Origin of the sequence: Neisseria subflava (assembly GCF_003044935.1) — a bacterium.
Taxonomy (GTDB): Bacteria; Pseudomonadota; Gammaproteobacteria; order Burkholderiales; family Neisseriaceae; genus Neisseria; species Neisseria subflava_E.
The window spans coordinates 571,649-686,991 of record NZ_POXP01000001.1; the positions used below are offsets into that span (position 1 = coordinate 571,649).

Here is a 115,343-nt window from a genome sequence, read left to right on the forward strand (position 1 = left end):
TAATTTTTCAGACATTTTCACGATTCCAAGCAAAGGAAGAAACAATGAGCAATCCGTCAAGCTGGTTTGGTATTCACGCTCATGATCTGGATCGCGCCAAAGCCTTTTACGAATCCGTATTCGGCAAACCTCTGCAAGACGTTGGCGGTAACGGATTCCGTTTCATCATTTTCCCAGCCGATTACACCCAACACGGTACGGCCGGCATGATTTGGCACGACAGCAACGCCCAGCCCGGCCACGGCGGTACAACCATTTTCTTTAATTGCCCGGATTGTGCCGAAACAGCAGAAAAAGCCGTTGTAGCAGGCGGCAAACTGTTACAAGAGAAATTCCGCATTGCCAACGGATTTGCAGCCTTTATCGAAGACACAGAAGGCAACCGAATCGGTTTGCACAGCACACGCTGACCCGAATAGCCATAAAATTTCCTATTATTATTATAAGAATCTGACATGAAAGCCTTTACCAAAATTACCGCCATCGTCGCCCCGCTCGACCGCAGCAACGTCGACACCGATGCCATCATCCCCAAACAATTTCTGAAATCCATCAAACGCAGCGGCTTCGGCCCCAATGCTTTTGATGAATGGCGTTACCTCGACCACGGCGAACCGGGCATGGACAACAGCAAACGCCCGTTGAATCCGGATTTCTCCCTGAACCAGCCACGCTATCAAGGCGCACAAATCCTGTTGACGCGTAAAAACTTCGGTTGCGGCTCTTCACGCGAACACGCCCCTTGGGCATTGGACGACTACGGCTTCCGCGCCGTCATCGCCCCCAACTTCGCCGACATCTTCTTCAACAACTGCTACAAAAACGGCCTTTTGCCTATCGTTTTGACAGAAGAACAGGTTGACCAGCTTTTCAAAGAAGTTGAAGCCAACGAAGGCTATCAGCTCTCCATCGACCTTGCCGAGCAAACCCTGACCACCCCTAGCGGCGAAACATTCACATTCGACATTACCGAACACCGCAAACACTGTCTCTTAAACGGCTTGGACGAAATCGGCCTGACCCTGCAACACGCTGACGAAATTCACGCCTTTGAAGAAAAACGCCGCCAAAGCCAGCCTTGGCTGTTTAACGGTTGACATACAAAAGGCCGTCTGAAAAATTTAAGTGTTTCAGACGGCCTTTACTGAATGTTTTGGGATAGACCATGAGATCATTCGACGAATTAATCCAAACCCAAGACCCTGCGTGGCCATTGATTCAAGAGTGGCTTACAGAAGCGGTAAACAGCGTTGAAGTTCTGCCACGTACGCTTGAAAAGGCAAAGGAAGAACTTGTCAAAACCCAAGTAACGATACGTTCGTTTATGGGCGCTGTCGTTTATGAAACCGGCGGTATTCTTATCGATGACGGCTGGTTACGGATACTTGGTTCTGGCAGCGCGAAGCTACCTCGTGGTTTGGGAAGTTGGAATCTAAGCCGTACACAATCCGAGCCAGCAGGCCCTGCTCCCTATTATCTGTTTGCCGATGATGTTGCTGGAGGCTATTTTGCGATTAATGGCGGAGGATTGAATGGCAAAGTAGGTAATGTTTTCTACCTACCACCGGATACACTGGAATGGGAAGATTGCGGTAAAGGTTATGGCGACTTCTTAAATTGGGCATTGAACGGCGATTTACAGTTGTTTTACGAAAACCTGCGTTGGAAAAATTGGCACGAAGAAATCCGTGATTTGAATGGCGACAGCGTTTACACGTTCTTTCCGTTTTTATGGACTGAAGAAGGCAGCGATATAAACCAAGTCAGCCGCAAGCGTATTCCTATCGCTGAACATTATGCTTCCACTTTGGATCTGCAAAACATAACTCTATAAAAAGCCTTTTCAGACAGCCTTATTGTCAGAATCCAAATAAGGCATCCTGAAAACCGTATTGGCTTCTCTACATCCTGAAGTTTAATTTCTACCTAACCACACCATGATTACCGACACCATAAGCAATGCCACCCGCTACGCTGCCTTGCATCCCGACTTTGCTGAGGCCTTCCATCTGTTGCAAACCCTAGATTTTACCAAGCTGCCGGACGGCCAAGTGCCGTGCGAGAACCCCAATATCCGTATTTTTATCAGCAGCGAGCCGATGAGGACTAAAGGCGAAGCTCAGCCTGAAGCGCACTTAAAACACATTGATATTCAAACGCCGATTGATGGCAGCGAAACATATGGCTGGATAGACAGAGGCCGTCTGAAAAACGGTTTAGGCTACAACGAAAAGCGCGATATCGAGTTTTTCGACTGCGAGCCGGAAACTTGGCTGACCTTGGAGCCCGGCGAATTTGCGCTATTCTTCCCGAATGATGCGCATGCCCCTTTGGTCGGCGACAGGGCAAACATACGCAAAGTTGTTTTTAAAATCCGTGTTGAAACCGAACGTCTATAATTTTTCAGACGGCCTTATCCCCTTATTCAGGACACAATATGTCTTTTTTCAGCAGGTTGTTCCGCTCCAAACCTAAATTAATGACTTGGCAGGAATTTGTCGAATACTTTGCCCGCCGCATCCAAGAAGAATTGGATCTTGAGGCAAAAATCGACTGAGGCGAAAATATTGCGTCTTCGCCGATTATTGTCCATTTTTCCGAAGACGATGAAGCATCATTCAGCACATATTTGAGCAACCATTACACAAGTTATCTGCAAAATCCCGAGGCCTTGGAGGCGATTGTTGCAGCCAATTTAGCGGTTATCTATAAGATTCAAGACACTGATGCCAGTGTTTCAGCACAACAAATTCTTCCGACAATTAAAAATACGATTTATCTGGAAAACGCCAGACTGATTACAAATACGGACGAAGCCGAACCTGCCGATTACCTGGTATACAAACCGATTGCCGGCGATATCATGTTGCTTTATATGGTGGATACGGAAGAATCCATGCATACGCTCAATCGTGAGCATATGAAAGAGGCCGGTATTGAAGATGAGGACGCCTTGTATCGTACCGCCATGGATAATTTGCGCCAACGGATGAATGGACATGTCCAAATTCATCATGCCGAAGGTTGGTCATTGACCCAAATCCATTTGGACAACGACTATGATACTTCCCTGATTTTGCTTTTGGACGAAGTACTTAAAGACGATCTTATGCTGCCGGCCAATCCTGTTTTTGCAGTCCCGGCACGCAACGCTCTGCTCGTTTGCAGCCCGTCCGATGAAGAGGCTTTGCAGGCAATGGCAAATATCGCCCTGCAGGCATTTGAAGACTCTGCCTACGCGATTTCTACCCAGCTTTACCAGTACCATAATGGTACAATCAGCGTTTTCAGAGCAAATTGATTTAAGGCCGTCTGAAAAACAGACGACCTGCCCTTTACCTAAAACCTTCCCATAAGGAAACCCGAAATGACCAAACATATCGCTATCTTGCGCGGCGACGGCATCGGCCCTGAAATCGTTGCAGAAACCGTCCGTGTACTCGACAAACTTATCGAACAAGGTTTGGATGTCAGCTACGAATACGCACCTTTGGGCGGCGAAGCCTATGACGAATACGGCCATCCTTATCCAGAATTCACGCAAAACCTTTGCCGTAAAGCTGATGCGGTTCTGCTTGGTGCAGTCGGTTCTCCTCAATACGACAATCTCGACCGTCCGCTGCGCCCTGAACGCGGCTTGTTGGCCATCCGTAAAGACTTGAATCTGTTTGCCAACCTGCGCCCTGCCATTTTGTATAAAGAGCTGGCCAATGCTTCCACTCTGAAACCGGAAATCGTAGCCGGCCTCGACATCCTTATCGTACGCGAACTGACCGGCGATATTTACTTCGGCGAACCGCGCGGCATCCGTGTGTTAGAAAACGGCGAACGCGAAGGCTACAACACCATGAAATACAGTGAAAGCGAAATCCGCCGTATTGCCCACGTTGCCTTCCAATCCGCCCAAAAACGCAGCAAAAAAGTCTGCTCCGTAGGCAAAGCCAACGTTTTGGAAACCACCGAACTGTGGCGCGAAATCTTTGAAGAAATCGGCAAAGAATACCCTGATGTCGAGCTTTCCCATATGTACGTTGATAACGCAGCCATGCAGTTAGTACGCGCACCTAAACAGTTTGACGTGATTGCCACCGGCAACATCTTCGGCGATATCCTCTCCGACGAAGCCTCCATGCTGACCGGTTCTATCGGTATGCTGCCTTCCGCTTCTTTGGACGAAAACGGCAAAGGCCTGTACGAACCGTCTCACGGCTCAGCTCCCGACATTGCCGGTCAAAACAAAGCCAATCCGCTGGCGACCGTATTGTCTCTTGCCATGCTGCTGCGTTACAGCCTGAACGACGAAGCACGCGCGCAACAAGTTGAAAACGCCGTACAAAAAGTACTGCAACAAGGCTTGCGTACCGGCGACATTTACGAAGAAGGTACCAAACTGGTTTCCTGCTCCGAAATGGGCGATGCCGTATTGGCCGCTTTGTAAGAGGCCGTCTGAAAAAGCGTGGGATCAATTCCACGCTTTTTTATATGCGAAAACTCGAAACCATAAAAAAGGGCGTGTCTTCACACGCCCTTTCGTTTTATCGTCTTATTTCAGACGGCCTTAAGATTGAAGCAATCAACCTCTTTTGTGTTTGCCACCAAAGCTGTCGTTAGACTTGCGCTTGCCTTTAAAGCCTTCGCCGCCTTTTTTGAAACCGTCAGCTTTTTTGAAACCATCTTTCTTAAAGCCATCTTTCTTGAAACCGTCTTTTTTATGGCTTTCGCCGCGAGTTTTACCGCCGAAACCTTCTTTAGCCGGTTTCTTATCGCCGCGCCAACCGCCGGATTTACGATCGCCCCAGCCGCCTTTGCCTTTCGGTTTACCGCCGGTAGATTTGCGTTTGCGTGTCGGCTCCATGCCTTCGATGGTCAGCTCAGGCAATTTACGGCCGATGTATTTTTCAATTTTGTGTACTTTGACGTATTCGTTCACTTCGGCAAAAGTAATCGCAATACCGGTACGGCCTGCACGGCCGGTACGGCCGATGCGGTGAACGTAATCTTCAGCCTGTTTGGGCAAGTCGTAGTTGATAACGTGGGTAATGGTTGGTACGTCGATACCGCGTGCGGCAACGTCGGTGGCAACCAAAATTTTGCAGCGGCCTTTGCGCAAGTCCATCAGCGTGCGGTTACGCCAGCCTTGCGGCATATCGCCGTGCAGGCAGTTGGCGGCAAAACCTTTTTCGTACAATTCATCCGCGATGACTTCGGTCATGGCTTTGGTGGACGTGAAAATCACGCATTGATCGATATTGGCATCGCGCAAGATATGGTCGAGCAGGCGGTTTTTATGGCGCATATCGTCGCAGTACAGCAGCTGCTCTTCGATTTTGCCTTGGTCGTCCACGCGCTCGACTTCGACGACTTCAGGGTCTTTGGTTAGTTTGCGCGCCAGTTTGCCCACTGCTCCGTCCCAAGTGGCAGAGAACAACAAAGTCTGACGGTCAGTCGGCGTTGCTTCTACGATGGTTTCGATGTCGTCGATAAAACCCATGTCCAACATACGGTCGGCTTCGTCCAAAATCAGAACTTCCAAACGTTCAAAATCAACCTTGCCGCTTTGCATCAAGTCCATCAGACGGCCCGGAGTGGCGACAATCAGGTCAACCGGTTTGCTCAGGGCGCGGGTTTGGTAGCCGAAAGATGCGCCGCCGACAATGCTGACAGTACGGAACCAACGCATATTTTTAGCATACGCCAGCGCGTTTTTTTCCACCTGAGCCGCCAGTTCGCGGGTCGGGGTCAAGACCAAAGCGCGTGGGCCTTTGCCCGGTTTTTCGCTGCGCTTGGTCAGTTTTTGCAAAGTCGGCAGCAGGAAGGCTGCGGTTTTGCCTGAACCGGTTTGTGCCGAAGCCATAATATCGCGGCCGTCCAAAGCAAACGGAATCGCTTGCGCCTGAATCGGGGTCGGGCTTTCATAACCCTCGCTGCTTACGGCAGACAAAATGTTTTTATCAAGGTTCAAATCGGCAAATTTAATAGACATATCTATCCTAAGAGACAACAACGCGCACGCCTGAACAATTTCAGACGACCTGAAGCAAAGGAAAGTAACGATACGGGAAATGTGAAGTTACAGGGTTGTCGCAAGCATCTTGCTTGTGGTTAACATCGACGACAACCTGCACAGAAAAGGCTTTGCAAATATGCAAGCAATAAAAGAAACGCGCCCGAAACGGCGGTTTAGGTTGGATGACGATGGCTTCGTATCAAAAGGCGAACGGCGGATAATATAGATTTTATGGATAACAGTCAAGCAAAAAGGCATCAAGTGCGTTAAAATCCAACCCCTTCCCAATACTTATTCAGGCCGTCTGAAAACCATGACCGACATTACCCCCTTTGCCAACCGCTTGGGCAAAAACATCAAACATCTTATGAAATGGGCCAAACGCAATAATATCGAAGCCTGGCGCATTTATGACCGCGATATTCCCCAATTTCCCTTTGCCGTCGATGTTTACGGCGACCAAATCCATCTTCAGGAATACGATACCGGCTGGCTGATGCAGCTCGAAGAATACGAAACATGGCTTGCGGATGTATTGGAGGCCGTCGGTTTTGTGACCGGTTTTGCACCCGAACAAATCCACCTCAAACGCCGAGAACGTCAAAAAGGTTTACAACAATACGAGAAAACCGGCAAAACCGGCGACGATTTCGTCATCACTGAAAACGGCCGCAAGTTTTGGGTCAACCTCGACAAATACCTCGACACCGGCCTCTTCCTTGACCACCGCAACACGCGCAAAAAAGTAGGCGAAACCGCAGAGGGCAAACGCTTCCTCAACCTGTTTTCCTACACAGGCAGCTTTACCGTCTATGCCGCAACCGGCGGCGCGTTATCCAGTGAAACTGTCGATTTGTCCAACACATATCTCGATTGGGCGAAACGCAATTTCGAACTCAACGGCATCGACACCGAACAACACAAAATCGTCCGCGCCGACGTGTTCCAATACCTGCAAAACGCCGCTGCCGAAGGCAAACAGTTCGACCTTATCGTCATGGATCCGCCCAGCTTCTCCAACAGCAAAAAGATGCTCGACATTCTCGACATCCAGCGCGACCATAAAAAGCTGATTGACGGCGCAATGAACCTGCTCGCTTCAGACGGTATTTTGTACTTCTCCAACAACCTACGCAGCTTTGTGTTGGACGATTCGGTCGCGGAACAATATGCGGTCAAAGACATTTCCAAGCAGTCCGTTCCCGACGATTTCCGCAACAAAAAAATTCATCAATGCTGGGAAATCAAGCATAAATAAGCATCAGGCCGTCTGAAAGCCAGTTTTCAGACGGCCTGATTACCATATTGAATCTCTCAATCAATAGGCGCATAATTGAAGAAATTGTTGACAATATCAAAAGGAAAATAACATGCAAAACTACCTGACGCCCAATTTCTCATTCGCCCCCATGATTCCAGAACGCGCGCTCGGCAGCCGGGTTTGGGATACCGAAAGACGAGAATACATTGACCTGTCAGGCGGTATTGCTGTGAACGCGCTGGGCCATTGCCATCCTGATTTGGTCGCAGCCTTGACCGAACAGTCGCAAAAACTTTGGCACATTTCTAATATCTACACTACCCAACCGGCGCAAGAATTGGCCAAAAAATTGGTCGAAAACACCTTCGCCGACAAAGTATTTTTCTGCAACTCCGGCGCAGAGGCCAATGAAGCCGCGCTGAAACTGGCGCGCAAATACGGCCGCGATCATTTTGGCGAACACAAAACCGAAATCATCTCCTGCCTCAACAGCTTCCACGGCCGCACCCTGTTTACCGTATCCGTCGGCGGCCAGCCCAAATACAGCAAAGACTACGCGCCGCTGCCGGCCGGCATTACCCACGTTCCCTTCAATGATGTTGCCGCATTGGAAGCAGCCGTCAGCGACAAAACCTGCGCCGTGATTATCGAGCCGATTCAAGGCGAAAGCGGCATTCTGCCTGCCACTCAAGAATATCTGCAAGCCGCACGCCGTTTATGCGACAAACACGGCACCTTGCTGATTTTGGACGAAGTGCAAACCGGCATGGGGCATACAGGCAAACTGTTTGCCTACGAGCATTACGGCGTAACACCCGATATCCTCAGCTCCGCCAAAGCCTTGGGCGGCGGCTTCCCGATTGGCGCGATTCTGACCACCGATAAAATCGCCCCAACCTTCGGCCCTGGAACGCATGGCTCGACCTTTGGCGGCAATCCGATGGCGTGTGCGGTCGGCAGCCGTGCGTTTGACATCATCAATGCGACCGAAACATTGGCACACGTTAAACAACAAGGCCAAAAACTTCAGACGGCCTTGCGTGAAATAGGCGAAAAGACCGGCGTATTTAAAGAAGTCCGCGGCATGGGCTTGCTGCTCGGCTGCGTATTGGCAGACGAATACGCAGGCAAGGCATCAGAAATTACCGCCGCCGCTTTAAAACACGGCCTGATGGTACTGGTTGCCGGCGCCAATGTCGTGCGCTTCGCCCCCAGCCTGCTGCTGAACGATGAAGACATGGCTGAAGGCTTGAAACGTTTTGAAGCAGCCTTGGCCGAATGGTTGGCCTGATTTTTAAAACCCAATATCCAAATCAGCCGACAGCTTTTATTCCCTAATTGATGCCATATAGTAAAGGCCGTCTGAAAGACTGTTTGAGTTTTTCAGACGGCCTTTTTTCAATATTGAAAACAACATCCGCCTACATGCTTTGTCATTTGATGTTTGTTAAAAATCGTACTGCCTCTTCGTGTTACGCTTGGCAAACAATTTGATTTTACGAAGAAAAGGAGCAGGAGATGGTATCGTTGAAAACCCAAATTGCCGGTTTTTCTTTTGACAACTGCCTGATGAACGCGGCAGGTGTGTCATGTATGACTGTTGAGGAATTGGAAGCGGTCAGACAGTCTTCGGCAGGCACTTTCATTACCAAGACCGCAACGCTTACCCCGCGTCAAGGCAACCCCGAGCCGCGTTATCGGGACGTGCCTCTCGGCAGCATCAATTCGATGGGTTTGCCGAATCAAGGCATTGATTACTATCTGGATTACCTGCTTACCCTTCAAGAATCTGAGCCGGAACGGACATTTTTCCTATCATTGGTCGGTCTATCGCCCGGCGAAACACATATCCTGTTGGAAAAAGTGCAAAATAGCGGGTTTAACGGCATTACCGAACTCAACCTATCCTGCCCAAACGTCGCCGGCAAACCGCAAATCGCCTATGACTTTGAAACAACCGAGATGATTTTGGATAATACGTTTACCTACTTCGACAAGCCCTTGGGCATCAAATTGCCGCCGTATTTCGATATAGCCCATTTTGATCAAGCGGCGAAAGTGTTCAACCGCTATCCCCTAAAATTCGTCAACTGCGTCAACTCCATCGGCAACGGCATGTATATCGAAGACGAATCCGTCGTCATCCGCCCGAAAAACGGCTTCGGCGGCATAGGCGGCCAATACATCAAACCAACTGCGCTCGCCAATGTCCACGCGTTCTATCAAAGACTGGAGCCGTCTATCCAAGTCATCGGAACAGGCGGCGTTTACAGCGGCCGTGATGCATTTGAACACATCTTGTGCGGCGCAAGCATGGTGCAGATCGGCACGGCGCTACACCAGCAAGGCGTAGACATTTTTGAACGGGTTTCCCTTGAATTAAAAGCCATCATGGCGCAAAAAGGCTATGAAAAAATAGAAGACTTCAAAGGCAAATTGAAATATTTTACATAAGGTTTACTCTAAAAAACGCCCAAGGCCGTCTGAAAATTTCAGACGGCCTTGTTGTATAATTGCTCCCCACATTACCCGTCTTCCCCTTCAATGAAACTCAACCCCCAACAGCAAGCCGCAGTCAAATATCTAGGCGGCCCCCTGCTCGTCCTTGCCGGCGCAGGCAGCGGCAAAACCGGCGTGATTACGCAAAAAATCAAGCATTTGATTGTCAATGTCGGCTATCTGCCGCATACCGTCGCCGCGATTACCTTTACCAATAAAGCCGCCACGGAAATGCAGGAGCGCGTCGCCAAAATGCTGCCCAAGTCGCAAACGCGCGGGCTGACGATTTGCACCTTCCACTCTTTGGGTATGAAGATTTTGCGCGAAGAAGCCAATCAAATCGGTTACAAAAAAAACTTTTCCATCCTCGACTCTACCGACAGCGCCAAAATCATCAGCGAGCTCTTGGGCGGTACGGGCAAAGAAGCCATATTCAAAGCGCAACACCAAATTTCCCTGTGGAAAAACGATCTAAAAACGCCTGAAGATGTCGTTCAGACGGCCTCTAATGTGTGGGAACAACAAACAGCGCGCGTCTATGCAAGTTATCAGGAAACCCTGCAAAGCTATCAGGCAGTAGACTTCGACGACTTAATCCGCCTGCCTGCCGTGCTGTTGCAGCAAAACAGCGAAGTGCGCAATAAATGGCAGCGGCGGCTGCGTTATCTGCTGGTTGATGAATGCCAAGACACTAACACCTGCCAATTCACCCTGATGAAGCTTCTGACCGGCGCGGAAGGCATGTTTACCGCTGTCGGCGATGACGACCAGTCCATCTACGCATGGCGCGGCGCAAACATGGAAAACCTGCGTAAAATGCAGGAAGACTATCCACAGATGAAAGTCATCAAGCTGGAGCAAAACTACCGCTCCACCGCGCGGATTCTTAAAATCGCCAACAAAGTGATTGAAAACAACCCCAAGCTGTTCACCAAAAAACTTTGGTCGCAGTTCGGCGAAGGCGAAATCGTCAAGGTCGTTGCCTGTCAAAGCGAGCAGCACGAAGCCGACTGGGTTGTCAGCCAAATCGTCAAGCAGAAGCTGGTCGGCGGCGACAAAACCCAATACGCCGATTTCGCCGTGTTATACCGTGGCAACCATCAAGCGCGAATTTTTGAAGAAGCCTTGCGCAGCGCGCGCGTTCCTTATCAACTCTCCGGCGGGCAGAGTTTTTTCGACAAAGCCGAAATCAAAGACGTTTTGTCCTATTTGCGCCTGCTTGCCAATCCCAACGACGATCCCGCCTTCCTGCGCGCCGTGACCACGCCCAAACGCGGTATCGGCGACGTCACGCTGGGCAAACTCAACACCTACGCGCACGAACACGAATGCAGCCTATATGAAGCCGCGCAGACCGAAGAAGCGCTTGCCCTGTTGAACAATACCAACCGCCAACACCTGCAAGCCTTCATGGATATGATTGAAAACTACCGCGCCAAAGCCGAAATCAGCGAAGCAGGCGAGCTTATCCATAACCTGCTGAGAGAAATCGACTACGAAAACCACCTGTTGGCAAACGAAGAAGGCAAAGCAGGCGAAATCAAATGGCGCAACGTTACCGACCTGACTGGCTGGCTGGAACGCAAAGGCGAGCAAGACGGCAAAAACATCATCGAGCTTGCCCAAACCATCGCCCTGATGACGCTTTTGGAAGGCAAAAGTGAAGAAGAAGTCGATGCCGTCAAACTTTCCACCCTGCACGCTTCCAAAGGTTTGGAATACCCCTACGTTTTCCTTGTCGGTTGCGAAGAAGGTATCTTGCCGCATAATGACAGCATAGAAGAAGACAATGTCGAAGAAGAACGCCGCCTGATGTACGTCGGCATTACCCGCGCCAAACGCCAGCTTACACTGACCCACTGCCTCAAACGCAAAAAGCAAGGCACATGGCAGTTCCCCGAGCCGAGCCGCTTCATAGACGAAATGCCGCAGGAAGACATCAAGATTTTAGGCCGCAAAGGCGGCGAGCCGATTGTGAGCAAGGAAGAAGGGAAAAGCAATCTGGCGGGTTTGCTGGATATGCTGGGAAACAAAAGAAAAGGATAAAGCAAGGCCATCTGAAAGCAACCTTTCAGACGGCCTTATTGTCAGCAAAATGTCAAAGTCAACAATAAAATAATTTTTTACTTTATACCTTTATGCCCATCTATTCCCATTCCTCCCGATTCTTCAAAAATAAACAAAAATAATCGAATAATCAGGTACAAAATAAAAAAATCAAGCGACACGATTGCTCCATTTCCCTTCAATTTATAAGCAAAAATTGTCAACACTTGAAGTATAAATTCACAAGCAAAATCGCATTTTTCAGGTATAATAATGGATTCCCCAACTGCATTTTGTGAGCTGAATCCATGTCTGTTGTTCTGCCCTTGCGCGGTGTAACCGCCCTTTCCGATTTCCGTGTTGAAAAACTCTTTCAAAAAGCAGCCGCACTCGGCCTGCCCGAAGTCAAATTAAGCAGCGAATTTTGGTATTTTGTCGGTAGCGAAAAAGCACTTGATGCCGCGACAGTCGAAAAACTGCAAGCCTTACTGGCAGCGCAAAGCGTTGAACAAACGCCCAAAGCGCGCGAGGGCTTGCATTTATTTTTGGTAACGCCCCGTTTGGGTACGATTTCGCCGTGGGCTTCCAAGGCGACCAATATCGCCGAAAACTGCGGTTTGGAAGGCATTGAGCGTATTGAACGCGGCATGGCCGTATGGTTGGAAGGTGCGCTTACCGACGGGCAAAAACAACAATGGGCAGCCCTATTGCACGACCGCATGACCGAAAGCGTGTTGACCGACATCGATGCAGCGGCGCAACTGTTCCACCACATCCAATCGGAAACCTTCTCCAGCGTAGATGTATTGGGCGGCGGTAAAGAGGCATTGGTCAAAGCCAATACCGAAATGGGTTTGGCACTTTCAGCCGACGAAATCGATTATCTGGTCGAAAACTACCAAGTTTTAAACCGCAATCCGTCCGATGTTGAATTGATGATGTTCGCTCAGGCAAACAGCGAACACTGCCGCCACAAAATCTTCAACGCCGACTTCATCCTCAACGGCGAAAAACAGCCGAAATCCCTTTTCGGCATGATACGCGATACGCACAATGCGCATCCCGAAGGCACAGTCGTTGCCTATAAAGACAATTCGTCCGTGATCGAAGGCGCAAAAGTCGAGCGTTTCTATCCGAATGCGGCGGAAAACCAAGGCTACCGTTTCCACGAAGAAGACACCCATATCATCATGAAGGTGGAAACACACAACCACCCGACCGCCATCGCGCCGTTTGCGGGTGCGGCGACGGGCGCGGGCGGCGAAATCCGCGACGAAGGCGCAACAGGCAAAGGCTCACGTCCGAAAGCAGGCTTGACCGGCTTTACCGTCTCCAACCTGAATATTCCGGGCCTGGAGCAGCCTTGGGAACAAGCCTACGGCAAACCCGGCCATATTGCTTCTCCTTTAGACATCATGATTGAAGGCCCGATCGGCGGCGCGGCATTCAACAACGAATTCGGCCGCCCGAACCTCTTGGGCTACTTCCGCACTTTTGAAGAGAAGTTCGACGGTCAGGTTCGCGGCTATCACAAACCGATTATGATTGCCGGCGGCTTGGGCAGCATTCAGGCGCAGCAAACACACAAAGACGAAATCCCCGAAGGCGCATTGCTGATCCAACTGGGCGGCCCGGGTATGCTTATCGGTTTAGGCGGTGGCGCGGCTTCTTCCATGAATACCGGCACGAACGATGCGTCTTTGGACTTCAACTCCGTCCAACGCGGCAATCCCGAAATCGAACGTCGCGCGCAAGAAGTGATCGACCGCTGCTGGCAGCTCGGCGATAAGAACCCGATTATCTCCATTCACGACGTCGGCGCAGGCGGCTTGTCCAACGCCTTCCCCGAGCTCGTCAACGATGCCGGACGCGGCGCGGTATTCAAGCTGCGTGAAGTACCGCTGGAAGAACATGGCCTCAATCCGTTGCAGATTTGGTGTAACGAATCGCAAGAACGTTATGTGTTATCGATTTTGGAAAAAGATTTGGAGACCTTCCGCGCCATCTGCGAACGCGAACGCTGCCCGTTTGCCGTAATCGGCACGGCGACCGACGACGGCCATTTGAAAGTGCGCGACGACTTGTTCTCCAACAATCCTGTCGATTTGCCGTTGAACGTTTTGCTCGGCAAACCGCCCAAAACCACGCGTACCGACAAAACAGTTACGCCGTCTGAAAAACCGTTTAACGCCGGCGATATTGACATTACCGAAGCCGCCTACCGCGTTTTGCGCCTGCCTACCGTAGCCGCCAAAAACTTCCTGATTACCATCGGCGACCGCAGCGTCGGCGGCATGACCCACCGCGACCAAATGGTCGGCAAATACCAAACCCCCGTAGCCGACTGCGCCGTAACCATGATGGGCTTCAATACCTATCGCGGCGAAGCGATGTCTATGGGCGAAAAACCAACCGTCGCCCTGTTTGACGCGCCTGCTTCGGGCAGAATGTGCGTCGGCGAAGCCATCACCAACATCGCTGCGGTCAATATCGGCGACATCGGCAACATCAAACTCTCCGCCAACTGGATGGCTGCGTGCGGTAACGAAGGCGAAGACGAAAAACTCTACCGCACCGTCGAAGCCGTTTCCAAAGCCTGTCAGGCATTGGATTTGAGCATTCCGGTGGGTAAAGACAGCCTGTCGATGAAAACCGTATGGCAGGATAACGGCGCACAAAAATCCGTGGTTTCGCCTTTAAGCCTGATTATTTCGGCGTTTGCGCCGGTGGAAGACGTACGCAAGACTGTTACGCCTGAATTAAAAAACGTCGAAGACAGCGTATTGCTGCTGGTTGACTTGGGCAACGGCAAAGCGCGCATGGGCGGCTCTGCATTCGGTCAGGTTTACAACAATATGACCGGCGACGCGCCTGATTTAGACGATACAGGCCGTCTGAAAGCGTTTTACAACGTGATTCAACAGCTTGTCGCCGAAGACAAACTCTTGGCGTACCATGACCGCAGCGACGGCGGCTTGTTTGCCGCTTTGGTAGAAATGGCGTTTGCAGGCCGCATCGGCGTCAATGTGGATTTGACCTCGCTGGTTACCAACCAAGCCGATGCCAACGAAGCCAGCATTTGCGCATTATTCAATGAAGAGCTGGGCGCAGTGATTCAAATTGCCAAACAAGATGTAGCGGCCGTAGAAGCCTTGTTTAAAGAAGCTGATTTGGCACTGCATACCGTTGCGACCATCGGTACTGACGAGAAAATCGTTATCCGTAACCAAGCAGGCATCGTATTGGAACAAAACCGCGCCGACCTACAACGCGCATGGCAGGAAACCAGCCACGCCATCCAACGCCTGCGCGACAACCCTGCCTGCGCCGACAGCGAGTTTGCCCTGATTGACGACAACGAACGCAGCGCATTGTTTGCCGACGTGAAGTTTGATGTAAACGAAGATATCGCCGCGCCATTCATCAACAGCGGCGCGAAACCCAAAATCGCCATCCTGCGCGAACAGGGCGTAAACGGGCAAATTGAAATGGCCGCCGCCTTCACCCGCGCCGGTTTCGATGCTTACGACGTGCATATGTCCGACCTGATGGCAGGCCGCGTCCACCTTGCCGACTTCAAAATGCTGGCGGCGTGCGGCGGCTTCAGCTACGGCGATGTACTCGGTGCAGGCGAAGGCTGGGCGAAATCGATTCTGTTCCACCCTGCTCTGCGCGATCAATTTGCCGCCTTCTTTGCCGATCCGAACACGCTGACATTGGGCGTGTGCAACGGCTGTCAAATGGTCAGCAACCTTGCCGAAATTATCCCGGGCGCAGAAACATGGCCGAAGTTCAAACGCAACTTGAGCGAACAGTTTGAAGCGCGCCTGAGTATGGTTCATGTTCCGAAATCCGCGTCGCTGATTCTGAACGAAATGCAAGGCTCCAGCCTGCCTGTCGTGGTCAGCCACGGCGAAGGCCGCGCCGACTTCGCACTTCACGGCGGCAACATTTCTGCCGATTTGGGCATTGCGCTACAATATGTAGACGGTCAAAACCAAGTGACCCAAACTTATCCGCTCAACCCTAACGGCTCGCCTCAAGGTATTGCCGGTGTGACCAACGCCGACGGCCGCGTTACCATCATGATGCCGCATCCGGAACGCGTGTACCGCGCCGCACAAATGAGCTGGAAACCGGAAGACTGGACGGAATTGTCCGGCTGGTACCGCCTCTTTGCCGGCGCAAGAAAAGCTTTGGGTTAACCAGGCTGATTTGATTCGGCTTTAAAGAAAAGGTCGTCTGAAATAGGCACATCGGACTTCGCTCCAACCTGTTTCAGACGGCCTAGATTTTTTATCCCGAACCTATATACAAAAAAACTTAATTGAATTTATAGAAAGATTTGGAGAAGCTTATGTCTGACAAAGTAATTTTTAAAAACAAGCCGAATGATGATGAATATATTAAATGGATTGAAGAAAACTCAAATGGATTTGTATTAAATATAGATCAAACTAAAGACCCTTCTAAGATTTATAAAGATTATCCCAAAATACATTTTGCTAATTGTGGCCAACTAAATAAAAGGCCGGGGCGCACAACTAAAAAATATTTCAAAGTTTGCTCAAACTCAATCGAAGAACTTGAACGATGGAGCTTGAACACATACAACAAAGAACTAACTCCATGCAGAACCTGTAAGAAAAGAGGATTATTAGTGGCATGGTACGCAGAAATAAAAAATCTTCAGGCGGCTTCTGCCCTGTCCTTAAAATCTGATATAGACGAACTCAAAGAATGTTTAGTATCTGAGACCAATTCAGCAAAACGAACCGAAATTGAGACTTTGATAAAAGCCCGTCAAGGGCAAGGCAGTTTCCGACAAAAACTACTCAAACTGTATCCAAGCTGCCCGCTGACCGGTCTAGATATCGAGCCTTTACTCATTGCCAGCCATATTAAACCTTGGAGCGTGTGCGATGATAACGAGCGTTTATGTCGCTTCAATGGTCTGATGCTCGCACCCAATATCGACAGATTATTCGATAATGGACTGATTACGTTTGATACCGACGGTACGATAAAAATCAGCCCGACAATCGATTCGGAAAATCAAAAGCGGTTGGGAATTTCTCCCGATATGAAATTAAAAATTCGACCGGAAAGCGAAAAATATTTCGAGTATCACCGCAACCATGTCTTCCAAAAAGAAGAATAGATGGGTTGAACAGTCTGTTGATTTAAGGTCGTCTGAAAACGATTTAGCGAACCACTCTATACCTGTTTTCAGACGACCTTTTTGCGTCCTTTTGCATATAAAGACCAAACCGACCATCGTCATTCCCGCGTAGGCGGGAATGACGGTGGCGAAGTGTTTTTTTGGATTCCCATTATCGGCATTCCATTAGCGTGTTCTGCAAGCAGAAGCATCATTCCGTATAATCATAATCCCCCTTAGCTCCCCATCAGCTATAATCGACATATTCAGACGGCCTTTCCCGACATTATGACTCGACAAGCCTTTATCCTCAGCGATTGCGAATTTTCCGAATGCGGAGAAAAGCCTTACGCCCTGTTGACCGCGAATCCGACGAAGGAACACCACTTCATCGCTCAAACCGAGCAGCGGCAACATGCGCATAATCCGCAGGTCAGCCCGCAGAATCAGAATGTTTACAAGCTGCCCTTGTCAATGTTCCATACTGGCGAAAAAGCCCGCGGCAAAGAACAAAACCGCAGCGAAGCGATAAGCGTCAACATCATCGGAAACTTGGCGGCGAAAAACCTCTATACGCTGACCTTTGTCGAAGACTCCTCCAACCAATATAATCTGGAAAGCTGGTTCAACCGTCATGAAAGCGGCTACGAAGAAGCCTGCAATCATCTGCGCACTTTACCTGCAGGCCGTCTGAAAACAACTACGGCAAATGCCGATACCGTCAAAGTACCGGATACGTTGTGGCGGATATTGCGGCTGAAATTCCTCGGTATCCTGCGCAATCCGCACAACCATAAAAACCTGTTTGCCCACCGCCTGCATCAAACGCTTCGGGCGCGGCTGCCGGAAGTCGGTTTTGAATTTGTCCGCTTGATCAGCAAACGCGACCCCAAGCGTATCGAAGCCATTATGCAGGACTACCGTTTCACTTTTCTCGGCTATGTCGATTGGCTGGGTGGGCTTTACGGCATGTTGAGCGAAGGCGTGGCGCAGCCGTCGTTGTTTGAACGGCTGTTTTGCAACATCTTTACCGAACCCGAAGCCGTGAAAATCGAATTGTTCCGCTATCCGGAAAACACAGGGCTGTGCCTGTTTGGCGACAGCAGTTTCTGCCTGCAAGCCTCGGCCAAGCTATTCAGCGTCGGCGTTAATATCTCGCACGATATGTTTGCCGTCGTCCACCTGCAAACCGACCGTTGGCACGTGTTTAAGAATACCTTTCATCACGACGCGCCCAAACTGCAAGGTCAAGTGCGGATTATCGACGGCGACCAAACCCAAAGATTGCTGTTCAACCGACTGTGCATCCATCAAGCCCATGAAGCCGTGTTCGGCCAAAGCCCGAATATCAAAGATTATTTAGAGGCCGTCTGAAACCCCCAACCAGAAGAAAGCATATGAAAATCACGCCAATCCAAGCCCTAAACGACAACTACATCTGGATGATTCAAGAAGGAAACCATGCCGCCTGCGTCGATCCGTCCGATGCTACGCCCGTTTTGAAATTCCTCGTCCACAACCGCCTGATGCTGGCGCAAACATGGATTACCCATCCGCACCCCGACCATACCGGCGGCGCAAAAAGCTTGTTCCACGGCTTTTTAGAATCCCCGATCTATGGCGAAAGCGATATCGACGTAGCAACGCATACCGTCACCGCAGGTACGCAGTTCCCGTTTGGCGAAGGCTTGGTTACCGTTTGGGCAACCCCCGGCCATACCGACCGCCACATCAGCTATCTGTTGGAAAATTCAGACGGCCTGCACGTTTTCTGTGGCGATACCTTGTTTTCCGCCGGTTGCGGCCGCGTATTTACCGGCACAATCGAGCAGCTTTACGACAGCTTCCATCGATTCAACCAGCTGCCCGAAGAAACGCTGTTTTATCCGGCGCACGAATATACCGCCCCAAATCTGCGCTTTGCCCTGCATATCGAGCCGGATAATGCCGACATTCAGACGGCCTTGGCCGCAGCCGAACACACGCCGACACTACCTGTCAGCCTGGCGCACGAACGTAAAGTCAATCCGTTTTTCCGCGTACACCTGCCCCAAGTTCAGGCACGCGCCGAAGAATTGAGCGGACGAAAATTAAACAGCGAACTCGAAGTCTTTGCCGCTTTGCGTGAATTGAAAAATCAATTTTAATTGGGCTTAATCCCTAAATAAATAAAGGCCGTCTGAACAATATCTGTTCAGACGGCCTTTATTTATTTAGGGATTATTCCCATTCAATTGTGGCAGGCGGTTTGCCGCTGACATCATAAACCACACGGTTGATACCTTTGACTTCGTTGATGATGCGGTTGGACACGCGGCCAAGCAGCGAGTATGGCAATTCAGCCCAGTGCGCAGTCATAAAGTCGCTGGTAATCACGGCACGCAAAGCAACGACGTAATCGTAAGTACGGCCGTCGCCCATTACGCCGACGGATTTCACGGGCAGGAATACGGCAAAGGTTTGGCTGGTCAGGTCGTACCAAGATGTACCGTTTTCATCGGTAGTATTGCGCAATTCTTGAATGAAAATATCGTCTGCTTGACGGAGCAAGTCGGCGTATTCTTTTTTCACTTCACCTAAGATACGCACGCCCAAACCCGGGCCCGGGAACGGATGACGGTACACCATTTCGCGCGGCAGACCCAAAGCCACGCCCAATTCGCGTACTTCGTCTTTGAACAAGTCACGCAAAGGCTCAAGCAGCTTGAGCTTCATGTTTTCAGGCAGGCCGCCGACGTTGTGGTGGGATTTGATGGCGTGGGCTTTTTTGGTTTTTGCGCCTGCGGATTCGATTACGTCAGGGTAAATCGTACCTTGCGCCAACCATTTGGCGTTGGTGAGTTTTTTCTCTTCAGCGTCAAATACTTCGATAAATTCCGCACCGATGATTTTGCGTTTTTTCTCTGGATCGGTCACACCGGTAAGTTTCGCCAAAAACTGCTCTTCGGCATCAACGTGAATCACGCGTACGCCCAAGTTGCGGGCAAACATGTCCATCACCATTTTACCTTCGTTCAAACGCAACAAACCGTGGTCAACAAACACGCAGGTCAGTTGGTCGCCGATGGCGCGGTGAATCAGCGCGGCCGCTACGGAAGAGTCCACGCCGCCGGACAAACCTAAAATCACTTCGTCGCTGCCGACTTGTTCGCGGATTTTGGCAACGGCTTCTTCGATGTAGTTCGGCATGGTCCAGCTTGGTTGTGCGCCGCAAATATCCAAGACAAAGCGGTTCAACAACGCGCGGCCTTGTTTGGTGTGGGTCACTTCAGGGTGGAATTGGATACCGTAGAATTGTTTCTCAGCATTTTCCATCATGGCAATCGGGCAAGACGGGGTGTCGCCGATGACAGAGAAGCCGGTAGGCAGTTTGGAAACTTTATCGCCATGGCTCATCCAGACGTCGAGCGCATTAGGCGCATCGTCTTGAATGCCGCGTGTCAGCTCGCTGTCGATGGTTTTAACTTGCGCATAACCGAATTCGCGTTGGTTGCCCGGGCTAACTTCGCCGCCCAAGTGGTGCGCCATAAATTGCATGCCATAGCAGATACCCAAAACCGGAATGCCCAAATCAAAAATACCGGTATCGGCTTGATAATCGGATTCGTAAACGGAATTAGGGCCGCCGGAGAGGATGATGCCTTTCGGGTTGAAGGCTTTGATTTCTTCCAAAGGCATGTCAAAAGAATGCAGTTCGCAGTAAACATGGGCTTCGCGCACGCGGCGGGCGATCAGCTGGGTAACTTGCGAGCCGAAGTCGAGAATAAGGATTTTGTCTTGGGTCATGGCGGAAACTTTGCAAAATGTAAGAAAACGGTGCGGCCGGGAGGGTAAATTTCAAATTTAAACCACAATAAAAAAGGCCGTCTGAATCGGCGGATTATACCATTGTTCAGACGGCCTTTATAGGGCAAAACCCAAATCTCTCATCTTTCTATTTTGTGTGTTTCTCAGGAATCATGTCGCTGCGCGAGAGCAACAGCAGGCAACCCAACACAACCATGCCGATGGCCAGCAACGGCGAGAGGTAAATCCAGTAGCTCATGTGCAGATAAATGGCTGTACCGATATAAACCAGCATCGGGCCGGAAACGATAGACTGTTTGTTGATGCCGTCCATCATCAACACGGCAAAGCCCAAAATAATTAATGCGCCGGCAATCATGGTCGATGTCGCAGGCAAAATATCCGTAGCACGTAAAAACCAAATCGCGCCAAAGATAATCAAAAACAAAGGCAGAAAAAGTGAGGGGCGGGACATAACAACGCTCCGTAAAGGTTTCAGACGGCCTGTATTATTGGGTGCGTTGGTCATACAGACAAGATATAAAAATGCAATCTTGTGTGTAATTATGCAAAGGTTGGCACAACAAAAAGGCCGTCTGAACAGCGGCAAACCGAAATCAAATATTTCAATTTATCCCATTCCAGACGGCCTTTTAAATTATCAGGCTTTGCCGGTGCTGCCGAATCCGCCTTCACCCCGCTCGCTGGCAGCAAACTCGTCCACAACCTTAAACGCAGCTTGGACAACCGGTACAATCACCATTTGCGCGATGCGCTCCATCGGCTCGATGGTAAACGCTTCTTTACCACGGTTCCACAGAGAAACCTTCAATTCGCCTTGATAATCCGAGTCAATCAAACCGACCAAATTGCCCAAAACAATACCGTGCTTATGACCCAAGCCGGAACGCGGCAACAAAACGGCTGCATACGCAGGGTTGGCCAAATACACCGCCAAACCGGTAGGAACGAGATATACATCGCCCGGCTGCAATACAACAGCTTCATCCAAGCAGGCACGCAAATCCAAACCGGCAGAACCGGGCGTTGCATAAGCAGGCAGGGAATCGGCCATTTTCGGATTTAAGATTTTCAGTTCGACTTCGGTTTGCATGACAGGACTCCGTATTGTTCTATATTGGAAAGGGCTACGATTATACACAAATGCCCTTGAGGCCGTCTGAAAAAACGGAGTATGATTCAGTCAGACCTAAGGAGAAAAATCATGGATCTGCACAATATCCGCGAAGATTACAGCAAACGCGAGCTGTCGGAAGCCGAATGCCACGCCGACCCGATTATCCAATTCGAGCAATGGCTGAACGAAGCCATTCACGCCGAAGTCAACGAACCGACCGCGGTCAACGTTGCCGCCGTGGGCGAAGACGGCAGGCCCAACAGCCGCATGGTACTGCTAAAAGAAGTCAACCCAAAAGGCTTTGTTTTCTTTACCAATTACCATAGCCGAAAAGGCCGTTCCTATACAGCGCACCCTTTTGCCGCCATGACTTTTTTCTGGCCGGAACTCGAACGCCAAGTGCGCGTTGAAGGACGCATTGAAAAACTCGACGCCGCCGCTTCGGACGAATATTTTGAAAGCCGCCCATATACCAGCCGTATCGGCGCATGGGCAAGCGCGCAAAGCGAAGTGATTTCCAGCAAAGCCGTATTGGTGGCCAAGGCCGCGGCCGTCGGTGTCAAACACCCCCTACATGTTCCCCGCCCGCCGCATTGGGGTGGATACCTCGTTATTCCCGACCGCATCGAATTCTGGCAAGGCCGCCCCAGCCGCCTGCACGACCGCATCCAATACCGCCTAGTTGACGGCAACTGGATACGCGAACGCCTTTCACCATAATTTTCGGATTTTCAAACAAAAATTTACTGGTTGAGTTACAATACAGTCTTTCATCGGCAGGCCGTCTGAATCTGATTTTCAGACGGCCTTTTCCCCCAATCCAACCCCTGCCGCAACCGCCGCAGAAGAACCGCTTTTTCAAGCGAGTTAGGAAAAATCATGTCCAAACAGCCTTCCAGCAAACGCCAATGGCGCGACGGCGTATCATCTACCGCCAAAAAACCTTCCAAACCGGCCAAATCCTTTGCCAATAAAAAACGTCCCGACGACGAACGCAAAACATCAGGCAAACCTTACGGCCAAAAAGTTTCAGACGGCCCCAAAGCTCAAAATACCGCGCCTAAACAACGTGCTGCCAAAGCCAAAAAACTGGTTGTCCGCAATCCCAACCAAAAAATCATGGAGCACGCCCGCGATTTGAAAGAACGCCGCAGCGACCTTTCACGCTTTGAACCCGAGCGCCTGCAAAAAGTCCTGGCTGCTTCCGGTGTCGGCTCACGTCGAGAAATGGAAGAATGGATCAGCAACGGCTGGGTAACGGTCAACGGCCGCGTAGCCCAATTGGGCGAAAAAGTCACACCCGACGACCACGTTACCGTCAAAGGCAGTATCATCAAACTCAAATGGGCAGACCGCCTGCCACGCATCATCCTCTACTACAAACAAGAAGGCGAAATCGTTTCCCGCGACGACCCGCAAGGACGCGTCAGCATTTTCGACCGCCTGCCACAAGCAGCCAGCAGCCGCTGGGTAGCCATCGGCCGTTTGGACATCAATACCAGCGGCCTTTTGATCCTGACCACTTCCGGCGAGCTGGTTCAACGCTTTGCCCACCCCAGCTTTGAAGTCGAACGCGAATACGCCGTACGCGTATTGGGCGAGTTGACCACCGAACAAATGCGCGTCCTGACCGAAGAAGGCGTGATGCTCGAAGATGGTTTGGCTAAAGTAGAACGCATCTACGAACAAGGCGGCGAAGGCGCAAACAAATGGTACAACGTCGTCATCAAAGAAGGCCGGAACCGCGAAGTACGCCGTATTTTTGAAAGCCAAGGCCTGACCGTCAGCCGCCTTGTCCGCGTAGGCTTCGGCCCCATCGGCCTGCCAAACCGCCTCAAACGCGGCCAGTTCTACGAACTTAATCCGGCAGAAGTCGCCAACATCATCAAATGGGCGGATATGCTGCTGCCGGGCGAGCGTCGTCGGAAGAAAAGTTAATGTAAGATAAATCAGAGCTGAGGCCTTTACAAAATCGTCTCAGCCCGACAAAATCTTGCACAAGTCATAAACATAGTGGGTTAAGTTTAAACCAGTACCGCATTGCTCCGCCTTGTCCTGATTTAAACTTAACCCACTATTCACACATTAAAATTCAAAAAAAGTGACTCAGCACCAGCGTTAACTCTGCCAATACACTGCCATCAACACTTTTAATAATCAGCATGTGATATTTCCCAGGAGTTTAAATCATGCCCCGTTTCTTCCTGAAAACCGTTTCTATACTCACTTTGGCAGCTTTGACTGCGTGTTCCGGTCCTCTCGACCGATCAGACTCGTCAACCGAAAATCTTCAGGGCGCACCGGACTCAGCATTGCCTGCTGCTGCCGTTGCTGAAGAAAATCTGTCTCTTACAGAAAACACTGAACGCTACCAAGAACAACCTGACCAACCAGTCAAATCCGTTGCCCAAGAGCCTGTTTCCACATTTAGCATCGATGTCGATACCGGCAGCTACGCCAACGTCCGCCGATTTCTGAACAACGGCGAACAGCCGCCTAAAGATGCTGTACGGGTTGAGGAAATCGTCAATTACTTCCCTTATAACTATCCACTGCCTACTGACGGCCGTCCATTTGCCGTTCATACTGAAACCATTGATTCTCCATGGCAACCGGAAGCCAAGCTGATCAAAATCGGTATCCAAGCACAAGACACGGCAAAGAAAGACCTGCCGCCTGCCAATCTTGTGTTCCTCGTGGACGTATCCGGCAGCATGGATGAAGAAAATAAACTTCCGTTGGTTCAAAAAACGCTGCGTATCTTGACCCAACAATTACGTCCTCAGGACAAGGTTACCCTGATTACCTATTCATCAGGCGAAGAGCTGGTACTTCCACCCACATCAGGTGCTGATAAAGAAACTATCCTGAAGGCCATCGACAAACTGGAGGCCGAAGGCTCGACTTCAGGCGAATCCGCTTTACGCATGGCCTACGAGCAAGCACAAAAAGCCTTTGTACCCAACGGCATCAACCGTATCCTGCTGGCGACCGATGGCGACTTTAACGTTGGCGTATCTGATACCGAAACGCTCAAATCCATGGTTGCCGAAAAACGTAAAACCGGTGTTTCACTCAGCACGCTAGGATTCGGTACAGACAATTACAACGAAGACATGATGGAACAAATTGCCGATGCAGGCGACGGCAATTACAGCTATATCGACAACGAAAAAGAAGCGAAAAAAGTTCTGCAGCAGCAACTGACTTCCACGCTGGCCACTGTTGCGCAAGATGTCAAAATCCAGGTTGAATTCAATCCTGCCACAGTCAAAGAATACCGCTTGGTCGGCTACACCAACCGCACCCTGCGCAATGAAGACTTCAACAATGACAAAGTAGATGCGGGCGATATCGGCTCAGGCCACAGCGTGACCGCCATCTATGAAATCATTCCGGCAGGCAAAAATGGCTGGCTGAACGAATCACGCTATCAAAAAGCCCCTGCCGTCAAAGGCAGTAAAAACGAATACGCCTTTGTCAAAGTACGCTACAAACTACCTGGGGAAAAAGACAGCAAGCTGATGGAACAAGCAATTCCCGTTGGCAGCAAACCGCTGGAGCAAGCCGATAAAGACACCCTGCTCGCTCTTGCCGCAGCTTCCTATGCCCAAGCCCTGCGCGGCGGCGAATACAACGGCAAACTTGGCTGGAGCGACATTGAAAAAATGGTACAGAAAGTCCAAGGCGACGATCCGTTTGAACTGAAATCGGAATTTCTCCAATTGGTTCGCATTGCCGCCGGTAGCGAAAAGAAATCAGGTCCTTTGGTTAAAGAATAAAACCTGAAAAAGGCCGTCTGAAAAACATTCAGACGGCCTTTTAATTAAACTTTTTATTTTTCCGATTTCAACACCCGTTGACGGCGGGTTTCGCTCAATACCATGCCTGCGCTGACGGAAACGTTCATGCTTTCTACCGTACCAAACATCGGAATCGATACCAGCATATCGCAATGTTCGCGTGTCAAGCGGCGCATGCCTTCGCCTTCATTGCCCATTACCCAAGCCACGCTGTCAGGCAGGTCGCAGTGGTAAAGGTCGGAGTCGCCGCCCATGTCTGTGCCGACAATCCAAATGCCGTATTCTTTCAATTCACGCAAAGTACGGGCAAGATTGGTTACGGTAATATACGGCACGGTTTCCGCCGCGCCACAGGCAACTTTGCTGACGGTCGCATTCAGGCCGGCACTTTTGTCTTTGGGTGCAATCACAGCATGCACGCCCATCGCATCGGCAGTACGCAGGCACGCGCCGAGGTTGTGCGGGTCAGTAATGCCGTCCAATACCAGCAAAAACGGAGGTTCGCTCAGGTTTTCCAACACATCTTCCAAGTGAACATGGTTTTTGGAAGCGTCGATAAACCCGACCACGCCCTGATGGCGCGCCCCTTTGCTGATGGCATTCAGGCGATCGGCATCGGCAAAATGCACGCGTACGTTTTCAGAGGCCGCTTTATCCAATACATCGCGGGTGCGCGCATCGGATTTTCCCTCTTGGATATAGAGTTCGGTAATCGATTTCGGGTTTTGCCACAAACGGGCATTAACGGCGTGAAAGCCATAGATGAGTCGTTGGTTTGCCATGTTTTTGCTTTATCAAAAAATTCAGACGGCCATTATAACAAGTAAGGCCGTCTGAAAATTTTTTATTTCATCAAATAACCGAGTATGCCCGAAGTGCCAACACCGATTAATACCGTCACCAACATCGAAAACCGGCTGGCCGCCAATACCGTCAAAGCAATGGCAATCAGCTCATGCGGTTTGTCCGACACAAAATAAGGCGCAATTACAGAAATCAACACGCAACCCGGCGCAGCCTCCATAACCACTTGCGCGCGACGGCTCAATGTACGGTTGCGCAATGCAAAAAAGCCGATTAATCGGGTTGAATAAGTAACGGCCAACATGCTTAAAAACAGCAAAAACGTTTGCAGCGACAACAAATCCTTCATTTTTGCTCTCCCCACAAATACGCCGCCAACAAGCCCGACAATGTTCCGGCCGGAACATACCATGCGCCATCCACGGTCAAATAGGTTGCGCATGCCACAATCAGACTGACAAACCAAGGGCGTGAAGCCGTAAAGCTCTTCCACATACCGCGCAGCAACACTAAAAACACCGCAGGAAACGCCATACCAAAGCCCCAAGCCGCGACATCGCCGAACATCGGGCCAACTGCCGCGCCAAACGCCGCAAAACCAATCCAAGTTACATACAAAATAAAACACACGCCGGCATAAAACGGCATATTGAATGCAGGCAAACCTGCCACCTTACGTTTTTGAATTTCAGCAAACGCCATCGCCCAGCTTTCATCACACATAAAAAACAGCGCGGGCATCGCCTTTTTCAGCGGCATATCCCTCATATACGGTGCAATCGCCGCACCCATCAGAATATGGCGCGAATTAATCATAAACGTTACCGTTGCAATCAGCAGAATCGGCAAAGGATTTGCCCACAAATTGACTGCGGCAAATTCCGAACCTCCGGCAAAGTTCATGCCCGTCATCAACAGCATTTCCAGCCAGCTCATGCCTTTCTGCCCGCCCTGCATGCCCAAAATCAGCGCCCACGGCAACAAGCCGATCAGCATGGGGGAACATTCTTTGATACCGCGCAGAAATTCCGATTGAGGAGAAGCAGTGTGATTCATTTTGATTGAAACGGTTTATTAAAAAGAAGCGACGTATTATAAATCAGGCCGTCTGAACAAGGGTATAATACGGAAAAATTAGATTTATTTACGGAAACCGATATGACCCACACCGTCCATCTGCAGTTTGAAGAAATTGACAATACCGTGTTGCAACGCCTGTGCGGCGCGCTCGACAGCAATCTCGAAGCCTTAGGCAAAGCCCTTGATATCCAAATCAGCCGCCGCTTCGAACATTTCACCTTCATGGGAGAACTGGCACACGCCGGCCGCCGTGCCTTGCTGTCGCTCGCCGAAGCCGCAGAAAAAGGCGACTTGGACGACAACGCCATCAGCCTCGCAGCCGTTGAAGCAAAAACCGCAGATGAAAAACACGAAGAAAAACACCACGACCAACAATACTATTTCCGCACCAAACGCGGCAGCATCGGCGGCCGTACCCCGCGCCAAAATGGCTATATCCGTGCCTTGCTCAACCACGATGTCGTGTTCGGCTTAGGCCCTGCCGGTACGGGTAAGACCTATCTTGCCGTTGCCGCAGCAGTCGATGCCATGGAAAAACATCAAATCGAACGCATCGTTTTGGTTCGCCCCGCAGTCGAAGCAGGCGAAAAATTAGGCTTCCTGCCGGGCGATTTGGCGCAAAAAGTCGATCCCTACCTGCGACCGCTTTACGATGCACTGTATGATTTGATGGGTTTCGACCGCGTCACCAAACTGATGGAAAAAGGTTTGATTGAAATTGCGCCGCTGGCCTATATGCGCGGCCGCACCTTAAATGGCGCGTATGTCATTTTGGACGAAGCGCAAAACACCACGCCCGAACAAATGAAAATGTTCCTGACCCGTATCGGCTTTGGTGCCAAAGCAGTCATTACCGGCGACATCAGCCAGATCGACCTGCCACGCAACATCAAATCCGGCTTGAAAGATGCACGCGAAAAACTGCGCGATGTAGAAGGCCTGTATTTCCACACCTTCACCAGCGAAGACGTCGTCCGCCATCCTTTGGTACAGAAAATCGTCGAAGCCTATGAAGCAGCAGAAGAACAAGCTGAAAAGAAAAGTGGCGAATAATCTTTTCAAACACTCAAGGCCGTCTGAAAATCAAACTTCAGACGGCCTTCTTACATCATTTGCCACATAATACTGCTATAATCCGAAAACCAAGTAAAACAACGACTTCAAAAGGAAAAATATGACCCTCAAGCCACCCGTTCGAATCGCCGTTACCGGCGCGGCAGGCCAAATCGCCTACGCCACCCTCTTCCGTATCGCCGGCGGCATCATGCTCGGACGCGACCAACCCGTTATCCTGCAGCTGCTCGACTTGCCGCAGGCGCAACAGGCTTTGCGCGGTGTGATTATGGAAATGCAGGATTGCGCCTTCCCGCTCCTTGCCGACATCTTCGCCACAGACGACCCCGAAGTCGCCTTCAAAGATGCCGACATCGCCCTCTTGATTGGTGCACGTCCGCGCACGCAAGGCATGGAACGTGCCGACTTGTTGCATGCCAATGGCGAAATTTTCAAAGTACAAGGCGAGGCGTTGAACAAAGTTGCCCATCGCAACGTTAAAGTCCTCGTCGTCGGCAATCCGGCCAATACCAACGCCTACATCGCCATGAAATCCGCACCCGACATCCCGCCGGAAAATTTCACCGCCCTGATGCGTCTTGACCATCACCGCGCCGTCAGCCAAATTGCCGAAAAAATCAACCGCCCGATTACTTCCATCGAGCAAATGTGCGTCTGGGGCAACCACAGCCCGACCATGTATGCCGACTACCGCTACGCCACCAGCAACGGCGAGTCCGTCCAAGACATGATTACCGAACCCGACTGGAACACCGAAGTCTTCATGCCAAAAATCGCCGGACGCGGTGCAGCCATTATCGCCGCACGCGGTTCATCATCCGCAGCTTCCGCCGCCAATGCCGCCATCTACCACCTGCGCGACTGGTTGCTCGGCAGCAGCGGTAAATGGATAACCATGGGCGTTCCATCCGACAGCTCTTACGGCATTCCCGAAGGTTTGATTTTCGGCTTCCCCGTCATTTGTGACGAAGGCAGCTACCGCATCGTCCAAGGCTTAGATTTGTCGGACGAATTTAGCCAAAAACGTATTGCCGCCACGCTGGCCGAATTGGAAGAAGAACGTTCAGCCATCCAGGATCTACTCTAAAACAAAGGCCGTCTGAAAACCAAATTTCAGACGGCCTAAATAATTAAATGCCCATTCTACAATCATTTTTAAAAGCTAGAATGGCACTCTTTGTCCTTGCTTATCTTTAATATGCCATTGACCTGACGGTGTACAACCGCCACCACTACCGCCGACAGCATAATGATCACAATTCGGATCAAGATGTTTTCCTTGAGAATATGAGCCATTTGTCAAACCATCCCCATCAAATGAACTGCATGCGCCGGTGAAAACTACGCAAAACAGAATTAAAAATTTCTTCAACATTCACATCACCTTTTTTTCAAACATTGCAGCCTGGATAAAGTTCCCACGCTATCGATATGAGCCACACTATGTGAGCAAAAAACAATCCTTCCTTGCTCACGGTTGTATTATCCAAAATTCCCGCTGCCATCACTCAAAGAAAAACCACTGCTAGAAACTCGAAATAAGCACCTTGCAAGATTAAAAACATAAAAAAATTATCAAAATAATTTTATATACATGTGACAAAACTTTTGCAACTTTGTTTCTTATGGTTTTGCTTCTTTATAAAGCGCTCGTTCTCATAATATGAAAATTATCCAATACCTTTTCTGCGTTTAAAAAAGGCCGTCTGAAAACCAAATTTCAGACGGCCTTTACTGTGCAGCTTTATTCCGCTACATCAATGCACAAATATTTCAATTCCAAATATTCATCCGCGCCATATTTGCTGCCTTCGCGTCCCAGACCGCTGCGTTTCACGCCGCCAAAAGGTGCCGCTTCATTGCTGATTAAGCCCGTATTGATACCGACCATACCGTATTCCAAAGCTTCGCCGACGCGCCATTGGCGGGCGGTGTCGGAAGTGAAGAGGTAGGCCGCCAAACCGTATTCCGTATCGTTGGCGGCCGCGATGACTTCGGCTTCGGTTTCAAAACGGAACACCGGACACAAAGGCCCGAAGGTTTCCTCGCGAGCTACCGCCATTTGTGCCGTAACACCACTTAAAACAGTCGGCTCAAAAAACGTTCCGCCCAACGCGCTACGTTTGCCGCCGGTCAGGCAACTTGCGCCTTTAGCCAATGCGTCGGCGATGTGCTCCTCGACTTTTTCGACCGCTTTTTCCTCAATCAACGGCCCTTGGTTTACGCCATCTTCCAAGCCGTTGCCCAATTTGAGCGCGGCTACTTTTTCACTTAATTTGCGGCAAAATTCGTCGTAAATGCCGGATTGAGCGTAAACGCGGTTGGTGCAGACGCAGGTCTGTCCGCTGTTGCGGAACTTGCTCGCCAGCGCGCCTTCGACGGCTTTGTCCAAATCGGCATCGTCAAACACGATAAACGGCGCGTTGCCGCCCAGTTCCAAACTGAGTTTTTTAATGTCTGCCGCGCTGTCGGCAAAAATTTTCGCGCCGACTTCGGTCGAACCGGTAAAACTAATTTTGCGCACGGTCGGGTTCGTGGCAAATTCATGGCTGATTTCCGAAGCGCGACCGCTGACGACGGGAAGCAAATCGTGTGGCACGCCAGCTTCGTAAGCCAGTAGCGCCAGCGCATACGCGCTCAGTGGCGTGAGCGACGCGGGCTTGACTATCATCGCGCAACCCACCGCCAAAGCAGGTGCGGCCTTACGTGCAATCATCGCAGACGGGAAGTTCCAAGGCGTAATCGCGGCTGTAACGCCGACGGGCTGTTTCAACACGACCATTTTTTGCGACGTTTTCACGCTTGTCAGCACATCGCCGTCAATCCGCCGCGCTTCTTCAGCAAACCAGCGCACAAACGAAGCCGCATAATCAATTTCACCACGCGCCTCAGTCAGGCTTTTGCCCTGCTCCATCGTCATGATACGCGCCAGTTCTTCTTTGTTTTCTTTAATCAAAAAATACCAGCGCCACAACACATCGGCCCGCTCCAACGCAGTTTTTGCCGCCCATAATTTTTGTGCCGTCTCTGCCTTTTGAATCAAAAGCTTCAGGTCGTCTGAATCAGTCTTACGGACAAAACCCAAAGCCTCACCTGTTGCAGGGTTATCAACTTTAATGGCATCTGGAATCGGAGAAAAGGAAATATCGGGATGATTGAGCAAACGGGCAAAATCTTTCATAAGAAACTAGCTTTCTAAAATCTGGAATATGTGTTCATTATCATATTCATACCATGAAAGCGCAACTAATTCGAAAAATAAACCAACAGCAAAGGCCGCCTGAATATCTTACAGACAGCCTTTGCTTTAACGACATTATATCCATCTTAATAATGAATGAAATACGATGATTAATACTCTACCTCAAAAGGATAAGACACATGTATTACAACAATTTGCTATAATACAAAACTCATCTCAACCCTCATCCAAAATTCCATTTTCAGACGGCCTTTGTCTGTTTATAAGGCCGTCTGAAATGTTTTCCGTCCATCCTCTTCTGCTGAACCATGATTCCATCTGATTTCATTGACGAGCTTTTGTCCAAAGTCGATATTGTCGATATTATCGACGAGCAGGTTCCGCTGAAGAAAGGCGGGGCGAACTATATGGCCTGCTGTCCATTTCACAAGGAAAAGACGCCTTCGTTTTCGGTCAGCCCGACCAAGCAGTTTTACCATTGCTTCAGTTGCGGGGCTCATGGTTCGGCGATTGGTTTTGTGATGGAACATCAGGGGCTGTCGTTTCCGGAGGCGGTGCAGTTTTTGGCTGATCGCGTCGGTATGACGGTGCCTAAAGTTCGCGGGCAGGAAGACAATCCCGAAATCCGTGCCGAACGTAAAAAAAAGCAACAAACTTTGGAAGAAACGACGGCAGCGGCAGCAGATTTTTATGCGCAACAGTTGAAATTCAATCCGGCAGCAAAGGCTTATTTGGACAAACGCGGCTTGAGTGCGGAAGTCATCGCGCATTATGGTTTGGGCTATGCGCCTGACGGTTGGCAACCTTTGGCACAAGTGTTCCAACCCTATCCGAATACTGCGTTGGTAGATACGGGCATGGTCATTGATAACGAAGGCAAACATTACGACCGCTTTCGCCATCGGATTATGTTCCCTATCCGTAATCCGCGTGGGCAGGTTATCGGATTTGGCGGTCGCGTATTGGACGACTCCAAACCCAAATACCTGAACTCGCCCGATACGCCTTTGTTTGACAAAGGGAAAAACCTTTACGGGCTATATGAAGGGCGTGCTGCCGTAAAAGAGGCTGGACGAATTTTGGTAGTCGAAGGCTACATGGACGTGGTCGCATTGGCGCAGTTCGGCGTCGGCTACGGCGTAGCGGCTTTGGGTACGGCAACCACGGCGGAACACGTCAAAATCCTGATGCGTCAGGCAGACAGTATTTATTTTTGTTTTGATGGCGACAGCGCGGGGCGTAAAGCGGCTTGGCGCGCGCTGGAAAATGCGTTGCCGCAATTAAAAGACGATAAATCGCTGCATTTTCTATTCCTGCCTGAAGAACACGACCCAGACAGCTACATCCGCGCCTACGGCAAGACGCAATTTGAAGATGCCTTGTTAAACCAAAGCAAGCCCCTATCGGAATACTTTTGGGAACATCTTTCAGACGGCCTCAACCTCAATACGCAAGAAGGCAAAGCAGAATTGGTCAAAACCAGTTCTCCGCTCTTGGCTCAGATTACCGCGCCGGCATTGGGCTATCTTCTGAAACAAAAACTCAGCGAGCTCGTAGGCATTGACCCGGACAACCTCGCCCAATTACTCGGACAAGAAGCGCCAAAACGGCACGTCAAACAAAAAAGTTACAAACTGCCGCCTATTTCTGTCAAACAGCCAACCATGCTGACGCTGGTTCAAAGACAGATACGCAGCCTCTTGATAAATCCGGCTTGGGCTTCATATATAGACCTGCCCGATTATCTTGCTTTAAGCGGCGATTTTGCCTGCCTTGCCAATTTGGCCGAAACCATCAAGCATCACGATACAACTCCTGCAACTGCACAAGTGCTTGAATATATGCGCGGTTCACCCTATGAGGAAACCGTCAATCAAATCTTTTTATCGACCCTTCACTCTGAAGAAATGGAAGGGGATAACGAAGAAGATTGCGAAAGTTTCCAAATCGGCATGAAAAAGTTGTTAAATGAATTAAAATACAGTCAAATCGAAACTTTAAAGCAAAAAAGTATTCAAACTGGTTTGACCGAAAATGAAAAAAGACTTTTGCTGTCGCTTTTGACGGCAAAGCAAAACTAACCCCTCAGGCCGTCTGAACAATCTAAACACACGCTGCGAAACATGACACGCAGAACACTCCATCTGTAATATTTTCAGACGGCCTCAGAGTATTAAAGTGAAATCTGATTTCACAACAAAAAGCTCTGCTCCGCCTTCAGGTACGGCCACATCACCGTAAACCGTCGGCATCCTATCAACCTAGAGAGCAATCCATGTCTAAAAACCAAAACTACGAAGAATACCAAGACCAAGACGACAACCGTCCCTTGAGTATCGAAGAGCAGCGCGCGCGTCTGCGCCAACTCATTATCATGGGTAAAGAACGCGGCTACATCACTTATTCTGAAATTAACGATGCCCTGCCCGACGATATGTCCGACGCCGAGCAAATCGACAACATCGTCAGCATGATTTCCGGCTTGGGTATCCAAGTAACCGAACAAGCCCCCGATGCTGAAGACATCCTCTTGAGCGACAACGCCGCCGCTATGACTGACGACGATGCCGTTGAAGAAGCCGAAGCAGCACTCTCCAGCGCAGACTCAGAATTCGGCCGTACAACCGACCCTGTGCGCATGTATATGCGTGAAATGGGGCAAGTCGATCTGTTAACGCGTGAAGACGAAATCATCATCGCCAAAAAAATCGAAAATGCACTGAAAAACATGGTGCAGGCAATCTCCGCCTGCCCAGGTTCGATTGCCGAAATTCTGGCGTTGATCGAGCAAGTCCGCAACGACGAAATCCGTGTGGATGAAGTGGTTGAAGCGATCATCGACCCTAATGAAGTCTTATTGAACGAATTAGGCTTGGGTCATTTGGAAAATGCCAAACCTGATGACGAAGAAGGCGAAACCGATAGCGATGATGAAGATGGCGACGAGGAAGATGAAGACGACTCCGGCGGCGACTCTGAAGCCATATCCGCTGCCCATTTGGCCGAACTGAAACAAAAAGTTTTAGAACACTTCGCCTTTATCGAGAGCGAATACGGCAAAATGATCAAACAGTTAGAAAAACACGGCAGCCAACACGCCAACTACCTGAAACACCGAGATGCCATTGCCAACAAACTGTTAGAAGTCCGTTTTGCCACACGTCAAATCGAAAACCTGAGCAGCAGCCTGCGCAGCCGCGTTGAAAACATCCGCAAACTCGAACGCGAAATCCGTGACATCTGTATCGACCGCGTCCGTATGGAGCGCGACTACTTCATCAAAAACTTCCTGCCTGCCATTACCGATTTGGAATGGGTAGAAGAAGAAGTAGCCAAAGGCCGTGTATGGGCAAACGCGTTGGATCGTTTCCGCCACGCCATCCTCGAAAAACAAACAGAGTTGGCAAACATGGAAGCTGAAACCCGCATTTCCATCGAAGAGTTGAAAGAAATCAACAAAAACATGGTGTTGAGCGAAAAAGAAACCTCAGCCGCCAAACAGGAAATGATTCAGGCCAACTTGCGTTTGGTTATTTCCATTGCCAAAAAATACACCAACCGCGGCTTACAGTTCCTTGATTTGATTCAAGAAGGCAATATCGGTCTGATGAAAGCGGTGGACAAATTCGAATACCGTCGCGGCTACAAGTTCTCGACTTACGCCACATGGTGGATCCGCCAAGCGATTACCCGTTCCATCGCCGACCAAGCGCGTACGATCCGTATTCCGGTTCACATGATTGAAACCATCAACAAAATGAACCGTATCTCGCGCCAATACCTGCAAGAAACCGGTGAAGAACCTGATTCCGCCAAACTGGCCGAGCTGATGGAAATGCCGGAAGACAAAATCCGCAAAATCATGAAAATCGCCAAAGAGCCGATTTCCATGGAAACACCGATTGGCGATGACGACGATTCGCACTTGGGCGACTTCATCGAGGATGCCAACAACATTGCGCCGGCAGAAGCTGCGATGTACACCAGCCTGCACGAAGTAACCAAAGAAATCCTCGAAAGCCTGACCCCGCGCGAAGCCAAAGTGTTGCGCATGCGTTTCGGTATCGATATGAATACCGACCACACGCTCGAAGAAGTCGGCAAACAATTTGACGTAACCCGTGAACGTATCCGTCAAATCGAAGCCAAAGCCCTGCGCAAGCTGCGCCACCCTACCCGCAGCGACCGTCTCCGCAGCTTCCTCGACAGCGAAGAAAACAAATCATAAAAGCAAACCGCAGGTTGAAAGACCTGCGGTTTTTTTTGAAATACGAAGGCCGTCTGAAAACCAAATCTCAAAAGATTTAATCGTTTCAGACGGCCTTAAACTAATTTTGATAATTTATTCAGCCTCAGTGGTTTTCTTTTTCGGACGACGGCGGCGACGTTTGGGTTTGCCATCAGTTGATCCACTTTGTTTCTGACGTTTGTGATCATTAGCCGCAGTCATTTGCTGGCGTGCTTCCTCATCGGCATGTTGGAAAGTTGTCCACCAAGAAGCCATCTCTTTATCAACCTCGCCAACCTCGCTACGCAAAATCAGGAAATCATAAGCAGCTCGGAAACGGGCTTGTGATAGCAGACGATATGGGCGTGCGCCGCGCATATTGTCGAATTGCGGCTGAAATTGCCAAATTTCACGCATGGTTGCAGAAAATCGTTGCGGTACGCCCCAACCTTTCTCTACCGTATCGCGCATGGTGTTCATCGCATCCATCAACGCAGGGACAGGTTTTTGACCATGGCTTTGATTGCGTTGCCAAATGGCGTTTAGTGTCGGCCACAATACCGCCGCCAATACAAAACCGACGGAAACGGACTTATCCGCACGAAGGCGCTCATCGGTATTTTTCAAGGCCAACATAATCATACGTTTGTCGGCTGCTTCAGCCGTTTTCAAGGCATCTAAAAGCGGATGGATGCCTTTGGGAATACCCAACTCGTTCAACCGTTTCAAACAGGCACGAGAATAACCGGAAAACAGGATTTTCAAAATTTCATCAAATAGACGGGCCACAGGCTCATTTTTCAGACGGCCTGCATATTCAGCAATCGGCAAAGCCGTTTGCTCTTCCACTTCAAAACCCAATTTACCCGACAAACGGACGGCGCGAAGAATACGGACAGGATCTTCCTGATAGCGTTCGGCAGGATCGCCTATCATCACCAATTTTTTATCGGCAACATCAGCCACGCCCTGATGGAAGTCCCAAATCTCCTCTTTAATCGGGTCGTAATACAGCGCATTGCAAGTAAAGTCGCGACGCATGGCATCTTCTTCAATGCTGCCGTAAGTATTGTCCTTCATAATGCGGCCTTGCGCATTTTGCTGAACCTTATCGCCACCGCGGAACGTCGTGACTTCAATGGTTTCAGGACCGATCATCACATGAACGATTTGGAAGCGGCGGCCGATAATGCGGCTGCGGCGGAATACTTTGCGGATTTGCTCCGGCGTGGCATCGGTTGCAATATCAAAGTCTTTGGGCTCGACCCCGAGCAGCAAATCCCGAACAGCACCGCCCACAACATAAGCCTGAAAACCGGCTTCATGCAGGCGTTTGGCAATTTTCTCAGCGGCAAAGCTCAACATATCCGCATGGATACCGTGTTGCTCAAGCGGAATAATCTCCTTTTCGGGCAACGACTTGACGTGTTTTTTAGGCAACACCTTATGCAGCCATTTTTTTAACATAAGCAGCTCTTTTCACAATAAAAAGGCCGTCTGAAACTTGTCTGGCTTAAGCCTTTGCACAATATTCTGCCGCAGAAGGGGCAAAACATTGAGCAAAGGCTTCAGACGGCCTAAAAAAGACGTGCCATTATACCTTATGGAAGTTCGATTAATTAGCGTATTGGCAAAAAATATCGGCTATAATGACAGCCTGACAACGATTCAGGCAGAACATCATGTACCACTACAAATCCGAAGCTACCCAATTCCTCGACAAACTCATGGAAGACAATCCCGAAATGGAAGCGCAACGCCTCGAAAACCGCCATTTGCTGTGGGATGTTACCCTCAACCCGACAGAGCAGGCCGAGTTTGAAGCGGCCAAAGTCAACAAAAAACCCTACACCTACTATCAAGACTAACCCGTATCGGCATGACGACCAACACGCATAATACCGATCCGGCATTACAACATTACCTCAACAGCATCGGTCAATCCGAACATCCCGTTTTGACCGCATTGCGTAGGCGTACCCAATCACATCGTCTGGGGAAGATGGCCATCGCCCAAGAACAGGCAGCCATGTTGGTATGGTTGGCCAAGTTATTGAATGCTAAAAAATATTTGGAAGTTGGCGTCTTTACCGGTTACAGCAGCACTGCCATGGCGCTCGCCCTACCCGAAGATGGCAAAATCACGGCTTGCGACATCAATGTAACCTTTACCGATATTGCCCGCGAAACATGGCAGGCAGCAGGCATAGCGCATAAAATCTCGCTTCATCTGCAGCCGGCTTTGCTGACTTTGGACGATTTGATTGCTCAAGGCGAATCGGAAAGCTACGACTTGGCACTTATCGATGCCGACAAACCGCCTACGCCGAAATATTTCGAACGCTGTTTGCAACTGGTACGGAGTGGCGGCGTGATTGCCATCGACAATATCTTGCTGGGTGGGCGTGTCATGAATGAAGCTACCGAAAACGATCCGCCCAGCTTGGATATCCTGCGCCATTTCAACCAAAATCTGCCACACGATACACGTATTATTCCCATTACCCTGCCTATCGGCGACGGTTTGACACTGCTACTAAAAAAATAAAACGACACAATCCGATGAAAACATTATCACATTCCCTGTTTCTTTTGCCGCTTACTCTATTGGCCACATCATGCGCCGTTTCCCATCCTCCCCAACCTGCCGACAATCCCAACTTTGTCCTGCCGGATATTCCGCGCGAGCCTTTGCCTGAAAAAAATATTCCCTATCCGCGCTTGGACGAACAAACCCAGATTGACCACTTGGGCATACAAATCGCCCGACTGGAACGCACCGTTGAAGAATTAAATCAACGCCTGCAAACACTGGAAAAACAGCGAACCATCAAACGCCCAACCCCTTTGGCTCCCAAACCCAAAGCCCAGCGTTTGGACGACCACAAGCTGAAAATGAACTATTTGGCCAATGACGGCGGCGTGCCGTCTGAAACAGACTCAGCCGCACAAAACGAGCTGCGCCTTTATAACCAGGCACAAAAATACTATCAGCGCAATAATTTCTCCGCTGCAGTAGCCATTTTGAAAGAAGCCGACGGCGGCAACGGCAGCGAAATTGCCCGCCGCAATATGTATCTACTTCTGCAAAGCCAACAGCGTCTGGGCAACTGCGAATCCGTTATCGAAATCGGCAACCGCTACGCCAACCGATTCCGCAACAGCCCGCAAGCTCCCGATGCTATGTACAGCATCGGCCAATGCCAATACAAACTGCAACAAAAAGACATCGCCCGCAGCACATGGCGCAAACTGATACAAAGCTTCCCCAACAGCGAAGCGGCAAAACGCGCTTCCATCAGTCTCAAACAAAGATAAACGTTCAGACGGCCTTGTCATCCCCAAGGCCGTCTGAATATTTTTTTACCCTTAATCCATTCAAGCAAAAGGAACTCCTCATGATCCAAGTCGGCATTATTATGGGCAGCAACAGCGATTGGCCGGTGATGCAGCAGGCAGCACAATTTCTCAAAGAATTCGGCGTTGAATACGAAGCACGTGTCGTCTCTGCACACCGTACGCCTGATTTGATGTTTGAATACGCAGAAACCGCACGCGAACGCGGCATCAAAGCCATCATTGCCGGCGCGGGCGGCGCAGCGCATTTGCCAGGCATGGTCGCTGCCAAAACCACGGTGCCCGTCTTGGGTGTTCCCGTTCCCAGCAAATATCTGCGCGGCGAAGACTCCCTGCTTTCGATTGTACAAATGCCCAAAGGCGTTCCTGTTGCCACATTTGCCATTGGCGAAGCCGGTGCGGCCAATGCAGCGCTGTTTGCCATTTCACTTTTGGCCAACGAAAATCCTGAATTGGCTGAAAAACTGGCGGCTTTCCGTGCCAAACAAGAACAAACCGTTCTAGCCATGGAATTGCCTGAAGCATAAGGAACTAAGGCCGGCTGAAAGTTGTAAAGAGAAACTTTGATTTCGTTTTACGATTATTCAGACGGCCTTTTTTCTTTTATCAAATTGAATTAATGCCATGAAAATCCTAGCATTCGTCCTACTCTCCACCATGCTTTGTGCCTGCCAAAGCCCAAGCATTCCTACTCAATCAACTGCCATTCCATCTCAGCAACAAGCCCAAGATACAACCGGCAATCTGATTATCTTCTATGATGCCCAAACCGGTTCCGCGCCATTGCTAAAAGCAGTAAAAACCTCAGGTGCAACTTTGATTTACGAATACAAAAACCTGCACGGTATTGCTATCCGTCCATCTTCCAAGACCAAGATTGAAGATGCCATTGCCTATTTCAAAAAGGTAAACGGCGTATTGTCCGTCGAACAAGATAGGCTGCTGAAACTTCAATAACCGAGTTGGTTCTTTAGCCTGAGACCTTTGCAAAATTCCCCAAAATCCCCTAAATTCCCACCAAGACATTTAGGGAATTTCTCATGAGCACCTTCTTCCAGCAAACCGCACAAGCCATGATCGCCAAACACATCGACCGTTTCCCACTATTAAAGTTGGATCAAGTGATTGATTGGCAGCCGATCGAACAATACCTGAATTGTCAAAGAACCCGTTACCTTCGAGACCACCGCGGCCGTCCCGCCTATCCCCTGTTGTCCATGTTCAAAGCCGTCCTGCTTGGACAATGGCACAGCCTCTCCGATCCCGAACTAGAACACAGCCTCATCACCCGCATTGATTTCAACCTGTTTTGCCGTTTTGACGAACTGAGCATCCCCGATTACAGCACCTTATGCCGCTACCGCAACTGGCTGGCGCAAGACGACACCCTGTCCGAACTGCTGGAACTGATTAACCGCCAACTGACCGAAAAAGGCCTAAAAATAGAAAAAGTATCCGCCGCTGTCGTTGACGCCACCATTATTCAGACCGCCGGCAGCAAACAGCGCCAGGCTATAGAAGTCGATAACAAAGGACAAGTCAGCGGCCAAACCACACCGAGTAAAGATAAAGATGCCCGCTGGACAAAGAAAAACGGGTTATACAGACTCGGTTACAAACAACATACCCGTACCGATGAGGAAGGCTATATCGAGAAACTGCACATCACTCCCGCCAATACCCATGAGTGCAAACACCTGTTGCCTTTGTTGGAAGGTATAGCCGAAGGCACGACCGTCTATGCCGACAAAGGCTATGACAGTGAGGAAAACCGACAACATCTGGAAGAGCATCGGCTGCAGGACGGTATTATGCGCAAAGCCCACCGCAAACATCCGCTGTCGGAAGCGCAAACCAAACGCAACCGATATTTGTCGAAGACCCGTTATGTGGCCGAACAAAGCTTCGGTACGCTGCACCGTAAATTCCGCTACGCCCGGGCAGCCTATTTCGGGCTGCTCAAAGTGAGTGCACAAAGCCATCTGAAGGCAATGTGTTTAAACCTTTTGAAAGCCGCCAACAGGCTAAGTGCGCCTGTTGCTGCCTAAAAGGTGGCCGGATGCCTGATTATCAGGTATCACGGGTACCTGAAGAGAAAAAAAGGGGAATTTGGAACGAAAAACAGCCGAAATCCTGTTTTGGACTTCGGCTGTTGAGAAAAGGGCTATTTTGCAAAGGTCTCAGCCTAATAAAAAAGCCGTCCAAAACGTATTACAACGTTTTTAGACGGCCTTTTACTTGTTCAAAGCGTTAAATCATGCCTCTGCCTTGCGCTTTTGGCTTGGCTTGGCCGAATTCCAATTTGCTCAGTGCAGACAAATAGGCTTTGGCAGTCGCCACCAACACATCGGTATCTGCGCCTTGACCGTTGACCACACGATCGCCACGTTGCAGGCGGACGGAAGTTTCGCCTTGGCTTTCGGTACCTTGAGTTACCGCATTGACAGAGTAAATCTGCAAGGTTGCGCCACTTTGTGCTACGCTTTCAATGGCTTTGAAGATGGCATCAACAGGGCCTGAGCCGCTAGCGGAAGCGTGTTTTTCTTCACCGCGAATACTGAACACAATATCGGCGCGCGGTTCTTCGCCGGTTTCAGTGCTGATTTTTTGGGAAATGAATTTGTAGCTTTCGGTATTCATATTGCCCATTTCGTCAGACACCAAAGCGTGCAGGTCTTCATCAAATATTTCGCGTTTCTTATCCGCCAGCTCTTTGAAGCGTGCAAATGCCGCATTCAACGCCTCTTCGCTTTCCAACTCAATACCCAAATCTGCCAGCTTGGTTTTGAAAGCATTACGGCCGGAGAGTTTACCCAAAGTCAGGCGGTTGGTTGACCAGCCAACTGATTCGGCAGTCATGATTTCATAGGTTTCAGGGTGTTTCAACACGCCGTCTTGGTGGATGCCTGATTCGTGTGCAAAGGCATTTGCACCAACTACTGCTTTATTTGGCTGAATCGGATAGCCGGTAATGGTGGACACAAGTTTGGATACCGGCACGATTTGCGTGGTATCGATGCCAGTTTCCAAGCCGAACAAATCATGACGCACTTTCAACGCCATCACGATTTCTTCAAGGCTGGCATTACCCGCGCGTTCGCCCAAGCCGTTGATGGTACATTCCACCTGACGCACGCCTGCCTGAACAGCGGCCAGCGAGTTGGCAACCGCCATACCCAAGTCATTATGGCAGTGGGTCGACCAGACTACTTTGTCGCCGTTGGGCACGCTTTTGATGATGTTGCTGATACGCTCGTACCACACGGAAGGGATGGAGTAGCCGACAGTATCGGGAATGTTGATAGTAGTCGCCCCCGCTTCGATAACCGCCGTAAAAATTTTGGCAAGGAAGTCTAAATCCGAACGCACTGCGTCTTCGGCAGAAAATTCCACATCATCAGTGTATTCTTTGGCAATTTTTACCGCTTTGACCGCCGCATCAATGACCTGCTGCGGCTTCATTTTCAGTTTGTGCTCCATGTGGATGGGGCTGGTGGCGATAAAAGTGTGAATACGTTTATTCGGCGCAGGGGAAACAGCTTCGCCTGCTTTGCGCACATCGTTTTCAACGGCACGCGCCAATGAGCAAACTGTAGATTTAGTAATGATTTTGGCAATCGCATTAACCGATTCAAAATCGCCCGGACTGGCGGCGGCAAAACCCGCCTCAATCACATCGACACCCATCTTTTCTAACTGGCGGGCAATACGGATTTTCTCCTCTTTGGTCATGGATGCACCGGGGGACTGCTCACCGTCGCGCATGGTAGTGTCGAAAATAATTACACGATTGGTCTGTGTCATTTCTGTTCTCTCCAGAGATTCATTTTTTTGTAAAAAAGCATTCAAATCAAGCGGTCTGCCTTGCGCTTCCGCCAAAGCGGTCAGTTTTTGCAACTGAGCCAAAGGCAGAGAACCGCGTGTACGCCATTTGTAGATAGCCGCTGTGGTCGCAGCATTTTCCGGGTCGTGCTGTTTCAGGGCTTCGGCCAGCGCGTTTACGCCGCCAAAATAGGCAACCAAACGGTCAATGTCTAATTGCATGATGTTCCTTGTCCAAATCTGATTAAGATTATTGTGTTCTGGTTTTGCATTATACTCATTTTAGACAAAACGACAATCTATTTTTATCAAAATATTGGTATAAATTTTAAAACTTGAGAAATTTTTATACATTTTGTCTAATTTGGACTATTAAAAGCTCCTCTCAAACCGAACACATCCTAAATATAGTAAACTAATCCCCTATTTCCCCGATTTGAAACACATTATGCCCCATACCATCCCTACCAACCGCTCCGACATCGAATGGCGCAACGAAAGCACACAAAAGCTGCCTAAGCAGGCGGTTTACATACAAGAAGCAGGCGCAACAGAAATCTTAAAAAATGCCCACGCGCAAACTGCAACTGTTTGGACTGGCGATTTGCACAATGCCAAGCAAGTCTTATCTGCAATGAAAAAACGTATCCGCAGGCCGTCTGAAAAAAAGAAAGGCGCACCTGCCGATATTCAGACAGCCTTTCATGCCCACCGTATGAAACAGGCGCAACAAAGCCGTTTGCTCAATATGCTTGCCATCGAAATCCAACCTAATTTTCAACTGGACAATGCACGCGCACCCGACATCTACGCCGCCTTGTGCGATGTTTACGACACACTAAACGACAAACCGTTTCTTTTGCCGCTGAATCAATTATTGGGTTTTATCGGTGCACACGAATGGCACAAAAAAGGCATAGACATTCCTCAGCTTGATGGAAAAATCCATGTTCCTTTCGGCGTATTCTCTCCACTGCGCGGCGAGTATTTGGATTTAATCACACAAGCCCCACTCGCTCCCCATATTCAGACGGCCTTTGACATCGGCACCGGCTCAGGTGTTATTGCCGCTATTTTGGCCAAACGAGGCATACCCGACATCATTGCCACAGACACCAACCCCAAAGCAATTGCCTGCGCCATAGCAAACCTCAAACGCCTAGGCTTGGATAAAGCCGTCAACATCCAATCGATTGATTTATTTCCCAAAAGTTACGCCGACCTTATCGTCTGCAATCCGCCTTGGCTGCCGGCAAAACCGACCTCCGCTATTGAGACTGCCCTTTACGACCCCAATCATGCCATGCTGACTGCGTTCCTCAATGGCGTACGCAAGCACTTAAATCTAAACGGTGAAGCCTGGCTGATTATTTCAGATTTGGCAGAACACTTGCATTTGCGCGATAAAGACTTTCTAAACCAATGCTTTCAGACGGCCTCACTCAATGTAGTCGATATTCTGAAAACCAAACCTCAACACAAAAAAGCAATAGATGAATCCGATCCTTTGGCGTTTGCCAGAAACAAGGAAACTACTTATCTATACCGTTTGAAAGCGATATAAAATCAAGGCCGTCTGAACATTCAGACGGCCTTTAAGCATTTCCACAAAAGAAAACGGCATATCTGTAAAGATATGCCGTTGATGGGAGCAGGGACTGCTATATTTGGCAGTGGTTTGTGTTTTAGTCCTCTTGCGCCGCTGTTTGCAGGTAGTTTGGCAAACCGACTTTGCCAATCAATTCCTGCTGAGTTTCAAGCCAGTCGATGTGTTCTTCGTTGATGTCTTTTTGTTTTTCCAACAAATCACGGCTGACATAGTCTTGTTGCTCTTCTGCAAGAGCGATGGCTGCAACCAGAGCATCATGTTTTTCATACTCTTTTTTCAGATCGCAAGCAATGATTTCTTCGGTAGATTCACCGATCAACAGTTTGCCCAATTCTTGCAGATTAGGCAGGCCTTCCAAGAACAAAATACGCTCGATCAAATCGTCTGCGGATTTCATTTCGCGGATGGATTGTTTGAAGAAGTGTTCGCCCAATTCTTCAAAGCCCCAGTTTTTCAAAATACGGGCATGCAGGAAGTATTGGTTAATGGTAATCAGCAACAAACCTAAGTTTTTGTTCAGCTCGCGAATAACTGAGATATTACCTTTCATATTCAGCTCCTTATACGTTATACGCTAGATTACAGTTGGCTTTGGTAGTAGTTGCCTTCGCCGACCAATTCGATCAGACGCAGTTGTTGTTCCAACCAGTGAGCGTGATCTTCTTCAGTGTCTTTCAGTTGGGCAATCATCAAATCGCGGGTAACGTAGTCTTGAGCTTCTTCGCACAATTTGATGCCTTTTTTCAGCGCATCGCGTACTTCGTATTCAGTGTTCAAGTCTGCTTTCAGGCAAGAGATTACGTCAGTACCGATGTTCAGTTCGGCACGGGTCATTTTAGGAGTGCCGCCCAACATCAGGATACGACGGATGAAATCTTCGGCGTGAGTGGTTTCTTCTTCCATCTCGTGGTTCAAACGTTCAAACAGTTTGGTGTAACCCCATTCAGAGTACAGGCGAGAGTGGATAAAATATTGGTCGCGAGCAGCCAACTCACCAGACAATAATTCGTTCATGTAATCAATAACTGCTTGGTTGCCTTGCATAATTCTTTCTCTTTCTTTTAAAAGTTGATAATCACGAATGAAGATTCGTGTGTTGTTATGGAATGAGGTAATTGTATGCACAAGTAGCACTTTTGACAAATTTTCTATTTAAAATACAAACAATTATCAAAAAATTTAACCTGCCTAAAAGGCCGTCTGAAAAATTAATCCCCTGTTTTTAATAACAATTTTTTGACATTGGTATTAAGAATCCATTGCATTATTCAAAAACATTTACATTCGTTAACCATAAATAAAAGCAAATAATCCAACAAAATCAATCAAATTTAATTATGAATTATTCTCAACTGCTTTTGCCTGATTTTTTTGAATCACCCATTCCGTCATCACTTGCGAATCGTGCTATAATTGTCAGTTATCTTTTTTTTAAGCAACCAGCTAAACCTTATAAATTATCATGAAACAAATCCGCAATATTGCCATCATCGCCCACGTCGACCATGGCAAAACCACATTAGTTGACCAATTGCTGCGCCAGTCCGGTACATTCCGTTCCAACCAGCAAGTAGAAGAACGCGTCATGGACAGCAACGATCTTGAAAAAGAACGCGGCATTACCATTCTCGCTAAAAATACCGCCATCGAATACGAAGGCTACCATATCAACATCGTAGATACCCCGGGACACGCCGATTTTGGTGGCGAAGTGGAACGTGTATTGGGCATGGTTGACTGCGTCGTACTGTTGGTTGACGCACAAGAAGGCCCTATGCCGCAAACCCGTTTCGTGACCAAAAAAGCCTTGGCTTTGGGTCTGAAACCTATCGTTGTTATCAACAAAATCGACAAACCGTCTGCCCGTCCAAGCTGGGTTATCGACCAAACATTCGAATTGTTCGACAACTTGGGCGCAACCGACGAACAATTGGACTTCCCTATCGTCTATGCTTCCGGCCTGTCCGGCTTTGCCAAACTAGATGAGAACGACGAGAGCAGCGACATGCGTCCTCTGTTCGAGACCATTTTGAAACACACGCCTGCACCAAGCGGCAGCGCGGACGAAACGCTGCAACTGCAAATTTCCCAACTGGACTACGACAACTACACCGGCCGCCTCGGTATCGGCCGCATTCTGAACGGCCGCATCAAACCCGGCCAAGTCGTTGCCGTCATGAATCATGAAGAACAAGTTGCCCAAGGCCGTATCAACCAACTGTTGGGTTTCCAAGGCTTGGAACGCGTACCTTTGGAAGAAGCTGAAGCCGGCGACATCGTGATTATTTCCGGTATCGAAGACATCGGCATCGGCGTAACCATTACCGACAAAGACAATCCTAAAGGCTTGCCTATGTTGAGCGTGGACGAGCCGACCCTGACCATGGACTTTATGGTTAACACTTCTCCTTTGGCCGGTACTGAAGGCAAATTCGTGACTTCCCGCCAAATCCGCGACCGCCTGCAAAAAGAATTGCTGACCAACGTTGCCCTGCGTGTTGAAGATACAGCCGATGCTGATGTATTCCGCGTTTCCGGCCGTGGCGAATTGCACCTGACCATTTTGTTGGAAAACATGCGCCGCGAAGGCTTTGAATTGGCAGTCGGTAAACCGCGCGTGGTATTCCGTGAAATTGACGGTCAAAAATGCGAGCCTTACGAAAATCTGACTGTGGATGTGCCGGATGAAAACCAAGGCGCGGTCATGGAAGAACTTGGCCGTCGCCGTGGCGAATTGACCAATATGGAAAGCGACGGTAATGGCCGTACCCGTCTGGAATACCACATTCCTGCACGCGGTCTGATCGGTTTCCAAGGTGAATTTATGACCTTGACCCGCGGTACCGGCTTGATGAGCCACGTTTTTGACGACTATGCTCCGGTTAAACCTGATATGCCCGGCCGTCACAACGGCGTACTGGTTTCTCAAGAGCAAGGTGAAGCCGTTGCTTACGCCCTGTGGAACTTGGAAGACCGCGGCCGTATGTTCGTTTCTCCAAACGACAAAGTCTACGAAGGTATGATTATCGGTATCCACAGCCGTGACAACGACTTGGTGGTAAACCCTCTGAAAGGTAAAAAACTGACCAACGTCCGTGCCAGCGGTACAGATGAAGCCGTACGCCTGACTACGCCGATCAAATTGACTTTGGAAGGTGCAGTTGAGTTCATCGACGATGACGAACTGGTTGAAATCACGCCACAATCCATCCGCCTGCGTAAACGCTACCTGAGCGAATTGGAACGTCGCCGTCATTTCAAAAAACTGGACTGATTCTGTTTGATTGACGCATTTTAAAATTAAGGCCGTCTGAAAAGTGTTTTAGAAATCCTAGATTTCATTTTTACACTTTCAGACGGCCTTTTATCATCTGTTCAAATAAAGTAAATCGGCATTTCTTCCGCTTGTACTGCTGCTTCATCAGCGCGATCATTCTTACGATATTGCCCCGGCGATATCCCATATTGCTTTTTAAATGCCTTGCCAAAATGCGTTTCCGATTGAAAACCGACCGAGAGCGCAACCGATAAAACCGAATCCGCCGTCTGTTTCAATAATAATGCCCCATGTTGCAAGCGAATACTGTTAACAAAGGCGTGCGGGCTTGTTCCCGTCTGCTGCTTAAATACTCGCATCAACTGGGCGCGAGATAAGTTGGCAATCACGGTCATTTTCTCGATATTCCATTCCTCTTCCGGCTTATCCACTACTGCCTGAAGCAAATTCCGCAAACGTTTGTCCTGCCAACCATTCAGTAAACCGCTTAATTGCGCTTCCCCATTTTTCTCCAGGCTGGCTCGAAGTAGAAATACCAACAACACCGAAGCCAATGCGTTCACAACCGCTACCGAGCCGGACAAAGCCTGACCGCTCTCATATTGCAACAATGCCACCAAATACTGTAAAGAAGGATCGTTGATATTCAGCAAAACTGTGTCAGGCAGCCCTGCCATAATATCCGCCTGAGCTTCATATTCAAACCGCGCGCAGAAAAGATGCAAAGCCGCATCTCCTCCTGCATGACTCTGCTTGACTTTAAATGCGCCTTTTTTACTCGTCAGCACGCTGACACTGAAATTTTCACAACTGCTGTCGCTGCTCAAAGTATGCCCTACGCTGCGCGGGAAAAAAATGACATCCCCCGCACTCAGCAGCCTGGCCTCTTGCTCCCCATCAATTCGGATATAACCTGAACCGGCAGTTACGATATGTACCAAACCATGCGCACGCTTTGGCTCATGCCGCACATACCACTCCCCCCGAAAAAGACATTGAACATCCACACTGCCTTTTACCTGCGCCAATTCGACCAGCCTATCCAAAATATCCATAGTGTTAGTGTTTTTTACCAATAAATGAGATGTTTTGACGATTTTATTCTTCCAATTATTGCAATAATACACACACCAAACACAAACGGATAGGATTTTTTATCTTATCCACTCACATTAAGAAAGGACATATCATGTTTAAAGACTGGCCTGAACATACCGCCTTGGTAAAAAAAGCATTCGGCGAACTGGGTAAAAACCATCCTAAAATGCTGCAAGCCTACGGCGCACTGGATCAAGCAGCCGCTGCCGAAGCACTGGATGCCAAAACACGCGAACTGATCGCCATTGCCGTTGCCATTACCACGCGTTGCGAAAGCTGCATCAGCGTGCATGCAGCCGCCGCAGCCAAAGCTGGGGCAACCGAAAGTGAAATCGCCGGCGCATTGGCCACTGCTATCGCCCTGAACGCTGGTGCCGCTTATACCTACGCTTTACGCGCTTTGGAAGCAGTAGAAACCCAACGCTAATCGGTTTGTAAAATCAGGCCGTCTGAAAGCCGACTCCCCTTTCAGACGGCCTGATGAAATGCTAAACTGATAAAGTTATCATATTGTTTTCTGTCTAATAGGAGATTGAACCATGAAGAAACTGCTGACCGCCGTACTTTTTGCCGCCACTATTGCCACTCCTTTGGCCGCTTCCGCAGCCTCTATGCTAAAAGTTGAAAAAAGCGCGGCACAACCTGCAAAAGCAAAAGGCGTTTGGATTGATGTCCGCTCTGCCGAAGAATTTAAAGAAGGCCATTTGCAAGGTGCACTCAATATTCCGCACGATCAAATCGTTGACCGCATCAAATCCGTTAGCCCGGATAAAAACGCACCGGTCAACCTCTACTGCCGCAGCGGCCGCCGTGCAGAAGCCGCGCTGACTGAGCTGAAAAAAGCCGGCTACACCAACGTAACCAACCATGGCGGTTATGAAGACTTGGTGAAAAAAGGTTTGAAATAAACCTAGTTGATTTTAAAAAGGCCGTCTGAAACTTTTCAGACGGCCTTTATTGCCATTACAGACAGCAACTTCCAAATCTCAAACGTTTGCTGAGACCGGTTTCGTGAATCAATTGTTTGATAACCAAAATATTGGTGTTATCGGCCAAGGCGCGAATGCTGTGTGCTTCCATCGGCTCAAAACGGATAACTTGTAAGCCTTCGGTTTGCAAAACTTCGTCCACCGTTTTGATTTCAGCTTTGCCGTTTAAAACCAAAAGCAAAATAATCGCATCCGCCTCATATGCCGGAATTTCATTATTCTTCTGCAGTGAAAGCTGAACAATCTCCTGATTGCCGTCTGAAGCAATCACGCCGCCCAATAAAGCTTTGGGGTCTAACTCATAATGTTTCATTATTATCCTTTCCGCCCAAACGTTGCCGATTCGTGGACAATCGCTCAAGCAAACCAGTACAATACCGCCCATCTTACCGATAGACACAATATTGTCACATGAACATATTAATCTCAAACGACGATGGTTATCTTGCGCCCGGTTTGGCAGTTTTGGCAAGAGTGTGTGCAGAATTTGCCAATGTCAGGGTGGTTGCGCCCGAACGCGATCGTAGCGGCGTCAGCAATTCCCTGACTTTAGACCGTCCTTTACAACTGAAACAGGCGGAAAACGGGTTTTACTATGTGAATGGTACGCCCACCGACTGTATTCATGTCGGCCAACACGCCCTTGCCGATTTCAAACCCGACTTAGTTTTATCCGGCATTAACAACGGCGCGAACATGGGCGACGATACGCTTTATTCCGGTACGGTTGCCGCCGCGACGGAAGCCTATTTAATGGGCATTCCCGCTATTGCTTTCTCGCTCGCAGATTCCAGCGGCCGTTATTGGGAAACTGCGGAAAAAGCCGCTTGGATACTGCTTTCCTACTTTCTCAAACGCCCTATTTCCGAACCCATCTTATGGAATATCAATATCCCAGCCGTCGCACCTGAGGATATCCAAGGCATAAAAATTACACGGCTCGGCCGCCGTCATCATGAACAAAGCATTGTTCCCATGTATAATCCACGTGGCGAACAAATTTATTGGATTGGGCCGGTAGGCGATGTTTCCGACAGCGAAGAAGGTACCGACTTTGGCGAATGCGCGTCCGGCTTCATCACGATTACCCCCCTGCAAGTCGATTTGACTGCCTACGGACAAATGGAGCAAACCGCTTCCTTTTGGTCAGAAATCCCTGCGCCTTAACAGTCCCTAACAGCCGAACACTTGAGAAACAAGCATATTTTTATTATGATATGCCCCGACGAGAACAATTACCCGAATACGAAAGTCATTAACATGTTGAAAAAAAGTGTATCTTATGCCGGATCGGCAGCTTTGGTTTTATTACTTGCAGCCTGTGCCAGCCAACAACCGGCTCCTGTAGTCGTCGGCACACAAAGCGGTGGTTCAACAACAAGCTCTACCGCTGACAATCCTTACGGTGCAGCGCCTTACAATACCAACACCAGCCCAGCGGCAGATGCTCCATACACTCCGCCGGCAAGTACACCTGCTCCAACGTACAACAGCGGCAGCACCGGCACTTACACGCCTTCTTATGCGCCTGTTGATATAAATGCAGCGACACATACCGTTGTTCGTGGTGATACCGTTTACAACATCTCCAAACGCTACAACATTACCCAAGACAATCTGCGTGCATGGAATAACTTGGCCGACAACACCATCAGCATTGGTCAAACCCTGCGCGTGAAACCTGAAGGCTACGTTGCACCTGCAGCTTCTGCAAGCAAACCTTCTACGCCAACAACTACTGCTCCGACTCCAAGCACTCCTGCCAATACACCAACCGTGTCTACCGGCAGCAGCCGCAACGTCAGCGGCATCACATGGCAGCGTCCGACTACCGGTAACGTTATCGCCAACTTCGGCGGCAGCAACAAAGGTGTGGATATCGCCGGTACGCAAGGTCAGCCTGTTGTTGCAGCGGCAGACGGTAAAGTCGTTTACGCAGGCTCAGGCTTGCGTGGTTACGGCAACTTGGTCATCATCCAACACAACTCCTCATTCTTGAGCGCATACGGCCACAACCAACGCCTGCTGGTCAATGAAAACCAAACCGTTAAACGCGGTCAAACCATTGCGCATATGGGTAATACCGATGCATCTCGTACCCAGTTGCACTTTGAAATCCGTCAAAACGGCAAACCGGTCAATCCGGCAAATTATGTTGCCTTCTAAGCTGATTCAAGCAACCTAATTTCAATTCAATCCCTGCCTAAATGTCATTTAGGTAGGGATTGTTTGCACCGGTTTCCCATGAAATTTCATCTTCCTCTTCTTTATACCCTGCTATTGGGCGGTTGCACCGCGTTTTTGCCATCATTGGACGAACGCACCCAAAGCAGTTATCTTGACATCCCTTCAACGCCGCGACTGGACAGTGCCTTAGGTATTCCTTCTACCCCCTCCAAGGCCGATATTTCCCATATCTATCTGCTGAACGATGCCCATGAAGCCTTTGTCGCCCGTGCCGCCCTGATTGAATCCGCCGACCATACTCTTGATTTGCAGTACTATATCTGGCACAACGACATCTCCGGCAAGCTTTTGTTCAACCTGATTCATCGCGCGGCCGAACGCGGCGTCCGTGTGCGTTTGCTTCTGGACGACAACAACACCAACGGCATGGATGATCTCCTGTTGGCACTCGACAATCATCCCAATATCGAAGTTCGTCTGTTTAATCCCTTTATTTTCAGAAAATGGCGTGCACTCGGCTACGTTGCCGACTTTCCGCGGCTTAACCGCCGAATGCACAACAAATCGTTTACCGCCGACAACCGTGCCACCATTTTAGGCGGACGCAATATCGGCGACGAATATTTTAAGGTTAACGACGATACCATTTTTGCCGACCTCGATATCCTCGCCACAGGGCGCGTCGTAACCGAAGTGTCCCAAGACTTCGACCGCTATTGGGCAAGCCACTCCGCCTACAACGCGACCAGCATCATCAAACGAGGAAACCTGCAAAAAGGATTGGCAGAACTCGATTACACCGACCAAGATAAAAACCAAACGCTTATACGCTACCGTCAAAGCATCGAACACTCCAACCTCTATCAAAAAATGCAGAGCAACCTTATGGAATGGCAAAGCGTCAGCACACGCTTGATCAGCGACGACCCGGCCAAAGGCTTAGACCGTGACCGGCATAAACCGCCTATTTCCGAACGCCTGCAAGATGCCCTCAAGCAACCCGAAAAAAGCGTTTACCTTGTCTCGCCCTATTTTGTACCCACAAAATCGGGCGTTAAGGCCATAAAAAAGCTGATTCACAACGGCGTAGACGTTACCGTCCTGACCAACTCCCTCCAGGCGACCGACGTTGCCGCCGTCCATTCCGGCTACGTCAAATACCGCAAGCCCTTGCTTAAAGCCGGGGTCAAACTATACGAGCTCCAGCCAAACCACGCCGTTCCGACCTCCAAAGACCGCGGCTTGACCGGTAGCTCCGCCACCAGCTTGCATGCCAAAACATTCATCGTGGACGAGAAACGAATTTTCATCGGCTCATTCAACCTCGACCCACGCTCCGCACGGCTCAATACCGAAATGGGTGTTGTCATCGAAAGCCCCGAAATCGCAGGCCAAATGCAGCGAACCCTCGTTACGACCACCCCAAACTACGCCTATCAGGTAACGCTTGGCAATTACAATAAACTATACTGGTATGACCCAAGCGAAAAACGAACTTACGCACAAGAACCAGAAGCCAAATTCTGGAAACGGGTTACTTCAAAAATCCTGTCCATCCTGCCCATAGAAGGATTATTATAGAGGCCGTCTGAAAACATAAATCATGCGGCCGGAGGAATTCATCATGTCTCGACTCATCTGCAAAACCCTATTTGTTTGTACTACCTGCCTATTGTTGGCCTCTTGCGGCACCACCGGCAAACACAAATCCCACAAGCCGCAAACAACCGCCAGAAAAGTCCAACCCGTCCGTATTTCCCATATCGACCGCACCCAAGGTTCGCAGGAATTGATGCTTCACAGCCTAGGCCTGATCGGCACGCCCTACAAATGGGGCGGCAGCACCACAGCCACAGGCTTTGACTGCAGCGGCATGATCCAATTCGTCTATAAAAACGCCCTCAACGTCAATCTGCCACGCACCGCGCGCGATATGGCCGCAGCCAGCCGTAAAATTTCCGATGACAAATTAAAAGCCGGCGATCTGGTCTTTTTCAATACCGGCGGCGCACACAAATATTCCCATGTCGGCCTCTACATCGGCAACGGCGAATTCATCCACGCCCCCAGCAGCGGCAAAACCATCAAAACTGAAAAACTTTCCACTCCGTTTTACGCCAAAAACTATTTGGGTGCGCATACTTTTTTTACTGAATAAATCAAGGCCGTCTGAAAGGTATCGCTACATCATCGATACCTTTCAATCTATTGCTGATGAGTCAAGCTTGATTACAAGATAAGCCCATGCAAAAATTTACCCATAACAAAGCAATAGTAAAATAACACTCAGTTTTAAAAGCTTAAATCATCTTTCGCCCTGTCATTTTGTAAGTACGAAACCATCAAGGATATATCATGCACACAGAATCTGTTCTCACCCTCCTCAAAACCCTGCAAAACCAAATCTGCGCCGCGCTGGAGCAAGAAGATGGCGAAGCCAAATTTGTGCATGAAGCATGGACGGGGAAACTGGGCATCGGCGAAACCCGCGTATTGAAAAACGGCGCAGTATTCGAGCAGGCCGGTGTGAATTTTTCGCATGTAAAGGGAACAAAAATGCCGGCTTCTGCCACGGCCCATCGTCCTGAATTGGCAGGCGCGGCGTTTGAAGCCATGGGTGTGTCGCTGGTCATTCATCCGAAAAATCCTTATGTCCCGACCAGCCATGCCAATGTGCGCTTTTTTATTGCCTATCCTGAAAATGCCGAGCCTGTGTGGTGGTTTGGCGGCGGCTTTGATTTGACGCCGTTTTATCCTTTTGAAGAAGATATTGTGCATTGGCACACAGTGGCGCGGGACGTATGCGCGCCATTTGGCGAATCGGTTTATCCTGAATTCAAACAATGGTGTGACGAATATTTCTATTTGAAACACCGTAACGAAACACGCGGCGTGGGCGGCCTGTTTTTTGACGATTTAAACCGTTGGGATTTCGATACCTGCTTGAACTTTATCAAGGCAGTCGGGGAAGGCTATATCGCAGCGTATCTGCCGATTGTGGCCAAACGCAAAAACACACCTTATGGAGAACGTGAACGAGATTTCCAACTCTACCGTCGCGGACGCTATGTCGAGTTTAACTTGGTTTGGGACAGAGGCACGCTGTTCGGCCTGCAAAGCGGCGGCCGTACGGAAAGCATTTTGATGTCCATGCCGCCTTTGGTACGCTTCGAGTATCAATATGTGCCGGAAGAAGGTTCACCCGAAGCACGCCTCAATCAATTCCTTATACCGCGCAACTGGCTGGAAGAAGCCGGCAGATAGTTTTACCTATAAGAGGCCGTCTGAAAAGCGATTCTCACTGGTTGAGACTACCTTTTCAGACGGCCTTTGCTTCAATTGCTTTGAATTTGCATACCTTTGCCTATCATGCTGTTTCATCTCTATAGAGTTTTTGAGACAATGCGCCCATATAAAAATCACCTCACAAACCACACTAAAAAGGAATAATCGGTGAAACGCATTTTCTTATTTATCGCAACCAATATCGCAGTTCTGGTTGTCATCCGTATTATTTTGGCCATCTTGGGTATCAACAGTACCGACCAAGTCGGCAGCCTGTTGGCTTATTCCGCAGTAGTCGGCTTCAGCGGCTCGATTGTCTCTTTGCTGATGTCGAAAACCATCGCCAAACATTCGGTCGGCGCCGTCGTCATCGACCAGCCCCAAAGCGAAGAAGAAGCTTGGCTGTTGGCAACTGTTGAAGCGCAAGCCCGCCAATGGAATCTGAAAACGCCCGAAGTAGCCATTTACGACTCCCCAGATCCTAATGCCTTTGCAACCGGCGCGACCAAAAACAGCTCGCTCATCGCTGTCAGCACCGGCCTGCTCGACCACATGACCCGCGATGAAGTCGAAGCCGTTTTGGCGCATGAAATGGCACACGTCGGCAACGGCGATATGGTAACGCTGACACTGATTCAAGGTATTGTGAATACTTTTGTTGTCTTCTTGGCGCGTATTGTTTCCAGCATGGTGGCGCGCAACAATGACGGCAATACGTCGCAAGGTACATATTTCATGGTCAGCATGATATTGCAGATCGTATTCGGCTTCCTCGCCAGCATCATCGTGATGTGGTTTAGCCGCCAACGCGAATACCGCGCCGATGCGGGTGCTGCAAAACTGGTGGGCGCGCCGAAAATGATTGCCGCCCTGCAACGCTTGAAAGGCAACCCCAGCGATTTGCCGCAAACCATGACGGCAATGGGCATTGCCAGCGATGCCAAAGACTCTTGGTTCAGTACCCATCCTTCTTTGGATAACCGCATCAGCCATTTGAAAAACCGCTAATCGAAAAATATCAGGCCGTCTGAAACATCCATTTCAGACGGCCTTTTTTTATTTCTTCATCAAAGCCCGTTTGATGATAATCATCCAGTCTTTCTTATCCAACAGCGGCCGCTGGTTAAACACATCATATTTGCAACCGTCCAGCTTCTGCAAAATCAACTGACCGCCGACAATAATCATGCGCAGCTCAAAACCGATTCGTCCTTTGAGGGTTTTGCCCAACGGCGATCCGGCCTTCAGCATTTGAAAAGCACGTTGGCACTCGTGCGCCATCAGTCGTTGAAAAGCAAAGTCGGCTTTGCCGGCCGCAATCTGCTCTTCGCTGACTTTGAACTTCTGCAAATCTTCCTGAGGGATGTACACGCGACCTTTCTGCCAATCTACCGCCACATCCTGCCAGAAATTAATCAGCTGTAAGGCAGTACAAATGCCGTCGCTTTGCGCCATGCTCACTTCATCGGTTTGCCCGTACAAATGCAGCATAATGCGCCCCACCGGATTGGCGGACAAGCGGCAATAGGCAATCAATTCGCCAAAGTTTTCATAACGGGTTTTGAGCACATCCTGACTGAACGCCGCCAGCAAATCATAAAACGGCTGCAACGGCAATTGAAACGGCTCAATCGCTTCGTTGTACAAACGCTGCATCAATGCCGTTTGCGGTTTCCCGCCTTGTGCAATGCGGTCTAACTCTGCCTTCAGCTCATCCAGTTGGCGCAGGCGTTCGGCTGCTTCGGCATTACCTTCGTCGGCAATATCGTCCGCCGTCCGTGCAAAAGCGTAAACGGCGTGAATCGGCTTGCGCAAACGGCGCGGCAGCACAATGGAGCCGACAGGGAAGTTTTCGTAATGATTGACTGACATGGGGAATCCGAAAATTTAAATAAAATGTTTTTGCTGACAGGCCGTCTGAAATTCAGACGGCCTTACGTTTGGCCGCAAAGAAATCCTGCAATACGCTTTGGCATTCTCCTGCCAATATGCCGCCTAAAATTGCGGTATGCTTATTCAAACGTTTGTCGGCAAACAAATCGACCACGCTGCCTGCCGCACCGGTTTTAGCTTCGGCTGCACCATAAATCACGCGCCCGACCCGTGCCTGTATCAAGGCAGATGCGCACATGGAACAAGGCTCTAAGGTAATGTACACGTCACAATCTTCCAAACGGTAGTTTTGTAAGGCTTTGCCGGCAGCGGCAAGCGCATTGATTTCGGCATGATGGCTGACATTGTGGTCGCCAATGCAGGTATTGTGTGCCGTTGCGATTGCCTTGCCTTGATATACGATGACCGCGCCAACGGGGACTTCGCCCAATGCCGCCGATTGTCTGGCCTGTTCTATCGCCAGCCGCATAAAGGTTTCCATATCGTTTTGCGAAGGAAAAACGGCAACAGGCGGATGGTTTTTCAAGGTCTTGCCCAGCTCCGTCTTTCTCTCCTCGGAAATATGCCGGACATCCACTCCTGAAACTAACGCATCCAGTTGCCACAAGGTGCTTTTGGTTACGGTCAAACCAGATGCTTTCAGCAATAGAAATGCGCGGACTGCGCCGATTTCCTGTAAATCTTCCAGTGAACAAATACCCAATTCTTTTAGCGCGGCCAATGTTTTAGGGGCAAGTGGTGGCGTAGTCAGCATGGATTATTCCTGAAAATGCTGACGCGCCAAGGCTAAGGCCGTCTGAACATAATCGCTGTCTGCGTAAGGATCTAACGTGTGCGCCAAAGGAATTTTCCGCAACCAGGTCAACTGGCGTTTGGCAAGCTGGCGCGTGGCGACAATGCCTTTTTCGACAAAGGTGTCATAATCGGTTTCGCCTTCGAGATAATCCCAAGCCTGACGGTAGCCCACGCAGCGCATAGACGGCATATCCGCATGCAGTTGCGGATAATCGCGGCGTAAGGCGTGCATTTCATCAAGGAAACCGTGTTCCAGCATATTTAAAAAGCGTTTTTCGATTTGGCGATGCAACAAATGACGGTCTTCGGGAATCAGGGCAACCGTGCATAAATCCAATAAGGGCGCAGCCTGCTTCTGCTCCGTAAAATGTTCACTCAAAGGCTTACCGGTCAGAAGATAGACTTCCAAAGCGCGTTCAATACGCTGGCTGTCATTGGCTTTCAGACGGCCTGCTGTAATCGGGTCAACTTCCTGCAAACGGCGATATAGGCCTGCTAGACCGTGTTCGTTTTTTTCTGCCTGAAGCTGTGCGCGCACTGCCGCATCCGCGCTAGGTAAGTCGTTCAAACCTTCCGTCAGCGCGTGGAAATACATCATCGTACCGCCGACAATCAGCGGATAGCAACCGCGCGCATGTATTTCGTTCACCAAGCGCACGCAGTCGCCGACAAAATCCGCCGCGCTGTAACTTTCCAGCGGCGAGATAATATCAATCAAATGATGCGGTACGGCGGCAAGCTCTTCGGCAGTCGGCTTGGCCGTGCCGATGTCCATGCCGCGATACACCAGTGCGGAATCCAAACTGATGATTTCCACCGGCAAAGATTGGGCAATATTTAAGGCCAGTGCGGTTTTACCGCCGGCGGTCGGGCCGAGTACGGCGAAGGCTTTGAGCGCGTTCATAAGAAAACGGAAAAATTAAAAATGCAATTATAGCAAACCCGTGCAGACCATATTTCAGGCCGTCTGAAACATTTGCCCTACATTATCAAAAGCGTTACACTTGCTGCGCCGTTTCAGACGGCCTTTTATATTGATTTCAAACCTGCTGCTGCCGTCATTGCGCCGTCAGTCAAGCCGTCAGTGACACTGCGTCGCTGTAAACACGAAAGAACACACTATGACCGTATCTCCCGTAGCCTTGCGCCGTCAAACCGAGCGCAAGCCGCATCCGACTGCACGTTATTGGAAAAAATGCGATGTCGAGGCTTTGTTTGGACTGCCTTTCCTCGACCTCGTTTTCCAAGCCGCCGAAATCCACCGCCAAAACTTCAACCCGCGCGAAATCCAGCTTTCCACCCTGCTCTCCATCAAAACCGGCGGTTGCCCTGAAGACTGCGCCTACTGCCCGCAATCGGCACACCACAACACCAATCTAGGCAAAGAGCAGATGATGGATGTGGACGAAATCGTCGAAAAAGCCAAAATTGCCCAATCTCGTGGCGCCAGCCGTTTCTGCATGGGCGCGGCATGGCGCGGCCCTAAGCCCAAAGACGTGGCCGTCGTTTCCGAAATCATCAGCGCGGTGAAAGGCTTGGGCATGGAAGTATGCGGCACATTCGGCATGCTTGAGGACGGCATGGCTGAAGACTTCAAAAAAGCCGGCCTGGACTACTACAACCACAACCTCGACACCGACCCCGAACGCTACAACGACATCATCCACACCCGCAAACACGAAGACCGCATGGATACTTTGGGCAAAGTCCGCAATGCCGGTTTGAAAGTCTGCTGCGGCGGCATCGTCGGCATGAACGAAACCCGTGCCGAACGCGCCGGCCTGATTGCCAGCCTTGCCAACCTAGACCCTCAGCCCGAAAGCGTGCCGATTAACCAGTTGGTTAAAGTAGAAGGCACGCCGCTGGCCGATGCCGAAGATTTGGACTGGACGGAATTTGTCCGCACCATCGCCGTCGCGCGCATTACCATGCCGCACAGCTACGTCCGCCTGTCCGCTGGCCGCAGCAATATGCCTGAATCCATGCAGGCCATGTGTTTCATGGCTGGCGCAAACTCGATTTTCTACGGCGACAAGCTGCTGACTACGGGCAATCCGGACGAAGACGGCGACCGCCTGCTGATGGAAAAATTGAATTTGTATCCGCTGCGCTTTGAATTGGAAGAAGAATACAAAGCCGCGCAGGAAACGCCTAAAATCAAAGTCGACTATTAACTGTCATGATAAAAGGCCGTCTGAAACTTTTTCAGACGGCCTTTTATTGTTATTCAACATTAAAACTTTCAATTTTCCGTATCCATTCTTCCGTTTCCGCCTCGCTCAAAAACGAAGCGCGGAACGAATTGGCGCACAAGGTTTTGATTTCTTCCGCACTCAAATCCAAAGCCTCGGCAAGCGCTTCAAAATTGCGGTTCATATAGCCGCCGAAATACGCCGGATCGTCCGAATTGACGGTTACCAACACGCCGCGTTGCAACATACGGCGCAAATTGTGTTTTGCCATCTCAGGGAACACTTTTAATTTCAAATTGCTCAATGGGCAAACGGTCAACGGCATTTGTTCTTTAATCAAACGCGCCATCAAGGCCTCATCTTCTTCCGCCCGTACGCCATGATCGATACGGCAGACATGCAGTAAGTCCAAAGCCTCGTAAACATATTCCGGCGGGCCTTCTTCTCCGGCATGCGCCACCGTCAACAAACCCTCCGCCCGCGCCTGTGCAAACACGCGCTCAAACTTAGACGGCGGATGCCCCAATTCGCTCGAATCCAAGCCTACGCCGATGATGAGTTCTTTATAAGGCAAAGCCTGATTTAAGGTTTCAAATGCGCTTTCTTCCGACAAATGACGCAGAAAACACATAATCAAACGCGTACTTATGCCCCACTGCTGTCCGGCTTCACGGCAGGCGCGGACAATGCCGTTAATCACGGTTTCAAACGCTACGCCCCGCGCAGTATGGGTTTGCGGATCGAAAAATATTTCCGTATGCACGACATTGTCTTCGCGGCAACGCTCAAGATACGCACGGGTCAAATCGTAAAAATCCGCCTCGTGCAGCAATACGCCGGCACCGGCATAATAAATATCCAAAAACGACTGCAAATTGTGAAAATCATAAGCCTGCCGTACCGCATCGACATTTTCATAAGGAATCGCTATATGGTTACGCTTGGCGATTTCAAACATCAATTCCGGCTCAAACGTCCCTTCGATATGGACGTGCAGCTCGGCTTTGGGCAGGGCTTGGATAAATTGTTTGATATTCATATTTTCTCTGATTTTCGGTTTATATTTAATATTGAAGGCCGTCTGAAACTTTCAGACGGCCTTTGACCATTTACCTGTTAAAAACCATTTTCCATCATGATTTCGCCGGGGATGCGGTTGCGGTGCATAGCGTAGCCCAAATCCATCAGGGCTTGGAAAGTATCTTTGACCATTGCCGGATTGCCACAGACCATAAAGCGCGTATCGGCCTTGGTGAACTTGAAGCCGACTTTTTCTTCCAAGCCGCCATTCTTCAGCAATTCAGGAATCCGTTTGCCACTCAATGCGCCTTCCGTTTCCTCTCGCGTGGTAACCGGAACAAAAGTGAATTTATGGAAATATTCTTCAATCAGCGGATGCTCTTTTAAATCGGCAAGGCGCTGGTTGAAAATCAACTCATCGGCGTAAGAGACGGAATGCGCCAAAACCAAACGGTCGAAACGCTGCCAAATTTCAGGCTGCTCGATAATGGAGAGGAAAGGCGCAATGCCTGAACCCGTGCAGAGCATGACCAAATCTTTGCCATCGAGGAAACGCTCGGGCAAGAGGAAACCGGTAGCCGTTTTATCCAGCAAAATGGTATCGCCCTCTTTCATTGCAGCAAAACGCGCCGACATCGGGCCGCCTTCGATTAACACCGCGAAATACTCAAGCGTATCGGCGTATTCGGCAGACACGACAGAATACGCGCGCCAAATAAAGCCCTCGCCGTCACGGAAACCAAGGCGAGAAAACTGCCCTGCCGAAAAACGGTAGGACTCAGGGCGGCTGATGGCAAAAGTCATCAACTTAGGCGTATGGTGTTTGATCCACAAGACTTTTTCTTCGGTAAACTTGGCTTCTGGAGAAGCTGCCATAATAGGTTTCCTTGATATTCGGTATCAGTTTCAAATAGGGCTTATTATAAAGATTCAAAAGGCCGTCTGAAATATTTATTTTCAGACGGCCTTTAAGATTATTCACGGCGCAAACGGATGCTGATGCCTTTTTGTTCCAAAATCAAATCTTTACCGTCAAAACGATAGTTCCATACGCTTTGTTTGCACAAAAACGCATCTTCCAGCTTCATGTCTTCACACAGCATCATGCTTACCGCAATATGACCAAAATCAATTTTGTCCGAACCAATCGTATTGGCTTGGAACATCATACCGTTGCAACCCATCTTGCCATACGCCTTAGGCATCTCGCTCAAATCCAGATAGGCATCAGTACCGGCCAAATCTTTTTCGGTGAATTTATTGAAAGCAACAACACGCCATTTGGCGGCTAAAGTGGGTTGCGCAGCTTGTTGAGTTTGTACCTGCGCTTTAGAGGCTTGTTCAGGCTGAGATGCTGAAGGAGATGTACAAGCTGCCAAAACTACCATACTCATCAATGCACCGAATAATGTTTTCATATCTATTCCTTTGTTATTGCTAAAGGCCGTCTGAAAAACCATTCATCTTCAGACGACCTTTAAGCCTTATTTACAAAGTCGTATCCAATGCTTTGGAAATATCGTTCCAAATATCGTCAACGTCTTCAATACCGACAGAGAAACGCAGCAGGCCGACTTTGATGCCCATTTCCATTTTCACATCATGCGGCACGCCGCTGTGGGATTGGGAATAGCAATGGTTGACCAGACTTTCCACACCGCCGAGGCTGGAAGCCATTTTGACCAGTTGCATGTTTTTAATCACGCTATTGGCCGCTTCACGCGTATCGTTTTTGAGATAAACCGTAACCACGCCGCCGATGCCTTTGGGCATTTGTGCTTGGGCGAGTTCGTAATGTTCGTGCGACGGCAGGCCAGGATAGAACACTTTTTCAATGGCAGGATGGGCTTCCAAACGGCGCGCGATTTCGAGTGTGTTTTGGCAATGGGCGTTCATGCGCAAGGCCAACGTTTTAATACCGCGCAACACCAGCCAGCAGTCCATCGGACCTGCAATCGCGCCGGTATGAACCATCATGTCGTGCAAAGGCTGCGCCAGCTCTTTGGTTTTGGCAACGACTACACCCATCAATACGTCGGAATGGCCGCACAAATATTTGGTAGCGGAATGGAATACAAAATCGCAACCCATATCCAACGGCTGTTGCAGATACGGCGTGGCAAAGGTGTTGTCGATGCCGACCAGCGCACCGGCCGCTTTGGCTTTTGCGGCAAGCGCTTTGATGTCTACCAAGCGCAAAAGCGGATTGGACGGCGTTTCCAGCCAAACCAGTTTGACATTGTGTGCTTTGAGCAGCTCGTCCAGATTATCCGGATTGCCCAAATCGGCAAAAACAACGTTTACACCCCATTTTTGATAAACATCGACCAATAAATCATAAGCGCCGCCGTAAATATCGGCGACTGCGACAATGGTATCGCCCGGGCGCAGGAAAGTGCGCCACACGGCATCAATCCCCGCCATGCCGCTGGAAAACGCAAAACCGGCCGCACCATGCTCCAAATCGGCAACAGTGTCTTCCAAGACCTGACGGGTCGGGTTGCTCAGGCGCGAGTAGCGGTAAGGCACATTTTCGCCAATCTCGTGCAACGCAAACATACTGTTTTGATAAATCGGCGGCATCAGCGCACGGTTGTGTTCGTCGCAATCGTAGCTGGAATGGATGGCTTTCGTGGCGAATTTCATTTGGTCTCTGCCTATCATAGATGTGAATAATCGAAGATTTTATCACTATCTGAAAAATAGAAACAATCAATGCAGGCGGATAAAGCAAGTGATATAATCTCGCATTTGCAAATCGGCCGACACGAGCCGATTCCCTCCACACGCATCTCAACAATCCTATCATGAAGGACATACCACGCATGAACGCCATTGCAGACGTGCAATCCAGCCGCGATTTACGCAACCTGCCGATTAATCAGGTCGGCATCAAAGACCTGCGCTTTCCAATCTCGCTCAAAAGCAAAGAGGGTGAACAATCCACCGTCGCCCGCCTGACCATGACGGTTTTCCTGCCTGCCGACCAAAAAGGCACGCATATGTCGCGCTTTGTCGCTCTGATGGAAAAACAAACCGATGCTTTGGATTTCGATACGCTGCACAAGCTGACCGCCGATATGGTTGCCCTGCTAGATTCGCATTCCGGCAAAATCAGCGTTACCTTCCCATTTTTCCGCAAGAAAAGTGCACCTGTCTCCGGCATCCAATCGCTGCTTGACTATGATGTTACCCTGACCGGCGAAATTAAAAACGGTACATACAGCCACAGCCTGAAAGTGATGGTTCCGGTTACTTCATTGTGTCCGTGTTCCAAAGAAATTTCCCAATACGGCGCGCACAACCAACGTTCGCATGTGACGGTCAGTCTGATTGCGAATGCGGATGTAGGCATTGAAGAAATCATCGATTACGTTGAAGCACAAGCAAGCTGCCAGCTCTACGGTTTGCTCAAACGCCCTGACGAAAAGTATGTAACGGAAAAAGCATACGAAAATCCGAAGTTTGTCGAAGACATGGTTCGTGATGTGGCCACGGTGTTAATTGCAGACAAACGCATCGAATCATTCGTCGTCGAAAGCGAAAACTTCGAATCGATACACAACCATTCCGCTTACGCTTATATCGCTTATCCTTAAAAGCCGAGCCGAATAGAAACAAAGGCCGTCTGAACATTTCAGACGGCCTTTGGCATAGATTGAACGATAACATGAGACTATCGGTCATATATGGGCAACCCTATTTCGATATAATTCAAAAGCATTAGATTTCTCTCGCAATATTTAACATAAATTAAGCCGATTGTTTTCCCCATCATTTATAATGACGGTTTCTCAACGGCATATCCGTGGATATTATGAAAAAATTCCTTTATTTCCTCATTGCATTTTTAGGCTTGAGCAGCTTCGCATTCGCAGTAGATGCCAATGATTTACTGCCCCCCGAGCAAGCCTTTGTACCTCAAGTCAATGTATCCGACCAAGGCATCAGCGTGCAGTTCAAAATCGCTGACGGCTACTATATGTACCAGTCCAAAATCGTTGCAGCGACCAATCCTGACAAAGTCTTGGCCGAACCCAAATTCAGCAAAGGCGAAGAAAAAGAAGACGAATTCTTCGGCAAACAAACGGTTTACCACCATACCGCACAGGTTGACCTGCCTTACAAACAAGCCGCGCCGCAATACAAACTGACGCTGACTTATCAAGGCTGTGCCGAAGCCGGTGTGTGTTATCCGCCTGTGGATACCGAGTTTGACGTAAAAGGCAACGGGGTTTACCAGCCGCAAAGCGACGAGCCGGTTTCTGCCAAAGACCGCTTTTTGCAACCGTCCGCCTCTTCAGACGGCCAAATGCCAACGCAACCCAGTACAAACAATCCCGACAGCAGCCGCTTCAAGCTCTCTTGGGATACTTTAAACGCCAACCTGTTGGCGTTTTTTGTCGCAGGTTTGGGCTTAAGCTTTACCGCCTGTATGTATCCGCTCCTGCCGATTGTTTCCAGCATTGTCGTGGGTGATAAAAAAGCCGGCAAAGGCCGCGCGTTCACCTTGTCGATGGTGTATGTACAAGGCTTGGCATTGACCTATACCTTGGTCGGCGTGATTGCCGGTTTGACCGGTGCGCTGTTGACTGTATGGCTGCAACAGCCTTGGGTTGTGCTTGCCGCCGCCGCGTTGATGGTAGTACTGGCAATGTCCATGTTCGGCCTCTTCAATATCCAGCTGCCCAACTCCGTCCAATCCTATTTCCAAAACCAAAGCAACAAACTCTCCGGCGGCAAAATCATTTCCGTCTTCATCATGGGTATTTTATCCGCCCTGATTGTCGGCCCTTGCGTTGCGCCTCCGCTGGCATTTGCTTTGGGCTATATCGGTCAGACCGGCGATGCCGTATTGGGCGGTCTGGCGCTTTATGTCTTGGCACTCGGCACCGGCGTACCGCTCATCATCATCGGTACATTCGGCGGCCATATCCTGCCTAAAGCAGGCGACTGGATGAACGGCATCAAATATGCATTCGGCTTCATCTTGCTGGCCGTTGCCGTATACCTTGCCACACCGCATCTGCCTTATTTCGCAGTAGTCGGTCTCTACACCTTACTGATGATTGTTCCCGCCCTGATGCTTTTGGCGAAATCCGGCAAACAAAAAGGCCGTCTGAAAACGGTTGCCGCCGTATTGGGCTTTTTACTGCTGATTGGCAGCTCATGGTTTGGCTGGCAGAGCTTCAATAAACAAACCACCGCCCTGCACCACTTCTTAACGCTGGTTCCGCCATCCGAAGCCGGACAAGAAACCGACCACGGTAAAATGTTTACCGATGTCGGCGAACTCAAAGCCGCTATGGATGCCGCCTTGAAAGCCGATCCAAGCAAGCCCGTGCTGATTGATTTCTACGCTGACTGGTGCGTATCCTGCAAAGAAATGGCCGCCTACACGCTCAACCAACCGCAGGTACACGAAGCAGTCGATATGCAGCGCTTCTTCCAAATCGACGTAACCGCCAACACTCCCGACCATCAGGCCTTACTGAAAGAATACGGCCTCTTCGGCCCTCCGGGCGTGTTTGTGGTCCACGCCGACGGCAGTCATAGCGAACCCTTATTAGGCTTTGTCAAACCCGATGCATTCATTGAATGGTATCGCAAAAACGAGAAATAGCCGTCTATAAAAAGGCCGTCTGAAAACAGATTTTCAGACGGCCTTTTCTTATGTTTAAAAATTAAAATTCATCTTGAGCCCAACGCGTAGAACGCAAAATGCTGGAATCCACATCTTGAATATTGCGGTGACCGGTAAACGCCATGGAAATATCCATTTCTTTATACAAGATTTCCAACGCACGGGTTACGCCTTCTTCACCATACGCACCCAAACCATACAGGAACGCCCGGCCAATCATTGTACCTTTCGCACCCAAAGCCCAAGCCTTCAAAATATCCTGACCGCTGCGGATGCCGCTGTCCATCCAAACCTCGATGTCGCTGCCCACCGCGCTGACCACATCAGGTAAAGCCTTAATAGCAGACACAGTATCGTCAAGCTGACGGCCGCCATGATTGGAAACGACCAATGCGTCCGCGCCGCTTTTCGCTGCTTTTTCCGCATCTTCAGGTTCCATAATGCCTTTGATAATCAGCTTGCCGCCCCACAAATCTTTAATGCGCGCCACATCGTCCCAGCTCAGACGCGGGTCGAATTGTTCGGAAGTCCATGAAGACAGCGAAGACAAATCACCCACGTTTTTCGCATGACCGACAATATTGCGGAAAGTGCGGCGTTCCGTGTTCAGCATTTTCATACACCATTCTGGTTTGGTCGCCAAATTGATTAAATTGGCGATGGTTGGTTTCGGCGGCGCAGACAGGCCGTTTTTAATGTCTTTGTGGCGTTGACCCAAAACCTGCAAATCGGCTGTCAATACCAAAGCCGAACATTTGGCATCCTTCGCACGCTTAATCAGGTTTTCCATAAACTCGCGGTCGCGCATCACATAAAGCTGAAACCAAAACGGCGAGCTGGTGTTTTCAGCCACATCTTCAATCGAACAAATAGACATGGTTGACAGCGTAAACGGAATACCAAATTTTTCCGCCGCCCGCGCCGCCAAGATTTCCCCATCAGCATGCGCCATACCTGTGAAACCTGTCGGCGCAATCGCTACCGGCATTTTCACATCCTGCCCAATCATTTTGGTTTCGAGACTGCGTCCCTCCATATTAACCAATACCTTTTGGCGGAAACGGATGTCTTTGAAATCCGAAGTGTTTTCACGATAAGTAGTTTCCGTCCAAGAGCCTGAGTCAATATAGTCATAAAACATACGCGGCATTTTACGTTTGGCAACAAGGCGCAAGTCTTCGATACAGGTTATTTTGCTTAAATCACATTTCATTGTCGATTGCCTCTGTTAAGGTAAAGATGGATGGTCAAGGCCGTCTGAACATTTCAAACACCTCATTATTTTACTCCATCAAAACAACTAAATTTTAAGAATAATTTTGATAATCTATATCAGTATCAATATTAAATCAAAACATTTTAACCCTGATATTTGTAGGGTTGATAGCCTTTTTTCAGACGGCCTTAAGTCCAAATTACAGAAAAATAAAGAAAATATTTTCCGATTTAAAAATCAGCCAATGCCACCATTTAAACAAACAATCAAACCGAGCCGCCACATACTTGACTGAAACACTCAGATATTAGACAATTCCCTCCACTAATAAAAACGCCCACACAGGCAACCACACCATGAGACTGACTACCAAAGGGCGATTTGCAGTAACCGCCATGATAGATTTGGCGATGAATGCGCAAACCGGTGCTGTCAAACTCAGTGCCATCAGCGAACGACAAAGCATATCGCTCTCCTACCTCGAACAATTATTCAGCAAGCTGCGCCGTGCCGGATTGGTTGAAAGCCTACGCGGCCCCGGCGGAGGCTACATCCTTGCCGCTCCCGCCGAGCAAATCAATATTGCACAAATCATCTCCGCAGCTGAAGACCGACTGGATGCCACACAATGCGGCAGCAAAGCAAACTGCCACCACGGCGCCCCCTGCCTGACCCATGACCTTTGGGAAAACTTAAACAAAACCATCAATGATTACCTCAGTGGCGTTACGCTGCAAAGCATCATTGAACAAAAAAACTGCAGCGACAGCAGTCATGTCGTTACCTTTACACACATTCATTAAACCGACTTGCGGCGAAGACCGCAGGCAGATGACCAACCGAAAGAGCAAACCATGACCGTCAAAACCCCCGTATACCTCGACTACGCCGCCACCACTCCCGTTGACCGCCGCGTTGCCGAAAAAATGATTCCCTACCTGTCCGATATTTTCGGCAACCCAGCTTCCAACAGCCACAGCTTCGGTTGGGAAGCAGAAGAAGCGGTAGAAAAAGCACGTGCAGACATCGCAGCCCTGATTAACGCCGACTCTAAAGAAATTGTTTTCACCAGCGGCGCAACCGAGTCCAACAACCTCGCCATCAAAGGAGCGGCCCACTTCTACAAATCCAAAGGCAACCACCTCATCACCGTAAAAACCGAGCACAAAGCCGTACTCGACACCATGCGCGAACTCGAACGCCAAGGTTACGAAGTAACTTATCTGGACGTACAAGAAAACGGTTTGGTTGATTTAGACGTACTGAAAGCCGCCATCCGCGAAGACACCATCCTCGTTTCCGTAATGTGGGTAAACAACGAAATCGGCGTGGTTCAAGATATTCCTGCCATCGGCGAAATCTGCCGCGAACGCAAAATCATTTTCCACGTTGACGCAGCACAAGCATGCGGTAAAGTACCTGTCGACGTTGAAGCCGCCAAAGTTGATTTGCTGTCTATGTCCGGCCACAAAGTATACGGCCCTAAAGGCATCGGCGCCCTGTATGTACGCCGTAAACCACGCGTGCGCCTCGAAGCCCAAATGCACGGCGGCGGCCACGAGCGCGGTTTCCGTTCCGGCACATTGCCGACCCACCAAATCGTCGGCATGGGCGAAGCCTTCCGCATTGCCAAAGAAGAATTGGCACAAGACACTGCGCACTACTTGAAACTGCGCGATATCTTCCTCAAAGGTATCGAAGGTATCGAAGAAGTCTACATCAACGGCGACCTCGAACACCGTGCTCCGAACAACCTGAACGTCAGCTTCAACTTCGTCGAAGGCGAAAGCCTGATTATGGCAGTGAAAGAACTCGCCGTATCTAGCGGCTCCGCCTGTACTTCTGCCAGCCTTGAGCCAAGTTACGTCCTGCGCGCGCTCGGCCGCAACGACGAATTGGCGCACTCATCCCTGCGCATCACCTTCGGCCGCATGACCACCGAAGAAGAAGTGCAGTTCGCCGCAGAACTGATCAAATCCAAAATCGGTAAATTGCGCGAACTGTCGCCGCTGTGGGAAATGTTCAAAGACGGGATTGATTTGAACTCGATTGAATGGGCGGCGCATTAATCCGCATTTATAAAAGGCCGTCTGAAAATCAATAAAACTTTTCAGACGACCTATATATAGATTTCATTTGATCCCCTAGCCCCACTAAGGCATAACTTTCAGATTAAAGACATAAACTATGGACGAACAAGAACTCGACCTCGACAATCTCGACAACCTGCTTGAAGATTTTGACGGTGTTACCGTAGAAGGCGGCGTCGATTCAGAGAATGATGACGGCTGCGAAGGTGGCGCATGCAAAATCTAAACTTCAGGCCGTCTGAATATTCGTAAACAAACCATTTACACCATTAAAAACACAAAGGAAACCACATCATGGCATACAGCGATAAAGTAATCGATCACTACGAAAATCCCCGCAACGTCGGTACTTTCGATAAAAACGACGAATCTGTCGGTACCGGCATGGTCGGTGCACCGGCCTGCGGTGACGTAATGCGTCTGCAAATCAAAGTAAACGATGAGGGTATTATTGAAGATGCAAAATTTAAAACTTACGGCTGCGGCTCCGCCATTGCTTCTTCCAGTTTGATTACCGAGTGGGTCAAAGGCAAAAGTCTGGATGACGCGCTGGCAATCAAAAACAGCGAAATCGCCGAAGAATTGGAACTGCCCCCAGTGAAAATCCACTGCTCCATCTTGGCTGAAGATGCGGTAAAAGCAGCCGTTGCCGACTATCGCAAACGTCAGGAAAACAAATAACCGGATTCAGCATACCTTTGTCGGCAAGTTCTCTCAAGATTCCGGTGAGTCTTCGAGAAAAGCAAATCTAATGGTTTCCCCCCTCTTCTTTTGTGAGGCAAAACCAACTGTGCAGAAACTTAATCATTTTGAAGTTGCTACCAAGTTTGGGACTATCTGCCAATCTATCCTCTCTTCCCCGCGGGAGAGGGTTAGGGAGAGGGAATAACGCAGGCTTATATTTAGTCGTTATACCTGCAAAATCAAAGAAGACGATATGCCTTTTACCGATGAAGAAATCCAATCCCTACTTGCTATCAAAGGAATAGGTAAAACCATATTGCAACGTTTGCAGCAAATGGGATTGATGATATTGCCACTCTGGCGGTTGCGGATTTAGACGATATTTTGGAACAGGGCGCACAATTAACCGGCTCAACCTGTTAGAAAATAGTCCGCAGGCTAAAGCTGCTATTGCCGCCGCAATAGAGTGGGCAAAACAGCGTTTTCAGACGGCCTGATAGTTCAAGAGGCCGTCTGAAATAAAAAAGCAGACAAAACAGAAAGTGATCGCGAAATGAGGAAAAAAGCATGATTACCATCACAGAAAACGCAGCCAAATACATCAATAACTACCTGACCAAACGCGGCAAAGGATTGGGCGTGCGCTTGGGTGTGAAAACCAGCGGCTGCTCAGGCATGGCATACAACCTTGAATTTGTCGATGAAGCGAACGAGGACGACCTGATTTTCGAAGAACACGGCGCGCGCATTTATATCGACCCGAAAAGCTTAGTTTATCTGGACGGCACACAAGTCGATTACACCAAAGAAGGTTTGCAGGAAGGTTTCAAATTTGAAAATCCGAATGTCAAAGACTCTTGCGGCTGCGGCGAGAGCTTCCACGTTTAAAATATAAAAAATGGCGGGAAAGTATCAAAACCATCCCGCCATTTTTTGGCTTCTTGTCTATTATAGCTACCCTTGCCTTTTCTTTTTCGTTCTACTTTGTGTCGGAATAAATCAGATTTGACTAAGGCTTTTAAGGCATTGTCTCGTATTTTGCCTTTATTGTGTTGTACCTTACCGGTCATATTGTTTTCCTTTCGTATAAACAGTTTCCGGATTATATCGTAAAATAATCTTCTTCTTTAGATTTTTTCCTTTAATATCATGTCTCAATACTTCAACCTCTTCCAGCTTGAGCCATCTTTCAATATTGATACCGAAGCACTCGAACAAAGCTATCGGGTTTTAGCTGCCCGTTTTCATCCCGATAAATTTGCTTCTGCTTCAGCTTTTGAGCAGAAACAAGCCGTTATGATGTCTTCTACAATTAATGATGCCTACCGCACATTAAAAAACCCTATTGATCGGGCCGCTTATCTCTTGAAAAGTCAAAATATCGATGCTGATGCACCTGAACACACTTCGTTTTCACCAGAATTCCTCATGCAGCAGATGGAATGGCGGGAAACATTGATGGATGCACAAATGGAACAAAACCATGATGCCATCCGAGCACTGGATCAAGAAATCCAAAAAGTACAAAGCAACCTATATCAAGATTTGCAACAAGCATTTGAACAACAGGATTATGAATCGGCCGCACAATGGGTGCGGCATGGGCGCTTTCTTAATAAACTTCGCAATGAGATTGCTTCAATCTTATAAAGTACATTGCTGTTACATTTACCTAAGTTTTATAGCAAATAATTTTATATGTAAAACAAAAACCGTATCAGATTTATCTGATACGGTTTTCTTATCTTAACTACCTATTAGCGTTTTTTACCGGTAACAGTAGCAACAGCCAGGTTTTCGTTACGTTTCAGAGAAACGCTTTCAACACCTTCTGGCAATTTGATATCTGACAAGTGCAGAATGTCGCCGGCAACTACGGATGCACAATCCAGTTCCAAGAAAGCAGGAATGTTTGCAGGCAAAGCAACTACTTCAACAGAAGTGTTCAACAGAGATACACGACCACCTTGCAATTTAACAGCTTGAGAGTTTTCAGCGTTAACAATGTGCAGAGGAACACGGATACGTACAACTTGGTCAGCTTTTACAGCTTGGAAGTCGATGTGTTGAACTTCACGACGGAATGGGTGCATTTGGAAGTCACGCACGATAACGTCTTTAGTTTCACCGTTCAAAGACAGTTTAATCAAAGCAGTATGGAAAGATTCTTTTTCCAATGCGTAGAATACAGTTTTGTGGTCTACAGCGATAGCAACAGGCTCTTGACCTTCACCGTACAGAATGCCAGGGATTTGGCCTTCGCGACGTAGGCGGCGGCTCGCACCAGTGCCTTGGGCTTCGCGAACAGAGGCTTGAATTTCGTAAGTCATGTTTAATACTCCAATTTAGATAAAATCGTCGTCATCGGCCGCGACCAGCTTAAGACGACATCGGGTTATGGCAGCAACATGCCGCCAGTCATCACATCTTCATTGAAAAGATATGAGACGGATTCTTCATTGCTGATACGGCGTACCGTTTCAGCCAGCAAACCGGCAATGGTAACTTGACGGATGCGTTCACATTTTTTAGCTGCTTCAGACAACGGAATCGTATCTGTTACAACTACTTGGTCAATTTCAGAAGAAGCAATTCGATTCACTGCTTCGCCGGAGAATACTGCATGGCTGGCGTATGCCAGTACACGATCTGCACCGCGCTCTTTCAGGGCAACAGCCGCTTTACACAAGGTGTTTGCCGTATCGATCATATCATCTACGATCAAGCAAGTACGGCCTTGAATATCGCCAATGATGTTCATCACTTCAGCCACATTGGCTTTAGGACGACGCTTGTCGATAATAGCCAAATCAGCATTTAAAGATTTAGCAACAGCACGTGCACGTACAACACCACCGATATCAGGGCTGACAACAGTCAGGTTCTCAATGCGCTGTTGTTTAATATCGTTCAATAAAATCGGGGTAGCGTAAATATTATCTACCGGAATATCGAAGAAACCTTGAATTTGGTCGGCATGTAAGTCAACAGTCAATACGCGGTCGATACCTGCTGAGTACAACATATTTGCTACCAATTTAGCAGAAATCGGTACACGAACAGAGCGAGGACGACGATCTTGACGCGCATAGCCAAAGTAAGGAATCGCGGCAGTAATACGACCAGCAGAAGCACGTTTGAGTGCATCAGCCATAGTCAAAATTTCCATCAGGTTGTCATTGGTAGGCGCGCAGGTAGGTTGCAAAATAAACACATCGCGACCACGCACATTTTCCAACAATTCAATGGCTACTTCGCCATCAGAGAATTTGGAAACAGTGGCTTCACCGAGTGAAATATCCAAATGTTTGACAACACGTTGCGCCAATTCCGGATTTGCATTACCGGTAAACACCATTAAACTGTCATAAGCAGCCATATCTTCACCTGATTCTAGATTTGATTTACGCGCAGAAAACATTACGCTTCCCTTCGCCCTATGTCTAAGACACTAATCACGCGATTATACGCGTAAAGACGGGTAAAAAAAAGTTTTTCAGCGTTATTTCGCTCTGAGCGTAAAAAAGCGTGTAAGAAAACTTACACGCTTTTATTTGGCTGGGGAGGAAGGATTCGAACCTTCGCATGCTGGAATCAAAATCCAGTGTCTTAACCGCTTGACGACTCCCCAATAAAGGGTGTTGGCTGGGGAGGAAGGATTCGAACCTTCGCATGCTGGAATCAAAATCCAGTGTCTTAACCGCTTGACGACTCCCCAACAAAGGGTTTGGCTGGGGAGGAAGGATTCGAACCTTCGCATGCTGGAATCAAAATCCAGTGTCTTAACCGCTTGACGACTCCCCAACTTACTAAATCATATGATACAGCGGATGAACATCTAATCCTTCCACACAATAAGCTTCATATGATTGAGAAACCTGTTGGTAAATTGTATGTGCTTTTTGATGAGATTTACTTGCTATAAACAAACAAGCCCCGGAACCAGTCATTAATGCATGACCATATTGGGATAACTCAATATAAGCCTTCCAAACTTCAGGATATTCCTGAAACACAACCGCCTGCATATCATTTTGAAACGGCTGTAACGATTGGAAAGTCGGCATTATGCTGGGTTTGGAATCCCGTGTCAAGCCTTCATGCGCAAAAATTTTAGCTGTTGCCACATGAACGGGGGGCTTAACGATAACATACCATTGTTTAGGGACATCTATTTCAGCCAGCTTCTCGCCTACGCCTTTGGCAAAAGCACTTCTTCCAAAAATAAAAAAAGGAACATCCGCACCAAGACTTACACCTAAATCAATCAGTTGCTGCCTGCTCAAACCGCATTGCCACCATTGGTTTAAAACCATTAAGACTGTGGCTGCATCGGAGCTGCCGCCGCCTAAACCTCCGCCGGTCGGAATCACTTTATCCAACCAGATTTCAACGCCGTTCGGTACGCTTGCATATGGTAGTAATAATTTAGCCGCCCGATAAGTCAAGTCCTGTTCGGGCTCAAGTCCTTCGACCGGCGTATGCAGAATAATTTGCCCATCGGTACGCATTTTCAGATGAACGGTATCATATAAACCGATCAAACAGAAAATACTTTCCAAATTATGATAACCGTCGCTCCTGCGGCCGGTAATCCTCAAATCCAAATTTAATTTAGCCGGCGCAGGAAAGGCTTGGATTTCCTCTGAAACAGACATGACATCCTCTATTTGCGTGCTGCGCATCGGGTTTGTCCATTCTTATCCAAAGAGTGGTTTACTGTATCGAACACCAAGCGGATATTAAACTTGGCATTCTCAAGTTGAAGCGTTTTGGGCTGTCCTGAACTATTTAAAGTACGCGATATCGTCCAGTCAAACTGCTCCAGACGGCCATCAGGCAGAATTTTGTATGGCGCATTGGCAACGCGTTTACCATCTGCCCAAATATGCAAATATTGAACCGGCAAAGCAAAGCCCAAAAGCTGTCTGCTCAATTCCTCAGCCGTTTCCGCCTGATAAACCTTACCCTTACTGTCTACTGCCAATACGCCTTCGCTGTCTTGACACAGCTGGCCTACGGTATTGCCCAACGGTGTATTCACATCAATGGTTTGAACCGCGTTCTGATAAGTCCAGTTGAAATTGGCATAAGAGCCTTTTCCTTCCACTTTGACAGCCAATCGGCCATCCGCACTAAAATCCTGCACCTGCTCTGCTGCTTGCCAACTGTTTTGCTGAGGAAAGTTTGGCTGCGCACAAGCGGCTAAAAGCAATAAGGCTGCAACCGATGATATTTGTTTTAAATTCATGGATATTCCTTCATAGGCCGTCTGAAATCAAACACTTTTCAGACGGCCTTTGAGTTTTATTTGTGTTTTTGAGTATGCGGTTTGCTGGGCGTTATACCGAATTTGGACATTGTCTCTTTTAATACTCGGAGATTGCTTCCGCGTTTCAAACCGTCATTCCAGATTTCTTTGGCCTTGTTTTGGTCGCCAAGTGTCCATAGGACTTCGCCCAAATGCGCGGCAACTTCGGCTTCAGGTTCTTTTTCATAGGCATATTGGATATACGGCAAAGCTGTTTGTGCATCGCCTTTAAGATAATAAGCCCAGCCTACACTATCATTAATGGCTGCGCTTTCCGGCTCCATTTGATAGGCCGTCTGAACCATTTTGAATGCCTCGTCCAAATCCTTGCCGCTTGACAACAAGGTATAGCCCAAAGCATTCCAACCGTGCGGATTATCCGGATACAGCTCTACCACACGGCGTAAATCGGCAATCGCCTTGCCTGGCTGATTCAGCTTCTCATAAACCATCGAACGTTGATACAGTACATTGGCAAGCAGCTCAGGAGAAGCTTGGGTTTTCAAGGATTTTTCGGTAGAACTTACCAAGCTATTTAAAGCATTCAACGATTCTTGAAGATTGGTATTTTTAGACAATACGAACAAAGCCGTATTCAACAAATCACTGGCTTCAAAATAACGTCCTCTTTGCTCGGGCATTTTTTGTGCGCGTTGCACCAAAGCCCAAGCCTCTTTATGGTTGCCCTGTTTGGCTTCGATGGAGGCGGCCAAAATGGTTTTATCAAACGTATAAGCCGTAGCCGTGACCTTGGCCAGCCATTGTTTGGCTTTGGCAAAATCCTCGGCATCATTATAAGAAATCGCGCCAATCAACGCCGCACGGCTGCGCTGCTCTTCCGTACCGGCTTTATAAGCCTTTTCCAGATAACTGTTTACCGCAGAAATATTTTCCGTCTTGCTGGCGGACAATAAGGCGGCCTGAATATACAAATCAGGGTTTGGATTTTCTTCCAACAAAGTCTGCAAACGCTTAAAAGCCTTATCATTTTGGCCATGGGCGATCAAATTGGCGATATCCAATTCCTGCCAAATCGGAGATAAGGTTTTGGTGTCTGTCTCTTTGAAAAAGCCGTCCAGAATATCAGGATGCCGTTGCGCCATCAGACGCAGGGTAACAAAAGTCGGCGGCAGAATTTCGTTGTCCAACTTGGCCAATCGCTGCAATGCCGCAATGGCGTGTTTCTTTTGACCGTCTTTTGCACTAAAAATTGCATCCGCAATCGCCGCTTCTGGAAAGTCTTTATAATTCAATGCTGTTTTATGTACTTGCTTGACCGCATCGCTGGTCAGATTCGGCTGTTGGGCTGCGGTTTGTGCCAAAAGCAGGAACACGCGCTTTTGCTCGTCTTCACTACCGCCGGCAATCACCTTGTCCAATCCGCTCAAGTTCTTATCGGCTTTGCCCAGCAGCAAATTGCGCAACCAAGTCATGCGCTTTTGTGTTTCACCAGGCTCCGGCTCGATTTCGCGCCATTTTTGGTAAATGGCCTCAGCCTGTTCAAATGCGTTTAAAGAAACCGCCATCTCCAAAGCGCGTTCGGCCACTTCGGGAGATTTAGTGCGATGCAACGTCAAAATATAAGTAAACAGTGCAGAGGCGGCATCACCCTTTTGCAGAGCCAGTTCTGAATTTAACAAAGTGAAAACCTGCGAGGTGCGGTTTTGTATACCCAACAGACGTATCCGCTCCTGCTCACGCTCTTCGGGAGAAAAACGGTCGGCACGGCTTTTCTTTTTGATAATCTTAGCCGATTCAAAAACAACCTTTGAATCGCCGGGCGCGGCAAAAGTTTGTGCAGCGAACAACATCATGACAGCCGCAGCTGCTACTTGAATACGGGATGGGGAAAACAACATAACTATCCTTTTTGAGAACCTGCCGGCATTTTCAGACGGCCTAAGCACTTGCAGAACAGATGCAAAGCTTTATTTATCATTCAGGCATAACTGTAACACACGCACCCTATTTTGTTGACACGGTAACCGTAAACCTTGTGTAATCCTCATCTGCATAAAACGATCAGTGCCAAAAATGAATACCGACCACCTTATCCACTTCCTAACTCAAGCTTCACGCTTCAGCAGCCGTATGCAAGCAGAGCGCAATCAATTATTTACCGCCCACACGGTCAAAGAAGCTGCCGTTTTGGTCGGCATTGTCTTGTATGAAGGAGCGTGGCAAATTTTACTGACCAAAAGGGCCGAGACCTTAAGGCAACACACTGGACAAATCGCCTTTGCCGGTGGCCGCAAAGATACCCAAGACGACAGCCTAACGGCAACGGCGTTAAGAGAAGCTTATGAAGAAACCGCCATTCCGATTACCGCATGGCAGACTTTTGCGCCGCTACCCTTTTATGACACGCCTTCCGGCTACCGTGTTACGCCTGTTCCGGCAATTTGCACCCAGTCCGTCAACCCAAAAGCCAATCCCGACGAAGTAGCTGAAATTTTTTATCTGCCTTTGGATTTCGCCTTAAACCTGCAAAACTACACATTCCGTCAGCTTCATCACAACAATCAAACCCTCGCCCTCCCCGCCCTGCCTTTCCGACACTACGACATCTGGGGGCTGACAGCAATCATCCTATATGGACTGGCAGAACGTTATCAGCAATATTGCCAAGCTTTTAAATAAGGCAAGGCCGTCTGAAACCAATGTTTAGACGGCCTGATTTAATCAATTTTCTTTATGCGGCTTCTTCGAAATATTCGACACCTTCTCCGAACCATTTCATCTCATTGCGCAGGGCAACCACTTCGCCAATCACCATTAAAGCTGGACGATCTGCTTCGGCAGCCAGCAAGCCCAAATCTTTCAGACGGCCTGTCCGCACGGTTTGATTCGGTAAAGTCCCATTGGAAATCACGGCAACAGGTGTAGAAGGCTGCCTGCCATAAGCCATCAGTTTTTCCGCAATCTCAGCCGCTTTAAGTGTGCCCATATAGATTACCAGCGTTTGACGGCTTAAAGCCAAAGTCTGCCAATCAGGCTGATTGCCCTCGTGTTTGCTGTGGCCGGTTACAAATAAAGCACTTTGTGCACAATCGCGATGGGTTAACGGAATACCGGCATAAGCAGTAGCTCCAAGTGCAGCAGTAATGCCCGGCACAATGCGGTAAGCGATTCCAGCTTGATGCAGGGTTTGCACTTCCTCCCCACCACGTCCGAACACAAAAGGATCGCCGCCTTTCAACCTTACCACGCGCTCGCCTTTTTGAGCGTGCTCAACCAATAGACGGTTGGTTTCTTCCTGCTGGACATGGTGCGCACCGGCGCGTTTACCCACGCTGATTTTCACCGCATCTTTGCGTACCATCGCCAAAATTTCATCCGACACCAAAGCATCGTAAAACACGGTATCCGCAGCCTGAATCGCCTGCAAAGCATGTATGGTCAGCAAGCCCGGATCTCCCGGCCCTGCCCCCACCAAAACCACTTCGCCGCCAAACGGCGTTTCCCGGTTTAACTGCGTGATCAATTCACGTTCCGCCGCCTCGATATTGTTTTGAGCTGCAAAAATACTGAAACGGCTGTCGAACAACTTCTCCCAAAAATAACGGCGTTGTTCGACATTATTCAGCGCTTGCTTAACCTTTGTGCGCCATTTGCCGGCAATACGCGCCATCGTGCCCGTATGCAGCGGAATCAATGTCTCAATAATCTGCCGCCATTTACGCGCCAATACAGGCGCAGTACCGCCGCTGGATATGGCGATCTTCAACGGTCCCCTATCCACCACGGCAGGTACGATAAACGAACACAAGTCCGCCGTATCCACCGTATTACACAATTTTGCCCGTCGTTCCGCCGCTTCAAAAACACTGTGGTTAAACACGTCGTCATCCGTCGCCGCAATAACAAAATACACCTCGTCCAACATGGCTTCTTCAAACAAGCCGCCCAGCCAAACTATTTTCCCTTCAGCCGCCCATTGCTGAAACTGCGGATTCAGAGTTTCCGCAACAACGCGCACGCGCGCTCCGGCAGATAACAGGCTTTCCGCCTTGCGCTCGGCAACCTTACCCGCACCTGCCAGTAAAACAGGACGGTCTCTCAAATCGGCAAACAAAGGATAATGGCTCATGGTCGTGTTCTTGCTTTATCAATGATTGTCCGCCGATATTAAAGGCCGTCTGAAAAAATAGGAAAGAATGGTTTCTGATTTTCTTATGGTGTTTGGTTATATACCTGCCACAACAAAATAAGTTATAGCGGCAAACACAAAACAGAAGCAGAAAATTTCAAAATAAACGATTAGGAGATAGTGCAACAATATAAAAATTCATTTTTTCACAAATAAATTGCGCCTTCTTCATTTTTCAGACGGCCTTTGCCTGCGTATAATATCGTTTTGTCTACAATTTGAAATCCTAACCAATGACCGAATCCATCCGCCTGCCCGCTTCTACACTCAAGCCTTCCACCGTTGCCCTGCCCGGTTCCAAAAGCATCAGCAACCGCACGCTACTCTTGGCCGCACTCTCCGACAATGTTTGCGAAATCCATTCTTTGCTCAAATCCGATGATACCGACCGAATGCTTGAAGCACTCGACAAACTCGGTGTGCAAATTGAATCTTTACCTGAAGGCCGTCTGAAAGTTCATGGCACCGGTGGCCGCTTTCCCAACTCAACCGCCGATTTGTTTTTAGGCAATGCCGGTACGGCATTCCGCCCTTTGACTGCCGCGCTTGCCGTTTTAGGTGGCGACTATCATCTGCATGGTGTGCCGCGTATGCACGAACGCCCCATTGGCGATTTGGTGGATGCGTTGCGCATTGCAGGCGCGGACGTACAATATCTGGGCAATGAAAACTATCCGCCGCTTCAGATCGGCAAACGCCAAGACAACGGCCAGCGCGTTATTCCGATCAAAGGCAATGTTTCCAGCCAATTCCTGACCGCCCTGTTGATGGCTTTGCCCCTAACCGGACAAGCATTTGAAATCCACATGGTAGGCGAGTTGATTTCCAAACCTTATATCGACATCACGCTCAAGCTGATGGCGCAGTTCGGTGTGAACATCATTAATGAAGACTACCGTGTATTTAAAATCCCGGCCGGTGCCAAATATCATGCGCCCGAACATTTATATGTAGAAGGCGATGCATCCAGCGCGTCTTATTTCTTGGGCGCAGGCCTGATTGCGGGTACACCCATCCGCGTAACCGGTATCGGCGCACACAGCATCCAAGGCGACGTTGCCTTCGCACGCGAACTGGAGAAAATCGGTGCAGATGTGATTTGGGGCGAAAATTTTGTTGAAATTTCCCGCCCTATCGAGCGCAAGATTCAGGCTTTTGATTTGGATGCCAACCATATTCCTGATGCAGCCATGACTCTGGCCATTATTGCACTGGCCACCAAACAGCCCTGCACCCTGCGCAATATCGGCTCATGGCGCGTCAAAGAAACCGACCGTATCGCCGCCATGGCAACCGAGCTGCGCAAACTGGGGGCTGAAGTCGTTGAAGAAGCCGAAGCCATCCATATTACGCCGACCGAAACACTTATCCCCGATGCCATCATCGATACTTACGACGACCACCGCATGGCCATGTGTTTCTCGCTGGTTTCGCTTTTGGGTGTTCCCATCATCATCAACGACCCGAAATGTACGCATAAAACTTTCCCCAACTATTTCCAAGTTTTTGCATCATTGACCAACTGATTGATTATTCAAAGTTTCAGACGGCCTGTTGCATACAAAAAACACAGACCGTCTGAAAAATAAAAATAAAACTATACTTTTTCTTAATTTATGCGATAATAGCTAAATAAATTCTTAGCGATTCATATTTCCTTTCGGAGAGAAAACATGTCAGACGAAAAAAGCAAAGCCTTAGCCGCCGCCCTTGCCCAAATCGAAAAAAACTTCGGCAAAGGCTCCATCATGAAAATGGACGGCAGCCAACAGGAAGAAAACCTTGATGTTATTTCCACCGGCTCCCTCGGCGTGGACTTGGCACTCGGCGTTGGCGGTCTGCCCCGCGGCCGCGTGGTTGAAATTTTCGGCCCGGAATCCTCCGGTAAAACCACACTCTGTCTCGAAGCCATTGCCCAATGCCAAAAAAATGGCGGCATCTGTGCATTCATCGATGCCGAGCATGCTTTTGACCCGATTTACGCCCGCAAACTCGGTGTAAAAGTCGAAGAACTCTATCTCTCCCAACCGGATACCGGCGAACAGGCATTGGAAATCTGCGATACATTGGTACGCTCAGGCGGTATCGATATGGTTGTTGTCGACTCCGTAGCCGCACTTGTGCCTAAAGCCGAGATCGAAGGCGAAATGGGCGACAGCCATGTCGGCCTACAAGCCCGCCTCATGAGCCAAGCCCTGCGCAAACTGACCGGCCACATCAAACGCACCAATACATTGGTTGTTTTCATTAACCAAATCCGTATGAAAATCGGTGTGATGTTCGGCAGCCCTGAAACCACGACCGGCGGTAACGCGCTCAAATTCTATGCCTCTGTCCGCCTCGACATCCGCCGTACCGGTCAGATTAAAAAAGGCGATGACGTTATTGGTAACGAAACCAAAGTCAAAGTCATCAAAAACAAAGTTGCGCCTCCATTCCGTCAAGCCGAATTCGATATTCTTTACGGCGAAGGCATCAGCTGGGAAGGCGAATTGATCGACTTGGGCGTCAAACATGACATCGTTGAAAAATCCGGTGCATGGTACAGCTACAACGGCGCAAAAATCGGCCAAGGTAAAGACAATGTACGCGTTTGGCTGAAAGAAAACCCTGATATCGCCAACGAAATCGATGCCAAAATCCGTGCGGCAGTCGGTATCAATGTCGATATTACCGAAGGCAAATTGGACGATACCGACGGAGAACGTCCTGAGGAATAAGCCTGTTTGAAATAAAAGGTTAAAAAAGACCAAATAAAGGCCGTCTGATATCCGACCATTAATCGGATTTCAGACGGCCTTTTATTCAATACTGCTTAAAGCCCTAATGCCTGAGCGTGAAACTCAATATGCGAATCGATAAAGCTGGCAATAAAGAAATAGTTATGCCCATAGCCCGGACGTACTTTATATTGGATATTGAAACCTTTTTCTCGTGCGGAGCGGACAAACCCTTCCGGTTGCAGGACTTCAGGATACAAAGCATCTTCACTGCCGACATCAATCAAAACAGGCAATTTATGCGAGGCCGTCTGAAGCAGCTCTGTACTGTCATAGCGTTTCCACGTTTCCACGTTTTGGCCCAAATAAGCCGAAAACGCCTGCCTGCCGCCTTCCGTATCGATAGGATGACATAAAGGCGCAAAGGCTGAAACCGCAGCATATCGGCCGGGATGCTTCAAAGCCAACTGCAGCGCACCATGCCCGCCCATGCTGAAACCTGCAATGCTGCGCTCTTGCGTTACCGGAAAATGATGCTCGATCAAATCAGGCAATTCTTGGCTGATATAGCTTTCCATTTGGTAATGCTGCGCCCAAGGTGCTTCAGTTGCATTGACATAAAATCCGGCGCCCTGTCCAAGATAATGTTCCTCACTGTCGGCAACATGCCGACCGCGTGGCGAGGTATCCGGGAAAACCACGATAATATTCCATTGCGCCGCAAAACGTTGGATCCCGCTTTGTTGAACCAATTCAGAACCATCGCTATTTAAGCCGGAAAGAAAATATAAAACAGGCGCGGGATAGCCTTTTAAGACTTGTGGCGGCAGATAGACATCAAATACCATATCCGTCCGGCAGGTTTGAGAAAAATGGCGGTACCGTTCCTGATACCCGTTAAACATCTTTCTGCGTTCCAGCAAATGCAATTCTGAATTTTTCATTTTATTCCTTGTAAGGAAACAACAATGAGCAGAATGTTAGCGCAAAACCTGCTCATCGTGTTGTTGCCCCATCTTTTTAAGGCAACCCAATCTGCTTTAAACAAGGCTTGCCAATCATGCGAAATCATTACGCCGACAGCATTTAAAATCTATACACAATCTCTGTGGATAAATCTGTTGATAAGCTTTGGGTAATCGTAAAATTTTCTTTAGGAACAAACCAAGTCTTAAATTGACTAAAATTTAATCAAATAAAATATAATAAAATCAAGTGGTTATATTTATAAGATTTTACTATAATCATACAGTGAAAATTTATAGGTAAAACAAGGTTATGCGGCTTTGTGCATAAATTAGGGTTGACATCCCTAAAAATCACCCCGAATCAAAAGCTGCGTAAAACAACGGCCGATTTCATCAGATGCCATTCAAAAGACACGCGGCCATACATTTTGCGTTACAATACGCACTTATTTTTAAGAAAGAAAAATACGCCATGAAAGCCTCCCAGTTCTTCATTTCTACCCTTAAAGAAGCCCCTGCCGAAGCCGCACTTGCCAGCCACAAGCTGATGATTCGTGCCGGCTTGATCAAAGCCAACGCATCCGGTCTTTATACTTGGATGCCGATGGGTCTGCGCGTATTGCGCAAAGTTGAAAATATCGTGCGTGAAGAAATGGCCCGCGCGGGTAGCGTGGAGCTGCTGATGCCGGTGGTACAACCTGCCGAACTGTGGCAGGAATCCGGTCGCTGGGAATTTTATGGTAAAGAACTGCTGCGCCTGAAAGACCGTCATGACCGCGATTTCTGTATGGGTCCGACTTGCGAAGAAGTCATTGCCGACATCGTGCGCAAAGAAGTCAACAGCTACAAACAACTGCCAAAAAACTTTTACCACATCCAAACCAAATTCCGCGATGAAGTACGTCCGCGCTTCGGTGTGATGCGCGCGCGCGAGTTCGTCATGAAAGATGCTTATTCCTTCCATGCCGACTATGCCTCGCTTCAGACGACCTATCAAGATATGTACGACGCTTATTGCCGTATCTTCACCCGTTTGGGTTTAGAATTCCGTCCTGTTGCCGCGGATACCGGCAGCATCGGCGGTACCGGCTCTCACGAATTCCAAGTATTGGCTGAAAGCGGCGAAGACGTTATTGCATATAGCGACACTTCCGATTACGCCGCCAATATCGAGCTGGCGCCGACTTTGCCGCTTAAAGGCGAACGCGCCGCTGCTCAGGCCGAGTTGACCAAAGTACATACGCCAAACGTCAAAACCATTGAGTCTTTGGTTGAATTCCTCAATATTCCGGTTGAACAAACCCTTAAATCCATCGTGGTCGAAGGCGAAAACGAAGGCGAACTTGTTCTGTTGCTGTTGCGTGGCGACCATGAATTTAACGATATTAAGGCAGAAAAACTGGCCGGCGTGAAATCACCACTGACCATGGCAAGCCCTGCCGCGATTATTGAACAGTTCGGCGCAAACGGTGGCTCTCTCGGCCCTGTCAGCTTCAACGGTAAAGTCTATGCGGATTTCGCTACCGAAAAAGGCGCAGATTGGGTTATCGGCGCGAACGAAGACGACTACCACTATACCGGCTTCAACTTCGGCCGAGATGCTGACGAGCCTGAATTTGTCGATTTGCGTAATGTCATCGAAGGCGATATCAGCCCCGACGAACAAGGCCGTCTGAAACTGGCGCGCGGTATTGAAGTCGGCCATGTCTTCCAATTGCGCGACAAATATACCCAAGCCATGAATGTCAGCTTCTTGGACAATAACGGCAAATCCCAAATCATGGAAATGGGCTGCTACGGTATCGGTATTACCCGCGTTGTGGCCGCCGCCATCGAACAAAACAACGACGAAAAAGGCATTGTTTGGACCAAAGCAATGGCGCCGTTTGAAGTCGTTATCGTGCCGATGAACTACAAAAAATCAGACGCCGTGCGCGAAGCCGCTGACAAAATCTATGCCGAGCTTTTGGCTGCCGGTGCGGATGTATTGTTGGATGACCGCGATGAACGTGCGGGCGTATTGCTGAATGACTCTGAGCTGTTGGGTATTCCTCACCGCATCGTGATCGGCGATCGCGCATTGAAAGAAGGCAATGTCGAATATGCCGAGCGCCGTGACAATCAGGCTCAAGCCGTTGCGGTATCAGAAGTTGTCGCCAAGGTTTTGGCCGCATTGAACGCTTAAGTCTTTTCAATAATGAAAAGGCCGTCTGAAACTGATTATTTCGTTTCAGACGGCCTTTTTCTGTTTTAATAAATAATGTTTTTTCCGTAGCTCTCTAATATTTCTTTGATTTTCAAAATGGTTTCTTTAGGCGGCGGATGTACCCCTTTTAACTTGTATTCATCGCCGCACAAAGCCCATTTATGTGCGCCCAATTCGTGATACGGCAAAAGCTCGACCATTTCGACATTATCCATATCACCGATAAACTCGCCCAATAAATGCGCTGAACGCTCATCATCGGTATAGCCTGGAACAACCACATAACGAATCCGCGTCGGCTGATTGCGTTCGGCAAGATAGCGCGCGAATTTCAGCGTTTTGGTATTAGGGATACCGACAAGCACTTTATGAATTTCAGGATCGATTTGTTTTAAGTCGAGCATGACCAAATTGGTATGATCGAGCAAATCATCCAAAATCGAATCATAGTGCAAAGCATAGCCATTGCTGTCGAGACAGGTATGAATATCGTGTTCCCGACAGGCCGTAAACCAATCGCGTACAAACTCATATTGCAATAACGGCTCGCCGCCTGTTGCCGTTACGCCTCCGCCTGTCGCACGCAGATAATGACGATAGGTCATGACCTGCTTCATCACAGTTGCCACGTCTAATTCCTGCGCCTGCTCGGTATGGAGATCCCATGTGTCGCGATTATGGCAATAAAGACAACGCATCAGGCAACCTTGCAAAAAGAGCACGTAGCGCAAACCCGGACCATCGACAGCGCCGCAAGATTCAATCGAATGAATAATGCCTTTGCCGTTATAGTGACGGTGGCCAAGGTTTTTCAGTTCCGGCTCGGGAGTGATGGCAAAAGTCGTGGACATAATGTTCGGCTCAAAAATAATTTTGCTGATGTGAATTGTACGATAATAAAGGCCGTCTGAACATTTCAGACGGCCTTGGAGCTTTGTTTCAAAACAAACCAAATGCAAATTTAACTTCTGGTTTGTTTCGCCACCCGGATTACATGGTTTCTGTGAACGTACGGGTAATCACGTCAAGCTGTTGTTCGCGGGTCAACGAGTTGAAGCGAACCGCATAACCGGACACACGAATGGTCAACTGCGGATATTTCTCCGGATTGTGCATCGCATCTTCCAAAGTCTCGCGATTCAAAACGTTGACGTTCAAGTGTTGACCACCTTCCAAAATACCGTCTTCATGGTGAAAATAACCGTCCATCAAACCGGCAAGGTTGCGTTCGCGAGAATGCTCGTCTTTACCCAACGCGCCAGGAATAATGGAGAAGGTATAAGAAATACCGTCTTTTGCAAACTCAAATGGCAGTTTGGCTACGGAAGTCAATGAAGCGACTGCACCGTTGACGTCACGGCCGTGCATCGGATTTGCACCCGGACCAAACGGAGCGCCTGCACGGCGGCCGTCTGGAGTATTACCGGTTTTCTTACCGTAAACAACGTTGGAGGTAATAGTCAGTACGGACTGAGTCGGAGTGGCGTTGCGGTAAGTTTTGTGGGTTGCCACTTTTTTCATGAAGCGTTCAACCAAATCGCAGGCGATATCGTCAACGCGGTCGTCGTTGTTACCAAATTGTGGGTATTCGCCTTCGATTTCGAAGTCAACGGCAATGCCATTTTCATCACGAATCGGTTTTACTTTGGCGTATTTAATGGCAGACAAAGAGTCGGCAGCCACAGACAGACCGGCGATACCACATGCCATCGTACGGATCACATCACGGTCATGCAATGCCATCAATGCAGCTTCGTAGCTGTATTTGTCGTGCATGTAGTGAATGATGTTCAGCGCGGTAACGTATTGGGTTGCCAACCAATCCATGAATTTGTCCATGCGCTCAAAGACAGTGTCGTAGTCCAAAACTTCGTCCATAATCGGCTCGGTTTTCGGACCAACTTGCTCTTTAGATTTCTCGTCCACGCCGCCGTTGATTGCGTACAGCAGAGTTTTAGCCAAGTTAGCACGTGCGCCGAAGAACTGCATTTGTTTGCCGACCACCATCGGGCTGACGCAGCAGGCAATGGCGTAGTCGTCGCTATTGAAGTCAGGGCGCATCAAATCGTCGTTTTCGTATTGGATGGACGAAGTATCGATGGATACTTTGGCGCAGAATTCTTTAAAGCCTTGCGGCAGTTGTTCTGACCACAATACAGTGATGTTTGGCTCAGGAGACGGGCCCATGTTGTACAGGGTATGCAGCACGCGGAAGTTGGTGCGTGTTACCAAGGTACGGCCGTCCAAACCCATACCGCCGATAGATTCGGTTGCCCAAATCGGGTCGCCGGAGAAGAGTTGGTCGTATTCCGGCGTACGCAGGAAACGGACCATACGCAGTTTCATCACCAAGTGGTCAATGAATTCTTGCGCTTGGGTTTCGGTAATCACACCGTTTTTCAGGTCGCGTTCGATGTAAATATCCAAGAATGAAGATACACGGCCGAAGGACATCGCTGCGCCGTTTTGAGATTTAACGGCAGCGAGGTAGGCAAAGTAAGTCCATTGGATGGCTTCTTGTGCATTTTTTGCAGGGCCGGAAATGTCGTAGCCGTAAGAAGCCGCCATTTCTTTCATTTGACCCAAGGCTTTGTATTGTTCGTTGATTTCTTCACGACGGCGGATCACTTCTTCCAAGTCCACACCGTTTTCCAAATCGGCTTGCAGTGAGTTGAACTGGTTGAGTTTGTCTTTCATCAAGAAGTCGATACCGTACAATGCAACACGACGGTAGTCGCCGATAATACGGCCGCGGCCATAAGCATCCGGCAGGCCGGTAATCACACCTGATTTACGGCAGCGGCGGATGTCGGGCGTATAAACGTCAAATACGCCTTGGTTGTGGGTTTTGCGATATTTGGTGAAAATTTCGCTGACTTCAGGATTCAATTCAACGTTGTACACTTTGCACGCATCTTGTACCATTTTCAAACCGCCAAACGGCATGATAGAGCGTTTCAAAGGCTCGTCTGTTTGCAGGCCGACGATGGTTTCCAAATCTTTGTCGATATAGCCTGGAGCATGGCTGGTAATACCGGATACGATTTGCGCGTCGATTTTATACGGCTCATGCGTACGGTTTTCAACCTTGATGCCTTCCATCACTTCCGCCCACAGTTTGGTTGTGGCTTCGGTTGCTGGTGCCAAGAAAGAGGCATCGCCTTCATATGGCATGTAGTTTTTTTGAATAAAATCGCGGACATCTACGTTGGTTTCCCAGTTGCCACCGACAAAACCTTCCCAAGCGGCTGGACGTTGCTGAACATCATTTGACATATCAAGCTCCTAATTTTATTGAAAATATAGACTGTAAATTTTCTGAAAGGATAACATCAATACCCATTTATTTACAGGGGTTTTTATGAAATAAAATTACAGATTTGGTTTTTCTTGATTTACGTCAATGAGAATAATTGTTACTTAGCACTACATCTCACTTTCCAAACATTCGTACTTAAAAACAGCGTAAAATACAAAATTCAGCCCTGAAGACAGGTGTTCTTCAGGGCTGAATTTTTATTGCATTTTATATAAAAGGCCGTCTGAAAATTCAGACGGCCTTTTATTCACTTCATCAATTAAGCAAACGGATGGTGCAGAACGATGGTTTCTTCACGATCAGGACCGGTTGAAACAATAGCCACAGGCGCACCGCAAACTTCTTCAATACGTTTCAGATAAGCTTTAGCGTTTTCAGGCAGCTTGTCGTACTCTTTCACACCGAAAGTCGACTCGCTCCAACCCGGCATGGTTTCATAAATCGGTTTGCAGGTTTCTACCGCATCGGAGCCGCAAGGCAGAATGTCAGTTTTGCTGCCATCAGGCAATTCATAACCTACACAGATATTGATGTTTTTAATACCATCCATCACGTCCAGCTTGGTAATGCACATGCCAGAAATGCCGTTAACTTGAATAGAGCGTTTCAGAGCAGCTGCGTCAAACCAGCCACAACGACGCGCACGACCGGTTACAGAACCGAACTCATGGCCGCGCTCTGCCAAACCTGCGCCCACTTCGTCAAACAATTCAGTCGGAAATGGACCGGAACCCACACGGGTGGTATAGGCTTTAACGATACCCAAAACGTAATCCAGCATTTGCGGACCTACGCCTGCACCGGCAGAAGCGGCACCAGCCAAGCAGTTGGAGGAAGTTACAAACGGATAAGTACCGTAGTCGATATCCAGCAACGTACCTTGCGCGCCTTCAAACAACAGGCTTTCGCCTTTGCGGTTTTTCTCGTTCAAAACACGGGAAACATCGGTAATCATCGGCGTAATGCGCGGTGCAACTTTTTCAATGACCGCCATCACGTCTTCAACTTTTACCGGCTCGGCATTGTGCAGGTGTTGCAACTGGACATTGTAATAAGCCAAAACAGCTTCCAGTTTCTCAACCAGTTTTTCAGGGTGCAACAAGTCCACCACGCGAATCGCGCGACGGGCAACTTTATCTTCATAGGCCGGACCGATGCCGCGACCGGTTGTACCAATTTTGCTTTTACCGCGGGAAGCTTCGCGTGCTTGGTCAAGCGCAATGTGGTAAGGCAGAATCAATGGGCAGGTCGGCGCAATTTTCAGACGGCCTTCGACGTTTTTCACACCGGCAGCGTTCAATTCGTCGATTTCACCCAACAATGCTTCAGGAGAAACGACAACACCTGAGCCGATGAAGCAGTCCAAAGTCTCGTGCAAAATGCCGCTTGGAATCAGGCGCAAAATGGTTTTTTTGCCACCGACAACCAAAGTATGGCCGGCATTGTGGCCGCCTTGGAAACGTACAACACCGCTGGTTTCTTCCGCCAGCCAGTCAACAATCTTACCTTTGCCTTCATCACCCCATTGGGCACCGATTACGACAACATTTTTAGCCATAGCCATCTAACCTTATTTCAGATACAAAATTTCAAAATAAAACTTAATCGTTCAAAGCGATTACTTTCCAAACGCCGTCTACCTGTTTCAGACGGCCTGTAACCTCTTCCGAACCGTTATAGCCGATACCGTAATCGATAACGACACATTGTCCCTGTTCGCGCAAAGCATCTACCGCTTCATGAGCCGCAGGCATGTCTTTTACATCGACAGCCACCACGGATTCCCGTCCGATAGCAGGAAGGCGGCCGATAAAGCTGCGCAAATCAAAACTGAATCCGGCCGCAGGACGCGCGCGTCCGAAGTATCCGCCCAATCCATCATAACGGCCGCCGCGTGCCACGGCATCATGACGGTTTGAACCATAAGCCGCGTAAAGCAAACCGGTGTGGTAATTGTCAACGCGCAGTTCCGACAAATCGATATGCACTTTTTGATTTGGAAACGCATCGCATACCGCCTGCAATTCATCCAAGGCCGCACTGACTGCGGACAATTCCGGTAATTTTTCTCTAGCCACAGTCAGCACTTCATGACCACCGTACAGTCGGGGCAACAATGAAAACGCTTTTGCCCACATGCCATCAAGTTTCCACTCTTTGACCAACTGGCTGACAGCCTCAGCATCCTTGTCCTGCATCGATGACAGCAGGGTTGCCGATTGCTGCTCATCCAAATGCGCGGCATTTGCTAAAGCACGGAATACGCCGATATGGCCTAATGAAAGCAAAACTTCGCCCATATCGGCAATCTTCATGCTTTTCAGCATCAAATCAATCAATTCGATATCCGCTTCAATGCCTTCCAAGCCGTACATTTCCGCACCCGCCTGCAAAGGCTCGCGCATATTGAGCAATCCATCAGGACGCGCATGAAGCACCGAACCGGCATAGCATAAACGGTTGATGCCTTGGTTGGCAGAAAGCAAGTGGGCATCAATACGCGCAACCTGCGGCGTTATATCCGCGCGGATACCGAGCTGGCGGCCGCTAAGCTGATCGACGACCAAAATAGTTTTCAAAGACAAACCGGCATCGATATGTGTCAATAAGGAATGGCTGTATTCCATCAATGGCGGTTGCACCAATTCATAACCATGCACGCGGAACAAAGCCAACAGCTGCTCACGGGCGCTTTCCAGTTGTCGGGCATTGGTCGGTAACACGTCGGCAACGTGTTCAGGAAGCTGCCAAGACTTCATGAGAATCTACCTCTGTTTTTTTTGTAAACATAAAGGGCTGCTTAAATTTAAAACCAAATCAGCCTGACGACTGAAATTTTCCTGAATGCGTCAACGGCAAATCCGATGCGGCTTCAACAAAACTGATTTTAAATTTAAACAGCCCCTAAGTAACGGCTTCAAACCGTCGAGTTATTAAAATCAGACTTTACCATATTAAAACGAATTTTGCACCCTGTTTACAGAGAGCGTAAAAAAACATTAAAAACAAAGGCCGTCTGAAAACCAAATGCATAGCTGCATCATTTTCAGACGGCCTTAATTCATGCCTGAACAACCCGACGCTTAGCGCCAGTAACGCCACCAAGGCATATCGTCAGATCGCCATTCGTGTTGCAAGAACGGGCTTTGCGGGAAGTTGGTTTCCAAAACACGGCGTGTATCAGCAGCCAGTTGCGGCTTGTCTAGTTTTTTGTATGCCAATTCCATCATCGCCAAAGCTTCTTCGACGTAACGTGTATTTTGGTAACGGCTGACAATTTTTTGCGCACGGTTGGCCGCTGCGACATAAGCACCGCGTTTCATGTAATAACGCGCCACAGATATCTCGTTACCACCTAAAGCGTCCACCAGCTTGGCCATACGCTCGGTTGCATCGGCAGCGTATTTGCTGTTTGGATAACGTTGAACCAACTCGGCAAACGCCTGATAAGCATCGCGGTTGGCTTTCGGGTCGCGGTCGGACCAGTCTTGGGAAGCCAGCTTGTTCAAGAAAGACTGGTCTTCGTTAAACAGAACCAAACCTTTCAAGTACAGCGCGTAGTCCATATTCGGATGTTGCGGATGATGGCGTTGGAAGCGCGCAATGGCAGCCAAGGCTTTTTCCGGCTCATCGTCTTTATAATAGGCATACGCCGTATCCAACTGAGACTGCTGGGCATAGCGGCCGTTTGGAAAACGGGATTCTAAAATTTCGTATAACTTGACAGCTCGCGTATAATTGTTGCTGTTCAATTCGTCTTGCGCTTCGGCATAAAGCTTTTCCACACTCCAATCTTGAGTAATTTGGGCGTCTTTATCGATTGTGCCTTTATTTGCGCAGGCACTCAGTGCCAAACCTAAAGAAACTACTAAAAGAATTTTTTTCATGCAGAATACTTCCTTTGATAACGAAGCCGATTATAGCGATGATTTAGACTTTCCGTCATCCCCTGAAACAGAAAGTTGTGTTAATTTGACCGTTCCGCTCGAAATGGCGGGCGGAAGGCTGGATGCTGTATTGGCCAAACTCATGCCCGACTACTCGCGCAGCCGCCTGAGTTCGTGGATTAAAGAGGGTGCAGTCATTGTAAACGATAAGCCTGCTCAACCCAAAGATAAAATGATAGGCGGTGAATTGATTGCCGTTACGGTACGTCCGAGCGAAGAAAACCTTGCGTTCACACCTGAACCGATGGATTTGGACATTATTTATGAAGACGATACCGTCATCGTCATTAACAAACCGGCTGGATTGGTCGTCCATCCTGCCGCAGGCAACTGGAGCGGCACCCTGCTCAACGGCCTGTTGGCGCATTGTCCCGAATTAAGCCAAGTACCACGTGCGGGCATCGTACACCGTTTGGACAAAGAAACCAGCGGCCTGATGGTGATCGCCAAGACCCTGCCGGCGCAAAACTCACTGGTTCAACAGCTTCAAGAGCGCACAGTCAAACGCATTTACCGCGCAGTCGCCAACGGCATTGTTCCTTTCGACGGCAAAATCGAAACCCAAATCGGCCGCGATCCGCACAACCGCCTGAAAATGGCAGTCGTCAAATTCGGCGGCAAACCTGCCATTACCCACGTCAAAGTGTTGGAACGTTACCTGGCGCACAGCTACATCGAATGCTCGCTCGAAACCGGCCGCACGCACCAAATCCGCGTTCATATGCGCGAAGCCAACCATCCGCTGGCCGCCGATCCTGTTTACGGCAACCTGCGCCATCCATGCAGCGATGCGGTTAAAGAAGCCATCAAAGCCCTCGGCGCGCGCCAAGCCCTGCATGCCTACCGCTTGAGCTTTGTACACCCAAAAACCGGCGAAACCGTTTCCTTTGAAGCGCCTATGCCTGACGATATGTACCACCTGCTCTCCGTCCTGCGTCTGGAAGCCGGTTTGGATTCGTCCCTAAGCAACGAGGAAGAATGGCAAGAGAAATTCGGCATGGACGATGATGATGATTGGAATGAAGACGACTACGATGTCGAAGTCGTTTATGTAAGGGATTAAACCCATAGTTTCAGACGGCCTAAAATATTATTTGAGGCCGTCTGAAATCAATCCGTTCCAATATTTCAGCGATTTAAAGATTATGAAAACCATCACAGATACCCTAAACCTCGCCCCGCAAGGCAAGAACTTTTTGACTGCCGACTGGCCTGCCCCTGCCAATGTTAAAACGCTTATTACCACGCGCAACGGCGGTGTCAGCGAAGGTGTGTACCGTAGCCTGAATGTCGGTTCGCACGTCGGCGACAATCTGGAAGCCGTGCTCCGCAACCGCGAAATCGTACAGGAACAAGTCGGCCTGCCCGTTGCCTACCTCAATCAAATCCACAGCACCATTGTTGTGAACGCAGCTGAAGCGTTAGGCAATACGCCCGACGCCGATGCCTCGGTTGATACGACGGGTACGGTCGCCTGCGCTTCAATGACTGCCGATTGCCTGCCTGTCTTGTTTTGCGACAAAGTAGGGACCGTTGTTGCGGCAGCTCATGCAGGTTGGCGCGGTTTGGCTGGCGGCGTTTTGCAAAACACCATTGCGGCAATGAATGTCGAGCCGCTGGAAATCATGGCCTATCTCGCGCCTGCCATCGGCCCTGATGCGTTTGAGGTGGGACAAGATGTATTTGATGCGTTTTGCACACCTATGCCGGAAGCTGTCGATGCGTTTGAAGACATCGGCGGCGGCAAATACCTTGCCGACATTTACGCTTTGGCGCGCATAATTCTGCACCGCGAAGGCGTGAACATGATTTATGGCGGTACCCATTGCACCGTCTTGGAACGCGATACTTTCTTCTCCTACCGCCGCGACGGGCAAACCGGCCGCATGGTCAGCCTGATTTGGTTGGAAAAATAAGATTTTCGCCATCAAAGACAAGGCCGTCTGAAATACTTTCCGTTTACAGTTTCAGACGGCCTAAACATTATTCGTTATAATCCGACGATACCGTAACCGGTTTCAACGAAGGAATATCCAATGAAAAAAATCCTATTGCCTGCACTCGCCCTCTTGCTTGCCTCTTGCGGTTTCCACCTGAAAGGCACTGGTGTGACTTCTCAGCCGCTGCCTTATCAGAACTGGCATGTAGAAGGCGGAGCCGTCATGCAAAAAGCGCTGGAAAATGCCTTACGCCGTGCCGACGGCCATCCGGTTAGCGAAGCCGAATCACAAATCACCCTGCGCGTTGTCGACTTTCAAAAACGCCGTGACATCTACACCATCACCCGCGCCGCCGCAATCAATGAATACCTGCTAGCCATGACTGTCAAAGCCCAAGCCTTCCGCAACGGCGAGCCGGTTGGCGAACCGATGGAAGTCAAGGTTCACCGCACCATGGACTACGCCGACAGCGAAGTTTTGGGCAAACAGGAAGAGGAAGAAACCATTTGGTCTGAAATGCGCATCGATGCTGCAGATCAAATCGTCCGCCGCCTGACTTTCCTGAAGGCGCAATAATGGCTGCCGCGCCCATTGAGAGCCTGCGCCCCGATACGCCGCTCAAACCGTTGTACATCATCCACGGCGAAGAGGATTTGTTGCGCATCGAGGCTTTGGATACGCTGCGCGCAGCCGCAAAAAAACAAGGTTATCTCAACCGCGAAGTCTATACCGCCGAAAACAATTTTGACTGGAACGAGCTGTTGCAAAGTGCCGGCAGCGCAGGTTTGTTTGCCGATTTGAAACTGCTGGAAATCCACATTCCCAACGGCAAACCCGGCAAAAACGGAGGGGATGCCCTGCAAACCTTCGCCGAACGCCTGCCCGAAGATACGGTTACGCTCATCCTACTGCCCAAGCTTGAAAAAGCGCAAATCCAGTCCAAATGGTTTTCCGCATTGGCAGGCAAAGGCATCGTCTTAGAAGCCAAAGCCGTTGCGCCACATGCTTTGCCGCAATGGATACAGGGCCGTCTTAAACAGCAGGGTTTGGATATCGAGCCTGAAGCACTCGCCCTTTTTGCCGAGCGCGTCGAAGGCAATCTTTTGGCCGCCCGTCAGGAAATCGAAAAACTCGCCCTGCTCCATCCTCAAGGCCATTTAATCAATATTGCCGACGCAGAAGCCGCAGTTGCTACCGTCGCCCGCTTCGACGTATTCCAACTGTCAGGCGCATGGATGAAAGGCGATGCCCTGCGCGTTTCCCGTTTGCTGGACGGTTTGGAAGAAGAAGGCGAAGAGCCGGTTTTGCTGTTGTGGGCGGTTGCCGAAGACATCCGCACCCTAATCCGCCTCACTGCCGCACTCAAGCAAGGCCAAAACATCCAAAGCCTGCGCAACAGCCTGCGCTTATGGGGCGACAAGCAGACCCTTGCACCGATGGCGGCCAAACGCATTTCCATCAACCGCCTGCTCGACGCGCTCAAAACCTGCGCCAAAATCGACCGCATCATCAAAGGCGCGGAAGAAGGCGATGCATGGACCGAGTTCAAACAACTCGTTACTTCGTTGGCCGCTTGAAACCGTTGCCTCGCGTCAAGAAACTTGCACGCAATACGCCCCAAAAACAGAAAATACTGTAAAATAGCGTAAACTTAAATTCAGGCCGTCTGAACCTCGCATTTCAGACGGCCTCTTCCAGCAAAAAACAAGGAAACACCAACCATATGGATAATAAAACCAAACTTCGCATCGGCGGTCTGGCCCTGCTGACCACTGCCGTATTAAGCCTCATCATCGTTCTGATCGTCGATTCATGGCCGCTGGCCATCCTGTTGTCCGTCATCATCGTAGCCGCTGCTGCAGGCGGTTTCGTTTGGACTTCACGCCGTCAGCAACGCCAATTCCTCGAGCGCCTGAAAAAATTCGACATCGATCCGGAAAAAGGCCGTATCAACGAAGCCAACCTGCGCCGCATGTACCACAGTGGCGGTCAACATCAAAAAGACGCGATTACCTTGGTTTGCCTGTCGCAAAAATGTTCCGTTGACGAAGCGCACGCCATCTTCAAAAAACGTCCGACCCGTCAGGAAATGAACCAAATGGCTGCCCAACAGGCACGCGGTCAAAAACGTCCACATCGCTAATCCCGACAGTAACAGGCCGTCTGAACATCCCACTCCGTTTCAGACGGCCTGTTTTTATTTCCATCAAACCCATTTCCGTTTCCATCGCATTATGACCCGTCTTCCCACTGCCCCTCTCAAACGCCGCCTTGCCGCACTGGTTTACGAACTTCTGCTGACCGGCGCCGTGACCAGCATTGCTGCCCTTGCAGCCGGCATTGTCGCCATCTTTCTCAATCCCGTTTCCACGCGCCTGTCCATGCTGACAACCTGTCTGATTCTGTTCTACGCATGGTGGCTCTACTTCCGCGCCAACTGGCACAAAAAAGGCCAAACCCTCGCCATGCAGACATGGAAAATCGGCTTAGCCGATAAAAACGATACCCAGCCGCAACTGCCGCAACTGCGCCTGCGCTTTATTTGGGCTAGCATTTTTATTGTCTTCATTCCCCTATTTGCCTACGCCGGATTGCGTCATCTGCTCAATATACCGCCCAAAGGCGCATTCGGCGCCGCGCTTATTTGGCTCATCCTACCATGGGGCTTTGCCCTGTTCCATCCCGACCGCCAGTTCCTCTATGACTTCTTGGCCGGAACAAGGCTGGTGGATTTAAATCAGAAGAAAACAAACGAATAAAATTCGCAAGCATCTCAAGCCCTAAATGAAATAAAGGCCGTCTGAAACTCAAGATAAGTTTCAGACGGCCTTTAATCATGAAATCAAGCGATGATTATTCTTGCCAACGTTTGAACACCAGCGAAGTATTGACGCCGCCAAAAGCAAAGTTATTGCTGACCACATAATCTGTTTGAATCTCACGTCCGCCCGTTTGAATATAATCCACCTTGCCGCAACGCGGATCGATGTTTTCCAAATTGACGGTCGGCGCAAACCAACCATTGTTCATCATTTCAATGGTAAACCAGGCTTCCAATGCGCCGCACGCGCCGAGTGTATGACCAAGGTAGCTTTTTTGCGAACTCATCGGTATAAAACCAAACACCGCTTCAGTAGCCAATGTTTCGGCAATATCGCCTTTTTCGGTCGCCGTACCGTGGCCGCTGACATAGCCGACTTTATCAGGCGTAATACCGGCGTCTTTCAGCGCAAGCTCCATACATTTTTGCATGGTCTCTTTTTGCGGTTGGGTAACGTGGCTACCGTCGCTGTTGGCACCATAGCCGACGAGTTCGGCATAGATTTTCGCACCGCGCGCACGGGCGTGTTCCAATTCTTCCAATACGAAAATGCCTGCGCCTTCGCCGATGACCAAGCCGTCTCGAGCGTTGTCGTAAGGGCGCGGCGTCAGCTCAGGCTCGCCGTTACGGCGGCTGGCGGCATAAAGTGAATCGAAAACATAAACTTCGGACGGACAAAATTCTTCGCCGCCGCCGGCCAGCATCATATCAATCAGGCCGTATTTAATCGCTTCGTAGGCATAACCAATGCCTTGGCTGCCGGAAGAACACGCGCTCGAAGTCGGGATAATGCGGCCTTTCAAACCGAAGAAAATGCCAATATTGGCGGCAGTCGTATGCGGCATCATACGCACATAAGTATTGGCGTTGAAATTGCGCGATGTGCCTGTTATCAAAAGTTCGCCCATATCGCCGATGTCTTTGGTGCTGCCGACAGACGAACCGCACGCCACGCCCATACGGCCGTCTGTAATGCTTTCATCACCCAGCAAACCCGCATCCGTCAAGGCTTGCTCCGCCGCATCGACACACAAATGCGATACGCGACCCATGCTTCTAAGCTGCTTGCGCGTCCAGTGTTCGGGAGGAGAATAGCCTTCAATCGGAGCACCCAGTTGCGCTTCCAATTCAGGAAAGCGTCCGCTCCAGTCCATGTATTTGACCGCGTTTTTTTCGGCTTTAAAGGCCGTCTGAATACTTTGCCAATCACGGCCGAAAGCGGTAATACCGCCGATACCTGTTACAACGACTCTTCTAGTATTCAACACAAACCTCCGTTCACAGCAATCACTTGGCGCGTAATGTACGCCGCTTTTTCATCCATCAAAAAGCGCACCGCATGCGCCACTTCCTCAGGCAATCCCATACGCGCGGCAGGGACGGCCTTTAAAATTTCTTCGACAGGTACGTTCTCATCGATAATATCGGTATCGATAAGACCCGGTGCCACGCAGTTGACGGTAATGTTACGTTTTGCCAACTCAACCGCCAAGGCTTTTGCCGCGCCGATCAAACCCGCTTTGGACGCGCTGTAATTGACCTGACCACGATTGCCCGTCAAACCGGACACCGACGCCATGCACACAATCCGTCCGGCTTTTCGGCGGCGGATCATCGGCATGGTCAAAGGGTGCAACACATTATAAAAACCGTCCAAATTAGTACGCAGCACCAAGTCCCAATCATCATCTGTAAACGCAGGAAACGCATTGTCGCGCGTCAGCCCGGCATTCAGTACCACGCCGTAATATGTGCCGTTTGCCTCAATGTCGGCAGTCAAAATTTCTCGGCAGGCTTCGCGGTCGGACACGTCAAACTGCAACACGCGCGCATTTCTACCCAATGCACGGATTTCTTCTGCAACAGCTTCTGCTTCATCGCGACGGCTGCGGCAGTGGACGACAATATCAAAGCCGTCCTGAGCCAAACCAAGCGCGACGGCTTTGCCGATACCGCGATTAGACCCTGTAATTAAAATAGTTTCACTCATACGTTTTCTCACTATATCGACAGGCCGTCTGAATCTTTGTCTTTTCAGACGGCCTTGTAAACGGTTTAAATGATTTGACCGTCTTTCGGACTGTACACATTTAAAGAAGCTTTTGCCAGCAAACCGTCCGGCGGCAACAGATGCTTCACATCTTCCGGCGCATCCGTCCAGCGCAACTCGCAATCAAATACGCCCATGCCGCCCAAATCCTGAATGGACACATGCGCCCTGACTTCCAGCTCAGTACCGACAGGCACGGAATCGGCAAACAAATCCAGCTTGCGCGTTCCCAATAAAAAACCCAAACGGACAGGCTCTCCAGCCTTTAAAGCCTCAATGCCTGCAAACGCGCCTATGCCCTGCGCCATCAATTCCATATAAGCCATAGACGGCAACACACCATCCTGCAGCAAAATATGCTTGTCGCCAACCGGCGCACGGCAAACCGTGTAGTCATCGCCAAATTCTTTCACACAATCGATTAGCACCATATGTCCGCTGTGCGGAAGCAGCGAAGTCACATCATAAATCGGGGCACTCGGTATTGAAGGCATAAAATGTCATCCGGGAATAAATTACGTTACAATATGCATTATAACAGAGCCTAGCTTTTACTAACCCATTTCATTACAATGTATGAAAATGTAAAACATTGAAAGACATCATGCCTCAAAACGTTTGCCGTTTCAGCTTCAATATCGCCGCATGGCAGGCCTCCTCCAGCAAAATCAGTACGCCGGAGCAATGGCAGGACTGGGCGCAGGGAAAACTCGATACCGCATCCCTGCCGGAGTGCAAACCCGCGCTCTCCTTTTTGCCGCCTATGCAACGCCGCCGCTTGGGAAAAGCGGCACGCTTGGTTTGTGATGCTGCATGGAATCTGGCCGACCAATATCCTGAAAGTGTACCGGTTTACGTTTCGCACGACGGCGAAAGCAACCGCAGCTTTGAATTATGGCAAGAGCTTTTGAACACGCATACCGTCTCGCCGACCTCATTCGGCCTGTCCGTCCACAACGCAACGATTGGGCAATGGTCGATGTTGCGTAAAGACATGAGCGAGCATACCGCGTTGGCCGTTGCCGCCGATTCCTTTGAAACCGCGCTGACCGAGGCATTTGCGCTTTTACAAGACGGCGCGCCATCTGTTTTAGTAATTGTCGCCGATGATCCGTTGTCTGAAGACTATCCCGTCTTGGCTACCCGTGCGCCGTTTGCCTATGCATTGGCACTGGTCATCACAAAAGGCGAAGACTATACCTTAAGCTTGGAAACCACATCTGAAAGGCCGTCTGAAAATCCTAACGATACAACAGTCGAGCCCTATTGGAGCAGCTTGGAGTGGGTACGCTTCCTGCTTTCAGACGGCCGACAACACACGCAACACTATATCGGTAGAAACTGGCACTGGCAGAAAAACGCATGAAGACTTTAGACTATTTCCGTCGCTTTTTTGCCACACTCTTCGGCTTTATCCTTTTCGGCGTTGCAGGCGTATTGTTCAAAATCGCACTTTTGCCCTATACGCTCAAATCGACCAAAGGCGACATCAAACGTCAACTTGAAGCAAGGCGCATGATAGGCAAAGTTTGGCGTTTCTTCGTCGGCTACCTGCAATGGTCAGGCGTATTGAGCGTCCGCTTCAACGGCTTGGAAAAACTCGGCAGGCCCGGCCAGCTTATTCTTGCCAACCATCCCTCGCTTTTGGATGTCGTCTTGCTGATCAGCCATTATTCGGAGCCAAACGTACTGGTTAAAAAAGACCTGTTGCACAACCCCAGCATGAAAAGCCAGATTATCGCTTCAGGCTACATCCCCAACGATGAAAGTATGGAAATGCTGGAAGAAATCGATGCCGTGTTCAAAAGTGGGCAAAGCCTACTAATTTTTCCCGAAGGCACCCGCACAGGTTGGGACGGACAGGTTAAAATGCACCGTGGCGCCGTATCACTCGGTTTGCGCAGTGCATCAGTCATCACGCCCGTGTGCATCAAGATGACGCCGCCCAATTTTAAAAAGGGGCAGCCGTGGTACAAAATCCCGCCACAAAAAATTCATTATGAAATTACCGTCGGCGACGACATCCTGCCGGAAGAATGGCTGGCAGAAAAACCCCTGCCCATCGCCGCACGCCGTTTAAACGAATACCTGCAAGACTATTTTACAAGGAAAACCACATGAGCAATTTAGAAAACCAAATCAAACAATTAATCATCGACAGCTTGGGCTTGGAAGACATTACTGTTGCCGACATCGGCAGCGAAGATCCGCTTTTCGGCGACGACGGCCTGGGTCTGGATTCGGTTGATGCATTGGAACTTGGTTTGGCCGTACAAAAAACCTTCGGCTTCCAGCTCGACGGTGAAAACGACAACCTGCGCGAAAACTTCGCCAACGTCAAAACACTGGCCGAGTTCGTCAAGAGCCGCCAAGCATAAGGGAGAGAGAAGATGACCGAACAAGAAGTACGCGCCCTGCTGACCGATGCACTAGTTAACCTGTTTGAAATCGAACCGGAACGCATCAAACCCGAAACCAACCTCTACGAAGATTTGGAAATCGACAGCATCGACGCCATCGACCTTATCGACCACATCAAACGCGAAACCGGCCGCAAACTGCAAGCCGAAGACTTCCGCAATGTGCGTACCGTAGAAGACGTGGTTCAAGCGGTTTTGAAAGTACAACAAGATTCCTGATTCCGCTTTGAATCAGCATATTTTCAGACGGCCTTGTCAATCGGCAAGGCCGTCTGAAAATCAATCACAACCATGAAAATATTAGGAAAACTCCTACTAGCCCTCGCCAGTCTTGCCTATCCGCTCCTATGGTATTACGGCAGGGAAAACGGCGCATTTTTCTGGCTTGCAGCGGCTATGTGTGTGTTATGGCTGATACGCGCCGCCATGCCGCAAACTACAGCACAACGCATTACGGCGATTATCCTTGCTACTTTTTTTGCAGCGGTACTGGTTTTCAGACGGCCTGACTCGATGTATTGGTATCCTGTCGCCGTCAACGCACTGATGCTTACCGTTTTCGGTGGTAGCCTGTTTGCCAAACAAACCGTTATCGAACGCCTCGCCCGACTGCAACACCCCGATTTGCCGCCCGAAGGCGTGCGCCACACTCGGCGCGTTACGCAAATCTGGTGCGCCTTCTTCATTTTCAACGGCGCAACCGCCGCCATTTTGGCTGGCTTGCAATATTACGACTGGTGGGCGGCTTATACGGGCATCGTGTCTTATGTGTTAATGGGAATCTTATTTGCCGGAGAGTGGATTTATCGGAAATTGGTTTTGAAGGTTTAAACCATTAAAAATATTTCATCAATTAGACGAATAACCATAAATGAAAAAAATTATCCTATTTACTCTGATTTCCTTCATATTTACCGCATGTTCTTCGACATCTAAAACGCCTTTATCTCCTGAAGAAAAGGCAGAAGCCGAATACAAGAAAAATTATACGGAAGTTGCCAGCCATACCATCAAAACGCGCTCGGGAAACCTGACCGTCATTGACCGAATACACAATCGTTATTCTGACGATACTACAGCCAGCAGCATGAATTTGATGATTATTCGGAAATCCAATACGGTAAAAGCAAGGGCTGCACAAACAGCCGCATTTACAGCAACTTTTGCATTATTCATTCTTGCCGGTAGTAGCGGTCATATTGCATATGAAGGCCCTGACCTGCTGGGCAAACACAGTTTAAGCGGGAAGCCCATTAAACCGAATTTTGCGAATCCTGTTTTTGAACAATTCTCCCCCAAAGTTCTCGATTGGGCGGCAAAACGGTCATTTAAAAGCAATAGTGCCAATAAAAAACTATTTGTCCAACCGGGCCGTTTCTATTTGGTTTATGAAAAATTTAATAAACGAGACCGATTCTTTCTAAACAATGAAGTCAGCCTTTTGGTAGACGGACAAAGTGGCAAAACCGATCGCTTACTCCATTGTTTCAAAAGAAGTGAAAGCCATTCATTGGAAGAATGGCAAGCAAATGATTACGAATTGGTACGCCAAACGACAAATAAACAATACGATGAATGCTTGGCCCAATTCAAAGAAGATACCAAGGCAAATACATCAAAATTATAAAACCTTAGAACCATCATGCACCTAACCCGAATCCTATCCTCCGATCTACCCCAACACGACCTTATCGCCGCCCATCCGAATTGGACGCGTGCTGATTTCAACCGTGCGGTTTTTCATCTGTCAGGCCGTCTGAAACAGGCAGACGTGCAAACTGCCGCGTTGTGGTTTGACGATGCCGCGCTGTTTGCCTGTGCCGTGTTGGCAGTGTGGCATTCTGGCGGAAAGGTTTTATTATTGCCCAATTTGGCGCAAGACAATTTGGAGTGGGGAAAAACGGCAGAAGCGTTTTTAACGGATTCAACAGATAAAAAGCTGTCTTCAGACGGCCTGAACATTTGGCACTTGCCTGATGTATTGACTCAAACAGAATCGGAAGGACTGAGCACCTATCCTGAAAACCATCTGATTCCCGACCATGCCGAAGCATGGCTGAAAACATCAGGATCCAGCGGTGAAGCGCAAATTATTGTGAAAACCGCCGCGCAAATGCAGGCAGAAGCCCTGACTTTGGCAAATACGCTGCCATTTGGACAACACGGTGAAACCGTGATCGGCAGCGTGATTCCGCAGCATCTTTACGGCTTCACATTCCGCTTCGCACTCGCGTTGACAATGGGTTGGACTATGGAGCGACAGCAGGCGGTTTATCCGGAAAACCTGCTTTCCAGCACAGCCGCACATGATAAAGTGGTTTGGATTGCCAGTCCGGCCGTACTCAACCGCTTGGGTGAAAACCGCAACTGGCAAAGTATCGGCCATAAAATTGCAGGCATTGTCTCGGCTGGCGGCGCATTGCCCGCAGCCACGGCGGATTTGCTGCAACAGGCTGCCGTCCGCCCGTTTGAAGTTTATGGCAGTACCGAAACCGGCGTGATTGCCTCACGTTGCGAACGCCAAGAATGGCAGCCTTTCGAAGGCGTGGAAATCGGACAAAACGAAGAAGGCGCACTGTGGGCTTCTTCGCCTTGGTCGCCCGAGCGCCGCCAAACAGCCGATTTGATCGAGCCGCAAGATGACGGTTTTCTGTTACTCGGTCGTCAAGACCGCATTATTAAATTTGAGGACAAACGCGTGTCGCTGACCCAAATCGAACACGAACTTTTACAACACCCTTGGATTGCCGACGCCCACTGCGGCCGTCATCCGCAGCATCAACGCATTGCCATATGGGCAGCATTGAACGCAGACGGTATCGCCGCCTTGCGCGAAAAAGGCCGTGCTGCGGTTGCCGATACGCTCAAACGCCATCTGGCCGCCACGCAGGACACCATTGCCCTGCCGCGTTACTGGCGTTTTACCGACAACCTGCCACGTAATGCCCAAGCCAAAATCGCTGCGGCGGATTTTCAGACGGCCTTTACCGTTGCCCAAACTTCGCCCGTTTGGTCGAAAACATCATCTGACGATGAAACCAATACTGAAACTTTTATCGGGCGCGTGCCTTTGGATTTGGTTTATTTCGGTGGCCATTTTGCCACCTTCCCGCTGGTTCCCGGCGTGGTCGAGCTGCAATGGGTGCGCAACCTGATCGCGCCCAAGCTATGGGGCAAACAGCGTGTCATCCGCATCGAAAATCTAAAATATCAGCAGTTTATCCGTCCTCATGATGAAGTGTCGGTAGAGCTGAAATTTGATGAAGGTAAAAATAAACTAAGCTTTAAAATCAACAACGGAGAGCATCCGTGTGCATCAGGACGGATTGTATTTGAGGCCGTCTGAATATACCTATTAACTTTTTAGTGGAAAACCAACAATATGCAACTCTTCCCTGCCCTAGAACAACGCTATTCCCACGAACACCAGTCTGCAGGCGAGGCTCAACGTCTGGCTCAAGAAATCGCTTTTGCACCGATTGTGTTCCAAGTTTCCCGCCTGATGGTGAAATTTGGCATTCTGGACTTGCTGAACGACCATCCAGACGGCCTCACTCAAGCCGAAATCGCAGAAAAAGCGCAAATCAGCAACTACGCGGCACAAGTCCTGCTGGAAGCTTCACTGTCTATCGGCACTGTCTTGACTCGCGACAACCGCTATTTCATCAGCAAGGCCGGTTGGTTTGTCCTCAAAGACAAAATGGCCCGCGTCAACATGGATTTCACGCAGGAAATCTGCTACCAAGGCATGTTTGATTTGGAGAAAACCCTGCAAACCGGCAAGCCCGAAGGCCTGAAAGTATTCGGCGACTGGCCGACCATTTACGAAGGCTTGTCTTCATTGCCAAGCATCGCGCAGGAAAAATGGTTTGCATTCGACCATTATTATTCCGATAACTCCTTCGCCGAAGCACTGAACACCGTGTTCGCCAAACCGGTTAAAAAACTGCTCGATGTCGGCGGCAATACCGGCCGCTGGGCGGAGCAATGCGTCAACCACAATGCCGAAGTCGAAGTAACCATCATGGATCTGCCGCAACAAATCGGCTTGATGCGTGAAGCGACCAAAGGCAAAAACGGTGCGGACCGTATCCACGCCCATCCGGCCAACCTGCTTGATCCTGAGATTCCGTTCCCAACCGGTTTTGACGCGATTTGGATGAGCCAATTCCTAGACTGTTTTACCGAAGAACAAGCCACCAGCATTCTTCAACGCGCCGCTGCTTCTATGAGCGAAAACACCAGCCTCTACATTATGGAGCCTTTCTGGGACAGACAACGCTACGAAACCGCCGCCTACTGCCTGACCATGACCAGCCTGTATTTCACTGCCATGGCCAACGGCAACAGCAAAATCTTCCACTCTGAAGACCTGATCCGTTGCGTTGGAAAAGCCGGATTGAAAGTAGCGGAAATTTCAGACGGCATCGGCCGCGGCCACAGCATCTTGCGCTGCGTTAAGGCTGTCTGAACATCATCTTTTAAATCCTAAAAAGAAACCGACTCCAACAGCCATTTTGGCTATCGGGGTCGGTTTGTTTTAGGTATCAGCCTTAATGCATCAGCCGCGCAACATCCATACTGCGTACACTAACGCAATCGCCACCACCAAAGCGGCAAGCAGTTGTCCCACTCTGGCCAACTTAGGCTGCTTGGCATCGATGGTTTTAAAGCCGCTCATCATCGGCGTAATCAAATCCTGTTTTTTCACAAAGCGATACAGCAAAACAGCCGCGATATGTACGCCCGCCAAAACAGCTAAAGCATTAAAGAAATTGACATGGATTTTTCGCGCCAGCGTACCGGCGTGTTCGCTGACCAAATGATTCAAAAAGCCGGAATTGGTAAACGTATTTTCATCAGCGGCAAATAAGCCTGTGGCCGTCTGAAAAACCAAGGCAGCCAATAAAGCGATGACCATCAGCGCGCCCAAAGGATTGTGGCCGACCAATTCGTTTTCAGACATTTGGCCTTGCGTGTAGCGGCGGATTTCGGAAAACGGACGCACAAATTGGCTGAATTTTGCCGTATCGCTGCCCCATATCCCCCAGCACAAGCGGAAAACCACCAACGCCAGCATCAACAAGCCGCCGCGCAAGTGCCATACCAGCATATCGCCGCCTTGGGTTGCGCTGTACCACATAAATCCCATTAATAACACCAAGAGCCAATGGAACAGGCGCGTAGGTGCGTCCCAAACTTTTATTTTTTGCTTCATTACCTTTTACTTTCTGATTTAAAATTAAATTTCTTATCTTGGAAGGTTACGCCATGCAGCCCATCTACACGCTTCCCGAATCGCTTCAAGCTTTTCAGACGGCCTTAGCATTTCCCGACGTATTCCGCCCCCGCGCCCAAAAATCACACAAAGGCACATACGGCACGCTTGCCATTATCGGCGGCGCAACGGGAATGAGCGGCGCGGTGGTTCTGGCAGCCACAGCCGCGATGTATCAAGGATGCGGCAAGGTTTGGGCAGGTTTCAACCAAGCCACTCTGCCTTTTGCCATTATTCCGGAACGCCCTGAAATCATGCTCGCCACTGCGGCCCAACTGATGGAGCGCAACGATGTCAGCGCGCGGGTAATCGGCTGCGGCTTTGGCTTGGACGGATTATCAGAGCAGCTTCTGCTCCAAATCCTGTCGACACACCATGACCAGCCTTTATTGCTCGATGCAGATGCTTTGACACTGCTCGCCCGTTCTTCCGAATTGGCCGAACGCCTCAAATCGTACAAACATATCGTCCTGACACCTCATCCGGCAGAAGCTGCACGCCTACTCGGTACCGATACCCAATCAGTTCAAGTCGACAGACGAAAAGCCGTAACCGAAATCAGCCAAAAATATGGCGCGACTGTCGTATTGAAAGGCCATCATACATTGGTGGCCACGGCAGACGGCATAGTCTATACCAACACCAGCGGCAATGCCGGTTTGGCCACCGCCGGCAGCGGCGATGTCTTGAGCGGCATTATCGGCAGCCTGCTGGCACAAGGCATTCCAGTATTCCAAGCCGCCTGCGCAGGCGTATGGCTGCACGGAGCGGCAGCCGATGTCATCAAACACAGCAGCCAAATCGAAACCGGTATGCTCGCCGGAGAAATCGCACCTGCCGCCCGATGGCTGCGCAATATTTTATCAAAAGAGTAATACTGTCTATATCATAAATACAAATTGCAGGCCGTCTGAAAATCAATCTCTATTTTCAGACGGCCTGGTTTATTTTTAAGTCATTTTGCAAATTAAGGTTAAGGCGTGTATCCTTGATTTCCCTTAAAAACAACTTCACAACATATTATCATGAGTACCCTCAATAAAATCAGCAACTTTATTGGAAAAACATTTTCCCTCTGGGCCGCGCTCTTTGCAGGCATCGCTTTTTTCGCTCCCGACACCTTCAAATGGGTCGGTCCTTACATTCCTTGGCTTCTGGGCGTCATCATGTTCGGCATGGGCTTGACCCTCAAACCCTCCGACTTTGACATTTTGTTCAAACATCCCAAAGCCGTCATCATCGGCGTGATTGCACAATTCGCCATCATGCCGGCAACCGCCTATCTGCTGGCCAAGCTGTTGAACCTGCCTGCCGAAATCGCAGTCGGTGTGATTTTGGTCGGCTGCTGCCCGGGCGGCACGGCTTCCAATGTAATGACTTATCTGGCGCGCGGCAATGTGGCTTTGTCGGTTGCCGTTACATCGGTTTCCACCCTGATTTCCCCATTGCTGACCCCCGCCATCTTTCTGATGCTTGCCGGTGAAATGCTGGAAATACAAGCGGGCAGTATGTTGATGTCCATCGTCAAAATGGTTTTGTTCCCCATCGTTTTGGGCTTGATTGTCCATAAAGTCTTGGGCAACAAAACTGAAAAACTGACCGACGCGCTGCCGCTGGTTTCCGTTGCCGCCATCGTGCTGATTATCGGCGCGGTTGTCGGTGCCAGCAAAGGCAAGATTATTGAAAGCGGCCTGCTGATTTTTGCCGTTGTCGTACTCCACAACGGCATCGGCTATCTGCTTGGCTTCTTTGCCGCCAAATGGACCGGCCTGCCTTATGATGCACAAAAAACGCTGGCCATCGAAGTCGGTATGCAAAACTCAGGCTTAGGCGCCGCCCTTGCCGCCGCACACTTTGCCGCCGCGCCGGTTGTTGCCGTTCCCAGCGCATTGTTCAGCGTGTGGCACAACATCTCCGGCTCGCTCCTGGCAACTTATTGGGCAGCCAAAGCCGATAAAAATAAAGAATCCTAAACGTCTTTAATCATAAGGCCGTCTGAACAGATTCCGTTCAGACGGCCTTTATTTTGAAATCAAGCAGGATTATTGTTTTACTGCTTCGATTTGGATATTGATGTTAACTTTTTTGCTCATACCGGCACTTACCAAATAATCCAAGCCCCATTTGGTACGGTCGATGGTGGTGCTGAAGTCGCCGCCGCACGCTTCTGCTTTTGCCATCGGGCTTTGGTAGCAGTTGAATTTGTCGGCTTTGAGTTTTACCGGCGCAGTTTTGCCGTTCATGGTCAGATTGCCGTCAACGGAAAGCAGTTTTTTGCCGTTGAAATTGAATTTGGTGGATACAAAACGGATTTCAGGGTATTTGTCTGCATTGAAAATATCGGCAGATTTCAAATGTTGAGTAAAGCGATCTGAACCGGTTTGCAGTTTGGACAAAGGCAATACGATATCGACTGAGCCTTGGCGTTTGGCACGATCAAATTCCAAATTGCCGGTCAAACCATAAATACCGCCGACGTTGGTGCTGGTGTTGAAATGGTCGATGGCAAAGCGGGCATTGGCATGAAATTCGTCCACTTTATAAACAGCGGCAGACGCAGCAGAAGCCAACATGGCCGAACACAATGCAAACATGATTTTTTTCATCGTCTTATCCTTAGAAATGTGAGAAGTTCCCTATCATATCACTTTTTGATGCCAACATCTTTTGCAAATGAGAAAGACAACGTTTCATCCTAAGAAAACTTCAGGCCATCCGAAGAAGTGAGCAGCAAATTCAGGTGAAGCAAATACAGTTTAGTTTTATTACAAAATAGCGTGCTTCATCGCTCGTAATTGGTATAAAATACCGAGTTATTTCTACAACGGGCCGCCAACCAACCAGCCTATTTCAGACGGCCTCAGCATAAAACAAAGGAACAAAAATGCCTGAATACCGCTCCAAAACCTCTACCCACGGCCGCAATATGGCAGGCGCGCGCGCATTGTGGCGTGCAACCGGCGTCATGGAAACCGACTTCGGCAAACCGATTATCGCCATTGCCAACTCCTTCACCCAATTCGTCCCAGGCCATGTGCACCTGCACAACATGGGTCAACTGGTTGCCCGTGAAATCGAAAAAGCCGGCGGCATTGCCAAAGAATTCAACACCATCGCCATTGACGACGGTATCGCCATGGGCCACAGCGGTATGCTCTACTCCCTGCCCAGCCGCGACCTGATTGCCGACTCCATCGAATACATGGTCAACGCCCACTGCGCCGACGCGCTGGTGTGCATTTCCAACTGCGACAAAATCACCCCGGGCATGCTGATTGCCGCCATGCGCCTGAACATTCCGACCATCTTCGTTTCCGGCGGCCCGATGGAAGCCGGTAAAGTTATCGGCGTGGCCAATATTCAGCCCGAACGCCGTTTGGACTTGATTGACGCCATGATCGAATCGGCAGACGACAATATCAGCGACAAACAAGTCGAAGAAGTCGAACAAAACGCCTGCCCGACTTGCGGCTCCTGCTCCGGCATGTTTACCGCCAACTCCATGAACTGTCTGACCGAAGCACTCGGCCTTTCCCTGCCGGGCAACGGTTCATACTTGGCGACCCACGCAGGCCGCAAAGAATTGTTCCTCGAAGCCGGCCGCATGATTGTCGAAATCACCAAACGCTACTACGAGCAGGACGACGAAACCGTATTGCCGCGCAGCATTGCCACTAAAAAAGCGTTTGAAAACGCCATGACCATGGACATCGCCATGGGCGGCTCTACCAATACCATTTTGCACCTGTTGGCCGTTGCCAACGAAGCCGGTGTCGATTTCAAAATGGCCGACATCGACCGCCTGAGTCGCGTTGTACCTTGTATCTGCAAAACCGCGCCAAACAACCACGATTACTACATGGAAGACGTGCATCGCGCCGGCGGTATCTTCGCCATCCTGAAAGAATTGGACAAAGCAGGCAAACTGCACACCGACGTGTACACCATTCACGCGCCGACCCTGAAAGACGCGATTGAAAAATGGGACGTAACCAACCCTGAAAACACCCATGCCATCGAGCGTTTCAAAGCCGCTCCCGGCGGCGTGCGCACTACTCAGGCGTTCTCACAAAACCGTATGTGGAAAACCCTCGACCTCGACCGCGAAAAAGGTTGTATCCGCGATGTCGAACATGCCTACTCGCAAGACGGCGGTTTGGCAGTATTGTTCGGTAATATCGCCGAACGCGGTTGCGTGGTGAAAACCGCAGGCGTGGACGAGAGCATCCTCAAATTTACCGGCCGCGCCCGCGTGTTTGAAAGCCAAGAAGACGCAGTCGAAGGCATTTTGGGCAACCAAATCGTAGCTGGCGACATCGTCATCATCCGCTACGAAGGCCCTAAAGGCGGCCCGGGCATGCAAGAAATGCTGTACCCGACTTCCTACCTGAAATCCAAAGGTTTGGGCAAAGAATGCGCCCTTCTGACCGACGGCCGTTTCTCCGGCGGTACTTCCGGCCTGTCCATCGGCCACGCTTCGCCTGAAGCGGCAGAAGGCGGCGCCATTGGTTTGGTACACGAAGGCGACACCATCGAAATCGACATTCCAAACCGCAGCATCCACCTTGTCATTTCCGATGAAGAGCTTGCCGCACGCCGTGCCGAAATGGAAGCACGCGGCAGCAAAGCGTGGAAACCGGAAAACCGCGACCGCTACGTCTCCGCTGCCCTGCGTGCCTACGGCGCGATGGCGACTTCCGCCGACAAAGGCGCAGTACGCGACGTATCGCAAATCGAACGTTAATTAACCTGACTTTAAGGCCGTCTGAACGCTTCCAAGTGTTTCAGACGGCCTTCATTCAAACGGACAAATATGGACAAATTCATTTTAGCGATGATCGGCATGGCCATTGCCCTACTGATTATTATTGGCGGCGGATTTATCGCTGTCGAATATTTCAAATCCCATCCTGAAGCTTTCCAAGTCAAGCCGCTATCAAAATAATCATTCAGCGGCATGAGTCTCAAGGGGAAAAAGCCGTAGCTCAAGGCCGTCTGAACGCAGTACATATAATGAAACACATTCTTTACTGGCTGGGCGGTTTTGCCGTCGCCCTCGGCATATTCCAATACTACGAAACCCATCGCTATTCCGAAGACCAGCTCATCTACGCCCAACCGCCGCAAAATCGTACCGCTGTTGCCGATTTTGACGCCTTGGCGTATTTAAACTTCCTCCGCGCCTCAGCCAATCTGCCCGCACTGGCGCACTCGGCCACACTCGAACGCGCCGCGCGCAATCATGCCCGCTATCTGCTGCAAAACCCTGACGACGGACATGACGAACACAATACACGCAATCCCTTTTATACAGGCCCACGCCCATCCGACCGCACGCGCAAAGCCGGTTATGCCTATAAAGGCGTACACGAAAACGTCAGCACCGGCCAACACCCGCCAAACGAAAAAATCAACGACCACCTACCTGCCCAACATCAGCTGGACAACCTGATGACGGCGATTTACCACCGTTTCTCCTTGCTCGATCAAAATATCGACGAGGCCGGTGCGGCGTTTGAATCTCAAGGCAAACAAATCGCGTTGAGCATCAATCAGGGCGACAGCAGATTCAACAGCCTCTGCCAAAAAAACCGCCCATTATCCGACCTCAGCCGTTCGTTTTATCAAGATGCCTGTCATGGCCATGCCATTGTTTATGCGGATGAAATCTCCAACCGCAAACTCCGGCCTTACATTACCTATCCGCAAGGCAATTTCGCTTCGCCGGTTTTCCACGGCGAGCGTCCCGACCCTATGCCGCATTATGAAATGACCGGCAATCCGGTCAGCATCGCGTTCTCAGAACAATCGCCCCCGGTCAAAATGCGTTCGTTCAAACTGTATCAGGACACAAAAGAAATCAAAGACGTCAAAATCTTAGATAAAGATAATGACCCAAACCGCCTCCTGACCGACCGCCAATTCGCGCTGTTTCCTTTACAGCCTTTGGAATACGATACCGACTACCGTGCCGTGTTCCAATACCGTCAAAACGGAAAAAACAGAACGGCCGAATGGACATTCAGCACGCAAAAACCCGATTATCCTTATTTCATCGTCAAAGGCGGCGAAACGCTGGCCATCGAATCCGGACAAAAATATTTTATCCATTGGCAGGATTTTTGGTGCTTGAAGCAATGCGAACGCTACAACTACCGCATGAACCGCGACACCCAACTCGACATTATCGAGCGGCAGGCCGGCGGTATCATTATCCGTGTCAACGGAAGCAAAGGCAGCAGCATCCGCTTAATGCCCGAAGGCGAAGACAGGCGCGCCATTACACTTTATTTATGGAAATAAAGCCGTTTTCAGACGGCATGAAGCACCAAAAAACTGATAAAATACCGCCTCACCACCCTACGGCAAGCTATCCAATATGACCAAACATCCGCAAACAGCAGCCAATACCCGCTATGCCTTTGCCAGCATTGCCGTCATGTTGGCCGCGTTTTTACTGTTCGTTGCCGTGATGTTGCTGCCCTTGGGGTTGACGGCGGGCACACAAGTAAGCCTGATACGGCTTTCACTCTACGCAATCGTGTTGTTTGCCGTACTTGGCGGTATTTTTTCTGTACGCGTTGCCTATTTGCGTAAAAAGAACGGAGCATGACATGACCCAAGCCGATAAAATCCCACAAGAAATCCGCCTCCAGCAAGAGCGGCGCGTACTGACTTTGGTCTATGTTGACGGTGCCAAAAGCCTTCCTGCCGAATACCTGCGCGTGTACTCACCCAGCGCGGAAGTGCGCGGACACGGTCCAGGTCAAGATGTTTTGCAAACAGGCAAAGCCGAAGTCAGTATTACCGATTTAGACCCCGTCGGCCAATACGCCTTGAAAATTACTTTTTCAGACGGCCACGACAGCGGCCTTTACGATTGGGACTATCTCTACCGACTAGCGAATAATCAAGATGCACTTTGGCAAGACTATCTCGACCGCCTCGAAAAAGCCGGCGCGTCCA

At 49.4% G+C, this 115,343-nt stretch carries 112 protein-coding genes, 3 tRNA genes and 2 pseudogenes (1 of these 117 cut by a window edge); 73 read left to right on the plus strand and 44 right to left on the minus strand.

The window, feature by feature from the left end; translation table 11 throughout:
- Positions 1–44 precede the first annotated feature (44 nt).
- From DBY95_RS02770 to leuB, 6 genes are all read left to right on the plus strand, one after another.
- Entirely contained in the window at positions 45–410 is a 366-nt protein-coding gene (locus tag DBY95_RS02770; RefSeq protein ID WP_070644810.1) for a VOC family protein, read from the plus strand.
- Between the two features lie 45 nt (positions 411–455).
- A complete protein-coding gene (gene leuD / locus DBY95_RS02775) occupies positions 456–1,097 on the plus strand; it encodes a 3-isopropylmalate dehydratase small subunit (protein WP_107723307.1) in 642 nt (213 codons plus the stop codon).
- 68 nt (positions 1,098–1,165) lie between these two features.
- Positions 1,166–1,834: a DUF2625 domain-containing protein gene (locus DBY95_RS02780; protein WP_107723308.1), complete on the plus strand. Its 669-nt coding sequence runs from the start codon at positions 1,166–1,168 to the stop codon at positions 1,832–1,834.
- 103 nt (positions 1,835–1,937) lie between these two features.
- On the plus strand, positions 1,938–2,399 hold the full coding sequence (locus tag DBY95_RS02785; RefSeq protein ID WP_107723309.1) for a YhcH/YjgK/YiaL family protein: 462 nt from the start codon (positions 1,938–1,940) through the stop codon (positions 2,397–2,399).
- Positions 2,400–2,629: 230 nt separating this feature from the next.
- Entirely contained in the window at positions 2,630–3,301 is a 672-nt protein-coding gene (locus DBY95_RS02790) for a DUF1444 family protein (protein WP_234394579.1), read from the plus strand.
- 66 nt (positions 3,302–3,367) lie between these two features.
- A complete protein-coding gene (leuB, locus tag DBY95_RS02795; RefSeq protein ID WP_004520344.1) occupies positions 3,368–4,438 on the plus strand; it encodes a 3-isopropylmalate dehydrogenase in 1,071 nt (356 codons plus the stop codon).
- A 135-nt stretch (positions 4,439–4,573) separates the two neighbouring features.
- Here the strand turns inward: leuB and DBY95_RS02800 are convergent, their stop codons facing one another.
- Entirely contained in the window at positions 4,574–5,983 is a 1,410-nt protein-coding gene (locus DBY95_RS02800) for a DEAD/DEAH box helicase (RefSeq protein ID WP_070608957.1), read from the minus strand.
- Positions 5,984–6,320: 337 nt separating this feature from the next.
- On the opposite strand from DBY95_RS02800, the gene DBY95_RS02805 reads away from it, so the two are divergent.
- The 8 genes from DBY95_RS02805 (at position 6,321) to gloB (ending at position 19,121) form a co-directional block, all read left to right on the plus strand.
- On the plus strand, positions 6,321–7,265 hold the full coding sequence (locus DBY95_RS02805; protein WP_107723310.1) for a class I SAM-dependent methyltransferase: 945 nt from the start codon (positions 6,321–6,323) through the stop codon (positions 7,263–7,265).
- 112 nt (positions 7,266–7,377) lie between these two features.
- Entirely contained in the window at positions 7,378–8,559 is a 1,182-nt protein-coding gene (locus DBY95_RS02810; RefSeq protein ID WP_107723311.1) for an aspartate aminotransferase family protein, read from the plus strand.
- 227 nt (positions 8,560–8,786) lie between these two features.
- Positions 8,787–9,722 carry a dihydroorotate oxidase gene (locus DBY95_RS02815; RefSeq protein WP_107723312.1) on the plus strand — a complete coding sequence of 312 codons (936 nt, stop codon included), beginning with the start codon at positions 8,787–8,789 and terminating at the stop codon, positions 9,720–9,722.
- Positions 9,723–9,812: 90 nt separating this feature from the next.
- On the plus strand, positions 9,813–11,813 hold the full coding sequence (rep, locus tag DBY95_RS02820; protein ID WP_107723313.1) for a DNA helicase Rep: 2,001 nt from the start codon (positions 9,813–9,815) through the stop codon (positions 11,811–11,813).
- Between the two features lie 308 nt (positions 11,814–12,121).
- Complete coding sequence (gene purL, locus DBY95_RS02825; protein WP_107723314.1) at positions 12,122–16,018, plus strand: phosphoribosylformylglycinamidine synthase; 3,897 nt, start codon at positions 12,122–12,124, stop codon at positions 16,016–16,018.
- A gap of 152 nt (positions 16,019–16,170) precedes the next feature.
- Positions 16,171–16,974, plus strand: coding sequence for an HNH endonuclease (locus DBY95_RS02830; RefSeq protein ID WP_070695622.1), 804 nt, complete (start codon positions 16,171–16,173; stop codon positions 16,972–16,974).
- 288 nt (positions 16,975–17,262) lie between these two features.
- Entirely contained in the window at positions 17,263–18,348 is a 1,086-nt protein-coding gene (locus DBY95_RS02840) for a hypothetical protein (RefSeq protein ID WP_107723316.1), read from the plus strand.
- A gap of 23 nt (positions 18,349–18,371) precedes the next feature.
- Positions 18,372–19,121, plus strand: a complete 750-nt coding sequence (gene gloB, locus DBY95_RS02845; protein ID WP_107723317.1) for a hydroxyacylglutathione hydrolase — start codon at positions 18,372–18,374, stop codon at positions 19,119–19,121.
- Between the two features lie 73 nt (positions 19,122–19,194).
- Here the strand turns inward: gloB and guaA are convergent, their stop codons facing one another.
- The 3 genes from guaA to dut form a co-directional block, all read right to left on the minus strand.
- Entirely contained in the window at positions 19,195–20,760 is a 1,566-nt protein-coding gene (gene guaA, locus DBY95_RS02850) for a glutamine-hydrolyzing GMP synthase (protein WP_107723318.1), read from the minus strand.
- A 148-nt stretch (positions 20,761–20,908) separates the two neighbouring features.
- Entirely contained in the window at positions 20,909–21,235 is a 327-nt protein-coding gene (locus DBY95_RS02855) for a hypothetical protein (RefSeq protein ID WP_199903847.1), read from the minus strand.
- 186 nt (positions 21,236–21,421) lie between these two features.
- Positions 21,422–21,874: a dUTP diphosphatase gene (dut, locus tag DBY95_RS02860; protein ID WP_107723320.1), complete on the minus strand. Its 453-nt coding sequence runs from the start codon at positions 21,872–21,874 to the stop codon at positions 21,422–21,424.
- 111 nt (positions 21,875–21,985) lie between these two features.
- Between dut and pdxH the strand changes: the two genes are divergently transcribed.
- The 3 genes from pdxH (at position 21,986) to DBY95_RS02875 (ending at position 25,680) form a co-directional block, all read left to right on the plus strand.
- Complete coding sequence (gene pdxH, locus DBY95_RS02865) at positions 21,986–22,618, plus strand: pyridoxamine 5'-phosphate oxidase (RefSeq protein ID WP_107723321.1); 633 nt, start codon at positions 21,986–21,988, stop codon at positions 22,616–22,618.
- Between the two features lie 159 nt (positions 22,619–22,777).
- Positions 22,778–23,836 (plus strand): pseudouridine synthase, encoded by a 1,059-nt coding sequence (locus tag DBY95_RS02870; protein ID WP_003686367.1) that lies wholly within the window; start codon positions 22,778–22,780, stop codon positions 23,834–23,836.
- 251 nt (positions 23,837–24,087) lie between these two features.
- Positions 24,088–25,680, plus strand: coding sequence for a vWA domain-containing protein (locus DBY95_RS02875; RefSeq protein WP_107723322.1), 1,593 nt, complete (start codon positions 24,088–24,090; stop codon positions 25,678–25,680).
- A gap of 53 nt (positions 25,681–25,733) precedes the next feature.
- Here DBY95_RS02875 and rlmB read toward each other — a convergent pair whose 3' ends face one another.
- The 3 genes from rlmB to DBY95_RS02890 form a co-directional block, all read right to left on the minus strand.
- Positions 25,734–26,483, minus strand: a complete 750-nt coding sequence (gene rlmB, locus DBY95_RS02880; protein WP_004520319.1) for a 23S rRNA (guanosine(2251)-2'-O)-methyltransferase RlmB — start codon at positions 26,481–26,483, stop codon at positions 25,734–25,736.
- A gap of 62 nt (positions 26,484–26,545) precedes the next feature.
- Positions 26,546–26,854: an AzlD family protein gene (locus DBY95_RS02885; RefSeq protein ID WP_107723323.1), complete on the minus strand. Its 309-nt coding sequence runs from the start codon at positions 26,852–26,854 to the stop codon at positions 26,546–26,548.
- A complete protein-coding gene (locus DBY95_RS02890) occupies positions 26,851–27,561 on the minus strand; it encodes an AzlC family ABC transporter permease (protein ID WP_107723324.1) in 711 nt (236 codons plus the stop codon). Before DBY95_RS02890 ends, DBY95_RS02885 begins: the two co-directional genes overlap by 4 nt.
- 102 nt (positions 27,562–27,663) lie before the next feature.
- On the opposite strand from DBY95_RS02890, the gene DBY95_RS02895 reads away from it, so the two are divergent.
- Together DBY95_RS02895 and DBY95_RS02900 are read left to right on the plus strand one after the other, a co-directional pair.
- Positions 27,664–28,638, plus strand: a complete 975-nt coding sequence (locus DBY95_RS02895) for a PhoH family protein (RefSeq protein WP_070590856.1) — start codon at positions 27,664–27,666, stop codon at positions 28,636–28,638.
- 121 nt (positions 28,639–28,759) lie between these two features.
- Positions 28,760–29,746, plus strand: a complete 987-nt coding sequence (locus DBY95_RS02900) for a malate dehydrogenase (protein WP_107723325.1) — start codon at positions 28,760–28,762, stop codon at positions 29,744–29,746.
- Positions 29,747–29,821: 75 nt separating this feature from the next.
- Here DBY95_RS02900 and DBY95_RS10550 read toward each other — a convergent pair whose 3' ends face one another.
- Complete coding sequence (locus DBY95_RS10550; RefSeq protein ID WP_159068465.1) at positions 29,822–30,034, minus strand: hypothetical protein; 213 nt, start codon at positions 30,032–30,034, stop codon at positions 29,822–29,824.
- A 369-nt stretch (positions 30,035–30,403) separates the two neighbouring features.
- Positions 30,404–31,840: an NAD-dependent succinate-semialdehyde dehydrogenase gene (locus DBY95_RS02905; RefSeq protein ID WP_107723326.1), complete on the minus strand. Its 1,437-nt coding sequence runs from the start codon at positions 31,838–31,840 to the stop codon at positions 30,404–30,406.
- A 329-nt stretch (positions 31,841–32,169) separates the two neighbouring features.
- Between DBY95_RS02905 and dnaG the strand changes: the two genes are divergently transcribed.
- Together dnaG and rpoD are read left to right on the plus strand one after the other, a co-directional pair.
- Positions 32,170–33,942 (plus strand): DNA primase, encoded by a 1,773-nt coding sequence (gene dnaG, locus DBY95_RS02910; RefSeq protein ID WP_107723327.1) that lies wholly within the window; start codon positions 32,170–32,172, stop codon positions 33,940–33,942.
- A gap of 194 nt (positions 33,943–34,136) precedes the next feature.
- On the plus strand, positions 34,137–36,089 hold the full coding sequence (gene rpoD / locus DBY95_RS02915) for an RNA polymerase sigma factor RpoD (RefSeq protein ID WP_107723328.1): 1,953 nt from the start codon (positions 34,137–34,139) through the stop codon (positions 36,087–36,089).
- A gap of 114 nt (positions 36,090–36,203) precedes the next feature.
- Here the strand turns inward: rpoD and DBY95_RS02920 are convergent, their stop codons facing one another.
- On the minus strand, positions 36,204–37,556 hold the full coding sequence (locus DBY95_RS02920; RefSeq protein ID WP_107723329.1) for a polynucleotide adenylyltransferase PcnB: 1,353 nt from the start codon (positions 37,554–37,556) through the stop codon (positions 36,204–36,206).
- A gap of 215 nt (positions 37,557–37,771) precedes the next feature.
- Here DBY95_RS02920 and DBY95_RS02925 point away from each other — a divergent pair, with 215 nt between their 5' ends.
- The 6 genes from DBY95_RS02925 to DBY95_RS02950 all read left to right on the plus strand — a co-directional run bounded on the left by DBY95_RS02925 (position 37,772) and on the right by DBY95_RS02950 (position 41,494).
- Positions 37,772–37,957: a DUF3460 family protein gene (locus DBY95_RS02925; RefSeq protein WP_003680728.1), complete on the plus strand. Its 186-nt coding sequence runs from the start codon at positions 37,772–37,774 to the stop codon at positions 37,955–37,957.
- 11 nt (positions 37,958–37,968) lie between these two features.
- Positions 37,969–38,637, plus strand: a complete 669-nt coding sequence (locus DBY95_RS02930; protein WP_107723330.1) for a class I SAM-dependent methyltransferase — start codon at positions 37,969–37,971, stop codon at positions 38,635–38,637.
- Between the two features lie 14 nt (positions 38,638–38,651).
- On the plus strand, positions 38,652–39,407 hold the full coding sequence (locus DBY95_RS02935; RefSeq protein ID WP_107723331.1) for a tetratricopeptide repeat protein: 756 nt from the start codon (positions 38,652–38,654) through the stop codon (positions 39,405–39,407).
- 80 nt (positions 39,408–39,487) lie between these two features.
- Positions 39,488–39,973, plus strand: a complete 486-nt coding sequence (gene purE / locus DBY95_RS02940) for a 5-(carboxyamino)imidazole ribonucleotide mutase (protein WP_003686478.1) — start codon at positions 39,488–39,490, stop codon at positions 39,971–39,973.
- Positions 39,974–40,070: 97 nt separating this feature from the next.
- Entirely contained in the window at positions 40,071–40,403 is a 333-nt protein-coding gene (locus DBY95_RS02945) for a hypothetical protein (RefSeq protein WP_107723332.1), read from the plus strand.
- Positions 40,404–40,486: 83 nt separating this feature from the next.
- On the plus strand, positions 40,487–41,494 hold the full coding sequence (locus DBY95_RS02950; RefSeq protein ID WP_107723333.1) for an IS5 family transposase: 1,008 nt from the start codon (positions 40,487–40,489) through the stop codon (positions 41,492–41,494).
- A 202-nt stretch (positions 41,495–41,696) separates the two neighbouring features.
- Here DBY95_RS02950 and DBY95_RS02960 read toward each other — a convergent pair whose 3' ends face one another.
- Positions 41,697–43,490 (minus strand): 2-isopropylmalate synthase, encoded by a 1,794-nt coding sequence (locus tag DBY95_RS02960; RefSeq protein ID WP_101755233.1) that lies wholly within the window; start codon positions 43,488–43,490, stop codon positions 41,697–41,699.
- A gap of 226 nt (positions 43,491–43,716) precedes the next feature.
- Between DBY95_RS02960 and DBY95_RS02965 the strand changes: the two genes are divergently transcribed.
- Positions 43,717–44,832, plus strand: a complete 1,116-nt coding sequence (locus DBY95_RS02965) for a methyltransferase (RefSeq protein ID WP_107723335.1) — start codon at positions 43,717–43,719, stop codon at positions 44,830–44,832.
- A 121-nt stretch (positions 44,833–44,953) separates the two neighbouring features.
- On the opposite strand, the gene bfr (DBY95_RS02970) is transcribed toward DBY95_RS02965, so the two are convergent.
- Together bfr (DBY95_RS02970) and bfr (DBY95_RS02975) are read right to left on the minus strand one after the other, a co-directional pair.
- A complete protein-coding gene (gene bfr / locus DBY95_RS02970; protein ID WP_107696846.1) occupies positions 44,954–45,427 on the minus strand; it encodes a bacterioferritin in 474 nt (157 codons plus the stop codon).
- A gap of 29 nt (positions 45,428–45,456) precedes the next feature.
- Positions 45,457–45,921 carry a bacterioferritin gene (bfr, locus tag DBY95_RS02975; protein ID WP_004520304.1) on the minus strand — a complete coding sequence of 155 codons (465 nt, stop codon included), beginning with the start codon at positions 45,919–45,921 and terminating at the stop codon, positions 45,457–45,459.
- A 418-nt stretch (positions 45,922–46,339) separates the two neighbouring features.
- Here bfr (DBY95_RS02975) and typA point away from each other — a divergent pair, with 418 nt between their 5' ends.
- A complete protein-coding gene (gene typA / locus DBY95_RS02980) occupies positions 46,340–48,151 on the plus strand; it encodes a translational GTPase TypA (protein WP_107723336.1) in 1,812 nt (603 codons plus the stop codon).
- 101 nt (positions 48,152–48,252) lie between these two features.
- Here typA and DBY95_RS02985 read toward each other — a convergent pair whose 3' ends face one another.
- Positions 48,253–49,209 carry a cupin domain-containing protein gene (locus DBY95_RS02985; RefSeq protein WP_107723337.1) on the minus strand — a complete coding sequence of 319 codons (957 nt, stop codon included), beginning with the start codon at positions 49,207–49,209 and terminating at the stop codon, positions 48,253–48,255.
- 134 nt (positions 49,210–49,343) lie between these two features.
- On the opposite strand from DBY95_RS02985, the gene DBY95_RS02990 reads away from it, so the two are divergent.
- Both DBY95_RS02990 and DBY95_RS02995 read left to right on the plus strand, forming a co-directional pair.
- On the plus strand, positions 49,344–49,679 hold the full coding sequence (locus DBY95_RS02990; RefSeq protein ID WP_003686488.1) for a carboxymuconolactone decarboxylase family protein: 336 nt from the start codon (positions 49,344–49,346) through the stop codon (positions 49,677–49,679).
- A 112-nt stretch (positions 49,680–49,791) separates the two neighbouring features.
- Positions 49,792–50,160 (plus strand): rhodanese-like domain-containing protein, encoded by a 369-nt coding sequence (locus tag DBY95_RS02995; protein WP_107723338.1) that lies wholly within the window; start codon positions 49,792–49,794, stop codon positions 50,158–50,160.
- Positions 50,161–50,215: 55 nt separating this feature from the next.
- On the opposite strand, the gene DBY95_RS03000 is transcribed toward DBY95_RS02995, so the two are convergent.
- Positions 50,216–50,554 carry a hypothetical protein gene (locus DBY95_RS03000; RefSeq protein ID WP_107723339.1) on the minus strand — a complete coding sequence of 113 codons (339 nt, stop codon included), beginning with the start codon at positions 50,552–50,554 and terminating at the stop codon, positions 50,216–50,218.
- A gap of 98 nt (positions 50,555–50,652) precedes the next feature.
- On the opposite strand from DBY95_RS03000, the gene surE reads away from it, so the two are divergent.
- The 6 genes from surE to htpX all read left to right on the plus strand — a co-directional run bounded on the left by surE (position 50,653) and on the right by htpX (position 56,721).
- Positions 50,653–51,408 (plus strand): 5'/3'-nucleotidase SurE, encoded by a 756-nt coding sequence (surE, locus tag DBY95_RS03005; RefSeq protein ID WP_003686460.1) that lies wholly within the window; start codon positions 50,653–50,655, stop codon positions 51,406–51,408.
- Positions 51,409–51,501: 93 nt separating this feature from the next.
- On the plus strand, positions 51,502–52,407 hold the full coding sequence (locus DBY95_RS03010) for a peptidoglycan DD-metalloendopeptidase family protein (protein ID WP_107723340.1): 906 nt from the start codon (positions 51,502–51,504) through the stop codon (positions 52,405–52,407).
- A gap of 78 nt (positions 52,408–52,485) precedes the next feature.
- The gene (locus tag DBY95_RS03015; RefSeq protein ID WP_107723341.1) at positions 52,486–54,009 is read left to right on the plus strand and encodes a phospholipase D family protein; all 1,524 of its coding nucleotides are present in this window, start codon (positions 52,486–52,488) and stop codon (positions 54,007–54,009) included.
- 43 nt (positions 54,010–54,052) lie between these two features.
- Positions 54,053–54,586 (plus strand): C40 family peptidase, encoded by a 534-nt coding sequence (locus DBY95_RS03020; protein ID WP_107723664.1) that lies wholly within the window; start codon positions 54,053–54,055, stop codon positions 54,584–54,586.
- Between the two features lie 197 nt (positions 54,587–54,783).
- The gene (gene hemF, locus DBY95_RS03025; RefSeq protein ID WP_107723342.1) at positions 54,784–55,692 is read left to right on the plus strand and encodes an oxygen-dependent coproporphyrinogen oxidase; all 909 of its coding nucleotides are present in this window, start codon (positions 54,784–54,786) and stop codon (positions 55,690–55,692) included.
- 189 nt (positions 55,693–55,881) lie between these two features.
- On the plus strand, positions 55,882–56,721 hold the full coding sequence (gene htpX / locus DBY95_RS03030) for a protease HtpX (RefSeq protein ID WP_107723343.1): 840 nt from the start codon (positions 55,882–55,884) through the stop codon (positions 56,719–56,721).
- Positions 56,722–56,769: 48 nt separating this feature from the next.
- Here htpX and hpnC read toward each other — a convergent pair whose 3' ends face one another.
- From hpnC to miaA, 3 genes are read right to left on the minus strand one after another with little or no spacing between them, the layout of a single operon-like run.
- Positions 56,770–57,585 (minus strand): squalene synthase HpnC, encoded by an 816-nt coding sequence (hpnC, locus tag DBY95_RS03035; RefSeq protein WP_107723344.1) that lies wholly within the window; start codon positions 57,583–57,585, stop codon positions 56,770–56,772.
- Positions 57,586–57,637: 52 nt separating this feature from the next.
- Positions 57,638–58,360, minus strand: a complete 723-nt coding sequence (tadA, locus tag DBY95_RS03040) for a tRNA adenosine(34) deaminase TadA (protein ID WP_107723345.1) — start codon at positions 58,358–58,360, stop codon at positions 57,638–57,640.
- A 3-nt stretch (positions 58,361–58,363) separates the two neighbouring features.
- Positions 58,364–59,305: a tRNA (adenosine(37)-N6)-dimethylallyltransferase MiaA gene (gene miaA, locus DBY95_RS03045; RefSeq protein WP_107723346.1), complete on the minus strand. Its 942-nt coding sequence runs from the start codon at positions 59,303–59,305 to the stop codon at positions 58,364–58,366.
- A gap of 217 nt (positions 59,306–59,522) precedes the next feature.
- On the opposite strand from miaA, the gene bioB reads away from it, so the two are divergent.
- Positions 59,523–60,575, plus strand: coding sequence for a biotin synthase BioB (gene bioB / locus DBY95_RS03050; RefSeq protein ID WP_004519884.1), 1,053 nt, complete (start codon positions 59,523–59,525; stop codon positions 60,573–60,575).
- Positions 60,576–60,624: 49 nt separating this feature from the next.
- Here bioB and DBY95_RS03055 read toward each other — a convergent pair whose 3' ends face one another.
- The 4 genes from DBY95_RS03055 to DBY95_RS03070 all read right to left on the minus strand — a co-directional run bounded on the left by DBY95_RS03055 (position 60,625) and on the right by DBY95_RS03070 (position 64,259).
- The gene (locus DBY95_RS03055; RefSeq protein WP_107723347.1) at positions 60,625–61,632 is read right to left on the minus strand and encodes an adenosine deaminase; all 1,008 of its coding nucleotides are present in this window, start codon (positions 61,630–61,632) and stop codon (positions 60,625–60,627) included.
- A 77-nt stretch (positions 61,633–61,709) separates the two neighbouring features.
- Positions 61,710–62,489 (minus strand): ferredoxin--NADP reductase, encoded by a 780-nt coding sequence (locus DBY95_RS03060; protein ID WP_107723348.1) that lies wholly within the window; start codon positions 62,487–62,489, stop codon positions 61,710–61,712.
- A gap of 98 nt (positions 62,490–62,587) precedes the next feature.
- Positions 62,588–63,031, minus strand: coding sequence for an META domain-containing protein (locus tag DBY95_RS03065; RefSeq protein WP_107723349.1), 444 nt, complete (start codon positions 63,029–63,031; stop codon positions 62,588–62,590).
- 70 nt (positions 63,032–63,101) lie between these two features.
- Positions 63,102–64,259, minus strand: a complete 1,158-nt coding sequence (locus tag DBY95_RS03070; RefSeq protein WP_107723350.1) for a trans-sulfuration enzyme family protein — start codon at positions 64,257–64,259, stop codon at positions 63,102–63,104.
- Between the two features lie 179 nt (positions 64,260–64,438).
- Here DBY95_RS03070 and folE2 point away from each other — a divergent pair, with 179 nt between their 5' ends.
- On the plus strand, positions 64,439–65,212 hold the full coding sequence (folE2, locus tag DBY95_RS03080) for a GTP cyclohydrolase FolE2 (protein WP_004519889.1): 774 nt from the start codon (positions 64,439–64,441) through the stop codon (positions 65,210–65,212).
- A 218-nt stretch (positions 65,213–65,430) separates the two neighbouring features.
- Positions 65,431–67,236, plus strand: a complete 1,806-nt coding sequence (gene dsbD, locus DBY95_RS03085; RefSeq protein ID WP_107723351.1) for a protein-disulfide reductase DsbD — start codon at positions 65,431–65,433, stop codon at positions 67,234–67,236.
- A gap of 61 nt (positions 67,237–67,297) precedes the next feature.
- Here the strand turns inward: dsbD and DBY95_RS03090 are convergent, their stop codons facing one another.
- Entirely contained in the window at positions 67,298–68,470 is a 1,173-nt protein-coding gene (locus DBY95_RS03090) for an alpha-hydroxy acid oxidase (RefSeq protein ID WP_070608875.1), read from the minus strand.
- A 359-nt stretch (positions 68,471–68,829) separates the two neighbouring features.
- On the opposite strand from DBY95_RS03090, the gene iscR reads away from it, so the two are divergent.
- The 6 genes and pseudogenes from iscR to iscA all read left to right on the plus strand — a co-directional run bounded on the left by iscR (position 68,830) and on the right by iscA (position 72,135).
- A complete protein-coding gene (iscR, locus tag DBY95_RS03095; protein WP_003746476.1) occupies positions 68,830–69,276 on the plus strand; it encodes a Fe-S cluster assembly transcriptional regulator IscR in 447 nt (148 codons plus the stop codon).
- 51 nt (positions 69,277–69,327) lie between these two features.
- Positions 69,328–70,542 carry an IscS subfamily cysteine desulfurase gene (locus DBY95_RS03100; protein ID WP_049329436.1) on the plus strand — a complete coding sequence of 405 codons (1,215 nt, stop codon included), beginning with the start codon at positions 69,328–69,330 and terminating at the stop codon, positions 70,540–70,542.
- Between the two features lie 118 nt (positions 70,543–70,660).
- A complete protein-coding gene (locus tag DBY95_RS10730) occupies positions 70,661–70,789 on the plus strand; it encodes a hypothetical protein (RefSeq protein WP_004519897.1) in 129 nt (42 codons plus the stop codon).
- A gap of 68 nt (positions 70,790–70,857) precedes the next feature.
- On the plus strand, positions 70,858–71,244 hold the full coding sequence (gene iscU, locus DBY95_RS03105; RefSeq protein WP_003674559.1) for a Fe-S cluster assembly scaffold IscU: 387 nt from the start codon (positions 70,858–70,860) through the stop codon (positions 71,242–71,244).
- Between the two features lie 256 nt (positions 71,245–71,500).
- Positions 71,501–71,744 (plus strand): annotated as a pseudogene (locus DBY95_RS03110) (recombinase RecA).
- A 70-nt stretch (positions 71,745–71,814) separates the two neighbouring features.
- On the plus strand, positions 71,815–72,135 hold the full coding sequence (gene iscA, locus DBY95_RS03115; RefSeq protein WP_003680782.1) for an iron-sulfur cluster assembly protein IscA: 321 nt from the start codon (positions 71,815–71,817) through the stop codon (positions 72,133–72,135).
- Here the strand turns inward: iscA and DBY95_RS03120 are convergent.
- Positions 72,095–72,317, minus strand: a pseudogene (locus DBY95_RS03120) (alternative ribosome-rescue factor A). The gene iscA and the pseudogene DBY95_RS03120 sit on opposite strands and share 41 nt — an antisense overlap.
- Positions 72,318–72,396: 79 nt before the next feature.
- On the opposite strand from DBY95_RS03120, the gene hscB reads away from it, so the two are divergent.
- On the plus strand, positions 72,397–72,897 hold the full coding sequence (gene hscB / locus DBY95_RS03125; RefSeq protein ID WP_107723352.1) for a Fe-S protein assembly co-chaperone HscB: 501 nt from the start codon (positions 72,397–72,399) through the stop codon (positions 72,895–72,897).
- A gap of 107 nt (positions 72,898–73,004) precedes the next feature.
- On the opposite strand, the gene DBY95_RS03130 is transcribed toward hscB, so the two are convergent.
- The 8 genes from DBY95_RS03130 to DBY95_RS03165 all read right to left on the minus strand — a co-directional run bounded on the left by DBY95_RS03130 (position 73,005) and on the right by DBY95_RS03165 (position 78,417).
- A complete protein-coding gene (locus DBY95_RS03130; protein ID WP_063075835.1) occupies positions 73,005–73,577 on the minus strand; it encodes a 50S ribosomal protein L25/general stress protein Ctc in 573 nt (190 codons plus the stop codon).
- 65 nt (positions 73,578–73,642) lie between these two features.
- Complete coding sequence (locus DBY95_RS03135) at positions 73,643–74,626, minus strand: ribose-phosphate pyrophosphokinase (RefSeq protein ID WP_107723665.1); 984 nt, start codon at positions 74,624–74,626, stop codon at positions 73,643–73,645.
- A 176-nt stretch (positions 74,627–74,802) separates the two neighbouring features.
- Positions 74,803–74,878 (minus strand) — tRNA-Gln (locus DBY95_RS03140).
- Positions 74,879–74,889: 11 nt separating this feature from the next.
- Positions 74,890–74,965: transfer RNA gene (locus DBY95_RS03145), tRNA-Gln, on the minus strand.
- A 10-nt stretch (positions 74,966–74,975) separates the two neighbouring features.
- Positions 74,976–75,051 (minus strand) — tRNA-Gln (locus DBY95_RS03150).
- Between the two features lie 5 nt (positions 75,052–75,056).
- Positions 75,057–75,932 carry a 4-(cytidine 5'-diphospho)-2-C-methyl-D-erythritol kinase gene (ispE, locus tag DBY95_RS03155; protein ID WP_107723353.1) on the minus strand — a complete coding sequence of 292 codons (876 nt, stop codon included), beginning with the start codon at positions 75,930–75,932 and terminating at the stop codon, positions 75,057–75,059.
- Entirely contained in the window at positions 75,914–76,498 is a 585-nt protein-coding gene (gene lolB / locus DBY95_RS03160) for a lipoprotein insertase outer membrane protein LolB (RefSeq protein ID WP_107723354.1), read from the minus strand. Before lolB ends, ispE begins: the two co-directional genes overlap by 19 nt.
- A gap of 56 nt (positions 76,499–76,554) precedes the next feature.
- Positions 76,555–78,417, minus strand: a complete 1,863-nt coding sequence (locus DBY95_RS03165) for a tetratricopeptide repeat protein (RefSeq protein WP_107723355.1) — start codon at positions 78,415–78,417, stop codon at positions 76,555–76,557.
- 175 nt (positions 78,418–78,592) lie between these two features.
- Between DBY95_RS03165 and DBY95_RS03170 the strand changes: the two genes are divergently transcribed.
- The gene (locus DBY95_RS03170) at positions 78,593–79,198 is read left to right on the plus strand and encodes a CoA pyrophosphatase (protein ID WP_107723356.1); all 606 of its coding nucleotides are present in this window, start codon (positions 78,593–78,595) and stop codon (positions 79,196–79,198) included.
- Between the two features lie 52 nt (positions 79,199–79,250).
- On the opposite strand, the gene cysG is transcribed toward DBY95_RS03170, so the two are convergent.
- Positions 79,251–80,648 carry a siroheme synthase CysG gene (cysG, locus tag DBY95_RS03175; RefSeq protein WP_107723357.1) on the minus strand — a complete coding sequence of 466 codons (1,398 nt, stop codon included), beginning with the start codon at positions 80,646–80,648 and terminating at the stop codon, positions 79,251–79,253.
- A gap of 293 nt (positions 80,649–80,941) precedes the next feature.
- Between cysG and aroA the strand changes: the two genes are divergently transcribed.
- Both aroA and recA read left to right on the plus strand, forming a co-directional pair.
- A complete protein-coding gene (aroA, locus tag DBY95_RS03180) occupies positions 80,942–82,234 on the plus strand; it encodes a 3-phosphoshikimate 1-carboxyvinyltransferase (RefSeq protein ID WP_107723358.1) in 1,293 nt (430 codons plus the stop codon).
- Positions 82,235–82,381: 147 nt separating this feature from the next.
- Positions 82,382–83,428, plus strand: a complete 1,047-nt coding sequence (gene recA / locus DBY95_RS03185; RefSeq protein WP_003680794.1) for a recombinase RecA — start codon at positions 82,382–82,384, stop codon at positions 83,426–83,428.
- 95 nt (positions 83,429–83,523) lie between these two features.
- On the opposite strand, the gene fghA is transcribed toward recA, so the two are convergent.
- Positions 83,524–84,372: an S-formylglutathione hydrolase gene (gene fghA / locus DBY95_RS03190; RefSeq protein WP_107723359.1), complete on the minus strand. Its 849-nt coding sequence runs from the start codon at positions 84,370–84,372 to the stop codon at positions 83,524–83,526.
- A gap of 24 nt (positions 84,373–84,396) precedes the next feature.
- On the opposite strand from fghA, the gene DBY95_RS10555 reads away from it, so the two are divergent.
- Positions 84,397–84,567, plus strand: a complete 171-nt coding sequence (locus DBY95_RS10555) for a hypothetical protein (RefSeq protein WP_004519914.1) — start codon at positions 84,397–84,399, stop codon at positions 84,565–84,567.
- 301 nt (positions 84,568–84,868) lie between these two features.
- Positions 84,869–86,581 (plus strand): proline--tRNA ligase, encoded by a 1,713-nt coding sequence (locus tag DBY95_RS03195; RefSeq protein ID WP_107723666.1) that lies wholly within the window; start codon positions 84,869–84,871, stop codon positions 86,579–86,581.
- Between the two features lie 65 nt (positions 86,582–86,646).
- Here the strand turns inward: DBY95_RS03195 and pflA are convergent, their stop codons facing one another.
- From pflA to DBY95_RS03220, 5 genes are all read right to left on the minus strand, one after another.
- The gene (pflA, locus tag DBY95_RS03200) at positions 86,647–87,453 is read right to left on the minus strand and encodes a pyruvate formate lyase 1-activating protein (protein ID WP_107723667.1); all 807 of its coding nucleotides are present in this window, start codon (positions 87,451–87,453) and stop codon (positions 86,647–86,649) included.
- A gap of 139 nt (positions 87,454–87,592) precedes the next feature.
- A complete protein-coding gene (gene pflB / locus DBY95_RS03205) occupies positions 87,593–89,878 on the minus strand; it encodes a formate C-acetyltransferase (RefSeq protein WP_107723360.1) in 2,286 nt (761 codons plus the stop codon).
- A gap of 302 nt (positions 89,879–90,180) precedes the next feature.
- A complete protein-coding gene (locus DBY95_RS03210; RefSeq protein WP_199903848.1) occupies positions 90,181–91,479 on the minus strand; it encodes an adenylosuccinate synthase in 1,299 nt (432 codons plus the stop codon).
- Between the two features lie 43 nt (positions 91,480–91,522).
- Entirely contained in the window at positions 91,523–92,680 is a 1,158-nt protein-coding gene (locus DBY95_RS03215; RefSeq protein ID WP_107723362.1) for an ATP phosphoribosyltransferase regulatory subunit, read from the minus strand.
- A gap of 324 nt (positions 92,681–93,004) precedes the next feature.
- Positions 93,005–93,808 (minus strand): outer membrane protein assembly factor BamD, encoded by an 804-nt coding sequence (locus DBY95_RS03220; protein ID WP_003680807.1) that lies wholly within the window; start codon positions 93,806–93,808, stop codon positions 93,005–93,007.
- On the opposite strand from DBY95_RS03220, the gene rluD reads away from it, so the two are divergent.
- From rluD to DBY95_RS03250, 6 genes are all read left to right on the plus strand, one after another.
- The gene (rluD, locus tag DBY95_RS03225) at positions 93,807–94,931 is read left to right on the plus strand and encodes a 23S rRNA pseudouridine(1911/1915/1917) synthase RluD (RefSeq protein WP_107723363.1); all 1,125 of its coding nucleotides are present in this window, start codon (positions 93,807–93,809) and stop codon (positions 94,929–94,931) included. The two genes, DBY95_RS03220 and rluD, sit on opposite strands and share 2 nt — an antisense overlap.
- An 82-nt stretch (positions 94,932–95,013) precedes the next feature.
- Positions 95,014–95,784, plus strand: a complete 771-nt coding sequence (pgeF, locus tag DBY95_RS03230; RefSeq protein WP_107696894.1) for a peptidoglycan editing factor PgeF — start codon at positions 95,014–95,016, stop codon at positions 95,782–95,784.
- Positions 95,785–95,904: 120 nt separating this feature from the next.
- Positions 95,905–96,384: an LPS assembly lipoprotein LptE gene (lptE, locus tag DBY95_RS03235; protein ID WP_003680809.1), complete on the plus strand. Its 480-nt coding sequence runs from the start codon at positions 95,905–95,907 to the stop codon at positions 96,382–96,384.
- Entirely contained in the window at positions 96,384–97,385 is a 1,002-nt protein-coding gene (gene holA / locus DBY95_RS03240) for a DNA polymerase III subunit delta (protein ID WP_107723364.1), read from the plus strand. The genes lptE and holA overlap by 1 nt, the downstream gene beginning before the upstream one ends.
- Positions 97,386–97,531: 146 nt before the next feature.
- On the plus strand, positions 97,532–97,951 hold the full coding sequence (locus DBY95_RS03245) for a hypothetical protein (RefSeq protein ID WP_107723365.1): 420 nt from the start codon (positions 97,532–97,534) through the stop codon (positions 97,949–97,951).
- 91 nt (positions 97,952–98,042) lie between these two features.
- On the plus strand, positions 98,043–98,567 hold the full coding sequence (locus DBY95_RS03250) for an RDD family protein (protein ID WP_107723366.1): 525 nt from the start codon (positions 98,043–98,045) through the stop codon (positions 98,565–98,567).
- Positions 98,568–98,661: 94 nt separating this feature from the next.
- Here DBY95_RS03250 and DBY95_RS03255 read toward each other — a convergent pair whose 3' ends face one another.
- From DBY95_RS03255 to DBY95_RS03265, 3 genes are all read right to left on the minus strand, one after another.
- The gene (locus DBY95_RS03255; protein WP_107723367.1) at positions 98,662–99,897 is read right to left on the minus strand and encodes a beta-ketoacyl-ACP synthase; all 1,236 of its coding nucleotides are present in this window, start codon (positions 99,895–99,897) and stop codon (positions 98,662–98,664) included.
- A complete protein-coding gene (fabG, locus tag DBY95_RS03260; RefSeq protein WP_107723368.1) occupies positions 99,891–100,619 on the minus strand; it encodes a 3-oxoacyl-ACP reductase FabG in 729 nt (242 codons plus the stop codon). Before fabG ends, DBY95_RS03255 begins: the two co-directional genes overlap by 7 nt.
- Before the next feature lie 65 nt (positions 100,620–100,684).
- A complete protein-coding gene (locus DBY95_RS03265) occupies positions 100,685–101,173 on the minus strand; it encodes a thioester dehydrase (protein WP_199903849.1) in 489 nt (162 codons plus the stop codon).
- A 110-nt stretch (positions 101,174–101,283) separates the two neighbouring features.
- Here DBY95_RS03265 and DBY95_RS03270 point away from each other — a divergent pair, with 110 nt between their 5' ends.
- The 8 genes from DBY95_RS03270 (at position 101,284) to DBY95_RS03305 (ending at position 107,570) form a co-directional block, all read left to right on the plus strand.
- Positions 101,284–102,045 (plus strand): beta-ketoacyl synthase chain length factor, encoded by a 762-nt coding sequence (locus tag DBY95_RS03270; protein WP_070735124.1) that lies wholly within the window; start codon positions 101,284–101,286, stop codon positions 102,043–102,045.
- A complete protein-coding gene (locus DBY95_RS03275; protein ID WP_049344240.1) occupies positions 102,042–102,800 on the plus strand; it encodes a lysophospholipid acyltransferase family protein in 759 nt (252 codons plus the stop codon). Before DBY95_RS03270 ends, DBY95_RS03275 begins: the two co-directional genes overlap by 4 nt.
- Positions 102,797–103,057 (plus strand): phosphopantetheine-binding protein, encoded by a 261-nt coding sequence (locus DBY95_RS03280; RefSeq protein WP_003680822.1) that lies wholly within the window; start codon positions 102,797–102,799, stop codon positions 103,055–103,057. The genes DBY95_RS03275 and DBY95_RS03280 overlap by 4 nt, the downstream gene beginning before the upstream one ends.
- Before the next feature lie 12 nt (positions 103,058–103,069).
- Complete coding sequence (locus tag DBY95_RS03285; protein WP_049344238.1) at positions 103,070–103,318, plus strand: acyl carrier protein; 249 nt, start codon at positions 103,070–103,072, stop codon at positions 103,316–103,318.
- A gap of 72 nt (positions 103,319–103,390) precedes the next feature.
- On the plus strand, positions 103,391–103,930 hold the full coding sequence (locus tag DBY95_RS03290) for a hypothetical protein (RefSeq protein WP_107723369.1): 540 nt from the start codon (positions 103,391–103,393) through the stop codon (positions 103,928–103,930).
- A gap of 40 nt (positions 103,931–103,970) precedes the next feature.
- Positions 103,971–104,726 carry a hypothetical protein gene (locus DBY95_RS03295; RefSeq protein ID WP_107723370.1) on the plus strand — a complete coding sequence of 252 codons (756 nt, stop codon included), beginning with the start codon at positions 103,971–103,973 and terminating at the stop codon, positions 104,724–104,726.
- 15 nt (positions 104,727–104,741) lie between these two features.
- Positions 104,742–106,445: an AMP-binding protein gene (locus DBY95_RS03300; RefSeq protein WP_107723371.1), complete on the plus strand. Its 1,704-nt coding sequence runs from the start codon at positions 104,742–104,744 to the stop codon at positions 106,443–106,445.
- 36 nt (positions 106,446–106,481) lie between these two features.
- Positions 106,482–107,570: a methyltransferase gene (locus DBY95_RS03305; RefSeq protein WP_107723372.1), complete on the plus strand. Its 1,089-nt coding sequence runs from the start codon at positions 106,482–106,484 to the stop codon at positions 107,568–107,570.
- A gap of 90 nt (positions 107,571–107,660) precedes the next feature.
- Here DBY95_RS03305 and DBY95_RS03310 read toward each other — a convergent pair whose 3' ends face one another.
- Positions 107,661–108,317 carry a cytochrome b/b6 domain-containing protein gene (locus DBY95_RS03310; RefSeq protein WP_107723373.1) on the minus strand — a complete coding sequence of 219 codons (657 nt, stop codon included), beginning with the start codon at positions 108,315–108,317 and terminating at the stop codon, positions 107,661–107,663.
- Between the two features lie 53 nt (positions 108,318–108,370).
- Here DBY95_RS03310 and DBY95_RS03315 point away from each other — a divergent pair, with 53 nt between their 5' ends.
- Together DBY95_RS03315 and DBY95_RS03320 are read left to right on the plus strand one after the other, a co-directional pair.
- Positions 108,371–109,252 (plus strand): NAD(P)H-hydrate dehydratase, encoded by an 882-nt coding sequence (locus DBY95_RS03315; RefSeq protein WP_107723374.1) that lies wholly within the window; start codon positions 108,371–108,373, stop codon positions 109,250–109,252.
- A gap of 150 nt (positions 109,253–109,402) precedes the next feature.
- The gene (locus tag DBY95_RS03320) at positions 109,403–110,350 is read left to right on the plus strand and encodes a bile acid:sodium symporter family protein (RefSeq protein ID WP_107723375.1); all 948 of its coding nucleotides are present in this window, start codon (positions 109,403–109,405) and stop codon (positions 110,348–110,350) included.
- A 69-nt stretch (positions 110,351–110,419) separates the two neighbouring features.
- On the opposite strand, the gene DBY95_RS03325 is transcribed toward DBY95_RS03320, so the two are convergent.
- Entirely contained in the window at positions 110,420–110,983 is a 564-nt protein-coding gene (locus DBY95_RS03325; protein ID WP_107723376.1) for a YceI family protein, read from the minus strand.
- A gap of 278 nt (positions 110,984–111,261) precedes the next feature.
- Between DBY95_RS03325 and ilvD the strand changes: the two genes are divergently transcribed.
- The 5 genes from ilvD to DBY95_RS03350 all read left to right on the plus strand — a co-directional run.
- On the plus strand, positions 111,262–113,121 hold the full coding sequence (gene ilvD, locus DBY95_RS03330; RefSeq protein WP_070615262.1) for a dihydroxy-acid dehydratase: 1,860 nt from the start codon (positions 111,262–111,264) through the stop codon (positions 113,119–113,121).
- Positions 113,122–113,190: 69 nt separating this feature from the next.
- Complete coding sequence (locus DBY95_RS10735; RefSeq protein ID WP_256388404.1) at positions 113,191–113,322, plus strand: hypothetical protein; 132 nt, start codon at positions 113,191–113,193, stop codon at positions 113,320–113,322.
- A 68-nt stretch (positions 113,323–113,390) separates the two neighbouring features.
- Positions 113,391–114,680: a CAP domain-containing protein gene (locus DBY95_RS03340; protein ID WP_107723378.1), complete on the plus strand. Its 1,290-nt coding sequence runs from the start codon at positions 113,391–113,393 to the stop codon at positions 114,678–114,680.
- Between the two features lie 76 nt (positions 114,681–114,756).
- Complete coding sequence (locus DBY95_RS03345; protein ID WP_063068666.1) at positions 114,757–114,990, plus strand: hypothetical protein; 234 nt, start codon at positions 114,757–114,759, stop codon at positions 114,988–114,990.
- Position 114,991: 1 nt separating this feature from the next.
- Positions 114,992–115,343 carry the 5' portion of a gamma-butyrobetaine hydroxylase-like domain-containing protein gene (locus DBY95_RS03350; protein WP_107723379.1) on the plus strand. 80 nt of this gene lie beyond the right edge of the window, so only the first 352 of its 432 coding nucleotides appear in the window; its start codon is at positions 114,992–114,994; its stop codon lies off the right edge, out of view.

Excerpts from the sequence above, each read along its gene's own strand:
- iscA (WP_003680782.1), top strand. The coding sequence starts at position 71,815 with ATGATTACCATCACAGAAAACGCAGCCAAATACATCAATAACTACCTG.
- DBY95_RS03165 (WP_107723355.1), bottom strand. The coding sequence starts at position 78,417 with ATGTTGTTTTCCCCATCCCGTATTCAAGTAGCAGCTGCGGCTGTCATG.
- DBY95_RS03320 (WP_107723375.1), top strand. The coding sequence starts at position 109,403 with ATGAGTACCCTCAATAAAATCAGCAACTTTATTGGAAAAACATTTTCC.
- purE (WP_003686478.1), top strand. The coding sequence starts at position 39,488 with ATGATCCAAGTCGGCATTATTATGGGCAGCAACAGCGATTGGCCGGTG.
- rluD (WP_107723363.1), top strand. The coding sequence starts at position 93,807 with ATGCAGAATACTTCCTTTGATAACGAAGCCGATTATAGCGATGATTTA.
- DBY95_RS02935 (WP_107723331.1), top strand. The coding sequence starts at position 38,652 with ATGAAAACATTATCACATTCCCTGTTTCTTTTGCCGCTTACTCTATTG.
- DBY95_RS03170 (WP_107723356.1), top strand. The coding sequence starts at position 78,593 with ATGAATACCGACCACCTTATCCACTTCCTAACTCAAGCTTCACGCTTC.
- ilvD (WP_070615262.1), top strand. The coding sequence starts at position 111,262 with ATGCCTGAATACCGCTCCAAAACCTCTACCCACGGCCGCAATATGGCA.
- DBY95_RS03010 (WP_107723340.1), top strand. The coding sequence starts at position 51,502 with ATGTTGAAAAAAAGTGTATCTTATGCCGGATCGGCAGCTTTGGTTTTA.
- pflB (WP_107723360.1), bottom strand. The coding sequence starts at position 89,878 with ATGTCAAATGATGTTCAGCAACGTCCAGCCGCTTGGGAAGGTTTTGTC.
- leuB (WP_004520344.1), top strand. The coding sequence starts at position 3,368 with ATGACCAAACATATCGCTATCTTGCGCGGCGACGGCATCGGCCCTGAA.
- DBY95_RS03000 (WP_107723339.1), bottom strand. The coding sequence starts at position 50,554 with ATGAAACATTATGAGTTAGACCCCAAAGCTTTATTGGGCGGCGTGATT.
- pdxH (WP_107723321.1), top strand. The coding sequence starts at position 21,986 with ATGGATCTGCACAATATCCGCGAAGATTACAGCAAACGCGAGCTGTCG.
- DBY95_RS03090 (WP_070608875.1), bottom strand. The coding sequence starts at position 68,470 with ATGAAATGTGATTTAAGCAAAATAACCTGTATCGAAGACTTGCGCCTT.
- tadA (WP_107723345.1), bottom strand. The coding sequence starts at position 58,360 with ATGCTGACTACGCCACCACTTGCCCCTAAAACATTGGCCGCGCTAAAA.
- bfr (WP_107696846.1), bottom strand. The coding sequence starts at position 45,427 with ATGAAAGGTAATATCTCAGTTATTCGCGAGCTGAACAAAAACTTAGGT.
- DBY95_RS10550 (WP_159068465.1), bottom strand. The coding sequence starts at position 30,034 with ATGTTGAAGAAATTTTTAATTCTGTTTTGCGTAGTTTTCACCGGCGCA.
- DBY95_RS03325 (WP_107723376.1), bottom strand. The coding sequence starts at position 110,983 with ATGAAAAAAATCATGTTTGCATTGTGTTCGGCCATGTTGGCTTCTGCT.
- hemF (WP_107723342.1), top strand. The coding sequence starts at position 54,784 with ATGCACACAGAATCTGTTCTCACCCTCCTCAAAACCCTGCAAAACCAA.
- aroA (WP_107723358.1), top strand. The coding sequence starts at position 80,942 with ATGACCGAATCCATCCGCCTGCCCGCTTCTACACTCAAGCCTTCCACC.
- DBY95_RS02890 (WP_107723324.1), bottom strand. The coding sequence starts at position 27,561 with ATGAATCACACTGCTTCTCCTCAATCGGAATTTCTGCGCGGTATCAAA.
- DBY95_RS03300 (WP_107723371.1), top strand. The coding sequence starts at position 104,742 with ATGCACCTAACCCGAATCCTATCCTCCGATCTACCCCAACACGACCTT.
- DBY95_RS03135 (WP_107723665.1), bottom strand. The coding sequence starts at position 74,626 with ATGGCTGCTTATGACAGTTTAATGGTGTTTACCGGTAATGCAAATCCG.
- lolB (WP_107723354.1), bottom strand. The coding sequence starts at position 76,498 with ATGAATTTAAAACAAATATCATCGGTTGCAGCCTTATTGCTTTTAGCC.
- DBY95_RS03020 (WP_107723664.1), top strand. The coding sequence starts at position 54,053 with ATGTCTCGACTCATCTGCAAAACCCTATTTGTTTGTACTACCTGCCTA.
- fabG (WP_107723368.1), bottom strand. The coding sequence starts at position 100,619 with ATGAGTGAAACTATTTTAATTACAGGGTCTAATCGCGGTATCGGCAAA.
- DBY95_RS02840 (WP_107723316.1), top strand. The coding sequence starts at position 17,263 with ATGACTCGACAAGCCTTTATCCTCAGCGATTGCGAATTTTCCGAATGC.
- surE (WP_003686460.1), top strand. The coding sequence starts at position 50,653 with ATGAACATATTAATCTCAAACGACGATGGTTATCTTGCGCCCGGTTTG.
- dnaG (WP_107723327.1), top strand. The coding sequence starts at position 32,170 with ATGATTCCATCTGATTTCATTGACGAGCTTTTGTCCAAAGTCGATATT.
- DBY95_RS03220 (WP_003680807.1), bottom strand. The coding sequence starts at position 93,808 with ATGAAAAAAATTCTTTTAGTAGTTTCTTTAGGTTTGGCACTGAGTGCC.
- DBY95_RS03065 (WP_107723349.1), bottom strand. The coding sequence starts at position 63,031 with ATGAAAACATTATTCGGTGCATTGATGAGTATGGTAGTTTTGGCAGCT.
- DBY95_RS02960 (WP_101755233.1), bottom strand. The coding sequence starts at position 43,490 with ATGCAATTAGACATTGACCGTTTGGTTGCCTATTTTGGCGGCGTAAAC.
- DBY95_RS03340 (WP_107723378.1), top strand. The coding sequence starts at position 113,391 with ATGAAACACATTCTTTACTGGCTGGGCGGTTTTGCCGTCGCCCTCGGC.
- DBY95_RS02785 (WP_107723309.1), top strand. The coding sequence starts at position 1,938 with ATGATTACCGACACCATAAGCAATGCCACCCGCTACGCTGCCTTGCAT.
- pflA (WP_107723667.1), bottom strand. The coding sequence starts at position 87,453 with ATGTCCACGACTTTTGCCATCACTCCCGAGCCGGAACTGAAAAACCTT.
- DBY95_RS03305 (WP_107723372.1), top strand. The coding sequence starts at position 106,482 with ATGCAACTCTTCCCTGCCCTAGAACAACGCTATTCCCACGAACACCAG.
- DBY95_RS02950 (WP_107723333.1), top strand. The coding sequence starts at position 40,487 with ATGAGCACCTTCTTCCAGCAAACCGCACAAGCCATGATCGCCAAACAC.
- dsbD (WP_107723351.1), top strand. The coding sequence starts at position 65,431 with ATGAAAAAATTCCTTTATTTCCTCATTGCATTTTTAGGCTTGAGCAGC.
- cysG (WP_107723357.1), bottom strand. The coding sequence starts at position 80,648 with ATGAGCCATTATCCTTTGTTTGCCGATTTGAGAGACCGTCCTGTTTTA.
- DBY95_RS02920 (WP_107723329.1), bottom strand. The coding sequence starts at position 37,556 with ATGTTAAAAAAATGGCTGCATAAGGTGTTGCCTAAAAAACACGTCAAG.
- DBY95_RS03290 (WP_107723369.1), top strand. The coding sequence starts at position 103,391 with ATGAAAATATTAGGAAAACTCCTACTAGCCCTCGCCAGTCTTGCCTAT.
- DBY95_RS02830 (WP_070695622.1), top strand. The coding sequence starts at position 16,171 with ATGTCTGACAAAGTAATTTTTAAAAACAAGCCGAATGATGATGAATAT.
- DBY95_RS03070 (WP_107723350.1), bottom strand. The coding sequence starts at position 64,259 with ATGAAATTCGCCACGAAAGCCATCCATTCCAGCTACGATTGCGACGAA.
- folE2 (WP_004519889.1), top strand. The coding sequence starts at position 64,439 with ATGAACGCCATTGCAGACGTGCAATCCAGCCGCGATTTACGCAACCTG.
- DBY95_RS02780 (WP_107723308.1), top strand. The coding sequence starts at position 1,166 with ATGAGATCATTCGACGAATTAATCCAAACCCAAGACCCTGCGTGGCCA.
- DBY95_RS02875 (WP_107723322.1), top strand. The coding sequence starts at position 24,088 with ATGCCCCGTTTCTTCCTGAAAACCGTTTCTATACTCACTTTGGCAGCT.
- iscU (WP_003674559.1), top strand. The coding sequence starts at position 70,858 with ATGGCATACAGCGATAAAGTAATCGATCACTACGAAAATCCCCGCAAC.
- bioB (WP_004519884.1), top strand. The coding sequence starts at position 59,523 with ATGACCGTATCTCCCGTAGCCTTGCGCCGTCAAACCGAGCGCAAGCCG.
- DBY95_RS10555 (WP_004519914.1), top strand. The coding sequence starts at position 84,397 with ATGAGCAGAATGTTAGCGCAAAACCTGCTCATCGTGTTGTTGCCCCAT.
- DBY95_RS03315 (WP_107723374.1), top strand. The coding sequence starts at position 108,371 with ATGCAGCCCATCTACACGCTTCCCGAATCGCTTCAAGCTTTTCAGACG.
- DBY95_RS03285 (WP_049344238.1), top strand. The coding sequence starts at position 103,070 with ATGACCGAACAAGAAGTACGCGCCCTGCTGACCGATGCACTAGTTAAC.
- rlmB (WP_004520319.1), bottom strand. The coding sequence starts at position 26,483 with ATGGCAAACCAACGACTCATCTATGGCTTTCACGCCGTTAATGCCCGT.
- DBY95_RS02905 (WP_107723326.1), bottom strand. The coding sequence starts at position 31,840 with ATGAAAGATTTTGCCCGTTTGCTCAATCATCCCGATATTTCCTTTTCT.
- dut (WP_107723320.1), bottom strand. The coding sequence starts at position 21,874 with ATGCAAACCGAAGTCGAACTGAAAATCTTAAATCCGAAAATGGCCGAT.
- DBY95_RS02965 (WP_107723335.1), top strand. The coding sequence starts at position 43,717 with ATGCCCCATACCATCCCTACCAACCGCTCCGACATCGAATGGCGCAAC.
- DBY95_RS03265 (WP_199903849.1), bottom strand. The coding sequence starts at position 101,173 with ATGCCTTCAATACCGAGTGCCCCGATTTATGATGTGACTTCGCTGCTT.
- DBY95_RS02945 (WP_107723332.1), top strand. The coding sequence starts at position 40,071 with ATGAAAATCCTAGCATTCGTCCTACTCTCCACCATGCTTTGTGCCTGC.
- DBY95_RS02870 (WP_003686367.1), top strand. The coding sequence starts at position 22,778 with ATGTCCAAACAGCCTTCCAGCAAACGCCAATGGCGCGACGGCGTATCA.
- DBY95_RS02990 (WP_003686488.1), top strand. The coding sequence starts at position 49,344 with ATGTTTAAAGACTGGCCTGAACATACCGCCTTGGTAAAAAAAGCATTC.
- DBY95_RS02900 (WP_107723325.1), top strand. The coding sequence starts at position 28,760 with ATGACCCTCAAGCCACCCGTTCGAATCGCCGTTACCGGCGCGGCAGGC.
- purL (WP_107723314.1), top strand. The coding sequence starts at position 12,122 with ATGTCTGTTGTTCTGCCCTTGCGCGGTGTAACCGCCCTTTCCGATTTC.
- holA (WP_107723364.1), top strand. The coding sequence starts at position 96,384 with ATGGCTGCCGCGCCCATTGAGAGCCTGCGCCCCGATACGCCGCTCAAA.
- typA (WP_107723336.1), top strand. The coding sequence starts at position 46,340 with ATGAAACAAATCCGCAATATTGCCATCATCGCCCACGTCGACCATGGC.
- DBY95_RS03245 (WP_107723365.1), top strand. The coding sequence starts at position 97,532 with ATGGATAATAAAACCAAACTTCGCATCGGCGGTCTGGCCCTGCTGACC.
- hscB (WP_107723352.1), top strand. The coding sequence starts at position 72,397 with ATGTCTCAATACTTCAACCTCTTCCAGCTTGAGCCATCTTTCAATATT.
- DBY95_RS03275 (WP_049344240.1), top strand. The coding sequence starts at position 102,042 with ATGAAGACTTTAGACTATTTCCGTCGCTTTTTTGCCACACTCTTCGGC.
- fghA (WP_107723359.1), bottom strand. The coding sequence starts at position 84,372 with ATGAAAAATTCAGAATTGCATTTGCTGGAACGCAGAAAGATGTTTAAC.
- DBY95_RS02800 (WP_070608957.1), bottom strand. The coding sequence starts at position 5,983 with ATGTCTATTAAATTTGCCGATTTGAACCTTGATAAAAACATTTTGTCT.
- DBY95_RS03210 (WP_199903848.1), bottom strand. The coding sequence starts at position 91,479 with ATGGCTAAAAATGTTGTCGTAATCGGTGCCCAATGGGGTGATGAAGGC.
- DBY95_RS02895 (WP_070590856.1), top strand. The coding sequence starts at position 27,664 with ATGACCCACACCGTCCATCTGCAGTTTGAAGAAATTGACAATACCGTG.
- leuD (WP_107723307.1), top strand. The coding sequence starts at position 456 with ATGAAAGCCTTTACCAAAATTACCGCCATCGTCGCCCCGCTCGACCGC.
- DBY95_RS02805 (WP_107723310.1), top strand. The coding sequence starts at position 6,321 with ATGACCGACATTACCCCCTTTGCCAACCGCTTGGGCAAAAACATCAAA.
- rpoD (WP_107723328.1), top strand. The coding sequence starts at position 34,137 with ATGTCTAAAAACCAAAACTACGAAGAATACCAAGACCAAGACGACAAC.
- DBY95_RS02815 (WP_107723312.1), top strand. The coding sequence starts at position 8,787 with ATGGTATCGTTGAAAACCCAAATTGCCGGTTTTTCTTTTGACAACTGC.
- pgeF (WP_107696894.1), top strand. The coding sequence starts at position 95,014 with ATGAAAACCATCACAGATACCCTAAACCTCGCCCCGCAAGGCAAGAAC.
- DBY95_RS03345 (WP_063068666.1), top strand. The coding sequence starts at position 114,757 with ATGACCAAACATCCGCAAACAGCAGCCAATACCCGCTATGCCTTTGCC.
- DBY95_RS03100 (WP_049329436.1), top strand. The coding sequence starts at position 69,328 with ATGACCGTCAAAACCCCCGTATACCTCGACTACGCCGCCACCACTCCC.
- DBY95_RS03195 (WP_107723666.1), top strand. The coding sequence starts at position 84,869 with ATGAAAGCCTCCCAGTTCTTCATTTCTACCCTTAAAGAAGCCCCTGCC.
- DBY95_RS02810 (WP_107723311.1), top strand. The coding sequence starts at position 7,378 with ATGCAAAACTACCTGACGCCCAATTTCTCATTCGCCCCCATGATTCCA.
- gloB (WP_107723317.1), top strand. The coding sequence starts at position 18,372 with ATGAAAATCACGCCAATCCAAGCCCTAAACGACAACTACATCTGGATG.
- lptE (WP_003680809.1), top strand. The coding sequence starts at position 95,905 with ATGAAAAAAATCCTATTGCCTGCACTCGCCCTCTTGCTTGCCTCTTGC.
- DBY95_RS02855 (WP_199903847.1), bottom strand. The coding sequence starts at position 21,235 with ATGTCCCGCCCCTCACTTTTTCTGCCTTTGTTTTTGATTATCTTTGGC.
- bfr (WP_004520304.1), bottom strand. The coding sequence starts at position 45,921 with ATGCAAGGCAACCAAGCAGTTATTGATTACATGAACGAATTATTGTCT.
- DBY95_RS03055 (WP_107723347.1), bottom strand. The coding sequence starts at position 61,632 with ATGAATATCAAACAATTTATCCAAGCCCTGCCCAAAGCCGAGCTGCAC.
- DBY95_RS03015 (WP_107723341.1), top strand. The coding sequence starts at position 52,486 with ATGAAATTTCATCTTCCTCTTCTTTATACCCTGCTATTGGGCGGTTGC.
- DBY95_RS10735 (WP_256388404.1), top strand. The coding sequence starts at position 113,191 with ATGGACAAATTCATTTTAGCGATGATCGGCATGGCCATTGCCCTACTG.
- DBY95_RS03250 (WP_107723366.1), top strand. The coding sequence starts at position 98,043 with ATGACCCGTCTTCCCACTGCCCCTCTCAAACGCCGCCTTGCCGCACTG.
- DBY95_RS02770 (WP_070644810.1), top strand. The coding sequence starts at position 45 with ATGAGCAATCCGTCAAGCTGGTTTGGTATTCACGCTCATGATCTGGAT.
- DBY95_RS03295 (WP_107723370.1), top strand. The coding sequence starts at position 103,971 with ATGAAAAAAATTATCCTATTTACTCTGATTTCCTTCATATTTACCGCA.
- recA (WP_003680794.1), top strand. The coding sequence starts at position 82,382 with ATGTCAGACGAAAAAAGCAAAGCCTTAGCCGCCGCCCTTGCCCAAATC.
- rep (WP_107723313.1), top strand. The coding sequence starts at position 9,813 with ATGAAACTCAACCCCCAACAGCAAGCCGCAGTCAAATATCTAGGCGGC.
- DBY95_RS03060 (WP_107723348.1), bottom strand. The coding sequence starts at position 62,489 with ATGGCAGCTTCTCCAGAAGCCAAGTTTACCGAAGAAAAAGTCTTGTGG.
- hpnC (WP_107723344.1), bottom strand. The coding sequence starts at position 57,585 with ATGTCAGTCAATCATTACGAAAACTTCCCTGTCGGCTCCATTGTGCTG.
- miaA (WP_107723346.1), bottom strand. The coding sequence starts at position 59,305 with ATGAACGCGCTCAAAGCCTTCGCCGTACTCGGCCCGACCGCCGGCGGT.
- DBY95_RS10730 (WP_004519897.1), top strand. The coding sequence starts at position 70,661 with ATGGACGAACAAGAACTCGACCTCGACAATCTCGACAACCTGCTTGAA.
- DBY95_RS03270 (WP_070735124.1), top strand. The coding sequence starts at position 101,284 with ATGCCTCAAAACGTTTGCCGTTTCAGCTTCAATATCGCCGCATGGCAG.
- ispE (WP_107723353.1), bottom strand. The coding sequence starts at position 75,932 with ATGCGCAGCACGCAAATAGAGGATGTCATGTCTGTTTCAGAGGAAATC.
- DBY95_RS03130 (WP_063075835.1), bottom strand. The coding sequence starts at position 73,577 with ATGACTTACGAAATTCAAGCCTCTGTTCGCGAAGCCCAAGGCACTGGT.
- DBY95_RS02985 (WP_107723337.1), bottom strand. The coding sequence starts at position 49,209 with ATGGATATTTTGGATAGGCTGGTCGAATTGGCGCAGGTAAAAGGCAGT.
- DBY95_RS02885 (WP_107723323.1), bottom strand. The coding sequence starts at position 26,854 with ATGAAGGATTTGTTGTCGCTGCAAACGTTTTTGCTGTTTTTAAGCATG.
- guaA (WP_107723318.1), bottom strand. The coding sequence starts at position 20,760 with ATGACCCAAGACAAAATCCTTATTCTCGACTTCGGCTCGCAAGTTACC.
- DBY95_RS03215 (WP_107723362.1), bottom strand. The coding sequence starts at position 92,680 with ATGAAGTCTTGGCAGCTTCCTGAACACGTTGCCGACGTGTTACCGACC.
- iscR (WP_003746476.1), top strand. The coding sequence starts at position 68,830 with ATGAGACTGACTACCAAAGGGCGATTTGCAGTAACCGCCATGATAGAT.
- DBY95_RS02995 (WP_107723338.1), top strand. The coding sequence starts at position 49,792 with ATGAAGAAACTGCTGACCGCCGTACTTTTTGCCGCCACTATTGCCACT.
- DBY95_RS03280 (WP_003680822.1), top strand. The coding sequence starts at position 102,797 with ATGAGCAATTTAGAAAACCAAATCAAACAATTAATCATCGACAGCTTG.
- DBY95_RS02925 (WP_003680728.1), top strand. The coding sequence starts at position 37,772 with ATGTACCACTACAAATCCGAAGCTACCCAATTCCTCGACAAACTCATG.
- DBY95_RS02930 (WP_107723330.1), top strand. The coding sequence starts at position 37,969 with ATGACGACCAACACGCATAATACCGATCCGGCATTACAACATTACCTC.
- DBY95_RS03310 (WP_107723373.1), bottom strand. The coding sequence starts at position 108,317 with ATGAAGCAAAAAATAAAAGTTTGGGACGCACCTACGCGCCTGTTCCAT.